114 protein-coding genes and 3 pseudogenes (2 of these 117 running past the window's edge) are annotated in these 111,667 nt (G+C 62.7%); 39 read left to right on the forward strand and 78 right to left on the reverse strand.

What is annotated here, in order from left to right:
- Positions 1–1,480: the 5' portion of a cytochrome c oxidase subunit I gene (ctaD, locus tag AC0L2C_RS01435; protein ID WP_128172054.1), read on the reverse strand. It extends 170 nt beyond the left edge of the window; only the first 1,480 of its 1,650 coding nucleotides appear in the window; it begins with the start codon at positions 1,478–1,480; its stop codon lies off the left edge, out of view.
- Positions 1,481–1,517: 37 nt separating this feature from the next.
- Positions 1,518–2,396 carry a cytochrome c oxidase subunit II gene (gene coxB / locus AC0L2C_RS01440; protein ID WP_128172053.1) on the reverse strand — a complete coding sequence of 293 codons (879 nt, stop codon included), beginning with the start codon at positions 2,394–2,396 and terminating at the stop codon, positions 1,518–1,520.
- A gap of 528 nt (positions 2,397–2,924) precedes the next feature.
- On the opposite strand from coxB, the gene AC0L2C_RS01445 reads away from it, so the two are divergent.
- The 3 genes and pseudogenes from AC0L2C_RS01445 to AC0L2C_RS01455 all read left to right on the forward strand — a co-directional run bounded on the left by AC0L2C_RS01445 (position 2,925) and on the right by AC0L2C_RS01455 (position 5,384).
- Positions 2,925–3,419, forward strand: a complete 495-nt coding sequence (locus AC0L2C_RS01445) for an invasion associated locus B family protein (RefSeq protein ID WP_473522534.1) — start codon at positions 2,925–2,927, stop codon at positions 3,417–3,419.
- 240 nt (positions 3,420–3,659) lie between these two features.
- Complete coding sequence (tldD, locus tag AC0L2C_RS01450; protein WP_473522535.1) at positions 3,660–5,072, forward strand: metalloprotease TldD; 1,413 nt, start codon at positions 3,660–3,662, stop codon at positions 5,070–5,072.
- A 43-nt stretch (positions 5,073–5,115) separates the two neighbouring features.
- A pseudogene (locus AC0L2C_RS01455) lies at positions 5,116–5,384 on the forward strand (AbrB/MazE/SpoVT family DNA-binding domain-containing protein).
- On the opposite strand, the gene AC0L2C_RS01460 reads toward AC0L2C_RS01455, so the two are convergent.
- The 4 genes from AC0L2C_RS01460 to AC0L2C_RS01475 form a co-directional block, all read right to left on the reverse strand.
- The gene (locus AC0L2C_RS01460; RefSeq protein WP_473522606.1) at positions 5,381–5,914 is read right to left on the reverse strand and encodes an RES family NAD+ phosphorylase; all 534 of its coding nucleotides are present in this window, start codon (positions 5,912–5,914) and stop codon (positions 5,381–5,383) included. The pseudogene AC0L2C_RS01455 and the gene AC0L2C_RS01460 sit on opposite strands and share 4 nt — an antisense overlap.
- A complete protein-coding gene (locus tag AC0L2C_RS01465; protein WP_027152353.1) occupies positions 5,880–6,251 on the reverse strand; it encodes an antitoxin Xre/MbcA/ParS toxin-binding domain-containing protein in 372 nt (123 codons plus the stop codon). The genes AC0L2C_RS01460 and AC0L2C_RS01465 overlap by 35 nt, the downstream gene beginning before the upstream one ends.
- An 84-nt stretch (positions 6,252–6,335) precedes the next feature.
- A complete protein-coding gene (locus AC0L2C_RS01470) occupies positions 6,336–7,577 on the reverse strand; it encodes a class I SAM-dependent RNA methyltransferase (protein WP_473522536.1) in 1,242 nt (413 codons plus the stop codon).
- Complete coding sequence (locus AC0L2C_RS01475) at positions 7,574–8,368, reverse strand: TlyA family RNA methyltransferase (RefSeq protein ID WP_287341566.1); 795 nt, start codon at positions 8,366–8,368, stop codon at positions 7,574–7,576. The genes AC0L2C_RS01470 and AC0L2C_RS01475 overlap by 4 nt, the downstream gene beginning before the upstream one ends.
- A gap of 173 nt (positions 8,369–8,541) precedes the next feature.
- On the opposite strand from AC0L2C_RS01475, the gene AC0L2C_RS01480 reads away from it, so the two are divergent.
- Positions 8,542–8,943, forward strand: coding sequence for a GFA family protein (locus AC0L2C_RS01480; protein WP_287341565.1), 402 nt, complete (start codon positions 8,542–8,544; stop codon positions 8,941–8,943).
- Between the two features lie 120 nt (positions 8,944–9,063).
- Here the strand turns inward: AC0L2C_RS01480 and AC0L2C_RS01485 are convergent, their stop codons facing one another.
- Positions 9,064–9,726, reverse strand: a complete 663-nt coding sequence (locus AC0L2C_RS01485) for an FMN-dependent NADH-azoreductase (RefSeq protein ID WP_027152350.1) — start codon at positions 9,724–9,726, stop codon at positions 9,064–9,066.
- Positions 9,727–9,824: 98 nt separating this feature from the next.
- Here AC0L2C_RS01485 and AC0L2C_RS01490 point away from each other — a divergent pair, with 98 nt between their 5' ends.
- Complete coding sequence (locus AC0L2C_RS01490; protein ID WP_473522537.1) at positions 9,825–10,688, forward strand: LysR family transcriptional regulator; 864 nt, start codon at positions 9,825–9,827, stop codon at positions 10,686–10,688.
- Positions 10,689–10,785: 97 nt separating this feature from the next.
- Here the strand turns inward: AC0L2C_RS01490 and dxs are convergent, their stop codons facing one another.
- The 6 genes from dxs to AC0L2C_RS01520 all read right to left on the reverse strand — a co-directional run bounded on the left by dxs (position 10,786) and on the right by AC0L2C_RS01520 (position 16,272).
- Positions 10,786–12,726, reverse strand: a complete 1,941-nt coding sequence (gene dxs, locus AC0L2C_RS01495) for a 1-deoxy-D-xylulose-5-phosphate synthase (protein ID WP_287341552.1) — start codon at positions 12,724–12,726, stop codon at positions 10,786–10,788.
- A 209-nt stretch (positions 12,727–12,935) separates the two neighbouring features.
- Positions 12,936–13,856: a pirin family protein gene (locus tag AC0L2C_RS01500; protein WP_128167677.1), complete on the reverse strand. Its 921-nt coding sequence runs from the start codon at positions 13,854–13,856 to the stop codon at positions 12,936–12,938.
- A gap of 10 nt (positions 13,857–13,866) precedes the next feature.
- Positions 13,867–14,133, reverse strand: a complete 267-nt coding sequence (locus AC0L2C_RS01505) for a DUF2277 domain-containing protein (RefSeq protein WP_023799339.1) — start codon at positions 14,131–14,133, stop codon at positions 13,867–13,869.
- Between the two features lie 131 nt (positions 14,134–14,264).
- Positions 14,265–14,516: an exodeoxyribonuclease VII small subunit gene (locus AC0L2C_RS01510; protein WP_023799340.1), complete on the reverse strand. Its 252-nt coding sequence runs from the start codon at positions 14,514–14,516 to the stop codon at positions 14,265–14,267.
- A 3-nt stretch (positions 14,517–14,519) separates the two neighbouring features.
- Positions 14,520–15,446: a histone deacetylase family protein gene (locus AC0L2C_RS01515; protein ID WP_128245671.1), complete on the reverse strand. Its 927-nt coding sequence runs from the start codon at positions 15,444–15,446 to the stop codon at positions 14,520–14,522.
- 181 nt (positions 15,447–15,627) lie between these two features.
- Entirely contained in the window at positions 15,628–16,272 is a 645-nt protein-coding gene (locus AC0L2C_RS01520; protein ID WP_287374741.1) for a TetR/AcrR family transcriptional regulator, read from the reverse strand.
- 119 nt (positions 16,273–16,391) lie between these two features.
- On the opposite strand from AC0L2C_RS01520, the gene AC0L2C_RS01525 reads away from it, so the two are divergent.
- Positions 16,392–17,615, forward strand: coding sequence for an MFS transporter (locus AC0L2C_RS01525; protein WP_473522538.1), 1,224 nt, complete (start codon positions 16,392–16,394; stop codon positions 17,613–17,615).
- Between the two features lie 60 nt (positions 17,616–17,675).
- On the opposite strand, the gene ribB is transcribed toward AC0L2C_RS01525, so the two are convergent.
- Positions 17,676–18,776 (reverse strand): 3,4-dihydroxy-2-butanone-4-phosphate synthase, encoded by a 1,101-nt coding sequence (gene ribB, locus AC0L2C_RS01530; protein ID WP_473522539.1) that lies wholly within the window; start codon positions 18,774–18,776, stop codon positions 17,676–17,678.
- Between the two features lie 140 nt (positions 18,777–18,916).
- Positions 18,917–20,017, reverse strand: coding sequence for a chorismate synthase (aroC, locus tag AC0L2C_RS01535; RefSeq protein WP_473522540.1), 1,101 nt, complete (start codon positions 20,015–20,017; stop codon positions 18,917–18,919).
- 291 nt (positions 20,018–20,308) lie between these two features.
- Here aroC and AC0L2C_RS01540 point away from each other — a divergent pair, with 291 nt between their 5' ends.
- The 5 genes and pseudogenes from AC0L2C_RS01540 to AC0L2C_RS01560 all read left to right on the forward strand — a co-directional run bounded on the left by AC0L2C_RS01540 (position 20,309) and on the right by AC0L2C_RS01560 (position 25,027).
- On the forward strand, positions 20,309–20,572 hold the full coding sequence (locus AC0L2C_RS01540; protein ID WP_031254973.1) for a DUF1344 domain-containing protein: 264 nt from the start codon (positions 20,309–20,311) through the stop codon (positions 20,570–20,572).
- A 505-nt stretch (positions 20,573–21,077) separates the two neighbouring features.
- The gene (locus AC0L2C_RS01545; protein ID WP_473522541.1) at positions 21,078–22,682 is read left to right on the forward strand and encodes a sensor histidine kinase; all 1,605 of its coding nucleotides are present in this window, start codon (positions 21,078–21,080) and stop codon (positions 22,680–22,682) included.
- A gap of 127 nt (positions 22,683–22,809) precedes the next feature.
- Complete coding sequence (locus AC0L2C_RS01550) at positions 22,810–23,484, forward strand: response regulator transcription factor (RefSeq protein WP_473522542.1); 675 nt, start codon at positions 22,810–22,812, stop codon at positions 23,482–23,484.
- A gap of 223 nt (positions 23,485–23,707) precedes the next feature.
- A pseudogene (locus tag AC0L2C_RS01555) lies at positions 23,708–24,267 on the forward strand (RNA polymerase sigma factor).
- Complete coding sequence (locus AC0L2C_RS01560; protein WP_128245611.1) at positions 24,245–25,027, forward strand: anti-sigma factor family protein; 783 nt, start codon at positions 24,245–24,247, stop codon at positions 25,025–25,027. Before AC0L2C_RS01555 ends, AC0L2C_RS01560 begins: the two are co-directional and overlap by 23 nt.
- Positions 25,028–25,065: 38 nt before the next feature.
- On the opposite strand, the gene AC0L2C_RS01565 is transcribed toward AC0L2C_RS01560, so the two are convergent.
- The 6 genes from AC0L2C_RS01565 to AC0L2C_RS01590 all read right to left on the reverse strand — a co-directional run bounded on the left by AC0L2C_RS01565 (position 25,066) and on the right by AC0L2C_RS01590 (position 30,106).
- Positions 25,066–25,653 carry a histidine phosphatase family protein gene (locus AC0L2C_RS01565; RefSeq protein WP_128172028.1) on the reverse strand — a complete coding sequence of 196 codons (588 nt, stop codon included), beginning with the start codon at positions 25,651–25,653 and terminating at the stop codon, positions 25,066–25,068.
- 52 nt (positions 25,654–25,705) lie between these two features.
- On the reverse strand, positions 25,706–26,524 hold the full coding sequence (gene fabI / locus AC0L2C_RS01570; protein ID WP_091596015.1) for an enoyl-ACP reductase FabI: 819 nt from the start codon (positions 26,522–26,524) through the stop codon (positions 25,706–25,708).
- Positions 26,525–26,813: 289 nt separating this feature from the next.
- Positions 26,814–27,464, reverse strand: coding sequence for a DUF1194 domain-containing protein (locus AC0L2C_RS01575; RefSeq protein WP_473522543.1), 651 nt, complete (start codon positions 27,462–27,464; stop codon positions 26,814–26,816).
- Between the two features lie 141 nt (positions 27,465–27,605).
- The gene (locus AC0L2C_RS01580) at positions 27,606–28,355 is read right to left on the reverse strand and encodes a hypothetical protein (protein WP_473522544.1); all 750 of its coding nucleotides are present in this window, start codon (positions 28,353–28,355) and stop codon (positions 27,606–27,608) included.
- Positions 28,356–28,621: 266 nt separating this feature from the next.
- The gene (locus tag AC0L2C_RS01585; protein WP_473522545.1) at positions 28,622–29,530 is read right to left on the reverse strand and encodes a DnaJ C-terminal domain-containing protein; all 909 of its coding nucleotides are present in this window, start codon (positions 29,528–29,530) and stop codon (positions 28,622–28,624) included.
- Positions 29,531–29,629: 99 nt separating this feature from the next.
- A complete protein-coding gene (locus AC0L2C_RS01590; RefSeq protein WP_128167688.1) occupies positions 29,630–30,106 on the reverse strand; it encodes an RT0821/Lpp0805 family surface protein in 477 nt (158 codons plus the stop codon).
- 41 nt (positions 30,107–30,147) lie between these two features.
- Between AC0L2C_RS01590 and pdxH the strand changes: the two genes are divergently transcribed.
- Both pdxH and AC0L2C_RS01600 read left to right on the forward strand, forming a co-directional pair.
- Complete coding sequence (gene pdxH, locus AC0L2C_RS01595) at positions 30,148–30,765, forward strand: pyridoxamine 5'-phosphate oxidase (RefSeq protein ID WP_128167689.1); 618 nt, start codon at positions 30,148–30,150, stop codon at positions 30,763–30,765.
- A gap of 103 nt (positions 30,766–30,868) precedes the next feature.
- Positions 30,869–31,108: a CopG family ribbon-helix-helix protein gene (locus tag AC0L2C_RS01600; RefSeq protein WP_128172024.1), complete on the forward strand. Its 240-nt coding sequence runs from the start codon at positions 30,869–30,871 to the stop codon at positions 31,106–31,108.
- Positions 31,109–31,143: 35 nt separating this feature from the next.
- On the opposite strand, the gene AC0L2C_RS01605 is transcribed toward AC0L2C_RS01600, so the two are convergent.
- From AC0L2C_RS01605 to AC0L2C_RS01620, 4 genes are all read right to left on the reverse strand, one after another.
- Positions 31,144–31,416 (reverse strand): type II toxin-antitoxin system RelE/ParE family toxin, encoded by a 273-nt coding sequence (locus tag AC0L2C_RS01605; protein ID WP_473522546.1) that lies wholly within the window; start codon positions 31,414–31,416, stop codon positions 31,144–31,146.
- Positions 31,413–31,721 carry a type II toxin-antitoxin system RelB/DinJ family antitoxin gene (locus AC0L2C_RS01610; RefSeq protein ID WP_128167692.1) on the reverse strand — a complete coding sequence of 103 codons (309 nt, stop codon included), beginning with the start codon at positions 31,719–31,721 and terminating at the stop codon, positions 31,413–31,415. The genes AC0L2C_RS01605 and AC0L2C_RS01610 overlap by 4 nt, the downstream gene beginning before the upstream one ends.
- Positions 31,722–31,790: 69 nt before the next feature.
- The gene (locus AC0L2C_RS01615) at positions 31,791–32,543 is read right to left on the reverse strand and encodes a crotonase/enoyl-CoA hydratase family protein (RefSeq protein WP_473522547.1); all 753 of its coding nucleotides are present in this window, start codon (positions 32,541–32,543) and stop codon (positions 31,791–31,793) included.
- A 52-nt stretch (positions 32,544–32,595) separates the two neighbouring features.
- Positions 32,596–34,365: an acyl-CoA dehydrogenase gene (locus tag AC0L2C_RS01620; protein WP_473522548.1), complete on the reverse strand. Its 1,770-nt coding sequence runs from the start codon at positions 34,363–34,365 to the stop codon at positions 32,596–32,598.
- A 209-nt stretch (positions 34,366–34,574) separates the two neighbouring features.
- Between AC0L2C_RS01620 and AC0L2C_RS01625 the strand changes: the two genes are divergently transcribed.
- On the forward strand, positions 34,575–34,805 hold the full coding sequence (locus AC0L2C_RS01625) for a hypothetical protein (RefSeq protein ID WP_473522549.1): 231 nt from the start codon (positions 34,575–34,577) through the stop codon (positions 34,803–34,805).
- A gap of 175 nt (positions 34,806–34,980) precedes the next feature.
- On the forward strand, positions 34,981–36,078 hold the full coding sequence (locus tag AC0L2C_RS01630; protein ID WP_287288272.1) for a glycoside hydrolase family 25 protein: 1,098 nt from the start codon (positions 34,981–34,983) through the stop codon (positions 36,076–36,078).
- Positions 36,079–36,102: 24 nt separating this feature from the next.
- Here the strand turns inward: AC0L2C_RS01630 and purD are convergent, their stop codons facing one another.
- Positions 36,103–37,380, reverse strand: a complete 1,278-nt coding sequence (purD, locus tag AC0L2C_RS01635) for a phosphoribosylamine--glycine ligase (RefSeq protein WP_473522550.1) — start codon at positions 37,378–37,380, stop codon at positions 36,103–36,105.
- A gap of 162 nt (positions 37,381–37,542) precedes the next feature.
- Here purD and ubiA point away from each other — a divergent pair, with 162 nt between their 5' ends.
- Entirely contained in the window at positions 37,543–38,526 is a 984-nt protein-coding gene (gene ubiA, locus AC0L2C_RS01640; protein ID WP_473522607.1) for a 4-hydroxybenzoate octaprenyltransferase, read from the forward strand.
- A 169-nt stretch (positions 38,527–38,695) separates the two neighbouring features.
- On the opposite strand, the gene AC0L2C_RS01645 is transcribed toward ubiA, so the two are convergent.
- The 3 genes from AC0L2C_RS01645 to AC0L2C_RS01655 form a co-directional block, all read right to left on the reverse strand.
- Positions 38,696–39,265: a DUF6101 family protein gene (locus AC0L2C_RS01645; RefSeq protein ID WP_473522551.1), complete on the reverse strand. Its 570-nt coding sequence runs from the start codon at positions 39,263–39,265 to the stop codon at positions 38,696–38,698.
- 184 nt (positions 39,266–39,449) lie between these two features.
- Positions 39,450–40,880 (reverse strand): FAD-binding oxidoreductase, encoded by a 1,431-nt coding sequence (locus AC0L2C_RS01650; RefSeq protein ID WP_473522552.1) that lies wholly within the window; start codon positions 40,878–40,880, stop codon positions 39,450–39,452.
- Positions 40,881–40,899: 19 nt separating this feature from the next.
- A complete protein-coding gene (locus AC0L2C_RS01655) occupies positions 40,900–41,862 on the reverse strand; it encodes an L-threonylcarbamoyladenylate synthase (protein ID WP_473522553.1) in 963 nt (320 codons plus the stop codon).
- A gap of 100 nt (positions 41,863–41,962) precedes the next feature.
- On the opposite strand from AC0L2C_RS01655, the gene AC0L2C_RS01660 reads away from it, so the two are divergent.
- Positions 41,963–42,496 carry a hypothetical protein gene (locus tag AC0L2C_RS01660; protein WP_473522554.1) on the forward strand — a complete coding sequence of 178 codons (534 nt, stop codon included), beginning with the start codon at positions 41,963–41,965 and terminating at the stop codon, positions 42,494–42,496.
- Between the two features lie 41 nt (positions 42,497–42,537).
- Here the strand turns inward: AC0L2C_RS01660 and glyS are convergent, their stop codons facing one another.
- Positions 42,538–44,841: a glycine--tRNA ligase subunit beta gene (gene glyS, locus AC0L2C_RS01665; RefSeq protein WP_473522555.1), complete on the reverse strand. Its 2,304-nt coding sequence runs from the start codon at positions 44,839–44,841 to the stop codon at positions 42,538–42,540.
- A 388-nt stretch (positions 44,842–45,229) separates the two neighbouring features.
- The gene (locus AC0L2C_RS01670; protein WP_473522556.1) at positions 45,230–46,273 is read right to left on the reverse strand and encodes a glycine--tRNA ligase subunit alpha; all 1,044 of its coding nucleotides are present in this window, start codon (positions 46,271–46,273) and stop codon (positions 45,230–45,232) included.
- Between the two features lie 297 nt (positions 46,274–46,570).
- Here AC0L2C_RS01670 and AC0L2C_RS01675 point away from each other — a divergent pair, with 297 nt between their 5' ends.
- On the forward strand, positions 46,571–48,397 hold the full coding sequence (locus tag AC0L2C_RS01675) for a patatin-like phospholipase family protein (protein ID WP_473522557.1): 1,827 nt from the start codon (positions 46,571–46,573) through the stop codon (positions 48,395–48,397).
- Between the two features lie 67 nt (positions 48,398–48,464).
- Here the strand turns inward: AC0L2C_RS01675 and AC0L2C_RS01680 are convergent, their stop codons facing one another.
- Positions 48,465–50,240 (reverse strand): tetratricopeptide repeat protein, encoded by a 1,776-nt coding sequence (locus tag AC0L2C_RS01680; RefSeq protein ID WP_287280164.1) that lies wholly within the window; start codon positions 50,238–50,240, stop codon positions 48,465–48,467.
- A 331-nt stretch (positions 50,241–50,571) separates the two neighbouring features.
- Between AC0L2C_RS01680 and AC0L2C_RS01685 the strand changes: the two genes are divergently transcribed.
- Positions 50,572–51,672, forward strand: a complete 1,101-nt coding sequence (locus AC0L2C_RS01685) for a helix-turn-helix transcriptional regulator (RefSeq protein WP_473522558.1) — start codon at positions 50,572–50,574, stop codon at positions 51,670–51,672.
- Positions 51,673–51,823: 151 nt separating this feature from the next.
- Here AC0L2C_RS01685 and AC0L2C_RS01690 read toward each other — a convergent pair whose 3' ends face one another.
- Positions 51,824–52,840 carry a polyprenyl synthetase family protein gene (locus tag AC0L2C_RS01690; RefSeq protein WP_077381375.1) on the reverse strand — a complete coding sequence of 339 codons (1,017 nt, stop codon included), beginning with the start codon at positions 52,838–52,840 and terminating at the stop codon, positions 51,824–51,826.
- A gap of 162 nt (positions 52,841–53,002) precedes the next feature.
- On the opposite strand from AC0L2C_RS01690, the gene AC0L2C_RS01695 reads away from it, so the two are divergent.
- The 6 genes from AC0L2C_RS01695 to moaB all read left to right on the forward strand — a co-directional run bounded on the left by AC0L2C_RS01695 (position 53,003) and on the right by moaB (position 56,714).
- A complete protein-coding gene (locus AC0L2C_RS01695) occupies positions 53,003–53,227 on the forward strand; it encodes a putative signal transducing protein (protein WP_023799382.1) in 225 nt (74 codons plus the stop codon).
- The gene (locus AC0L2C_RS01700) at positions 53,227–54,027 is read left to right on the forward strand and encodes a tRNA1(Val) (adenine(37)-N6)-methyltransferase (protein WP_473522559.1); all 801 of its coding nucleotides are present in this window, start codon (positions 53,227–53,229) and stop codon (positions 54,025–54,027) included. The genes AC0L2C_RS01695 and AC0L2C_RS01700 overlap by 1 nt, the downstream gene beginning before the upstream one ends.
- Before the next feature lie 86 nt (positions 54,028–54,113).
- Positions 54,114–54,980, forward strand: coding sequence for a S49 family peptidase (locus AC0L2C_RS01705; RefSeq protein ID WP_023799384.1), 867 nt, complete (start codon positions 54,114–54,116; stop codon positions 54,978–54,980).
- Between the two features lie 76 nt (positions 54,981–55,056).
- The gene (locus tag AC0L2C_RS01710; RefSeq protein ID WP_027152312.1) at positions 55,057–55,242 is read left to right on the forward strand and encodes a membrane protein; all 186 of its coding nucleotides are present in this window, start codon (positions 55,057–55,059) and stop codon (positions 55,240–55,242) included.
- A 25-nt stretch (positions 55,243–55,267) separates the two neighbouring features.
- Positions 55,268–56,170: a 4-(cytidine 5'-diphospho)-2-C-methyl-D-erythritol kinase gene (locus AC0L2C_RS01715; RefSeq protein ID WP_473522560.1), complete on the forward strand. Its 903-nt coding sequence runs from the start codon at positions 55,268–55,270 to the stop codon at positions 56,168–56,170.
- The gene (gene moaB / locus AC0L2C_RS01720) at positions 56,157–56,714 is read left to right on the forward strand and encodes a molybdenum cofactor biosynthesis protein B (protein ID WP_473522561.1); all 558 of its coding nucleotides are present in this window, start codon (positions 56,157–56,159) and stop codon (positions 56,712–56,714) included. Before AC0L2C_RS01715 ends, moaB begins: the two co-directional genes overlap by 14 nt.
- A 46-nt stretch (positions 56,715–56,760) precedes the next feature.
- Here the strand turns inward: moaB and AC0L2C_RS01725 are convergent.
- The 5 genes and pseudogenes from AC0L2C_RS01725 to AC0L2C_RS01745 form a co-directional block, all read right to left on the reverse strand.
- Positions 56,761–57,715, reverse strand: a pseudogene (locus AC0L2C_RS01725) (phytanoyl-CoA dioxygenase family protein).
- Positions 57,716–57,973: 258 nt separating this feature from the next.
- Positions 57,974–58,798, reverse strand: a complete 825-nt coding sequence (locus AC0L2C_RS01730) for an MBL fold metallo-hydrolase (RefSeq protein WP_287318602.1) — start codon at positions 58,796–58,798, stop codon at positions 57,974–57,976.
- A 192-nt stretch (positions 58,799–58,990) separates the two neighbouring features.
- The gene (locus tag AC0L2C_RS01735) at positions 58,991–59,926 is read right to left on the reverse strand and encodes a cyclase family protein (RefSeq protein WP_473522562.1); all 936 of its coding nucleotides are present in this window, start codon (positions 59,924–59,926) and stop codon (positions 58,991–58,993) included.
- A 153-nt stretch (positions 59,927–60,079) separates the two neighbouring features.
- A complete protein-coding gene (locus AC0L2C_RS01740; RefSeq protein WP_027152305.1) occupies positions 60,080–60,373 on the reverse strand; it encodes a type II toxin-antitoxin system Phd/YefM family antitoxin in 294 nt (97 codons plus the stop codon).
- A gap of 199 nt (positions 60,374–60,572) precedes the next feature.
- Complete coding sequence (locus tag AC0L2C_RS01745) at positions 60,573–61,079, reverse strand: glycosyltransferase (RefSeq protein ID WP_473522563.1); 507 nt, start codon at positions 61,077–61,079, stop codon at positions 60,573–60,575.
- A gap of 151 nt (positions 61,080–61,230) precedes the next feature.
- Between AC0L2C_RS01745 and AC0L2C_RS01750 the strand changes: the two genes are divergently transcribed.
- Both AC0L2C_RS01750 and AC0L2C_RS01755 read left to right on the forward strand, forming a co-directional pair.
- Positions 61,231–62,385, forward strand: coding sequence for a PA0069 family radical SAM protein (locus AC0L2C_RS01750; protein ID WP_236369800.1), 1,155 nt, complete (start codon positions 61,231–61,233; stop codon positions 62,383–62,385).
- Between the two features lie 155 nt (positions 62,386–62,540).
- Positions 62,541–63,236, forward strand: a complete 696-nt coding sequence (locus tag AC0L2C_RS01755; protein WP_473522564.1) for a ribonuclease HII — start codon at positions 62,541–62,543, stop codon at positions 63,234–63,236.
- A 176-nt stretch (positions 63,237–63,412) separates the two neighbouring features.
- On the opposite strand, the gene AC0L2C_RS01760 is transcribed toward AC0L2C_RS01755, so the two are convergent.
- The 12 genes from AC0L2C_RS01760 to AC0L2C_RS01815 all read right to left on the reverse strand — a co-directional run bounded on the left by AC0L2C_RS01760 (position 63,413) and on the right by AC0L2C_RS01815 (position 71,918).
- Positions 63,413–63,904 carry a F0F1 ATP synthase subunit B gene (locus AC0L2C_RS01760; RefSeq protein WP_473522565.1) on the reverse strand — a complete coding sequence of 164 codons (492 nt, stop codon included), beginning with the start codon at positions 63,902–63,904 and terminating at the stop codon, positions 63,413–63,415.
- Between the two features lie 10 nt (positions 63,905–63,914).
- Positions 63,915–64,514, reverse strand: a complete 600-nt coding sequence (locus AC0L2C_RS01765) for a F0F1 ATP synthase subunit B (protein WP_473522566.1) — start codon at positions 64,512–64,514, stop codon at positions 63,915–63,917.
- A gap of 77 nt (positions 64,515–64,591) precedes the next feature.
- On the reverse strand, positions 64,592–64,816 hold the full coding sequence (locus tag AC0L2C_RS01770; RefSeq protein ID WP_023799397.1) for a F0F1 ATP synthase subunit C: 225 nt from the start codon (positions 64,814–64,816) through the stop codon (positions 64,592–64,594).
- A gap of 82 nt (positions 64,817–64,898) precedes the next feature.
- Positions 64,899–65,657 carry a F0F1 ATP synthase subunit A gene (locus AC0L2C_RS01775; protein WP_077381387.1) on the reverse strand — a complete coding sequence of 253 codons (759 nt, stop codon included), beginning with the start codon at positions 65,655–65,657 and terminating at the stop codon, positions 64,899–64,901.
- 70 nt (positions 65,658–65,727) lie between these two features.
- Positions 65,728–66,126 carry an AtpZ/AtpI family protein gene (locus tag AC0L2C_RS01780; protein ID WP_287318595.1) on the reverse strand — a complete coding sequence of 133 codons (399 nt, stop codon included), beginning with the start codon at positions 66,124–66,126 and terminating at the stop codon, positions 65,728–65,730.
- A gap of 242 nt (positions 66,127–66,368) precedes the next feature.
- Positions 66,369–67,553, reverse strand: a complete 1,185-nt coding sequence (locus AC0L2C_RS01785) for a cell wall hydrolase (protein WP_473522567.1) — start codon at positions 67,551–67,553, stop codon at positions 66,369–66,371.
- Positions 67,554–67,836: 283 nt separating this feature from the next.
- A complete protein-coding gene (locus AC0L2C_RS01790) occupies positions 67,837–68,724 on the reverse strand; it encodes an SDR family NAD(P)-dependent oxidoreductase (protein WP_473522608.1) in 888 nt (295 codons plus the stop codon).
- On the reverse strand, positions 68,724–69,503 hold the full coding sequence (locus tag AC0L2C_RS01795) for a hypothetical protein (protein WP_287316360.1): 780 nt from the start codon (positions 69,501–69,503) through the stop codon (positions 68,724–68,726). The genes AC0L2C_RS01790 and AC0L2C_RS01795 overlap by 1 nt, the downstream gene beginning before the upstream one ends.
- 10 nt (positions 69,504–69,513) lie before the next feature.
- Positions 69,514–70,101, reverse strand: coding sequence for a protein-S-isoprenylcysteine O-methyltransferase (locus tag AC0L2C_RS01800; RefSeq protein ID WP_031254999.1), 588 nt, complete (start codon positions 70,099–70,101; stop codon positions 69,514–69,516).
- A 157-nt stretch (positions 70,102–70,258) separates the two neighbouring features.
- Positions 70,259–70,843: a hypothetical protein gene (locus tag AC0L2C_RS01805; protein ID WP_031255001.1), complete on the reverse strand. Its 585-nt coding sequence runs from the start codon at positions 70,841–70,843 to the stop codon at positions 70,259–70,261.
- A 139-nt stretch (positions 70,844–70,982) separates the two neighbouring features.
- Complete coding sequence (locus AC0L2C_RS01810; protein WP_091596207.1) at positions 70,983–71,120, reverse strand: ABC transporter; 138 nt, start codon at positions 71,118–71,120, stop codon at positions 70,983–70,985.
- A gap of 201 nt (positions 71,121–71,321) precedes the next feature.
- Positions 71,322–71,918: a L,D-transpeptidase gene (locus tag AC0L2C_RS01815; protein ID WP_473522568.1), complete on the reverse strand. Its 597-nt coding sequence runs from the start codon at positions 71,916–71,918 to the stop codon at positions 71,322–71,324.
- A 190-nt stretch (positions 71,919–72,108) separates the two neighbouring features.
- On the opposite strand from AC0L2C_RS01815, the gene AC0L2C_RS01820 reads away from it, so the two are divergent.
- A complete protein-coding gene (locus AC0L2C_RS01820) occupies positions 72,109–72,867 on the forward strand; it encodes an SDR family NAD(P)-dependent oxidoreductase (RefSeq protein WP_023799406.1) in 759 nt (252 codons plus the stop codon).
- Positions 72,868–72,931: 64 nt separating this feature from the next.
- On the opposite strand, the gene der is transcribed toward AC0L2C_RS01820, so the two are convergent.
- Together der and AC0L2C_RS01830 are read right to left on the reverse strand one after the other, a co-directional pair.
- Complete coding sequence (der, locus tag AC0L2C_RS01825) at positions 72,932–74,362, reverse strand: ribosome biogenesis GTPase Der (RefSeq protein WP_287236955.1); 1,431 nt, start codon at positions 74,360–74,362, stop codon at positions 72,932–72,934.
- A gap of 32 nt (positions 74,363–74,394) precedes the next feature.
- Positions 74,395–75,060 (reverse strand): tetratricopeptide repeat protein, encoded by a 666-nt coding sequence (locus AC0L2C_RS01830; RefSeq protein WP_473522569.1) that lies wholly within the window; start codon positions 75,058–75,060, stop codon positions 74,395–74,397.
- A gap of 299 nt (positions 75,061–75,359) precedes the next feature.
- Between AC0L2C_RS01830 and AC0L2C_RS01835 the strand changes: the two genes are divergently transcribed.
- Positions 75,360–76,355, forward strand: coding sequence for a polysaccharide deacetylase family protein (locus tag AC0L2C_RS01835; RefSeq protein ID WP_473522570.1), 996 nt, complete (start codon positions 75,360–75,362; stop codon positions 76,353–76,355).
- Between the two features lie 28 nt (positions 76,356–76,383).
- Here AC0L2C_RS01835 and sbmA read toward each other — a convergent pair whose 3' ends face one another.
- From sbmA to AC0L2C_RS01850, 3 genes are all read right to left on the reverse strand, one after another.
- On the reverse strand, positions 76,384–77,661 hold the full coding sequence (gene sbmA, locus AC0L2C_RS01840; protein WP_023799410.1) for a peptide antibiotic transporter SbmA: 1,278 nt from the start codon (positions 77,659–77,661) through the stop codon (positions 76,384–76,386).
- Between the two features lie 122 nt (positions 77,662–77,783).
- Complete coding sequence (locus tag AC0L2C_RS01845) at positions 77,784–78,944, reverse strand: YbfB/YjiJ family MFS transporter (protein ID WP_287236953.1); 1,161 nt, start codon at positions 78,942–78,944, stop codon at positions 77,784–77,786.
- Between the two features lie 232 nt (positions 78,945–79,176).
- Complete coding sequence (locus AC0L2C_RS01850) at positions 79,177–79,389, reverse strand: hypothetical protein (protein WP_287236952.1); 213 nt, start codon at positions 79,387–79,389, stop codon at positions 79,177–79,179.
- A gap of 96 nt (positions 79,390–79,485) precedes the next feature.
- Between AC0L2C_RS01850 and AC0L2C_RS01855 the strand changes: the two genes are divergently transcribed.
- From AC0L2C_RS01855 to AC0L2C_RS01865, 3 genes are all read left to right on the forward strand, one after another.
- Positions 79,486–80,400, forward strand: a complete 915-nt coding sequence (locus tag AC0L2C_RS01855; RefSeq protein ID WP_287236951.1) for a LysR substrate-binding domain-containing protein — start codon at positions 79,486–79,488, stop codon at positions 80,398–80,400.
- Between the two features lie 82 nt (positions 80,401–80,482).
- Positions 80,483–81,739 (forward strand): aminopeptidase, encoded by a 1,257-nt coding sequence (locus tag AC0L2C_RS01860; RefSeq protein WP_473522571.1) that lies wholly within the window; start codon positions 80,483–80,485, stop codon positions 81,737–81,739.
- 129 nt (positions 81,740–81,868) lie between these two features.
- The gene (locus tag AC0L2C_RS01865) at positions 81,869–82,225 is read left to right on the forward strand and encodes a DUF488 domain-containing protein (RefSeq protein WP_023799416.1); all 357 of its coding nucleotides are present in this window, start codon (positions 81,869–81,871) and stop codon (positions 82,223–82,225) included.
- A gap of 32 nt (positions 82,226–82,257) precedes the next feature.
- On the opposite strand, the gene AC0L2C_RS01870 is transcribed toward AC0L2C_RS01865, so the two are convergent.
- The 5 genes from AC0L2C_RS01870 to AC0L2C_RS01890 form a co-directional block, all read right to left on the reverse strand.
- On the reverse strand, positions 82,258–83,325 hold the full coding sequence (locus AC0L2C_RS01870) for an ABC transporter ATP-binding protein (RefSeq protein ID WP_287236949.1): 1,068 nt from the start codon (positions 83,323–83,325) through the stop codon (positions 82,258–82,260).
- 31 nt (positions 83,326–83,356) lie between these two features.
- Complete coding sequence (locus AC0L2C_RS01875; protein WP_287236948.1) at positions 83,357–84,082, reverse strand: SDR family oxidoreductase; 726 nt, start codon at positions 84,080–84,082, stop codon at positions 83,357–83,359.
- Between the two features lie 69 nt (positions 84,083–84,151).
- Positions 84,152–85,657 (reverse strand): ABC transporter substrate-binding protein, encoded by a 1,506-nt coding sequence (locus AC0L2C_RS01880; RefSeq protein ID WP_128171996.1) that lies wholly within the window; start codon positions 85,655–85,657, stop codon positions 84,152–84,154.
- A gap of 59 nt (positions 85,658–85,716) precedes the next feature.
- On the reverse strand, positions 85,717–86,589 hold the full coding sequence (locus AC0L2C_RS01885; RefSeq protein WP_023799420.1) for a carbohydrate ABC transporter permease: 873 nt from the start codon (positions 86,587–86,589) through the stop codon (positions 85,717–85,719).
- Between the two features lies 1 nt (position 86,590).
- The gene (locus AC0L2C_RS01890; RefSeq protein ID WP_031255008.1) at positions 86,591–87,478 is read right to left on the reverse strand and encodes a carbohydrate ABC transporter permease; all 888 of its coding nucleotides are present in this window, start codon (positions 87,476–87,478) and stop codon (positions 86,591–86,593) included.
- Between the two features lie 155 nt (positions 87,479–87,633).
- On the opposite strand from AC0L2C_RS01890, the gene AC0L2C_RS01895 reads away from it, so the two are divergent.
- Positions 87,634–88,554 carry a sugar-binding transcriptional regulator gene (locus tag AC0L2C_RS01895; RefSeq protein WP_023799422.1) on the forward strand — a complete coding sequence of 307 codons (921 nt, stop codon included), beginning with the start codon at positions 87,634–87,636 and terminating at the stop codon, positions 88,552–88,554.
- Between the two features lie 151 nt (positions 88,555–88,705).
- Here the strand turns inward: AC0L2C_RS01895 and AC0L2C_RS01900 are convergent, their stop codons facing one another.
- Together AC0L2C_RS01900 and AC0L2C_RS01905 are read right to left on the reverse strand one after the other, a co-directional pair.
- Positions 88,706–89,515, reverse strand: a complete 810-nt coding sequence (locus AC0L2C_RS01900; protein ID WP_287236946.1) for an HAD-IIB family hydrolase — start codon at positions 89,513–89,515, stop codon at positions 88,706–88,708.
- Positions 89,516–89,519: 4 nt separating this feature from the next.
- Positions 89,520–90,848, reverse strand: coding sequence for a sn-glycerol-1-phosphate dehydrogenase (locus AC0L2C_RS01905; protein ID WP_473522572.1), 1,329 nt, complete (start codon positions 90,846–90,848; stop codon positions 89,520–89,522).
- Positions 90,849–90,986: 138 nt separating this feature from the next.
- Between AC0L2C_RS01905 and AC0L2C_RS01910 the strand changes: the two genes are divergently transcribed.
- Complete coding sequence (locus AC0L2C_RS01910) at positions 90,987–91,970, forward strand: sugar-binding transcriptional regulator (RefSeq protein WP_128179814.1); 984 nt, start codon at positions 90,987–90,989, stop codon at positions 91,968–91,970.
- 45 nt (positions 91,971–92,015) lie between these two features.
- Positions 92,016–93,518, forward strand: a complete 1,503-nt coding sequence (locus AC0L2C_RS01915; RefSeq protein WP_287189990.1) for a xylulokinase — start codon at positions 92,016–92,018, stop codon at positions 93,516–93,518.
- 15 nt (positions 93,519–93,533) lie between these two features.
- Here AC0L2C_RS01915 and AC0L2C_RS01920 read toward each other — a convergent pair whose 3' ends face one another.
- Positions 93,534–93,890 (reverse strand): ArsC family reductase, encoded by a 357-nt coding sequence (locus AC0L2C_RS01920; RefSeq protein ID WP_287236944.1) that lies wholly within the window; start codon positions 93,888–93,890, stop codon positions 93,534–93,536.
- 174 nt (positions 93,891–94,064) lie between these two features.
- Between AC0L2C_RS01920 and AC0L2C_RS01925 the strand changes: the two genes are divergently transcribed.
- Together AC0L2C_RS01925 and AC0L2C_RS01930 are read left to right on the forward strand one after the other, a co-directional pair.
- A complete protein-coding gene (locus tag AC0L2C_RS01925; RefSeq protein WP_473522573.1) occupies positions 94,065–94,430 on the forward strand; it encodes an ArsR/SmtB family transcription factor in 366 nt (121 codons plus the stop codon).
- The gene (locus AC0L2C_RS01930) at positions 94,427–94,912 is read left to right on the forward strand and encodes an SRPBCC family protein (protein ID WP_287226031.1); all 486 of its coding nucleotides are present in this window, start codon (positions 94,427–94,429) and stop codon (positions 94,910–94,912) included. The genes AC0L2C_RS01925 and AC0L2C_RS01930 overlap by 4 nt, the downstream gene beginning before the upstream one ends.
- A gap of 97 nt (positions 94,913–95,009) precedes the next feature.
- On the opposite strand, the gene AC0L2C_RS01935 is transcribed toward AC0L2C_RS01930, so the two are convergent.
- From AC0L2C_RS01935 to AC0L2C_RS01970, 8 genes are all read right to left on the reverse strand, one after another.
- Positions 95,010–95,363, reverse strand: a complete 354-nt coding sequence (locus AC0L2C_RS01935; RefSeq protein WP_128179809.1) for a nuclear transport factor 2 family protein — start codon at positions 95,361–95,363, stop codon at positions 95,010–95,012.
- Between the two features lie 136 nt (positions 95,364–95,499).
- On the reverse strand, positions 95,500–96,477 hold the full coding sequence (locus AC0L2C_RS01940; protein ID WP_287236941.1) for a 2-dehydropantoate 2-reductase: 978 nt from the start codon (positions 96,475–96,477) through the stop codon (positions 95,500–95,502).
- The gene (locus AC0L2C_RS01945; protein ID WP_473522574.1) at positions 96,477–98,012 is read right to left on the reverse strand and encodes an acyl--CoA ligase; all 1,536 of its coding nucleotides are present in this window, start codon (positions 98,010–98,012) and stop codon (positions 96,477–96,479) included. The genes AC0L2C_RS01940 and AC0L2C_RS01945 overlap by 1 nt, the downstream gene beginning before the upstream one ends.
- The gene (locus tag AC0L2C_RS01950; RefSeq protein ID WP_287237184.1) at positions 98,005–98,703 is read right to left on the reverse strand and encodes a fumarylacetoacetate hydrolase family protein; all 699 of its coding nucleotides are present in this window, start codon (positions 98,701–98,703) and stop codon (positions 98,005–98,007) included. The genes AC0L2C_RS01945 and AC0L2C_RS01950 overlap by 8 nt, the downstream gene beginning before the upstream one ends.
- Positions 98,704–98,705: 2 nt before the next feature.
- The gene (locus tag AC0L2C_RS01955) at positions 98,706–99,461 is read right to left on the reverse strand and encodes an ABC transporter permease (protein ID WP_287236937.1); all 756 of its coding nucleotides are present in this window, start codon (positions 99,459–99,461) and stop codon (positions 98,706–98,708) included.
- Positions 99,462–99,467: 6 nt separating this feature from the next.
- Entirely contained in the window at positions 99,468–100,271 is an 804-nt protein-coding gene (locus AC0L2C_RS01960; protein ID WP_287189999.1) for an ABC transporter ATP-binding protein, read from the reverse strand.
- Between the two features lies 1 nt (position 100,272).
- A complete protein-coding gene (locus tag AC0L2C_RS01965; RefSeq protein ID WP_023799435.1) occupies positions 100,273–101,100 on the reverse strand; it encodes an ABC transporter permease in 828 nt (275 codons plus the stop codon).
- Between the two features lie 12 nt (positions 101,101–101,112).
- Complete coding sequence (locus AC0L2C_RS01970) at positions 101,113–102,108, reverse strand: ABC transporter substrate-binding protein (protein WP_128171988.1); 996 nt, start codon at positions 102,106–102,108, stop codon at positions 101,113–101,115.
- Positions 102,109–102,285: 177 nt separating this feature from the next.
- Here AC0L2C_RS01970 and AC0L2C_RS01975 point away from each other — a divergent pair, with 177 nt between their 5' ends.
- On the forward strand, positions 102,286–102,978 hold the full coding sequence (locus AC0L2C_RS01975) for a FadR/GntR family transcriptional regulator (RefSeq protein ID WP_128167736.1): 693 nt from the start codon (positions 102,286–102,288) through the stop codon (positions 102,976–102,978).
- A 57-nt stretch (positions 102,979–103,035) separates the two neighbouring features.
- Here the strand turns inward: AC0L2C_RS01975 and AC0L2C_RS01980 are convergent, their stop codons facing one another.
- From AC0L2C_RS01980 to AC0L2C_RS02010, 7 genes are all read right to left on the reverse strand, one after another.
- A complete protein-coding gene (locus tag AC0L2C_RS01980; protein ID WP_473522575.1) occupies positions 103,036–104,463 on the reverse strand; it encodes an aldehyde dehydrogenase family protein in 1,428 nt (475 codons plus the stop codon).
- Between the two features lie 33 nt (positions 104,464–104,496).
- Positions 104,497–105,582: an ABC transporter ATP-binding protein gene (locus AC0L2C_RS01985; protein ID WP_287236933.1), complete on the reverse strand. Its 1,086-nt coding sequence runs from the start codon at positions 105,580–105,582 to the stop codon at positions 104,497–104,499.
- Positions 105,572–106,180 (reverse strand): cupin domain-containing protein, encoded by a 609-nt coding sequence (locus AC0L2C_RS01990; RefSeq protein ID WP_023799440.1) that lies wholly within the window; start codon positions 106,178–106,180, stop codon positions 105,572–105,574. The genes AC0L2C_RS01985 and AC0L2C_RS01990 overlap by 11 nt, the downstream gene beginning before the upstream one ends.
- Positions 106,181–106,400: 220 nt before the next feature.
- On the reverse strand, positions 106,401–107,471 hold the full coding sequence (locus tag AC0L2C_RS01995; protein WP_023799441.1) for an ABC transporter substrate-binding protein: 1,071 nt from the start codon (positions 107,469–107,471) through the stop codon (positions 106,401–106,403).
- On the reverse strand, positions 107,456–108,334 hold the full coding sequence (locus AC0L2C_RS02000) for an ABC transporter permease (protein WP_287236930.1): 879 nt from the start codon (positions 108,332–108,334) through the stop codon (positions 107,456–107,458). The genes AC0L2C_RS01995 and AC0L2C_RS02000 overlap by 16 nt, the downstream gene beginning before the upstream one ends.
- The gene (locus AC0L2C_RS02005; RefSeq protein WP_473522576.1) at positions 108,331–109,218 is read right to left on the reverse strand and encodes an ABC transporter permease; all 888 of its coding nucleotides are present in this window, start codon (positions 109,216–109,218) and stop codon (positions 108,331–108,333) included. The genes AC0L2C_RS02000 and AC0L2C_RS02005 overlap by 4 nt, the downstream gene beginning before the upstream one ends.
- Positions 109,219–109,303: 85 nt before the next feature.
- Positions 109,304–110,587: an NAD(P)/FAD-dependent oxidoreductase gene (locus tag AC0L2C_RS02010; RefSeq protein WP_287236928.1), complete on the reverse strand. Its 1,284-nt coding sequence runs from the start codon at positions 110,585–110,587 to the stop codon at positions 109,304–109,306.
- Positions 110,588–110,845: 258 nt separating this feature from the next.
- Here AC0L2C_RS02010 and AC0L2C_RS02015 point away from each other — a divergent pair, with 258 nt between their 5' ends.
- Positions 110,846–111,667: the 5' portion of a fumarylacetoacetate hydrolase family protein gene (locus AC0L2C_RS02015; RefSeq protein WP_287236926.1), read on the forward strand. The gene runs 333 nt beyond the window's last position; only the first 822 of its 1,155 coding nucleotides appear in the window; its start codon is at positions 110,846–110,848; the stop codon falls past the right edge of the window.

The following is a 111,667-nucleotide window of genomic DNA, read 5'->3' on the forward strand; positions in this document are numbered from 1 at the left end:
ACGAGCCGTAGGACGACACCATGTTCCAGCCGGCAAACGCATCCGGATAGTCGATGTAGCGGCGCGGCATGCCTGAAAGTCCGAGGAAATGCTGCGGGAAGAAGACGAGGTTGACGCCGACGAAGGTAACCCAGAAGTGGGTATTGGCGATGACAGGCGAATACATGTAGCCGGTCATCTTCGGGAACCAGTAGTACCAGCCGGCGAAGATGGCAAAGACCGCGCCCAGCGACAGCACATAATGGAAATGCGCGACCACGTAATAGGTGTCGTGCAGCGGGCGGTCGAGACCGGCATTGGCAAGCTGGACGCCGGTAACGCCGCCGACGGTGAACAGGAAGATGAAGCCAATCGCCCACAGCATCGGGGTCTTGAGCGAAATCGACCCGCCCCACATGGTGGCGATCCACGAGAATATCTTCACGCCCGTCGGCACCGCGATAACCATCGTGGCGAAGACGAAATAGCGCTGCGTGTCGAGCGACAGGCCGGTCGTGTACATGTGGTGCGCCCAGACGATGAAGCCGACCGCACCGATCGCGACCATGGCATAGGCCATGCCGAGATAGCCGAAGATAGGCTTTTTGGAGAAGGTCGAGACGATGTGGCTGACGATGCCGAAGCCCGGCAGGATCAGGATGTAGACTTCCGGATGGCCGAAAAACCAGAACAGGTGCTGGAACAGGATCGGGTCGCCGCCGCCATCGGGCGCGAAGAAGGTGGTGCCAAAATTGCGATCGGTCAAAAGCATGGTGATGCCGCCGGCCAGAACCGGAAGCGACAGCAGCAGCAGGAAAGCGGTGATCAGCACCGACCAGGCGAACAGCGGCATCTTGTGCAGCGTCATGCCAGGCGCGCGCATGTTGAAGATGGTGGTGATGAAATTGATGGCGCCGAGGATCGATGAGGCGCCGGCGATGTGCAGCGACAGGATCGCAAGATCCATCGCCGGTCCGGGCTGGCCCGAGGTCGATAGCGGCGGATAGATCGTCCAGCCGCCGCCGACGCCGTAGGCGCCAGGCGCGCTCGGCACGAAGGCCGAGATGATCAGCAGGATGAAAGCCGGTGGCAGCAACCAGAACGAGACGTTATTCATGCGCGGGAATGCCATGTCCGGCGCGCCGATCATGATCGGCACCATCCAGTTGGCGAAGCCGCCGATCAACGCCGGCATGACCATGAAGAAGATCATGATCAGCGCATGGGCGGTGGTGAAGGCATTGTACATGTTCTTGCCGCCGTCGAGCGCAGCGTCGGCGTTCAAGCCGTAGACCATCTGCGCCAGGCCGGTGAAAATCTGGATCCCAGGCTCCTGCAGTTCCATACGCATGACGACCGAAAGGGCACCGCCGACGCAGCCCGCCATGATCGCGAAGATCAGGTAGAGTGTGCCGATATCCTTGTGGTTGGTCGAATACACCCACCGCACCCAGCCATGATACGGCTTGTGGTCGTGGTCGTGAGCTGCAGCGTCTGCCATGTTCGGCTCCGTTCCCTGATCTTTTCTGGTCGCGGCATCAGTTGCCGGCGGCCGCTACCTTGTCTTTGCCGTCGACCTCGGCCATCAGCGCCTTGTTGGCGCCGGGAAGGTCGGTGCCGGCTGCTGCCAGCCAGGTCTTGTACTGGGCGTCGGAGACGACGCGGATCGCGATCGGCATGAACGCGTGGTCCTTACCGCAGAGCTCCGAGCACTGGCCGTAATAGAGGCCTTCCTTTTCCGCCTTGAACCAGACCTCGTTGATGCGACCCGGAACCGCGTCGGTCTTGATGCCGAAGGACGGCATGGCAAAGGCGTGGATCACGTCTGCCGCCGTCACCAGCACCCGGGTCATGGTGTTGACCGGCACCACCATCTCGTTGTCGACGGCGAGCAGGCGCGGATAAGCGCCGCGGTCCTCCTTGCCGGCCGCGGCGCGGTCAGCATCCGCCAGGATCGCGGAGTTGAAGGAAAGCGTGTTTTCGGTCTGGTATTCGTAATCCCAGTTCCACTGGTTTCCCGTCGCCTTGACGGTCAGCTTGGCTTCCTCCGGCGGCGTGTATTGCGCAGTCAAGAGCTGGAACGAGGGGATGGCGAGCAAGAGCAGGACGACGACCGGCCCGACCGTCCAGATTACCTCAATCAGCGTGTTGTGGCTGGTGCGCGACGGGGTCGGGTTGACGCTCGCGCGAAACTTCAGGATGCAATAGGCGATGAGAAAGAGCACGAAGAGGGTGATCGGCACGATGAACCACAGCGTATAGCCCTCGAACCAGGCGATCTGCCGCATCATGTCGGTGGCGGCGGGCTGGAAGCTCATCTCCCACGGCGCAGGCTGGGCCGCATGGGCGGATGCGCCGGTCAACAGTGTGGCGGCAGCGCTTGCCAGGAGTTTGGCGCCTGCTAGGAATTTTCTCATTGCCGTCATTATCTCCCAGTTCCTCGCGATCGGACCGCAAGAATATCGAACAACGCCGGGACGGGAATCCCGGAAAGTCCCGAGGCTGGTTCAAACCATACTCTATTTGCCTCTGCAAGAAAGGAGCGGGGGAAACCGTGCGGCATTTTTGCGCGCAAGCGCGGCTGCGCCTTGTGGCGGCGGCCGCCGCGGTGTCGGACCCGCGAACGCCCGAGCGGCGGAGTGTCCCGGCAAAATGCGCCGGTCGGTCGCAATTCGGGCGAATTTGGCACGGAAAAGCGCACAATTGCCTTGGTCGAGGCAGGCCGGCAGTGGTCTCATCCTTTACTTGCCCTTGGCGCGGCTTAAAGTGCCGTGATTCGCAATGGAGCCGTCATGAACTCTTGGCTTTGGGGACTTGGGCATTCGAGACTTGGGCTTTCGAGACTTGGGCTTTCGAGACTTGGGCTTTCGAGACTTGGGCTTTCGAGAAGCTTGGCGAAGGCCATCCTTCTCGCCGTGTCTAGCGTTGGCCTGTCTGGCGTTGGCTTGTCTGGGATCGGCCTGTCCTATGTTGGCTCGTTTGGCGTCAGCCAGGCCAATGCCGCGCAGCCAAGCGGCAAGGTGCGGACGACGCATGGCGCATGGTCGATCATCTGCGACACGCCGGCTGGCGCCACATCGGAACAATGCGTGATGATGCAGAACGTCGTCGCCGAAGACCGTCCCGAGATGGGGCTTTCCGTCGTCGTGCTGCGCACTGCCGACAACAAGGCCGAAATCCTGCGCGTGCTGGCGCCGCTCGGCGTGCTGTTGCCCAACGGGCTCGGCCTCAATGTCGACGGCAAGGACATCGGCCGGGCCTATTTCGTGCGTTGCTTCCAGGACGGCTGCTATGCCGAGGTCATTCTCGAAAAGCCGTTGCTCGATACGCTGAAGACCGGAACGTCGGCCACCTTCATCGTCTTCCAGACGCCGGAGGAAGGTATCGGCATTCCGGTCGAGCTCAAGGGTTTCGCCGACGGTTTCGCCGCCCTGCCTTGAGGCGGGGCGAGAGGCCCAAAACCCTGCTGACGAAAATGAGATTGTGACCGCCTTTGGCTACAGCGCCGCGCGTCCAAGGACGCGCAAAGGACGCTGTAGCGCTTCGATTTTGCGCATAATCCTTTCCGAAAATCGATCCCGATTTTTGGGTCATGCACAGACAATGGTCATTGCCGATTGTCTGGACGCACCTTCGCGCCTACATCGTGAGGACAATCTCTTTCCACGGACGGACCTGCCATGAACAGCCTGATCGGCCAATTCGACATTTCCGACGATCGCATCAAGCAGATCGTCGCCGAGACCATCAACGGCGCCGACGACGGCGAGTTGTTCCTCGAATACAGCGAGAGCGAAGCGCTGATGTTCGACAATGGCCGGCTGAAGACCGCCAATTTCAACACAGACCAAGGCTTTGGCCTGCGCGCGGTCGCCGGCGAAGCGAGCGGCTACGCGCATTCCAGCGATCTTTCGGAAGCGTCGCTGCTGCGCGCGGCCGACGCTGTCTCGACCGTCAAGAGCGGCTATTCCGGCACGCTTGCTGCGGCTCCCACCCGTACCAACCGCCATCTCTATGGCGATGAGAACCCGATCCCCTCGCCCTCCTTCGAGGCCAAGGCCAAGCTCCTTCAGGAAATCGATGCGTGGCTGCGAGGCGAGGATCCGCGCGTGCGGCAAGTGACGGCGTCGCTCGCCGCCTCCTGGCAGCATGTCGAGATCGTGCGTGCCGACGGCCAGATGGTGCGCGACATCCGCCCGCTGGTCAGGATCAATGTGTCGGTGGTGGTCGGCGACGGCGATCGCCAGGAGAGCGGCTCCTACGGCATGGGCGGACGCAAAGGGTTTGGCGAATTCCTGGTCGAGGAGAGCTGGAAGCACGCCGCCAAGCAAGCGCTGCGGCAAGCGCTGGTCAACCTCGAGGCCATCCCGGCGCCGGCCGGGACGTTCGACATCGTGCTGTCCAGCGGCTGGCCGGGCGTCATGCTGCACGAGGCCGTCGGCCACGGGCTGGAAGGCGACTTCAACCGCAAGAAGACATCGGCCTTCGCCGGGCTGATGGGCCAGCAGGTGGCCGCCAAGGGCGTCACAGTCGTCGACGACGGCACCATGGCCGAGCGGCGTGGCTCGCTGACCGTCGATGACGAAGGCACGCCGTCGGCCCGCAACGTGCTGATCGATGACGGCAAGCTTGTCGGCTATATGCAGGATCGCCAGAACGCCCGGCTGATGGGCATGAACGCCACCGGCAACGGACGGCGCGAAGGCTACGCGCACCAGCCGATGCCGCGCATGACCAACACCTATATGACGTCAGGCGACATGGAGCCGGACGAAATCATCGCCTCGGTCAAGAACGGCATCTATGCCGTCTCCTTCGGCGGCGGCCAGGTCGACATCACCTCGGGAAAATTCGTGTTTGGCTGCACCGAGGCCTACATGATCGAGGACGGCAAGGTGACGCAGCCGATCAAGGGCGCCATGCTGATCGGCAATGGGCCGGATGCCATGCATCGGGTTTCGATGATCGGCAACGACATGAAGCTCGACACCGGCATCGGCATGTGCGGCAAGGCCGGCCAGGGCGTGCCGGTCGGCGTTGGCCAGCCGCACCTCAGGATGAACCAGATGACGGTTGGCGGAACGCGGGTTTGATAGAAGCTGCGGTTTTTGTCTTACATTCAGAGGATGCGCCGCGATGGCCAACCCGGAAAGACTCGTAACCACTGTCTCGACCAAGGGGCAGGTCACCCTGCCCAGCGCGATCCGCAAGCGGAGGGAATGGGACGCCGGCACACGTCTTCTGGTCGAAGATACTCCGGAGGGCGTGCTACTGAAGCCTGCGCCAGTCTTCGCCGAGACACGGCCAGAAGACGTGTTTGGATCCCTGCCCCATAGACGTTGGAAGAAATGGACGCGGGTGTGCTGGCCGAAGCGCGGCGGCGCGGCCGGCTTGAACTGCCCTAAAGCCATGAAGCCGGCGTTTTCGGCAAGCGATGGTCGGGATCGATGACATTCAGACGGGGTGTGTTGCTCTCGTTCCATCGCCACAGCGCGACGCATGTGCCGCCGGGCGACATGAAGGAGGGGTAGATCACGCCATGTTGCCCGTCGGCAATCAGGCGATCTCTCAGCGTGTGCGTCTCAGGCACCAGGCCTTGATCCATGACATCGCGCCATTCACATCGGTTGATGTCTGCCGTCACGCCGAGCCTGGTCAGCACATCAGCGTCCGTAAGGTCTGCCAGGCGCGCGCCTGAAAGTGCGAGCTGCGCAATCAGCGCCGGATGCTGGACAAAGCCCTGATTGTACTCCGCCCAGGCAGTGGACAATTCGCCCGCGGCATAGATCGTCGGGGCGCCCACTGGATTCCAGCGACCGCCAAAGCGGGCTGCTCCTTCGCCGGAAAGCGGCAGATGCGCCCAACGCGGCACGAAGGCGCGCCATAGGCTCAGTCTGTTTTCAGGCATAGATGCCGGAGCGGACTGCCTCCAGATAGGCTAGCACCTTGTCCGTCTTGCCCTCTCGAACGAGATCGTAGGCGGTCTTTCCCGCCCAGCCGGGGATCGGCTGATGCTTGAACCAGATCGCCGCACGCTGTTCATCGCCGGCCATCTCGCCTGCCATCGCAAGGATACGGACAATCGGACTCAATGCGGCGTCGACCTTGCGCGCGCCGGTCTTGGCGGCAAGCGTGTTGCGCGCGACGCCGATCAGGCCCGCCAGTTCGGTCAGATTGACGCCCAGCAGTTCAGCCACCCGTCTTGCCGAAAGAAATGGCGTCCGCTCGTCGCCAAAGCGCGATGCCCTGATATCGAGAGCTGCGGTATTCATAACAGGTTCCTAGCACATTTTGAACAGGTCACGCTCAAAGTATGTTCATTTTGCGCGAAATTCAAGCTCAACAAATGCGGACGGTTACCGCCTTCGCTTCGGCTTCTCCAGAAGCGCGACGGCCTCGACATGCGGCGACCACAGGAACTGGTCGATCGGCGTCACGCTTTTCAGAGCGTAGCCGCCGTCGACGAGGATGCGCAAGTCGCGCGCCAGCGTGACAGGATTGCAGGAAACTGCGGCGACAAGCGGCACGTCGGAGCGGGCAATCTGCTTCGACTGGTCTTCGGCGCCGGCGCGGGGCGGATCGAAAACGACGCCGTCGAAGGCATTCAGTTCCCTCGAAGTGAGCGGCCGCCGGAACAGGTCGCGGCGTTCGCTGGTCACGCGCTTCAGACCGCTGGCGAAACGGAACGCCCGGTCGAGCGCCGAAAGCGCTGCCGCATCCCCCTCCACCGCATGGACCTCCGACCTGGCGGCCAGGCGCAGCGCAAAACTGCCGCAGCCGGCGAAGAGATCGGCTATCTTCCTGGCACGCGCGAGGTGCCGGCCGACGATGTCGGCCATCGCCTGCTCGGCGGCCTCGGTCGCCTGCAGGAAGGCGCCCGGCGGCACCGCGACGGCGACGCTGCCGAACAGCACCACCGGCTTTTTGGGCTCGATGATGATCTCGCCATCGATCGAAAGCCTGGCCAATCCCTGAGCGATGACGAAATTGGAGGCGACGCGGCGCTGGTTCTCGCCGAGCTTGCCGGACTCGTGAACCGCGACATCGAGGCCGGAACCGCTCGCCGTGACCGTCATGCGGAACGATTTCGTCGTGGCGCAAACCAGTTCGGCAAGTGCTCTCAGGCGGTCGAGCTTTGCGACGATCTCGGGCAGCGAGATCGGGCATTCCTCGATGGAAATGATCTCGGACGACAACGCCCGAACGAAGCCGAGCAGCATGCCGGCCTCGCTGCGCCGGGCGGTGAACACGACGCGCCGGCGCGTCTGCGGCGCGCACGGCACCAGCGCGTCAATGTCGCAACTGATGCCCTTGCTGTTGAGCGCATGCGCAACCTTGTCACGCTTCCACCGAAGATAGGCTTCGGCCTCAAGATGCTGGATGGCGCAGCCGCCGCATTCGGTGAAATGCCGACAGGCAGGCTCGATGCGAAGCGGCGAAGCCTCCAGCACCGACATCAGCGTGGCACGGTCCCTTTCGCGCGCGGCGGTGACGGTTTCACCGGGCAGCGTGAACGGAATGAAAAGCTCGCCGGTTTCGGTCTCGGCGACGCCGTCGCCCTGGGAGCCCAGCCGTGTGATCGTGAAGCGCGCGGTCATCGGCCTCCGATCCCCCTGTTCTCGATACCGGCGTCCTTGATCCCGGCGAGCAGGAACTCGCGGTTGCCGTCGCCGCCTTCGATCGGCGACAGATGCAGTCCGAGCGAGCGCCAGCCGGGGACGCCGTCCAGCCAATCCTGCAGCAGGCCGGCAACCCGCGCGGCATCGTATGGGTCTTTCAGCAAGCCGCCCTTGCCGATCGCCTCGCGGCCCGCCTCGAATTGCGGCTTGACCAGAAATATTGCTTTGGCGCCGCTCCTGGCAATGGCGAGCGCCGGCGGCAGCGCCAGTTTCAACGAGATGAAGCTGACGTCGGAGACGATAAAATCTGGAATTCGATCGGCAAGATCGGCGGTCGAAAGATCACGGGCGTTCAATCCCTCGATAACCGTCACACGCGGATCGCCGGCGATATACGGATGTATCTGGCCATGCCCGACATCGATCGCCGTGACATGCGCCGCGCCACGTCCGAGCAGCACTTGAGTGAAGCCTCCGGTCGAGGCGCCGACGTCGAGCGCTTCGCTGCCGGCTGGATCGAGGTCGAAATAGTCGAGCCCGGCGATCAGCTTCAGCGCAGCACGGGACACATAGCCCTGCGCCGGATCATCGACTTCTATGAGGCAATCAGCCCGGACGGTCTGGCCGGGCTTGCGGGCGATGACGCCGTCAACCATCACGGTGCCGCGCTCGATCGCGTCGCGGGCGCGAGAGCGGCTGGGAAACAGGCCGCGCGCGACGAGGAGTTCGTCGAGCCGCTGGCGTGTGCTGGCTGGCAAACGGGAGTTCATCGGCCTTCATGGCGAAAGCCTGTGACGAAGGCAAGGATATTGGGGAAGACAACGAACATATTGCCAAAGCGGCGAGCGCATCAGGCCGCGCCACAAACTGTTGAATATCGCACTGGGTCCGGCACAATGTTGGGAACAATGCTCGTGTTGCTGCCAGAACGTGAGGACGACGAATGCTGACCGGAACCTGCCATTGTGGCGCGGCCCACTGGATTTTGGAAGGCGATCCCGGCTCGATCACAGCCTGCAACTGCACGCTTTGCCGCCGCTATGGCGCGCTGTGGGCTTACGATTATGTTGACGAACGCATCCGTCTTGCCGGACCGACAAGTGCTTACACGCGCTCCGGAAAGGATGCCCCGTCGCTCGAGATTCTGTTCTGTCCAACATGCGCCTCTGTGCTGGCCTGGCGTGGTTTGCGCGCCAGTGCCGCCGGTCGCACTCGGATCGCCGTCAATGTGAGGCTTGCGCCGCCTGACACCGTCGCCGACTTGCCAATCGACCATTTCGATGGTCTCCACACATTCGAGGACCTGCCTGGCGATGGTCGCTGCGTGCGCGATATGTGGTTCTAGTGCATGTCGCGCGAAAACATGCCCTCGGGCTTGAACCGAGGGTGCTCCGTCGCACCATAAAGCGACCTTCCCGGCGTGTCTCCAGAGCCGCCCTTCTTGTCCGCAGCAAGCGCTTCGTGATCATGCAATCGCCTCTGTTGTCTGCGACAGCAGGTCTTCCGCCAACTGTAACGCGGCCTCCCGTGCATCCTGGCGAGCCGCATGGTCAATATCGGGTCCAAAGAGGGTTTTCTGGATGATTAGACTGCGGACATCTTCGATACCGATGAAGCGCAACCACGCTTCTACATAGGGTTTTTGAAAGTCGAAGCGCTGCGCCGGCGTGATGGATTGCGCCGCATAGTCGAGACCTCGCGCATGGACGACCACGGCGGTCTTATCCCGGAGCAGTCCTGCGAACCCGTGTTCAGGGTCGAACGAGAAAAGGATGTCCTTCTGCGATACCAGGTCGATGAAGTGCTTGAGTTTGTAGGGAATGCTGAAATTCCACAGGGGCGTCGACAGCAGGACAATATCCGCCCAGTGCAGTTGTTGCGCCAATTCTTGCAATGTGGCCCATGCCTGCTGTTGAGAAGGGGTAAGCGGCGTGCCGCTGAGCCCGGCATATTTGGCCAACATCGCGTCCTCACCGAATTCGGGGAGGTCGACATCCCATAGGTCGAGCGTTGAAATCGCCAAGTCGGGTCGCCGAGCACGACAGCTTTGAACAAAGGCCTCGGCGACCTCACGCGAGGCGGAACGCTCTTTGCGGGGCGAGGAAACGATATGCAGCAGCTTGGTCATGGATCATCCTTGCTCATTGTGACGAACCGTATTGCGTCATATTTTAATTCGATATAAAAATTGAGATTATCGACAATATTCATCATGGATCAGAATATATGCTGGAATTGGTCCTGCTCAGGACGTTCGTCGCCGTGTTCGACGAAGGTGGCTTCAGTCGGGCAGCGGCGCGACTGAACCTTACGCAGTCGGCCGTCAGTGGGCACCTGCGTCGTCTCGAAGAGCAGGTCGGAAAGCCGTTACTCAAAAGGACGACGCGCTCGCTGGAGATGACACAAGATGGCGAGCGCCTGCTCGCCTATGCCCGGGCGATGCTCGCCCTTAACCGGGATGCTTTGGCCGATCTGGCGCAGGCACCCTTTCACGGCAGAGTTCGCGTCGGCCTCTCGGAAGACTTCGCACAGGTCCCCATCCTTCGCGCCTTGCAGGCATTCGGCGCCGATCGCCGCGGATTGCAGATCGAGGTGCAAGTCGGGATTCCGGGTGCGCTGCTCTCGAAGATGAAGGAGGGCAATATCGAACTGGTGCTCGGATCCCAGTGTGAGGGTGAGGAGATGGGGCGCCTCCTGTGGCGCGAGCCTCTTGTCTGGGCATGGGCGGATCATCCCGGCGTGGAACTTCTGGACCCGCTGCCATTGGCCGTGTTGCCGGAACCTTGCCCCTACAGGGAAGTTGCTCTTGAACGGCTTGCCAAGGCCGGGATCAGCCAGCGCATGGTGATGATCTGCACCAGCAACGCCAGCCTGAGGGCGGCTGCCATCTCAGGCTTCGCTGTAGCGCCGATGACAGTCAGTCAGCTGAGAAACGGCCTGGTCAGGGTACCCGAAAGCTACGGCCTGCCAGAGTTGCCCGAAGCGCAGTTCAGGCTATTTGCCGCGTCGAAAGGCGATACTCCCGTCCTCGAAGAACTGGCGGAGGCCATCATGAACGCCGTTCCTCGAAGGCACGCCGGCGGATCCTGAACTCGCACCAACGCTTGCGTAGGCGAATGCCAAATGACAACGCAAACAGTCTACGACCGTCGGTCGGCAAATTGATGCAAGCCGTTGAGACTTTGATTCAGGCGCTTTGCGCGCTGGCGGTGTGTCCCAGCGCCGCGAAGACGGTGCGCACGATACCGGCGGCATCAAGCCCGGCGTCGGCATACATCTTTTCGGGCTTGGCGTGATCGACAAAAGTGTCGGGCAACACAAGCGGGCGTACCTTCAGGCCGTTTTCCAGCAGCCCTTCATGGGCGAGGAATTGCAGCACATGGCTGGCGAAGCCACCGACCGCGCCCTCTTCGACTGTTACCAGCACTTCGTGCGAGCGCGCCAGCCGCCGGATCAAATCCTCGTCGAGCGGCTTGGCGAAACGAGCATCGGCGACCGTGGTGGAAAGCCCTGCCGCGCCGAGCTCCTCGGCCGCAGCCAGGCAATCCTGCAGCCGCGTGCCGAACGAAAGCAGTGCAACCTTGGTGCCTTCCCTGACGATACGGCCCTTGCCGATTTCGAGAACCGAGCCACGCTCCGGCAGGTCGACGCCGACGCCGTTGCCGCGCGGGTAACGAAAGGCGATGGGGCCTTCATCGTAGCTTGCCGCCGTGCGCACCATGTGTCGCAGTTCCGCCTCATCCGCCGCGGCCATGACGACGAAACCGGGCAGCGTCGCCAAAAAAGTCGTGTCGAAGGCGCCGCAATGGGTCGCCCCGTCGGCCCCGACGAAGCCGGCGCGATCGATCGGGAAGCGCACCGGCAGTTTCTGGATCGCCACGTCGTGGACGACCTGGTCGTAGGCACGCTGCAGGAAGGTCGAATAGATCGCCGCGAAAGGTTTGAAGCCTTCGGTGGCAAGGCCGGCGGCAAAAGTCACCGCGTGCTGCTCGGCGATACCGACATCGAAGGTCCTCGACGGGAACGCCTCGCCGAAGAGGTCGAGGCCGGTGCCGTTCGGCATGGCGGCAGTGATGGCGACGATGCGATCATCTTCGCGGCCTTCCTGGATCAGGCTTTCGGCAAAGACTTTCGTGTAGCTCGGCGCGTTGGCCGGCGCCTTGGCCTGCGCGCCGGTGATGACGTCGAATTTGTTGACGCCATGATATTTGTCGGCGGCCGCCTCGGCCGGTCCATAGCCCTTGCCCTTCTGGGTCACGACGTGGATCAGCACCGGACCGTCGGCATTGTCGCGGACGTTCTTCAGCACCGGGATCAGGTGCTCGAGATTGTGACCGTCGATCGGGCCGATGTGATAAAAACCCATTTCCTCGAACAGCGTGCCGCCGGTGACGTAACCGCGCGCATGCTCGACCGCCCGCTTGATGGCGCGATCGGCGCGCTCGCCGAGATAGGAGGTCAGCTTCTTTCCGAAATCGCGCAAGCCCAGATAGGCCTTGCCCGACGCCAGGCGGGCCAGATAGGCGCTCATCGCCCCGGTCGGCGGAGCGATCGACATGTCGTTGTCGTTGAGGATGACGATCAGCCGGGCATCGAGCGCGCCGGCATTGTTCATCGCCTCATAGGCCATGCCGGCCGACATGGCGCCGTCGCCGATAACGGCAATGACATTGTTGCGGCCCCCGGAGAGATCGCGTGCCATTGCCATGCCGAGGCCGGCGGAGATCGAGGTCGAGGAGTGGGCGGCGCCGAACGGATCGTATTCGCTCTCGGCGCGCTGGGTGAAACCGGACAGGCCGCCCTCTTGCCGCAGCGTGCGGATACGGTCGCGGCGGCCGGTCAGGATCTTGTGCGGATAGGCCTGGTGACCGACATCCCAGATCAGCCGGTCGTCTGGCGTGTTGAAGACATAGTGCAATGCCACCGTCAGTTCGACCACGCCAAGCCCGGCACCGAGATGTCCGCCGGTATGCGACACGGCATCGATCAACTCGGTGCGAAGCTCCGATGCCAATTGCGGCAGATGACGTTCGTCAAGCGTCCTGAGGTCGGCCGGGATGCGGACCTTGTCGAGAAGTGGCGTATGGAGCTTTGCGTTCACTGGTGCTGGGGCCTGCTTTTTATTCATCTGCGAAATAGGCTGCTGGCCGGCGAATGTAAATGCGTGCGAGTGACGCGGCATAGCTTCAAACTGTTAGGGTTTCGTTTACGCGTCAAAAAGGACGCGCGGCGCTCTAAAGCGCGTCGCGTTCGACCGACCTGACGCGACGCGCTTTAGGTTGTTGTTTTATGCATGTCGTTATCGCAAAACCGCTGCACACTTTTGCGCGACATGCATTAATTGTCCGGCAGCGGAATGAACTCTTCTTCATCCCCCGGAACGATATCGAAACGGCCTGTCTTCCACTCTTCTTTCGCCTGTTCGATGCGTTCCTTCGACGATGACACGAAATTCCACCAGATATAGCGCTTGGAGCCGAGCGAGGCGCCGCCGAACAGCATGAAATGCGCTCCACCCTCCGACGACACGACGATCTCGTCGCCGGGCCGGAACACCAGCAGCCGCTCTGCCGGGAAGCGGTCACCGGAGATCGAAACCTCGCCTTTCAACGTATAGATGGCGCGCTCCTCGGCATCGGCAGGGATTTTCACGCTGGCGCCGGGCGCCAGGCTGAGGTCTGCATAGAGCGTGTCCGAAGCGGTCACGACCGGTGACCGCAGCCCGGCAAACGCGCCAATGACAACGCGTCCGCTGACGCCTTCAGCGTCGATTTCGGGCAGACGCATGGCCGCCGTATTCTCGAAGATCGGGTCGACCTCCTCTTTATCGTCCGGCAGCGCCAGCCATGTCTGCAGGCCGGAAACCGACATCGGCGCACCGCGCAGCTCCTGCGGCGTACGCTCGGAATGGACGATGCCGCGACCGGCGGTCATCAAATTTACGTCGCCGGGCTGGATGACCATTTCGGTGCCGAGCGAATCGCGATGCCTGATCTTGCCGTCGAAAAGGTAAGTGACCGTCGACAGGCCGATATGGGGATGCGGGCGGACATCGAGCGCCTGGCCGGCCCGCAAAATCGCCGGTCCCATGCGATCGAAGAAGATGAAGGGACCGACCAGCCGACGCCTGGCGGTCGGCAAGGCACGGCGAACCTGAAAGCCGCCAATGTCCTTGGCGTTCGGAATAACCATCAGTTCGATCTGGTCGCTGGCGAAGGCGTCACCGGGCAGAGGGTCGTTTCCGGGGAAGAAGCTCATGCGGTCTTCCTCAGGCGAAGCGGAGTGCAGACCTGGCTTTCGCCTTGGCCGCCACCTCGTCGCGATTGCGCGGATGCTGTGTCGTCTCAAGGCTGTCCAGCAGTTCGCGCGCAGACGCGGCTATGGCCTCGACGGCGTGGTCGAACGCATGCTGGTTCTGTTTCGACGGCCGTGTCGTTCCGCTCAGCTTGCGGACAAACTGAAGTGCGGCATCGCGGACCTCGTCATCGGTTGCCGGCGGATCGAAATTGAACAGTGTCTTGATGTTTCTGCACATCGTTCGCAATCTCCTCTCGTCGTGGAGCCGTTTCAAGCGGGATGAGTATTATCCTCAATCATGATCATGTCGAAAAGCCGCATGATCATGTCCAAAAGCCGCATGGCGAAATTGTCGTTCGGGACCGTGTCTTACTCCGCGTCCAGAGGCTCTGTCCCCACCGGCTTGCCGTCGCGCGAAAGCCTGATCTTCTCGACCTTGTCCTCGGCCGCCTTGAGCAGCCGGTCGCAATGGAGTTTTAGCGCCTCGCCGCGCTCATAGATGCGGATCGACTGGTCGAGCGGCACGTCGCCGCGCTCCAGATCATCGACGATTTTCTCCAGCGCGTCGAGCGCCTGCTCGAAGCTCATCGCCTTAACGTCTTCGTTGCTCTCACCAGCCATCGTCTATCCTTTCATCAGTCGCCCGACATGGGCGGCGACCGAAAATGCCAATCCCTGCAGATCGTAGCCGCCCTCGAGCAGGCTGACGAGCCGGTTGTCGCTGTGGCGACCGGCGCGCTGCATCAACTGGCCGGTTGCCCAGTCGAAATCGTCCTCGGTCAGGTTGATCTCGGCCAGCGGATCGCGGTGGTGCGCGTCGAAGCCGGCGGAAATGATGATGAGGTCGGGCGCGAAATTGTCGAGCGCCGGCAAGATCCGCGACAGGAAAGCGTCGCGGAAAACCTCGCTGCCGGTCTGCGGCGCCAGCGGCGCGTTGACGATGTTGCCGGCGCCGGTTTCGCTCACCGCCCCGGTCCCCGGGTAAAGCGGCATCTGGTGCGTCGAGCAATAGAGCACCGACGGATCGTCCCAGAAAATATCCTGCGTGCCATTGCCGTGGTGGACGTCCCAGTCGACGATGGCAACACGCTCGGCCTGGTGCTGCCTTTGCGCGTAGCGCGCCGCGATCGCCGCGGTGTTGAACAGGCAGAAGCCCATGGACGTGGTCTTTTCGGCGTGGTGGCCGGGCGGCCGGGCGGCGACAAAGACATTGGCCACGTCGCCCCGAAAGACATCGTCGACGGCGGCGTTGGCAGCGCCAATCGCCGTGACGGCCGCCTGCCAGCTTTTCGGGCTGGCGGTGGTGTCGGCGTCGACACGAGCGATACCGGTGTCCGGCATCAAAGCGCGGATCCGTTCGACGAATTCCTGCGGGTGTGCGTAGAGGATGGTGGCCTCGTCGCCTTCCGGCGCCTCGGCACGATCAAGGGCCGCAAAGGCCTCGTCGTCGAGCACGCGCTCGATGGCGCGCAGGCGGTCCGGCCGCTCCGGATGACCGGGCGGCGTTATATGCTCGAGGAAGATCGGGTGGGTATAGAGCCTTGTGACCATGCCCCCGATATAGGCGCGCCCGGCGGCTTTGACCATGTTTTGCAACCGCCAAAGGCAGACGTTCAACAGGGTTTAATCGTTGGGTGCTGGTTGGGTCCGGCGCGAGCTGCCCGAATCTTGAGGCGCGCTTCGGCCGTCCCATTCGAGGTCGCGCCTTGCCTTTGGTGGTCTTGATACAGGCTCAGGCCGGCGATTTGTCCACCTCAGCCGGTGCTTGTGGACGGCCAATCCTGCGGCCTTGCCTGAGCAGTCCCTCCAAAAGCACGTTGAACGCCTTCACCGCCTTTTTCGACGTCGCTTCTGGATTTTCCGAATTTGCGATCCACTGCGCGGCATGTAGCGAGGCGCCGCTGACCAGCCTTGCTGCGGCTTCGGGATCAACGGCAACGATGGTTCCCTCGTCCCTCAGCTTTCGAAGGTTCTCGCTCATCGAGCGGATGCATTCGTTCTGGCTCGGCCATTGCGAAGGATCGCCGAGCACCGCCGGTCCGTCGCGAAGGACAATACGCTGGATCTCCGGCTCCAGCGCCATCTCGATATAGGCGGTGCATTCGTCGACAAAGCCCTGCCAGAGAGTGTCCGCCCTGACTGACACGATCTTCAACCGGGCCAACATCTCGGCGTCGATCTCGGCGATAACCGCCTGGAGAAGGCCCTTCTTGTCGCCGAAGTGATGATAAAGCGCGCCGCGCGTCAGCCCGGCCGATGCGGTGAAGTCGTCCATCGAGGCCTCGGCATAGCCGACAGTGCCAAAGGCATGGCGCGCCGCCGCGACCAGTTTGGTGCGGGTTTCGGCGATCATCTCCTTGCGAGGTTTGTGCCCCATTCGCCCATTCCTTCACATACGTCTCGTATATTAATTGACATACGCTACGTATGTCATTATCTGATTTGCATACGCCACGTATATAAGTGGCTGGGCCTCAAAAATCCAGGAGTGTTCTCATGCCCAATCCCTATCGCGAAATCTTCAAGGCAAGGGGAGCCAAGGGCTTCGCCGCAGCCGGCTTCGTCGCCCGGATGCCGATGGCCATGGCTCCGATCGGAATCGTCGCGATGCTATCGCAGACGCATGGCGAGTACTGGCTGGCCGGCGCCGTCTCCGCGACATATGCGCTGGCCAATGCTTTTGTCGCGCCGCAGATATCGCGGCTGGTGGACCGCCTCGGCCAGACGCGGATTGTGACGCCCACCACCGTTATTTCCGTGCTCGCCTTCGTAGTGCTGATTACGGCGGCCAATCAGGACTTGCCGATATGGACACTGTTCGTGTCAGCGCTGCTGGCCGCCGCAATGCCCAGCATCCCAGCGATGGTGCGCGCGCGCTGGACAGAGCTCTTCCGGGATGGCCCCGAGATGAACACGGCGTTCGCCTTCGAATCGGCGGCGGACGAGCTGGTCTACATCGCCGGGGCTTCGCTGTCGGTTGGCCTGAGCGTCGCGCTTTTCCCGGAAGCGGGAATGCTGGCGAGCACATTGTTCCTCGCCTTCGGCTCGACAGCCCTCATCCTGCAGCGCTCGACCGAGCCGCGCGTGCGACCGGTCGACCAGGGTTCGCGCGGATCGGCAATCCGCCTGCGGCCGGTCCAACTCATCACCTTGGCCCTGATCTTCATCGGCGCGACCTTCGCAACCACGGAGGTGAGCACCGTGGCGATCACCAAGGAGCTCGGCCAGCCGGGCGCCGCCAGCCTCGTCATCGGCGTCTATGCCCTCGGATCGTTCGTCGTCGGCATCGTCCTCGGCGCTCTGAACCTGAAAACACCGCTGCAAATTCAGCTTGCCATCGCGATCGCCATCATCGCGCTCACCACGCTGCCGTTGCTTGTCGCAGACACGGTGCCGCTTCTGGCGCTGGCTGTCTTCGTTAGCGGTGTGGCGATCTCGCCGACCTTCATCACGGCGTTCGGCCTGATCGAGCGGCGCGTGCCGGAGGCGATGCTGACCGAGGGCGTGACCTGGGTCATGACCGGCATTGGCATCGGCATGGCGCTCGGCTCCTTCGCCGCCGGATGGGTGGTGGACGCCTTCGGTGCACAGAGCGGCTTCCTGGTGTCGGTGGCGGCGGGCACTTTCGCGCTGGTCACCGTGCTCGCCGGCCAGCGCAGCCTTGCCACGGGCGATAGTGACATCTCCGCGCGCGAAACAGCCGCGGTTCCTGCCGAATAGACTCCATGCGTCCGGTGCCAAGCGGGACCGGACGCATGCCGGCGATCCGCTAAACCAGTCCTAGACAATCTCGGTCTTGGCGATGTGGATGCCGAAACCTTCAAGGCCGACATAGTGGCGTTCGCGCGAGGCGATCAGGTTGATCGAGGAAATGCCCAGATCCTTCAAGATTTGCGCGCCCAGGCCGATCTCGCGCCATTCGCTTTCGCGGCGGCGCGCCTCTTCATGGTCCTCGCGGTCGCCGGCAGCCGGCCGGTTGCGCTCCTGATGGGCGACGCCGACGGAACCTTCGCGCAGATAGACGATGACGCCGCGCCGACGCTCGCCCATCGATTTCATGATGCCGTCCAGCCTGTGGCCGGTGCCGAAAACGTCCGTCACAACATCCTCGGAATGCAGTCGCACCGGCACCTCCTCGCCGTCGCGGATGTCGCCGAAGACGATCGCCACATGGTGCATCGAGTCCCAGGGCAGCGTGTAGGTGAAGACCTGCGCCTTGCCGCCGGGCGTGTCGATCTCCGAACAGGCGACACGCTCGACCAGCGTTTCCTTACGCTGGCGATAGGCGATGAGGTCGGCGACCGAAATCTGCTTCAAAACGTTCTTTTCGGCGAAGGCCTGCACCTGCGGGCCGCGCATGACGGTGCCGTCATCATTGACCAGCTCGGAAATGACACCGACCGGCGGCAGGCCGGCAAGCTTGCACAAATCGACCGCGGCTTCGGTATGGCCCGAACGCATCAGCACACCGCCTTCGCGCGCAATCAGCGGAAAGATGTGGCCGGGGCGGACGAAATCGGAGGCGCCGACATTGCCGTTGGCAAGATTGCGCACGGTCAATGTGCGGTCGTCGGCCGAAATGCCGGTCGTGGTGCCGTGCTTGAAATCGACGCTGACGGTGAAGGCGGTGGTGTGGGCCGAGTCGTTGTCGGCGACCATCGGCGACAGGTTGAGGCGCTTGGCCTCCTCGCGCGGCATCGGCGTGCAGACGATACCAGAGGTATTGCGGACGATGAACGCCATCTTTTCCGGCGTGCAATGGACGGCGGCGACGATCAGGTCGCCCTCGTTCTCGCGCCCGTCATCGTCCATGACGACGACAATCTCGCCGCGTTCGAAGGCGCGCAGGGCTTCGACGATCTTCTTCTGGTCGTAAGGCATGGACGCTCGCTTCGCTCTCGCAGGGATAGGGCAGTAAGGCAGTAGGGCAGTAGGGCAGTAGGGCAGTAGGGCAGTAAGGGAGTAGGGAAAAGGAAAAAGTTTGGCGTCTCGGCGGGTCACGTAACCTACTGCCTACTGCCCTACTGCCTTCCCGTTTGTCCCCGATGACGCAAATAGTGATCGGCGATCGCGCAGGCAACCATCGCCTCGCCGATCGGCACGGCGCGGATGCCGACGCACGGATCGTGCCGGCCCTTGGTCATGATCTCGACGTCGTTGCCGTCCTTGTCGATCGACTTTCGCGGGGTCAGGATCGACGAGGTCGGCTTGACGGCGAAGCGCGCGACGATCGCCTGGCCGGTGGAGATGCCGCCGAGGATGCCGCCGGCATTGTTGGACAGGAAGACCGGCTTGCCGTCATTGCCGATACGCATCTCGTCGGCATTTTCTTCGCCGGTGATGCGGGCGGCCTCGAAGCCGTTGCCGATCTCGACACCCTTGACGGCATTGATCGACATCAAGCCCGAGGCAATGTCCTGGTCGAGCTTGGCGTAGATCGGTGCGCCCAGGCCTGCCGGAACGCCGTCGGCGACGATCTCGATTACCGCGCCGACCGAGGAACCCGCCTTGCGGATGCCGTCAAGATACGCGGTGAAGACGGCGACCGATGCCGGATCGGGCGTGAAGAATGGATTTTCGGCGTCGCCAACGAAATTCCAGTTCCAGTTGGCGCGGTCGATCGATTTTTCTCCCATCGAGACCAGTGCGCCGCGCACGATCATGCCGGGCACGACCTTGCGGGCCAAGGCTCCGGCCGCCACCCGCGCCGCTGTCTCGCGCGCCGAAGAACGGCCACCACCGCGATAGTCGCGCAGGCCGTATTTGGTGTCGTAGGTATAATCGGCATGACCCGGCCGGTATTGGCGGGCGATCTCGCCATAGTCCTTGGAGCGCTGGTCGACGTTCTCGATCACCATCGACACCGGCGTGCCGGTGGTGATCATGGTCTCGCCGTCGTCATCCAGGATGAAGCCGGACAGGATCTTGACCTCGTCTGGTTCGCGACGCTGCGTCACAAAACGCGATTGACCCGGGCGGCGCTTGTCGAGTTCGGCCTGGACCTCGGCGCGCGTGAAGCGGATGCCGGGCGGACAGCCGTCGACGACGCAGCCGAGCGCTGGGCCATGGCTTTCGCCCCAGGTGGTGACACGGAAAAGATGGCCAAACGTATTGTGAGACATGAGAACCAGCCCTGCCGGCACCGAGCCGGCTTAGCGCATGACCCCGAAAATCGGAGCGATTTTCGGGAAGGATCATGCGCAAAAACAAAAGTGCCACAGCGTCGTTTCTGCGTTAGGACGCGCGGCGCCGTAGCTGCGTTCTATTGGCGTTTTCCGCAGCGGTCAAACTGTGATCTGGCGGATTTAGTTTTGACACATTCGGTTGGTTTCTGCTTCCCTCGACCCGTCTGTTGAACACCGTCTGTTGAACACCCGCCGCCACCGAGCCGGCGCAATGATAAGAGGACGATGATGCGTATCCCGATCGGCGCCGTTGCCGCCATGTTGCTGATTTCCACCGCCGCCTTCGCCGGCCAGACCGAAGGCCTGATCAAAGAGATCGACAAGGAGACGTTGACGCTGACACTCGACGACGGCAAATCCTACAAGCTGAACGCCGAAACCGATCTCGAAGCGCTGAAACCCGGCATGGACATCGTGATCGCCTACGACGAGACAAACGGCGAGAACATCATCACCGACATGCAATTGCCGGATAGCGATTCAACCGAATAGACTCATTCAGTCTGGGCGGTGATGGCTATTCTCGCGAGCAACGCGACCAGTTCCGGCTGCGATGGGTCTCGGTTTTGACGAAGACGGCTTTCAGGTGATTCCTGGCGGTTTCGTAAGTGACACCCACTCATCCGCGACGGCCTTCAACTCTGCGCCCGATCAAACCCGGCAAGCCAGTCTTGCCTCGGCTTGAGGCGTTCGGCTGGACTTAGCCTCTCACGGGGTGAAGCCGCTAAATTCGGACGGCAGGACTGCATTCTCACCAATTTCTAACCTGAATCTCTCGTATCCTTAATAGCGGGTCCTCTATGGTTGCTCCGTGCTGAAACGGCGTCGCGGAAATGTTGCGCCGATCTGCGCGAGCCATCCTGCACGGTGGCCTTCTCTGCCGCGAAGGGGGCATTCTGGAATCCGATCGGTTTCGGGTTCTCAACGCCGATGGATACCGATGGGCATCAGGTCTCGCATTCTTGTATTTCAGCTCATTGTCGTGGGGGCAGTCGTGATGATGGCGGCTATCGTCTACATCACCATTCGCTCGACAACCTACTACACGCAGCGCGTGCAATGGGCCAACAACCAGCTCGAAGCCGTCACCGCACTTACGGTGAACGCCAACCGATATTCCGAGCAGATCGCCGAGTTCCTGTTAATTGGCGAACCGGAGCGTCCCGACTACGAGAGCGCCCGCGCCGAGCTTGAGGCAGGCTTCGAAAAGCTCGCGGAACTGACCAGGGGAGAAGCCGAGTTTCTCGGGGGCAGCAGCGAACAGGAGGACGGCGGTGACGAGATCTTCCGCGTCACGCGGATGCGCACGCTCTACGGAGAAATCGCCAAAGCCACCTCTGACGCAATCAATCTTCGCAACCAGGGGCGCCAGGAGGACGCGGTCAGCGTTTTTCGCCGGGACATCGAGAATCGTTTCGATGCCGAGTTCGAAAACATCCTGGAAGCCGGGCGGCGCGACGAAGAGGAAGAGGTCGTGCGAACCGAGCTGCAGGCAGAAGCACTGTGGCGACGCCTGACCTGGATGACGGCCGCGCTTGCGTTGGCTGCTGTGGTTCTCTGCTTTGTTGCTGCTTTCCTTCTCGCCCGATCATTGATGCGCCCGATCAGCCTTCTGACCGAAGGCACAGAGGCGATCAGTCGTGGTGATCTCGACCACCGGATCGCCTTTGATGGCCGCGACGAACTTGGTGCGCTCGCCAGGCGGTTCAACGAAATGGCCGCACGCCAGCAAGACCAGCGCGACCGGTTGCTCAACGCCAAGGCAGAACTCGAGCAGCAAGTTGCCGCACGGACCGCAGAGCTTGCCGCGGCGAACCAGCGGTTGACGGAGCTCGACCGGTTGCGCGTCCAGTTCCTCGCCGACATCAGCCATGAACTGCGCACTCCACTGACGGCGCTTCGCGGTGAAGCGGAAATTCCGCTGCGCCATGGCTCAAAGCCAGAGGCAGTGTACCGCGATGCGCTCGAACGGATTGTCACTCAGAGCCTGGAGATGGGACGCCTCGTCGACGACCTCGTTTTTCTGTCTCGTTCGGAAACCGATACAATACGCTTCGAGCCCCGCCGAACGGACCTCGTGAGCATCGTCGCCGATGCGGTCCACGAGGGCGAAATTCTGGGGCGCGCCAAGGGCATCTCGATCAAGGCGGCCTACAGCACCCGTCCGGTCTGGATCACTGCCGACGCGCAGCGGCTCAAACAGGCTCTCGTGATCATTCTGGATAATGCCATAAAATACTCTCCGCGCGATCGCTCGGTGAACCTGAATATGACCGTTGTGGACGGGCATGCAGAGATTGCGATACGCGACAAGGGTTTGGGCATTCCAGCCGAGGAAATACCCAAGGTGTTCGAGCGATTTTACCGTGGCCGAAGCCCAAGGGCGTCGCGCCAACTTGGCAGTGGTCTCGGTCTGGCGATCGCGAAATGGCTCATCGAAAAGCATCGTGGCGAGATTGCGCTCACGAGCGAGGTCGGGTCTTTTACTGAGGTCGTGGTCCGGCTTCCACACGCTGACGCAACCGCGTCTGCGGATGCGAACGCAGGTGCCGCCGTAGTCGTTCTGAAAAAGAGGCTGCGTGCAAATACCGGCTCGGAATAAACAACGACCTCCTTCGTTTCATGGATTACGATTGTTGAGGCGGGAGCTTGGCGGAATGACCACGCCCACCGCGAGGCGGGGAATTCTCTGACTCCCCGCAATACGACCCGGGGAGAAGGTGGTGTAAATGTCAAGGATTCTGCTGGTAGAGGACGACGATCGCATCGTCGGCTTCATCAAGCGAGGGCTCGAAGCCGAGGGTTACGTTGTCGACGTGACCGACAGTGGCGGGGATGCGCTGGCGATGGTACGGGAGACGCCATATGCGCTGATCGTTCTCGACCGAATGCTTCCAGGAATCGACGGCCTCGAAGTATGTCGCATGTTGCGGCGCGAGCAGCACCAGCATCTTGTCCTGATGCTCACGGCCAGAGACAGCCTGCAGGACAAGGTCGAAGGGCTGAAGGGGGGAGCCGACGACTACCTGACCAAACCTTTCGCCGTCGACGAGCTGATCGCGCGCATGGAGGCGCTGCTTCGCCGCGGCTCCAGCACAGGCACGGACCCGGTCCTCAGGGTTGGCGATCTGGCGCTTGATCCGGTCGGCAAGAAGGTCTGGCGCGGCGAACACGAGATCAGCCTGACGGCCAAGGAATTCAGGCTTCTCGCGTATCTGATGTCGCACTCTGGCGCTGTGATCAGCAGAACCCGGCTGCTCAACAATGTTTGGGATCTGAGTTTCGACCCGGAAACGAAGGTGGTCGATGTTTACATCCGCTACCTTCGTAGCAAGATCGAAAGCGTGGACGAAAAGCCGCTCATAAAAACCGTGCGGGGCTTCGGCTACGTGATATCGGCTTGAAGCCAGCGGGTCACCCACGTTTTCAGGAAATGGGCAGTTCTCTCACCAAGCTCTAACCTGATGCTTGCCACAGTCTAATCCTGGCCTTTCCGAAATCTAGCCGGACTCCCACGCTGGTTTAGCCGCCGTGGTCATATGCTGCCACATGAAGATACCGACCCACCCCGAATGCGTGCGGAGGCGGCTGACTTCGCTCGGTCCTCAAGAAACCGGAAACTTCGACGTGATTGAGACTGATCAATTCGGAAAGCAGCTTGTTGCATTTCTTCCGAACCTGCGCCGTTTTGCGATTTCCCTTTGCCGTTCCCGCGATCTTGCCGACGATCTGGTGCAGGCGGCCTGCGAACGCGCGCTTGTCAACACCGGGCGCTTTGAACCTGGAACCCGTTTTGATGCGTGGTTGTTCCAGATCCTGCGAAATCTGTGGATCGACCACATCAGAAGGCAGCGCACGGCCGGCCCGCAGGGGACATCGAGCAACGGCAGGACCTTGTCGGCGCCTGTGGCGAGCGAGATGTCGAAGCACGCTTTACCCTGAATAGCGTTGCCCAGGCGATCACCGATCTGCCGGACGATCAGCGCGAAATCATTCTCCTGGTCTGCGTCGAGGACCTTTCCTACAGGGAGGCGGCCGGCGTACTCGACATACCGATCGGAACGGTGATGAGCCGGCTGGCGCGTGCCAGAAAAAATCTCGCCGAGGCAGTCGGAATAAATCCCGGCTTGCCACGTTTACCGGTCATGAAGGGCGAGAACAGAAATGATCAGACGCGAGTTTGCTGACGAAACGCTCATGGCCTTTGCAGACGGCGAACTTGACGACGCGACTGCCGCAGCCATCGAGAAAGCCATGCAGCCGGATATCGCCAGCCGGGTCGCCCTGTTCCTGGAAACCCGCATTCAGGTCAAAGAGGCACTGATGCCGGTTCTCGATGAACCCGTTCCCGACCGACTCAGCCAGTCGGTGCAGCGAATGATCGACGAGGCCGAGCGGCGCAGCGTTCCATCGCACGCCAGCGAGGGCGCGCGTGTCGTTGCCTTCAGGGCGAGGGACAATCAGGCGATGCGGCGCCCCCAGGCATCCTGGATCATGCCGTTGGCTGCTTCGCTGGTTGCAGTCGTTTTTGGGTTCGGCGGATATTTTTTTGGGTTTGCCAGCCAAAACCAGCCGCATGGACTTGAGGTGGCAGGGCAGGACAGCCCTCTTTCAGAGGCGCTCGGGCAGGTGGCGTCCGGCGAAGAAGCCGTGCTGGCAGGCTCCACCGACAGGATCCGTGCCGTAGCCACGTTTCGCGATGGAACCGGTTCCTTGTGCCGCGAATTCGAAATCGATTCTGCCAACCGCTCGACCGTCATATCCGTGGCGTGCCACTCGGATCATGGTTGGGCGGTGAATTTTGCCGTCGTTGCGCCCGCGCGCGATGGCGGATATGCACCGGCCTCGTCTTCGGAAGCGCTCGATTCCTATCTCGCGGCAACCGGAGCGCATGAGCCTCTGTCACGGGAAGACGAGGCAGCGGCATTGAGATCGTTGGGCCAGTAGAAGGGCGGGCCCGTGGGCATGCTTTTGGGCGATGTGCATTAGAGCCACTCCAGGCGTCGGCCCTCCAGCCTGAGCAACCGATCGTGCGGCACATTCAGCCTTGCGGCTTCTTTCTCGGGCATTCCCAGCACCATGCGGAACAGGACGCGCACGACGCCGCCATGCGTCACGCAGACCGTCCGGCGGTCCAGCGCGTCGAACCACGGCTTTACCCGTTCGAGCAGCATTTGATAGCTTTCGGCGCCCTCGCCGGGCGGCAGGAAATTCCACTTGTCGAGGCGCCTCTCCCTGGCCGAGCCGAGATGCCGGGCCTCAAGTTCGGGAAAGGTGAAACCCTGCCAGTCGCCGAAACTCATTTCGACAAGGCGGGGATCGGTGCGGTAAGCTTGGGGATCGAGCCCCATCGCCATGCGAATGCGTTCCATGGTCTCACGCGTTCGCCGCATCGGGCTGGCGACAAAATCGAAATCTTCGGGGTTTTGAACGAGTTCCGCCAGCCGATGGCCATTGCCGGTCGCCTGCTCGCGGCCGAGCGGGTTGAGATCGGTGTCGGCCTGTCCTTGCAGCCGGGACTCGGCGTTCCACACCGTCTGGCCATGGCGCGCGATGTAGACGAGCGGATACATCAGGTCATCCGGAGAGCGGTCGAGAACAGGCGAGAGGGTATTCGAGGCGGGTCTATTCCTTGACGGTCGAAATATCAGGCGCGTCGACCGCCTTCATGCCGACGACATGGTAGCCGGAATCGACATGGTGGACCTCGCCGGTGACGCCGCGTGAAAGGTTTGAAAGGAAATAGACCGCTGAATCGCCGACCTCCTCTTGCGTCACCGTCTGCTTTAGCGGCGAATTGTATTCGTTCCACTTCAGGATGTAGCGAAAATCGCCGATGCCGGAGGCTGCCAGCGTCTTGATCGGACCGGCGGAGATGGCGTTGACGCGGATTTTCTTGGCGCCGAGGTCGACGGCCAGATAGCGCACGCTGGCTTCGAGCGCTGCCTTGGCAACACCCATGACGTTGTAGTGCGGCATCACTTTTTCCGCACCGTAATAAGTCAACGTCAGCAGCGAGCCGCCATCGGTCATCAGCGCCTCGGCGCGCTTGGCGATGGTGGTGAAGGAAAACACCGAGATGTCCATCGTGCGCAGGAAATTGTCGCGCGTCGTCTCGACATAGCGGCCTGTCAGCTCGTCCTTGTCGGAAAAGGCGATGGCGTGGACGAGGAAATCGAGCTTGCCCCAACGCTTGGCGATGTCGTCGAATACCGCATCGAGCGTTGTCGGATCGGTCACATCGCAATGGCCGGCGACATGGGCGTTGAGTTCCGCCGCCAGCGGCTCGACGCGCTTCTTGAACGCCTCGCCCTGGTAGGTCAGCGCGATCTCGGCGCCATGGTCGACGCAGGCCTTGGCGATGCCATAGGCGATCGACCGATTGTTCGCGACGCCCAGGACAAGCCCGCGCTTGCCGGCCATAATGCCTTGTCCACCCGCCATGTGAGCGCTCTCCGCAAGATTTGCTGCTTCGTGAGTGGCTATCGCACAGGCACAGAGCCCCTTCAAGCGCTCAAAACGGACAGTGCCCGCCGGCTGACCTTCCGACCTGAGTATCGATTGCCTGGGCGAAGCGCTTGTGGCACGCTCAAGCGAGAATTGACGAAAAGACGCCACGCCATGTCGTGCAGCAGTTCTGCAAGAGTAGTTGTGCATCGAAGCGGTCACTCTATCCTGAAACGAGGCGCATCTGCCGGCGCGGACGCCAACAGGTCGCGAACAAGTTTCCTGGTCATGAATTCACCGGCGTCTTTCGCATCCGAGATGTCCCTTGCGCCAGCGCCGCGTCTCGTGAGGATTCTGTTCCGCCCTCGAAATTGTCGGTTCCGTTGGCGCAGATGTTCATGACCGCGCGCTCCGTCGCGTGCGGCGATGACGTCAACAGGAGCGAAGCAAGGGCGATCGCCTCCGACATGTCTGTCAGACGATCGTGCATCGCTGCGGGATCAGCGTTGCCGTCTTGCTTCATATCGCCGCCTCCGTAATGGGTTCGGTCGATGAGCGTCACCGAAGCGAGCGCCTGAGACACGCGCGCGGCGTCCTCGGCCGAGTCGATGACGGTCCAGGGCACCAACAGGTCGAACTTGCCATCGCTTGACCATGTGAAGACGGCGAACCCGATCCGACGCCGCGGGCCGGCGGTGGCGGCGCGCAGGAAGTCGGGGTGGACGAGCGCCCGCACGAGCCCGGCCTGCTGGAGCCATTCCTCATATCGGCCGATCGAGTCCGAGACGTCGATTGCTGTGACGACATTGGCGTCGGTGCCCGGCACGACCGCGTTGGCCGCTGGCGAAGCGCCGCACAGGAAGACCATCAGTGGCCGGGCGAGGTGAAGGGCGCGCCAGCGGCAAGGTTTCGCCGGCATACCAGGCTTCGGCTTCACCTCCTGGTGTCCTGAACGACGCCAGAACCTGCGCGTTGGAACGGGCGGAAACGACTGCATCCTCCAGGGTTGGTCCCCGGGAGGTAACGGCTCGGAGCCAAACTTATTCCTTCTGTTCGCGCGGCCGTTTCAGCAATTCGGTTATGTCCGCTTCGAGAACGGCAGGCTCGGATCCAATGCCTGAAGATCCGCATAACGCCCCAGCCCGCGATAGAGGATGAACGCACTGCAACAGGCGACGGCAATCGACAGCATCTCGCCGCCGTCTTCCGCGTAGCCAACGAGCTTCGAGCCAGTCAGGAAGTGCAGCATGTCCACCGCCACGGCAAAGCCCACAAGACACGCGAACAGCAGCAAAAACACCGATCCGAGGGCTTGTTGCCTCGGTCTGCTTTGCCAGAATGACCACAGCAGCGGCGCCAGCAGGCCGAGCGCGACCACCGACCAGGTGATGATTTCCCCGGTGTCGCGAGCCCGCATGCCCGGCAGCGAGACGAGGTCGAATGTCGCTGACAGCAGCAGGCCGCCCCGCTCATGGAAACGGGCGGCGTCGTCGAGCGTGACAAAACCGAAAATCAGCGACCAGGCAAGAAACATATGCTCCCTGGTTCGAAGCCAGATGCCGAACAGAAACAGGGCGCAAAGCGCGGCCTGCCCGTAGTTGAACATCTCGGGCAGCGATCCATCCCTGCTGATGTTAAGACGCGCAGGCAGGTCGTAACGTGAAATTCCGGCTGATCGAAGCGCCTCGATCGCGAATGGAACGGTGATGACGAAGATATTCAGGCATATTAGTATCAGCGCGAAAACCCTGCTGAGCCTGTCGTTTCGATACATAGCCCGGATTTCTCCGAACGCACTTTCCAAACTCGATAACGCATGACCCAGCAAATCCGACGCGCTCCTTCGTTGCTATTTGTTTGACGGGCAATTTCGCTAGTCGACCAACGGGTTGGAAACGGGGCGGCCGCGGGTTTATTCCGCCCACGCATAAGAAAACGCTCCGGCGACAAGCGACTCACCTGCCTGGCGCGAGCCGGACATGTTCCGGGAGGCCATCGAGCGATGTCGCGGAATGTGGCTGAGCCCTGCAGTCGGTCAAAACGGACAGGTGAGACGGGAGCGTTTGCGGCGTAGCGCGGCTTTGACGCGCCAGGCTAGCGTTTGCGGTTGCGCATCAACGCTTCGAGATCGCTGTCGCCACCCTCAGGCAGCATCAGCCGCACATGCGCGTAGAGATCACCGTGACCGCCGACTTTTTCCGGCAGGCCCCTGCCCTTCAGCCGCAGGACCTTGTCCGAGCTCGACCAGGCGGGAATATTGACTGCAACCTTGCCTGTCGGCGTTTCGACCGCCACCTTGGCACCCAGCACGGCATCCGCCAGCGCAACCGGCAGGTCGGCGTGAAGGTCGCGGCCTTCGACACGGTAGCGCGGATGCCGCCGGAAGCGGATCTTGACCAGCGCATCGCCCGGTTGCCCCGGCCCTTGCTCGCCCTGGCCTTTCAGCCGGATGGTCTGGCCGTCCTCGACATAGGCTGGCAGCTTGACGGCGACCTTGCGCCCGTCGGGGAACATCGCCGTTACCTTCTCGGCAGTCGCCGCTTCTTCGATGGTGATGTCGAGCGTCACGTTCAGGTCGGCGCCGGACGGCGCCTGCGGGCCGGCGCCGCGAGAGAAGGTCTCGCCGAAAATCTGGCTGAAAATGTCGCTGCTGCCGTCGAACGGATCGCCGCTCGGTCGGCCTGAGCGAAACTCGAAACGCGAGCCGCCCGGCCCTTGCTGCCGGCGAAAACCGGCGAACGGATCGGCGCTGCCGGCGGCGCCCTCGAAGCCTTGAAAGCGCGGCTTGCCCTCGGCATCGATCTCGCCGCGATCGAAAGCCGCCCGGTTCTTCTCGTCGCCAACGATCTCGTAAGCCTGGTTGGCGGCGGCAAACCGCTCCTTCGCCTTGGGATCCGGATTCTGGTCCGGATGATACTCCTTGGCGAGTTTGCGGTACGCCGATTTTATATCCTTGGCCGATGCGTTCTTGGCAACGCCCAGCACCTCATAGGGGTCGCGCATGCTTCCTGCCCTGGAGAAGGAGTGAGTCCATGATTGCCATCTATATGCGCTCGCATAGGAAGAAATTCCAGTAGCTTACGGTCATATGATGGCGGAAAATCAGAGCGCCTTGAAGTCCTGCATCTGCCAGGCGCCGGCGCCGGCCAGGCACACCTCGCCCTTGAACAGGGCGACGCCGTCGAAGCTTTCGCGTGAGGCGGTGAAGCGACGGCAAAGCTGGCCGTTGTCCCTGGACTCCGCCAGTTCGGTGATCGAGCCGCGCGAACCGGTATCGGAATTCGCCCAGGGAACGGCCTGACCGGCAAGTTCCTGGATATCGGCTGAAGACACCGCGTTGCGGATCGTCGCCTGGTCCGAGGCGCGATCCTGGTCGATCGGCATGGCAGAGGCAGGCGTGCTGCTGGTGAGGATCGTACGGTCGACCTCCGCCTGCTCCAAACTGAAGCCGCCAGCACCGCAAGCGGCAAGCGGCAAGGCGACCAGCACGATCGCGGCGGCCTTGACCGCAATTTGCGCGCTGGCGGAAGCAATAAGGCGCCATTGCCTGCTGTCAAAAAGTTGCGCGATGCGCGACAATCGGCAATCTCCCCCGGCCGGCAATAAAATTTGGAAAAACTATGAGCGAAACTGAGTTAACAAGCGGTGACTTTGCCGAGGCTGCGGAGCCATTCCGCCTGTTTGCCGCATGGCTTGACGACGCGACGAAGAGTGAGATCAACGATCCCAACGGCGTGGCCCTGGCGACCGTCGATGCCGAGGGCATGCCGAATGTGCGGATGGTGCTGCTCAAGGGGTTCGATGAAAGCGGATTTGTGTTCTACACGAATTTCGAGAGCGCCAAAGGCCGCGAGATTCTTGGCAGCATGAAGGCGGCGATGTGCTTTCACTGGAAATCGCTGCGCCGGCAGGTGCGTGCACGGGGGCCGGTGGAGATCGTTACCGAGGCGGAAGCGGACGCGTATTACGCGACACGTCCGCGCGGCAGCCGCATCGGGGCATGGGCGTCGAAACAGTCGCGGCCGCTGGAGAGCCGCTTCGCACTGGAAAAGGCCGTTGCCGAATACACGGCGCGCCATGCGATCGGCGAGATCCCACGGCCGAAACACTGGTCAGGCTTCCGCATCGTGCCGCAGACGATCGAGTTCTGGCACGACCGGCCTTTCCGGCTGCACGACCGCATTGTCTTCTCGCGCAGCGCTGGGGGCGGCTGGGACAAGACAAGGCTTTATCCCTGAGCGGCTGGCCCTTAAGCAGCTTCACCAAGGAGCCTAGGGCAATCTTGCCGAACCACCTTGGTTCACCAATAGTCATAGTGAACCAACATGAAAGGTTCTTTCTATGACGGCTTTTACCGTGCGTGTCCCGGACGAAACCGCAAAGAGGCTTGACCAGCTTGCCGAAAAGCTCGACCGCTCGCGCTCCTATGTGGCCGCGCAGGCTATCGAGGACTTCGTGGCCCGTGAGGAATGGCAACTCGCCGAGATAGAAGCCGGATTGGCCGACGTCGAGCGCGGCGACTTTGCCAGTGACCGTGATGTAGCCGCTGTTGTCGGAAAATACGTCAAGTCGCGGAAATGATCGTCCGCTGGCGCGTTCCTGATCTTCAACGGAGACTACTCCGTCGCTATTTCGTCCGGCCACATCTGGGCGCCATGCAGGATGCGGAGGATGCGAACCGTGTCGGCCACTACGGCATAAGCGGCGACAAGTTCGCGCGTGCCGGCGATCCGGCCGGGTCGCCCGCTTTCCGGAAAGTCGATGAGACGGTGAGTCGCAAAAACGATCTGCTGGTCGACGTGAACGGCGGCTCTGGGGTTTTCGGCTTCGATATACGTGAAGATGTCGTCGCGATCGGAGAGCGCAAACCGCGCCCAAACCAGCCTCAAGACTCACCTGCCTCCGCCTTGCGAAGCGCTGCCGCCCGCCGTCCAGCAAAATGGGTTTCGGCGTCGGCGTCTTCAACGTCCGGCCGGGTATCCTCGATCGCCTGCAGAACTTTCGCCCGGAACCAGGCATCGTGGGCGTCACTGTTGCTGACGAGTTCGAGCGGCAAGGCGCCCTCATTCGCGGTGCGCGTCAACAAAATGCGGACGGCATCGGAAACCGTGAGCCCCATGTTTTCCAGAACCGCCGTGGCGCGTTCCTTCACCTCAGCGTCAATTCGGGTCTGGACCAGTGCGTTCGACGGCATGGCAGTCTCCTTCGCCAGCAGACAATGTAATGCATGTGCATGACATATGCTAGACTCTAGTAGCGCCAGCTAGCCCTTCTTCCTGGTCATGAAGGCCATCAAGGCGGCGCGGGCCTCGTCGGATGTGAGCCGCGCCCGAAAATGCTCACTTTCCTGGCCGATGCGGGCAATGAGGTCTTCACGCGAACCGCGCATCAGGTCACGCGCGATCTTCAGCGCTTGCGGCGGCTTGGCCGCGATCTGCCCGGCAGCGGCAAGCACGGCGGATTCGAGCTCGTTCTCCTCGACCACCGCGTAGATCAGCCCGGCCGCTTTCGCCCGCTCGGCCGAAAAGCCTTCGCCGAGGCCAAGCAGCGCGAAGGCGCCTTGCCGGCCGAGAATCTGCGGCGCAAGCAGGCTCGACCCCGCCTCGGGGACCAGGCCGAGATCGACGAACGGCGTGCGGAATAGTGTGCGCGGCGTGGCGAAGGTCAGGTCGCAATGCAGGTTGAGCGTTGTGCCGATGCCGACCGCAATGCCGTCTACGCCGGAGATCATCGGTTTTTCCGCCCTGGCCAGCGCCATCAGGAAATCCCAGACTTCGGCGCCGCCGTCGCCGCCGGTGGCGACGACCATGAAATCGGCAAGGTCGTTGCCGGATGAGAAGGCGCCTGGAACACCGAGGAAGACATGGACGCGGATCGCCGGATCGGCGTCGCCCTCGGCAAGGGCTTTGGACATTTTCGCATACATGGCCCGTGTCAAGGCGTTCTTCTTGTCCGGACGGTTGATGCGGATGATCTGGATGGCGCCCTGGCGCTCGACGAGGATATGGTCTGTCACGGGTGATCCTTTGTGAGACGCCGGGCTTTGTGAAACGTCAACCCGGTGGCTGTCAGGCAGAAATCAGTGTCTGGCCGGCAGCGGCAAGGCTGTCGGCGCCGCCAACGACGCGCTCCTTCAGCGCGCCCACCTCGCCAAGCTGGTTTTCGGCGAAGAAGCGGCAAAGGGCGATGCGGCTTTGGTCGGCAAGCGCGCCGCGCGCCAGATAGGCGCCGCCCGCCGCCAGCGAGATCAGCCTCAGATATGGCGTCGCGCCGGCCAGCGCCGCATCCGGGCGGCCGTCGGCGAGCAGCCCTTGCAGGAAGCGCGTCGCCTGGCCGAGCTCGTCGAGCGCCTGGTCTAGGCCGTCGGCGGTGCGGCCAAAACCTCGAAGGTTCGAAATCCGCACTTGATTGGCGACGGCTTTCAGCTCGGCGATGTAACCATGTACATGCTCGCCTTCGCCAAGCGGCAGCTTGCGCGCCACCAGGTCTATGGCCTGGATGCCGTTGGTGCCTTCGTAGATCGGCGCGATGCGCGCGTCGCGATAAAGTGCAGCTGCGCCCGTCTCCTCGATGTATCCCATGCCGCCATGAACCTGCAGCCCGAGCGAGGCGACCTCGACGCCTACATCGGTGGAAAAGGCCTTGGCCAGCGGCGTCAGCAGATTGGCGCGTTCCTGCCAATGGATGGCTTCATCGCCGAAGGATACGCGCGCATGGTCGATGGCATGCGCGCAGGAATAGCTGATGGCGCGCGCAATCTGGGTCAGCGCCTTCATGGTCAGGAGATTGCGCTGCACGTCGGGGTGATGGACGATCGGCGCCATGCCGTTGCCATTATAGCTCGCGGCCTTGCCTTGCCGGCGGTCATTGGCGTAGGCGAGCGCCTTCTGCGTGGCCGTCTCGGCGACTGCAACGCCCTGCATGCCGACGGCGAGCCGCGCATTGTTCATCATGGTGAACATGCAGGCGAGGCCCTTGTTTTCCTCGCCGATCAGCCAGCCGATCGCGCCGGGGGCGGTCCCTTCGAAACCGTCGCCATAGATCATGGTGCATGTCGGCGAGGCGTGGATGCCCAATTTGTGCTCCAGCCCTGAGCAGAAGACGTCGTTGCGTGCGCCGAGCGCGCCATCGTCGCCGACAAGGAATTTCGGCACCAGGAACAGCGAAAGGCCGCGCGTGCCGGCCGGCGCGTCCGGCAGCCGCGCCAGCACCAGATGGATGATGTTGTCGGTAAGATTGTGCTCGCCATAAGTGATGAAAATCTTCTGGCCGAAGATGCGATAGGTGCCGTCGCCGGCCTGCTCGGCGCGGGCGCGCAAGGCGTTCAGATCCGAGCCGGCCTGCGGCTCGGTCAGATTCATCGTGCCCATCCATTCGCCTGAGACGAGCTTTCCCAGGTATTTGGCCTTCAGTGCCGGTGAGGCATGCATGTCGAGCGCTTCGACCGCGCCCATGGTCAGCGTCGGGCCGATGCCGAAGGCCATGGCGGCGGAGTTCCACATTTCGAGCGCGGCGACGCCCAGCATGGTCGGCAGCGCCTGGCCGCCGAATTCCTCCGGCGCTGACAGAGCGTTCCAGCCGCCGTCGATCCAGCGGCGATAAAGTTCCTTCCAGCCGGGCGGCATGGTGACGGCAGCGCCGCTCAGCACCGCGCCTTGCTCATCGCCGATCTTGTAGAGCGGCGCGACCTCTTCGCTGGCAAAGCGGCCGGCTTCCGCCAGAATGGCGTCGACGAGGTCTTCGCCAAGGTCGCCAAAAGTGCCGGCGTCAAGCGCCGGCTTCAAGCCAGCCACATGCTTCAGCGTGAAGGCGATTTCCTCGACTGATGCCCGGTACATGCCGCTCGCTCCTCCTCTGTCCGGCAAGCGAACTTAAGATCCGTGCCGACACAAGACCATCCGCTTTTGGGCCGCCTCTCCATATTCTTTTTACGTAAACGTCAAATTTTGTCACGCAGATTTTGCAATTGGAATTGTTCACGCTAAAATCCGCAAAAAGCCGGACAAGTCGACCGGCGACGGATCAAGAATACCGGAGGGGACCGCCCGTGCTCGCCAGACCTGACGCCTATCGCTGCACCGAATGCGGCCTGCCCTATCGAGCGGCAGGTTTTTGGCACCATCGGGGCAAGATCGAGGACGGCGCCGCCTATTGGTCGGATCGCGGCATCCTGTGTTCGCCGCAATGCTCGCTGGCCCATCACCGCAAGCGCCAGACTGAGGGGACGCTGCCGCAAGCGCCGGCGCCCGACCCGTTCCACCCGCTCGCCCTCCGTTGATGACCAGCAAAGCCATCCCCGGCACGATTGCGGCGGTCGCCGCGGGCCGCCGAAAGTATTTCCTTAACCATGGCGGTTCAGGATCAGGCTTTGGCCAGCAAGGATCTGCTGTTTGAAGCCGCCGGCGCACCCTCTTCGCCGCCCAGGACTCCTTGCCGTCGCGACCGCGACGGCAATGGCGTTGGCGCCGGCACAAGCCTCGGACTTCTCCGCGCCCTGGAAGAATGCCGACCGGGCGCTGGTGATCGACGCCTACGAATACAATCCCATCGATTGGACCGAGCTTGCCACCGACAAGCGCATCGTCGGCTTCATCAACAAGGCGTCCGACGGGATGCCACCAGCGTATTTCTGTTTCGGCGACGAGACCGCGACGCGGCTCTGCAAGGCGCTGTGGAAGCGCCATGCGGTGGCACAGGAACTGTTCCAGACGCGCAAGGTGGTGGCCAAGGCGCTCGGCCTGAAATGGGGCGCTTATCACCTCGCCCGACCCGGCAACCCAGTGGGACAGGCCAATAATTTTATCAATTTCGCGAAACCTGGTCCGGACGACCTGCTCGCCCTCGACATCGAGGATGACGACCCGACGAAATGGATGTCGCTTGAGGATGCAGAGGAGTTCGTGCGCCATGTGCATCGGCGTATTGGCCGTTTTCCGGTGCTCTACACCAACGGCAAGACCGCCAAGCACATCGCCGACAACAGGTACAAATACCGGCTCCTGTCGCGGCTGCCGCTCTGGTATGCGCGCTACAAGCCCGACATCGGCGTGCATTTTCCGATGGGCAACTGGCAAGGCTACGCACTCTGGCAGTTTTCGGCAAAAGCCAATTGCGGCCGGTTCCGCTGCCCTTACCGGGTGGCTGGCACGCCGAACGACATCGACGTCAATGTCGCACCGATGGATGCCGCCGCCTTGCGCGCGCAATGGCCGTTCGGCGGCCTGATCGACGCGCAGCCGGATTACCTCGCCTCGATACCGCTGCCACTCTCGCGGGCGGCCGGCCTTGCCGGCAATGTCACCCTTACCTATGCGACCGTGGCGCCGCCGCCGAGCTTCACCGAAATGGTCGCCATGTTCGGCGCGGGCTGGGCCAAGTTCCGCGGCAGCTTGCAAATGCCTGCCGTAGGGACAGCGCTGCGTCTTCCGCGCCGGATCGCCGACTATCTGGGGTGGCTGCGAAAGGAAAAGCCCTCCGCATCGGCCGTTGAAGCCGCGCCCACCGATCCGGTCAGCACTGCGTCGACCGAATTGGATCGTCGCCCCCGTTAATCTTGCCCCCGCTAATCTTATACGTCAGCGCGCCTGCTCGCGGGCCACGGCCTGCCAGCCGATGTCGCGGCGGCAGAATCCTTGCGGCCAATCGATCCGATCGAGCGCCGCGTAGGCTCGTCGCTGCGCCTCGCCGACCGTGCCGCCGGTCGCCGTGACACCGAGCACACGGCCGCCATTCGCGACCAGCGCGCCGCTGTCGATGGCGGTGCCGGCATGAAAGATCTCGACGCCTTCGCCCGCGGCCTGTTCGACGCCGCGTATGACCGAGCCCTTTTCCGGGGTGCCGGGGTAACCCCTTGCCGCCATCACCACGGTGAGCGCCGCCTCGTTGCGCCAGCGCACTGAGGTATGTGCAAGCTGGCCGTCGGCGGCAGCGTTGAGCAGGACCAGGAGATCGTCCTTCAGCCGCATCATCAGCACCTGGCATTCCGGATCGCCGAAACGGGTGTTGTATTCGATCAGCTTCGGCCCATCGCCTGATATCATCAGCCCGGCAAACAGCACGCCGGAAAACGGCGCGCCAAGCTCGGCCATGCCGCGCATGGTCGGCTCGATGATCTCGCGCATGGTGCGGTCGATCATCTCCGGGGTCATCACCGGGGCCGGCGAATAGGCCCCCATGCCCCCGGTGTTCGGACCGACGTCGCCGTCACCGAGGCGCTTGTGGTCCTGCGCGGTGCCGAACGGCAGCGCGGTGACGCCGTCGCACAGGCAAAAGAAGCTCGCCTCCTCGCCGGTGAGAAACTCCTCGACTACCACCTCCGCGCCGGCCTGTCCGAAGGACCCGTCGAAACAGGCATCGAGCGCTGAAAGCGCCTCGGCCAAATTCATGGCGACGGTAACGCCCTTGCCGGCGGCGAGGCCGTCGGCCTTGATGACGATCGGCGCGCCCGTCTTTTCGACATAGGCCCTGGCCGACGCCAGATCGCCGAAGCGGCCATAGGCGGCGGTCGGGATGTCGTATTTCGCACAGAGATCCTTGGTGAAACCCTTAGAACCTTCCAGCCGCGCCGCCGCCCTGGACGGGCCGAAGACGCGAATTTTTTTAGCGCGAAGGTCGTCGGCAATGCCGGCGACCAGCGGCCCTTCCGGCCCGACCACGACGAGGTCGATCTTTTTCTCCGTGCAGAACCGGGCCACCGCCGCATGATCGGCAATGTCGAGCGTCACCAGTTCGGCTTCGCGGCCGATGCCGGGGTTGCCGGGCGCCGCGTAGAGCTTGGTCAGCAGCGGCGAGGCCGCGATCTTCCAGGCCAAGGCATGTTCGCGGCCGCCGGAGCCGATCAACAATACGCGCATGCCCAGGTCCCTTGCCATTCCACGATCAGGACTGCGCTATTGCGCCCCGTACGATGGGTCAAGACATTTGGCAGACTTTGAGCGCAATTCCACACGGGAACGGGGAATGGTTCGGCCCGCTTGACGCTTGACGGCGTTCGCCGCTGCTGCCACTTCAGCACGATGGAACCCATCCAGTCGAAAGCAGCCCAGGGCCGCGTCGCCGATGCGCCGAGCGGCCACTGGGTCTACCGCATTCTGCCACGCTGGCTGTGGCCCCATGCGCAGCTTGCCCGGTGGGACCGGCCGATCGGCTGGCAGTTGCTGCTGTGGCCGTGCTGGTGGTCGGCAGCCCTTGCCGCGAGTGCCTATCCACGCCCTACTGATCCCCTGCTCTCGCTGCTGCCGGCGCCATGGTATCTCGTGCTGTTCCTGATCGGCGCCGTCGCCATGCGCGGCGCCGGCTGCACCTACAACGATCTGGTCGACCAGGACATCGACAACCAGGTGGAACGCACGCGCTCGCGGCCGCTGCCGGCGGGAAAGGTCACGCGCCGGCAGGCCTGGGCGTTTCTCGTGATCCAGGCACTGATTGGACTCGCCGTGCTTCTGCAGTTCAACAGCTTTGCCGTCCTGCTCGGCATCTGCTCGCTCGCCGTCGTCGCCATCTACCCGTTCATGAAGCGATTCACCAATTGGCCGCAACTGGTTCTCGGCCTTGCCTTTTCCTGGGGTGCGCTGATGGGATGGGCGGTCGAGTTCGGCAATCTCGATGGCCCGGCCGTCATGCTCTATATCGGCTCGATCCTGTGGGTAATCGGCTACGACACGATCTATGCGCATCAGGACAAGGAAGACGACGCCATCGTCGGCGTGCGCTCGACCGCACGCCTGTTCGGCGACAACACCAAGACCTGGCTCGTCGGGTTTTATGGCGGAGCGCTGGTCTGCTTCGCCATCGCCTTCGCGGCGGCGCAGGCGCCGGTGCCGGCGCTGGCCGGGCTGGTCGCCGCCAGCGCCCATATGGCGCGGCAGATCACCGTGCTCGACATCGACGATCCCGACCAGTGCATGCTTCTGTTCAGGTCGAACAACCAGGTCGGCTGGCTGGTCTTCCTCGGCCTGATCGGCGGTGCGTTGTGGGTGGCGCTGAAGCCGCTGGTGTAGCGGCTTTTTTCCTTCTCCCCTTGTGGGCCCCTTGTGGGAGAAGGTGGATCGGCGCGTAGCGCCGAGACGGTTGAGGGGTGTTGGAACAAATGAGGCGTTCGCGTTTCCTGGAATACCCCTCATTCGGCCGCTTCGTGGCCACCTTCGGGGAGAAGGGAAAGCGCTCGCTCTATTCGTCGCGCGAAATAATCTCCTGGCCGCCGATCACCAGCCTGAGGCCGAGGGCGCCGGCCCTGCGGCGGGCGAGGAAGCGCGGACGACGCATGGTCGAAAGCCGACCCCTGCGACGGTCCTGCGCGGGTAATGTCTTGATGGCGACGCCAAGCGATTCCTCCAGGGTGCGGGCGATGCCGTCGGATTCGATCAGAAGCATCGGCAGACGGTAGGCATCGGACCAGGCGCGCCAGTCGGCGGCGACATCCTCGAGATCGTCGGCCACCAGCAGCGGCACCGACAGCATCGGATCATTGTGCAGAAGCTCCAGCGTCACCGTGACATTGCCGTCCGGGTCCTCCATTGCGCGGGCTGCCACGCCACGAAACGCATTGGCGGGCAGAGCGATGAACGCCGGCAGGCCGCTCGTCTCCAGCACGCGGCGAATGACGGCGCCACGATGGTCGATGGTGAAGGTAACGTCGCCATAGTCGTCGCGCGTCGCGTAGCTCACCACCTGCGGCAGGCGGAGTGGGTCGAGGCGCATATTGCGCCCAGCCCAGACTGGCTTCAGTCCAGTGTTCATATCGTGCCTTTCCTGTCTCTCCTGAGAGCCGGTCTTCCGGTTCTCCGGGCCGGTTTTTCCAGCCTCGTTGTGGGGAAACATTAGCGCGGGCTTCTTATCGCAGCGCTTAAGAAAGTCGGTTAAATTTTGCTGATCTCGAGGGGATGGTTATCGGAATGCAACCATTCACAAGACGGCGAAAGGATCAGATAACCTTACCGGGATTCATGATGCCGGCCGGGTCGAAGGCCGTCTTCACCCTGCGCATCAGTTCGATCGCCATCGGCGGCGCTGTCGCGATCAATTCATCCCGCTTCAGCTGGCCAATGCCGTGCTCGGCCGAGATCGAGCCGTGAAGGCTGCGCACCACATCGTGCACGGCCTTGTTCATGGCGTGATAGAGCCCGAGAAATGCTTCGTCATCGCCGCCGATCGGCCGGGAGATGTTGTAGTGGAGATTGCCGTCGCCCATGTGGCCGAAACACACCTCGCGCGCACCGGGGCTGACTGATTGAACGGCGCCGGCCGCCTCTTCGATGAACTGCGGGATGGCCGCCACCGGCACAGAGATGTCGTGCTTGATCGAGGCGCCTTCGGGCTTCTGCGCCTCGGGCAGCAGCTCGCGGAAATTCCAGAAGGCATCGCCCTGCGCGATGCTCGCCGCAATCACCGCATCGCCGACGATCTCCTGCTCGAGGCCGGCTGAGAGCACCTCTTCGATCAGGGCCCTGGCATCCTGCGCCGAGCGGCCCGAAGAGATCTGCATCAGCACATACCATGGCCAATCGCCGGACAGCGGCCGCACGACGCCTGGCGCGTGCAGCAGCGTAAAATCGTAGGGCCTCTGGCCGATCAGCTCGAAAGCAGTGAGCGCCGCACCGGCGCGATCCATCGCCAGGCTGAACAGGGACAGTGCCGCCTCAGGTGACGACAGGCCGGCAAAGGCCACTTCGCGTCCCTTGGGCTTTGGGAAAAGCTTGAGCACGGCGGCGGTGATGACGCCGAGCGTGCCTTCCGCGCCGATGAACAGGTTCTTCAGATCGTAACCGGTGTTGTCCTTCTTCAGCTTGCGCAGATCGTCGAACACCTCGCCGGTCGGCAGCACCACTTCGACGCCGAGGCACAGCTCACGCGCATTGCCATAGGCGAGAACGCCGGTGCCGCCGGCATTGGAAGAGAGATTGCCGCCGATCTGGCAGGAGCCTTGCGCGGCAAGCGACAGCGGAAACAGCCGGTCGGCGGCATCGGCCGCTTCCTGCAGCGTCTGCAGGATGACCCCGGCCTCGACGGTGACCGTGTTGGATCGAACGTCGATCTCGCGGATGCGGTTCAGCCGCGACAGCGACAGCACGATCTGGCGGCCGGACGTGTCCGGCACCTGCGCGCCGACCAGCCCGGTGTTGCCGCTTTGCGGCACGACCGGCGTTCCCGTCTCGGTTGCCAGCTGCATGATGCGGCTGACCTCGTCGACGCTGCCGGGCCTCAGCACCAGCGCCGTCCGGCCATGCCACAGGCCGCGCCTCTCCGTGAGGTAAGGCGCGATATCCTGCTGGTCGCGATGCGCATATTTATCGCCGACGATTGCCGCAAAGCGGTCGATGAGGGCGGGGTCGATATCCCGGGAGATGTCGTTCATGGATAGGAAACTATGGTGCTCAATCGATCTTGTCACGAGGGGCGGCGGCACGCGAAAGCCGGTCGTTGATCGCCTCGCCCAGCCCGTCGGAGGGGATCGGCTCGACGGCGATTGTCTTGGCGCCGCTGCGATCGAGATCCTGCATATGGGCAAAGAGGTTGGCCGCGGCCTCGCGCAGGTCGCCGGTCTCTGACAGGTTGCGCAAGGCGGCTGCGCCTTGCCAGCCTTCGGCGCGGCGCGGGCCGAACGCCAGCAAGGCTTCGCCCTTTGCGACTTTTGCGGCGTTGATCCGCACTGCAGCACCCGGCGCGTAATGCGAGGCGAGCATGCCCGGGGCCTCGATGCCCGCCGCGCCGCGCAGCAGCTTCATGCCGGCGGTCGCTTCGATCTCTTCGGCGGCAATGCCGCCCGGCCGCAGCAGCCGCAGCTTTCCGCCCTCTATCTTCACGATTGTCGATTCGACCCCGACCGACGTCGCGCCGCCATCGACCACCAGCTTGATTTTTGGACCGAGATCGGCGGCCACGGCCTCGGCCGTCGTCGGGCTGATCCTGCCTGAGGAATTGGCGCTGGGCGCTGCAAGCGGGCGTCCGAGCCTGGCGATCAGCTGGCCACCAAAGCCTTTCGGCATGCGCAGCGCGACCGTATCGAGCCCGGCGGTGACCAGCGGATGAATGCCGTTGCCGGGCCGCTGCGGCAGCACCAGCGTCAGCGGTCCCGGCCAGAATGTCTGCGCCAGCCTTTTCGACACGGGATCGAACAGCGCGATGCGATCGGCCATCGCCAGATCGGCGACATGAGCTATCAGCGGATTGAAGCGCGGCCGGCCCTTGACCTCGAAGATGCGCGCCACGCCAACACCATTGGTGGCATCGGCGGCCAGCCCGTAGACGGTTTCGGTCGGAATGGCGACGACATCGCCCCCTTCGAGCAGCGCCAGCGCCCGCTCCATCGCCTCGCCGGCGGCAAGTATCTCAGCCACTCTCATCACCTTACAGAAGCGGGACCTTACGGATGTCGGTGCGTAATACGGTGACGTTCACGGGGCAAGTCCGGGCGGAAGCGAATTGCCAATAGCTAAAATGCCAGCTTTCCTGGCAAGCCCGCATCAATTCCCGGACGCTATGGTGCCGGCTTGTTGGGCAAGGGGAGCTATCATGGTCTGGGTGTGTATCCTGGGGGCGCTTGGCCTCACTCTGGCGGCGGGCACAGCACAGGCTTCATCCTTCGTTGTTCCTGCTGCACCATCCTCGACCCCGTCCGTCGTCAGCCTCGGTGCGCCTGAACCGGCGAAGGTGGCTGGCAACTCCTCGACGCCATCGATCGTGGCGCTCGGCGAACCAGTGCCCGATGTCACCTATGAAAAAGTTTCTGCGATCCCGAGCCAGCCCAAGCCCAAGCATGATTTCACGCAAAGCCCGATGATCATTCGCGGCGGCATCGTCGGCGACGCCTTCGCAACACCGGCGCCCAGCCCCGCACCTGCCGCGACAACCGCTGCCGCAGCACCTGCGGCGGCCACGAAATCCGACAAAAAAATTACCGCAACGAACAGCCCGCCCGAGCCCGCAACACCGCAACCAACGCCCATCCCCGAGATCGACCAGGCCAGATAGCCGTTCGCAGCCAGGACGACGCTCGCCTAAATTGCCAAGCCTCAGCCGGCGATTTTCGAGAAATCCGCGACCTGGTCGGTCGCTGCCCGGACGCGCGCCAGCAACGCCAGGCGGTTGGCGCGCACGGCCTGGTCCTCATCATTCACAAGAACGCGTTCGAAGAATGAATCAACCGGTTCACGCAACGCGCTAAGCGCCAGCATGGTGGCGGAAAAGTCTTCGTTGTGAATCGCTTGGCCGGCTTCCTTCTCGGCCTGATTCACCGCGGCAAACAGCGATTTCTCGGCCTCTTCCCGGAATCGAGCCGGCTCAACATTTTCGGCGATCGTCGTTTTCTTCTTCTCCTCGGCGGCCAAAATGTTGGCCGCGCGCTTGGTGCCGGCTAGCAGGTTCTTGCCGTCCTCGGTGTCGAGGAAAGAGCCTAGGGCTTGGACGCGACGAACGATTTGCAGGAGATCGTCGGACCGCGGCGTGATGACCGCATCGATCAGATCATGCCGCGCGCCCTGGTCGCGCAGATAAACTTTCAGGCGATCGTGGAAGAAAGCGAGGAGGTCGGAAGGGTAGATTTGCTCCGCCTTCCCTTCCAGCGTTGTAATCGCATTCTTGTCGAGATAGTTCGCCCACTTATAGGCGCTTCCGAAGGTGGGCATGAGCGCCAGGCGGATACCGTTCTCGACTAGAATCCTCACCACCCCCAGCGCCGCGCGGCGGAGAGCATAGGGGTCCTTTGACCCGGTCGGTTTTTCGTCAATCGCCCAGAACCCGACCAGCATGTCGAGCTTGTCGGCGAGCGCTACGGCCACAGATACGGGATCGGTCGGCACGCGGTCGGACGGGCCCTGCGGCTTATAGTGCTCCTCGACGGCGGCGGCGACCGAGGGATGCTCGCCCTGCAGCAGCGCGTATTTGCGGCCCATGGCGCCCTGCAATTCCGGGAATTCGCCGACCACCTCGGTGGTGAGGTCGGCCTTGGCCAGGACGGCAGCGCGACGTGCCAGCGCGGTAATCTCCCCCCTCGAGGGGGAGATGTCGCCGAAGGCGACAGAGGGGGTCGCTGATCCACGCGCAACGACCCCCTCTGGCCTGCCGGCCATCTCCCCCTCAAGGGGGGAGATTCCGCTCGCCACTATCGGCGCCAATTCTTCAGCCAGTTGGGCAATCCGCTCCACCCGCTCACCCTGCGTGCCGAGCTTGGCGTGGAAGGTGACGCCGAGATGGTCGAGGCGGGCCATGCGCTGGTCGAGCGGCTTTTTGAGATCGAGCCCGAACTTTTCCGCCGATGCCTGCAACTGGTCGAGGTCGGGCAAATCGCCCTGGTCGGTCTTCCAGAAATAGAGCGCGTCGGAAAGGCGGGCGCGTACCACCTTGCCGTTGCCGTGGGCGATCTCCTTGCCGCCGTCGCTGGCCTCGATGTTGGCGGTCAGGATGAAGCGGTTGGAAAGCTCCTCGCCGGCGCCCTGCGGCCGCGTCACAAAACACTTCTGGTTGGCGCGGATGGTCAGTCGGATCACCTCGGCCGGAATGGCGAGAAAGTCCTGCTCGAATTCGCCCATCAGCACGACCGGCCATTCGACCAGGCCTGACACTTCCTCAAGCAGCCCCTCGTCCTCGACAAGGTTGAGCCCGTTGGCGAAAGCGAGATTCCTGGCGTCGGCAAGGATGATCTGCTTGCGCCGGTCGGCGTCGAGCACAACCTTCGCCGCCTCCAGCTTGGCGGCATAGTCGTCAAAACGGCGCACGCCGATGGCGCCCGGCGCGTGAAAACGATGGCCGTAGGTGATGTTTCCCGAGCGGATGCCGTCGATCTCGAAATCGACGACCACCGGCTCCTCGGTCTCCGGGCCGAAGGTGCAGAGGATGGACTGCAGCGGCCGCACCCAGCGCAACGATCCCGGTTTCGCCGAGGCTGGCCCCCAGCGCATCGATTTCGGCCATGGAAAGTCGCGGATGATGCCCGGCACCAGTTCAGCGATTATCGTCTCGGCCGCCCGGCCCGGCTTCGCAATATGGGCGACATAGAAGTCGCCCTTCTTCGGATCGGCGTGGACATGCGCCTCGGCGATCGAGGAAAGACCGGCCTTGCGCAGAAAACCTTGGACCGCCTGTTCGGGCGCTTTGGTCGAGGGTCCCTTGATCTCCTCGCTTATGTCCTTCGAGCGCGCGGTCACGCCGCGAATGTCGAGCGCCAGCCGGCGCGGCGTCCAATATTCGCGCGCCGCCTCATAGGTCAGCCCGGCCTCGACCAAACCGTCCGTCATCATCTTCTTCAGGTCGCCCGCCGCCTTGCGCTGCATGCGAGCGGGAATCTCTTCCGAACGAAGTTCTAAAAGCAGGTCGGGCATAAATTGTGCTCACGCGGCGAAATGGTCCAGGCGGCATAGCAACTCGGCTGGTCCCATGCAATCGGCGCATCCACGGACGATTGCCAAAAATATGCCGCTGCCTGTCGGGCCAGAGCGGGACCATCCGTCCTTGGGTCAAAGATCTCCATGAACCGAACGCAGCGCTGAAGCGACCAACGCTCAGGCAGAAAACTATTGGCTGAACGACTATGAAGACGGCATCGACATTTCTGCAGATCCTCGCGCTCAGCGCCTGTTTTGCGGCGCAGGCTCATGGCACGTTCACGATGCCCGGCGTTAGACAAGCGCTGCGGACAATGGCTGGCTCGAGCGGCCAAGGCGTATCGCCAATCAGCGTATCAGTCGAAATCGCAAACAGCCTCTGGAGCTAAGCCGCCAGACCACCTGCCTGCGTCAGCAAAAACGCCTCGCCGCAGGCTTTCGCCAGATTGCGCACCCGCAAGATGTAGCTCTGCCGCTCGGTGACGGAAATCACGCCGCGCGCGTCGAGCAGGTTGAAGACGTGGCTGGCCTTGATGCACTGGTCGTAGGCGGGAAATACCAGACGGTGGTTCCCCTCCCCCTTGAGGGGGTGGCCAGACGCGGAAGGAGTCGCTGGGACCTTGCTTGCGGTGCCTTCTGAGGCGACCCCCTCTGCCCGCTCCGCGGGCATCTCCCCCTCGAGCGGGGAGAGGGGCGCGCCGGCATCGAGCAGCGCCTTGCACTCGGCTTCGGCGTCTTCGAAATGCCGAAGCAGCATCGCGGTATTGGCGAATTCGAAATTGTGCCGCGAATATTCCTGCTCGGCCTGCAGGAAGACCTCGCCATAGGTCACCTTGTCGGCGCCGTCGCGGCCGTTGAAGTTGAGGTCGTAGACATTGTCGACGCCCTGCACATACATGGCCAGCCGCTCCAGCCCGTAGGTGAGCTCGCCCGCCACCGGCGCGCATTCGATGCCGCAGACCTGCTGGAAATAGGTGAACTGCGACACTTCCATGCCGTCGCACCAGCACTCCCAGCCCAGCCCCCAGGCGCCGAGCGTCGGGCTTTCCCAGTCGTCCTCGACGAAGCGGATGTCATGCAGAAGCGGATCGACGCCGATCGCCGCCAGCGAGCCGAGATACAGTTCCTGCAGGTTGGGCGGGTTCGGCTTCAGGATCACCTGGTACTGGTAATAGTGCTGCAGCCGGTTCGGGTTCTCGCCGTAGCGCCCGTCCTTGGGCCGGCGCGAAGGCTGCACATAGGCCACGTTCCAGCGCTTTGGCCCCAGCGCGCGCAAGGTCGTCGCCGGGTGGAACGTGCCGGCACCGACTTCCATGTCATAGGGCTGGAGAACGACGCAGCCATAGTCCGCCCAGTAGTTATGCAAAGTCAGGATCAGCCCCTGGAACGAGCGGCTGGGATGCATATGGGCTGGGATATCAACTGTCACGGCGGCCTCGACGGGAAAGACGGGGATGCGGCCCTCCCTAGAGCGCCCACCGGCAAGCGTCAAGGCAAGGGGGCCGGCCGCAGGCAGGGCAATCGGGTGAGTTAACGCGTGACATACGGCGAAACGGCAGGGACGTGGCGGCCTGATCGTGGCCCTTCCTGGGAGCCAGAGATAAGAGCGCCCAGCGATCAGTCCCGCGCCTCAGCCGTTCGGCGGCTCTCATGTGTGGTATCATCCGGCAGGGAGTCCAGCACCCTCGAGGAGACAAAAGTCATGAATTCCCAAGGGATGGCTCAGATGTCCTCCGTCGATTCTCTTGCAGCGAGTTTATTGTCGGCGACATTGATGTTCGATCGGGCGTCGTTGCTGGCGCTCGAGGCTTTAGCTGCCGAATCCGACCGTCGGGTCCTGCGACGCGGTGAGGTTCTGGTACGCGAAGGCGATGCGTCGGACAGGTTTTTCATCGTGCTGTCTGGACGCTTTACGGTACACAAAGGAGATTCGACTGGCTCGGTCGCCGAGATCGCACAGGGTGAACTCATCGGTGAAATCGGTTTCTTCGCGGGACTACCCCGCATGGCCACTGTCCTTGCAGCGCGCGATTCGATCGTCCTTGAAATCGGTCGCAATCATTTCGAGAAGGCGGCCGAGACATTGCCGAGCCTGAGGGAGGCGGTCACGGTATTTCTGGCGCGCCGGTTTGCCATCCAATCTCCGAGTTCGTCGCGTCTCAAGGAACCTGCCAAGATCCGAACGCTTGCGATCATTGCAGCCGGCGGAAGTCGCATCTCACCGGTGTTCATCCAGCACCTGCGGCAAGCGTTCGGCGCGGCCACGCGCGCTCGGTTCGTTTCCCGGCTTGACATCCAAGCGAAGTTCCCAGGTCTTCCGATCGACGACCAGCCGATCCTTAACTGGTTGAACGAACTGGAGGCGGAAGCCCAATTCATCGTCTATGTTGCCGATGAGGAACCTAATGAATGGACCCAAGTCTGCATTCGCCAGGCCGATGCCGTCCTGTTGCTGGCCAACGCGTCCTGCTCGCCTCGCCTGAACCCGTCTGAGGAACTGACGCTATCGGTCCATCCGCCATCGACCAGTCGGCTTGTCCTAATTCACGACACTCGCTCGGCTGAGGTCTCCGGTACCTCTGCATGGCTCGATGAGCGACCCTATGTTGACCAGCATCATCATGTTGCGCTGGACGACGCGTCTGATTTCCAGCGCCTGGTCCGATTTATTTCGGGCAAGGCACTGGGCTTCGTGGCGGCAGGGGGTGGGTCCCTCGGCAGCGCTCATTTGGGCGTCTACAAGGCTTTCGTTGAGGCGGGCGCTTGCTTCGACTATCTCGGTGGGACAAGTTCCGGCGCGGCGATGATGGCCGGCTTCGCCAGAGGCTTGGATGCCGACCAGATCGATCGAGGCACCCACAACATATTTATCAAAAGCCGGGCGTTTCGCCGTCCCACCTTGCCGCATTTCGCGCTTCTGGATCACAAAGCGTTTGATCGGGCCCTTCGGCTGGAATACGGCGACGTTCTGATCGAGGATCTTTGGCTTCCGTTCTTTGCGCTTTCGACCAATCTGAGCAGCCGTCAGCCTCATGTCCACCGTCGTGGAAAGCTCTGGCACGCCGTTCGGGCGTCCGGCTCCATCCCGGGCGTCCTGCCGCCGTTCTTTACGGATGACGGCGATATGCTGGTGGACGGCGCTATTATGAACAATTTGCCGCTGGAGCAGATGAAGGAGCTCAAGACCGGACCCAATGTCATCGTCACCTTCGGGTCGAGTGCACCGCAGAAATACGACATAGACTATGACCGTATCCCCGGAGCTTCCGAACTGGCATTGGCCTTGCTGAACCCTTTCGGTCGTGCCCGCTTGCCTCGGGTTCCCAGTATGCTTCAGGTCATTGCCTCGAGCATGCTGGCACACCGGCCGCAGGACATTGCCGTCAGCGAAGAGGATATCCTGATCTGTCCGGAGGTTTCCAACACGATCAGCTTCATGGATTGGAGTCGGCATTCCGAGTTGTTTTCGGATGCCTACGACCGTACGACCCGATGGATCGAGGAACAGAACGACTCAGGGCTCCGAGCGGTGCTCGGCACCGCGCACGATTAGCATAGCTTATGGTCCAGACCCTTAGCGACAGCGGCGACGAGCCCCGCATAATCGAATTCAGAAGTATTCAGCCCTTTGGCGCAGTCGTCGGTTCGGGCTTGACCTTCGGGGTTTCCTGCGCCGTGTTGGATTCGATCGGCGGCAGGCCCTTCAGCAGTTTCTGCTGCAAGGCGGCGAGCACGCCGGGATCCGGCTTGAGGTCGCGAGCCTGGTTCCACTGGAAGGTGGCTTCCAATTTGCGGCCGACGCGCCAATAGGCATCGCCAAGGTGATCGTTGAGCACCGGATCTTCCGGCTTCAACGAAACGGCACGTTCCAATTCGCGCACCGCATCGTCGAATCGGCCAAGGCGGAAATAGGCCCAGCCCAGCGAATCGACGATGTAGCCGTCGCTCGGCCTGAGCTCGACGGCCTTCTGGATCATCTGAAGGCCTTCCTCGAGGTTGGTGTTCATGTCCACCCAGGAATAGCCAAGATAGTTCAGAACCTGCGGCTGGTCGGGGAACAATTCCAGCGCCTTGCGGAAATTCGGCTCGGCCTTCGGCCACTCCTTCAGTCGCTCATAGGCGATGCCGCGCTGGTAGAAAATGTTCCAATCGGCGCGGGTCGGGGCCTTCAGCATCGCCACCGCCTTGTCATAGAGACCGGCCGCGGAGCGGAAATCCTCCTTCGAGGCATAGACGCCACCGAGCGCCTGATAGGCGCGCATGTCGTCGGGGCGCGCTTCGACGAGGGCCTTCAGATGGGCGATGGCCTCGTCATAGCGGTCGAGATCTGCAAGGTTGAGGCCGAGCTGCAGTTCCGACAGCGTCTTCAGCGGCGAACTGGCCGGGATGCGGCGATAGAAGGCGATGGCGCCCTCGCCGTCCTTCAACTGCTCGGAGACGGCGGCGAGTTGGACGAGGGCCGCGTCGCTGTCGGGCCTCAGTGCCAGGGCGTATTGCAGATAGAGGCGGACGAACGGCTCACCGCCGCCGCGATTGAGCGCGGTGGCGAGATCGAGCAGAATTTCCGAGGCGCCGTCGGACGGGCCGGCAACGAAGGGTTCGATCTTCTCGCCCTTGGTGATCCTGTCGCGAAGCGCCGATATCTCGACCTTGCCGGGTGCAAATGCCTCGGCCTGATCGAGCACGGACAGCGCCTTGTCCTTGTCACCCTTGCGGGCAAGGAAGGAGGCATAGGCCTGCGCGTTGCGCATCCAGGTTTCGGGCGCGGCGGCGCCGGTCGCGGTGTCCTGCAAGGTGGCGGCGTAGATCGCATCCGCCTTTTCGGGCAGGCCCGAGGCATCGGCGATCAGCCCGCGATGGAAGGATTTGAACAGGCCGAACCAGTCCGGGCCCTGCAGCTTGTCGATGGAGGCCATGGCCTCGCCGGGATCGCCGGCGCCCTGCTTGGCCCAGCCGGTCATGACACCGGAGATCAGCCGGTCGAGATCGGATTCGAGCGAAAGCTTGAGCCAGTATTCGGCCTTGGAAAAGTCCTTCTTGTGAAAGGAGCCGACGGCCAGCGCCAGGCGCGAGAACCGCTCGACGTCGGGAACCGTCTTGAGCTTGTCGGCATAGACCAGGGATTCTTCGAAGCGCCCCTGCGCGATCAGCGACAGCATCAGGCTTTGCTGCAACGAGGTGTCACCGGGAGCGAAGGCGAGCGCCTGCTTGTAGTAGGCGATGGCGCTGTCGAGATCATTGTCACCTTCGGCGACCCGCGCGGCAAGATAGGCCCCCGAGAACGACGTGATATTGACTGGCTCGGTGGTCTCTTTGGCATAGGCGGGCAGACCGGAGACCGCCATGCCCGTCACAATTGCCAGCCCTGTCAGCCAGCGCGCACATCCTTGCCGCATCATATTCCTTTCAGTCGAAGCCATACCCGCGTCAGCGGGATCGCCGTTGACTCGATCTTTTCCACGTTAAGCATGGCCTTTTTGGGGTGAGGCTTCAACCCGGCCCGAATTCACAATCGGGTAATGCTATCAAAAACAACGCGGAAAGGCGCCAAATTGCGACCGTCGACCGCGATTTGCCGGCCTGACGCGCTGCCGGCCTGTCCTGCTGCAGCATCGGCGCCGCGATGCCGTAAGCGATCCGTAAGCGGCGGGCGTCGATAGTTTCCGCAGCGGAATGATGCGTGGAACCGTGCAGATGGATGCCGTTGCTTCCCCCAGGAAGATGCCGATGCTGGAAATGCCGCAGGGCCAGCAGGCCTTCGCCATTGCCGATCGAATCTACGAAGCGTCGTTCGCGGCCGAGCTGTGGCCGGAGGTATTGGCGGCGGCAAGCGCGATCTCCCGCTCGGCAAACGGCGCGATCTTTGTAGTCAGCGATCATTCGCCGGTCCGCGCCATCACCGAAACGCATCTCCAGCCCTTGCTCGATGAGTTCATGAAGGGAGACACTTGGCGGTTTTCCGAGAGCGTGAAGCGCTTGTGCGCCGCGCAGCCAGCAAGCTTTGTGCGGGTCGATAATTTCATCACGTGCGAGGAGATCGAGCGCGATCCCGTTCGCAAAAGTGCCACCGCGTTTGGCATCGGGCCTCATCTATGCACAGCCATCCCCATGCCTGGCGGCGAGCTTGTCCTTTTTGTCTTCCAGCGCTGGCTGAAGGACGGGAGTTATGACCAGGCCGCAATCGATCTGTTGAACGGACTGCGTCCGCACCTCGCACGGGCCGGCCTCGTCGCCGGGCGCCTGGGTCTGGATCGGGCCAGGACCGCCGTATCCATTCTCCGGGAAATCGGACTGCCGGCCGCAATCATGAGTGGATCGGGCCGTGTGCTGACGGCCAATCCGCTTTTCGAAGGCATGGCGGACGTCTTCCTTCCCACAGCCCATGGCGGCATGGCGATTGCCGATCAAACTGCAAACGCGCTTTTCCAGCAGGCCATCGCGCAGAACCGGGATAACCGCGTCGTGCGGTCCATCCCGGTTGCGGCCATCAAGGGGCGGCCCGCGCTGGTCATTCAGCTGTTGCCGTTGCGCCGCGCCGCACACGATATTTTTTCGGGTGCAGATGTATTGGTTGTCGCAACCACGGTCGGTACCGGCGCCACTGTTCCGTCGACCAATGTCCTTTCAGGCCTGTTCGACCTGACGCCGGCGGAAGCCCGGCTCGCCGTCGAGCTGGCCTCCGGCCATTCGGTGCAGGAGGCGGCCATGGAAATCGGCATCGCCGTCAAATCGGCCCGCACCTATCTCGAGCGAATCTTCCGGAAAACCGAAACCAGCCGTCAGAGCGAACTCGTGGCGCTGCTGAAGAGCGCGTGGTCATTTCCATGACCTCGACAGTTTGCCGGGCGCGCTGACCGTCACGGAGCCCTGCCCTGCTTGCTAACCATGCTACTGCGGAACGAGCATGATTTCACCGCCGCAATTCCGGGAAGACCAAAACACGGGCCGGCGCCGTGCCGGCCAAATGTCGGCGATATCTTCAGTTCACCCGGCTGATGCAGAAATCGATGACGTCGAGCAGCGCCGATTTCTGCGGCGTCGCTTCGAGCGGCGCCAGCGCGTCGCGGGCGATCTCGCCGAAATGGCCGGCGCGCCCGATGGTGTCGGCGATAGCGCCGTGGCGGGTCATCAATCCGATTGCCTTTTCCAGCCCGGCGTCATCGGTGACATTGTCCTCGATGGCGCGCTTCCAGAAGCTGCGTTCGGCCTTGGTGCCGCGCCGGTAGGCGAGAATCACCGGCAGCGTCACCTTGCCTTCGCGAAAGTCGTCGCCGACATTCTTGCCCAGATCCTTGCTGGTGCCGCCATAATCCAGCGCATCGTCGATCAGCTGGAAGGCAAGGCCGAGATTCATGCCATAGGAGCGCAGCGCCGCGCGATCGTTTCGCGTCGCCTGGGCGATGACCGGACCGACCTCGGCGGCAGCCGAGAACAGAGCCGCGGTCTTGGCCTTGATCACCGCGAAATGCTCATCCTCCGTGGTTTCGAGGTTCTTGGCGGCGGCGAGCTGCATCACCTCGCCCTCGGCAATGATCGAGGCGGCGCTGGACAGGATGTCGAGCGCTTCCAGCGAACCGACATCGACCATCATGCGGAAAGCCTGGCCGAGCAGGAAATCGCCGACCAGCACGCTCGCCTGGTTTCCCCAGATCATGCGGGCGGTCTTCTTGCCGCGCCGCATGCCGCTCTCGTCGACGACATCGTCGTGGAGGAGCGTGGCGGTGTGCATGAACTCGACTGATGTGGCGAGCTTGACATGGCCCTCGCCGGAATAGCCGAACATCTGGGCTGAGGCGAGCGTCAGCATCGGCCTCAGCCGCTTGCCACCCGAAGAGATCAGGTGGTTGGCAATCTCCGGGATCATCTCGACGTCGGAACCGGCCTTCGACAGGATCAATTTGTTGACGCGCCCCATATCGGCCGAAGTCAGGTCGATGAGATCCTTAATGGAGGCGGCTTCCCGCTTCCCGTTTTCGATGTTGAGAACGACACCCACGACAAACTCCCGTCTTATGTCACGCGCACGACGGCACCCCGATACCGCAGCAGACTCTAGGGCGCTACCCACAGGCACGGCAAGAGGCGATTTGGCGCGGTCGAGGTGGCGACGGAAGCCACCCACGTTTACATAGACGCTGCAACCTGCGAGTTTCGTCCTATGATAGAGCTTATCCGCACCAACGACGCCGTGATCATCTCCTTTGTCGAATCGCTGATGCGCGATGCCGGCATCGGCTGTTTCGTCGCCGACCAGAACATGAGCGTGCTCGACGGTTCGATCGGCATCTTGCCCAGGCGCATCATGGTCGAAGCCGACCAGGCCGATGCGGCGCGGCGTATCCTGACGGATGCCGGCATCGCCAACGAGATGCGCCAGAAGTAATGTCCGCGGCGCGCGCCACTCTTGTCCAGGACACGCCGGCCCATACCGTCGATGCTTTCCATCGCGGGCGGTTCTGGCTGGTGCAGCCGAAACAGGCAGGCCATCGCGCCGGCATGGACGCCATGATGCTGGCGGCTGCCGTGCCGTCCTCCTTCGCCGGGCGCCTTGCCGATTTCGGCGCGGGTGCTGGCGCCGCAGGCCTGGCCGTGCTGTCGCGCTGTCCTGATGCCGAGGCCGTGCTCATCGAACGGTCTCCGGAAATGGCGGCCTTCGCCGCAACGACGCTTGCCCATCCCGGCAATGCGCATCTCAACGACCGCGCCTCGGTGCTCGCCGCCGACGTCGCGCTGTCGGGCCAGGCGCGAACCGCCACTGGGCTTGCCGACAACTCCTTCGATTTCGTCATCATGAACCCGCCCTTCAACGCCGCCGAGGATCGCGCCACGCCCGACCCGCTCAGGAAGGCGGCGCATGTGATGGAGGACGGGCTGTTCGACAGCTGGATCCGAAGCGCGGCTGCCGTGGTCAGGCCGCGCGGCGGTCTTGCCGTGATTGCCAGGCCCGATCAGCTCGGCGCTATCCTCGATGCGATATCGGGCCGCTTCGGCGACGCCGAGATGCTGGCCGTCCACCCCCGCCCCGAGGTAGCGGCGATCCGCATCGTCGTCAGGGCAATCCTCGGCGCACGCGGAAAACTGTCGATCCGCCCGCCGCTGATGCTGCACGCGCAATCTGGTGACGGCCCCACGGAGCGGACCGAGATGATCAACAACGGGATGGCTTCGCTGTTCGGCGACTGAGCCTTTTTGGCCGGCCGGGCGTCGCGGCATTGCCGTTGGCCGGCGAATCCCTACATGCCTTCAAGCCAATTTTGACCGGAGACCCCGTGAAACGCTTCCTGAACCGCCTGCTGCCGAAATCCTGGCGCTCCGACATCGTCACCATTCCCGTCATCCGGCTGCACGGCACCATCATGCCCGGCGGCGGCCCGTTCCGGCCGAGCCTGTCGCTGGCATCTACCGCTGGCCCTATTGAGAAGGCGTTTTCCTTCGACGCGCCCGCGGTCGCCATTTCGATCAATTCGCCGGGCGGCTCGCCGGTGCAGTCGCGGCTGATCTTCAGACGCATCCGCGACCTGGCGAGCGAGAAGAACAAAAAAGTCCTGGTCTTCGTCGAGGACGTGGCGGCGTCGGGCGGCTACATGATCGCGGTCGCGGGCGACGAGATCATTGCCGATCCGTCGTCTATCGTCGGTTCGATCGGCGTGGTGTCGGCCTCGTTCGGCTTTCCCGAGCTGTTGAAGAAGATCGGCGTCGAGCGCCGCGTCCATACGGCCGGCCAGAACAAGGCGGTGCTCGATCCGTTCAAGCCAGAGAAGAAGGAAGATATCGAGCGGCTGAAGGCGCTGCAGCTCGAGGTCCACGAGACCTTCATCGACCTCGTCAAGGACCGGCGCGGGGCCAAGCTCAAGGACGACCCGGACCTGTTCACCGGACTGTTCTGGACAGGCAAGAAGGGACTGGAACTCGGCCTTGTCGATGCGCTCGGCGATATGCGCAGCGTGCTGAGGGCCCGTTTCGGGCCAAAAACCCAGCTCAAGCTGATCACGGCGCCGCGCGGCCTGTTCGGCCGCTTCGGCTGGTTCGGCTCAAGCAGAGGCGGCTTTTCGGCGCCCGAGATCGCCGCTGCTGCCGCAAGCGGCGTGATCGATGCGGCGGAAGAGCGCGCACTATGGGCGCGCTTCGGGCTTTGAAAAACCGGCGAAAGCGTTTAACTTGAAAGTGACCGTCCGACCGGCGCCGCAGTCGGCCTTGCGAGAGGAGTTTGACATGCCACAGATCATTTTCTTCATCGCAGTCGGCCTGCTCGCCTATTTCGGCTATCGCTCCTTCGTCAGGGAAGCCGAGCGCGTGACGGCCAAGATACGGCGCACCGAAAAGCAGGCTAGCAACGGCACAATGGGCACGCTGGTCAGGGACCCGAAGACCGGCGAATACCGCCTGGCCAAGGACTGACATCATCCCCCTCGTGACTGAGACAGTGGCTTCCGGCAATAAGGTCCGGGCATTGCATGCGCATGCCAAGATAAATCTCGCGCTGCACGTCACCGGCAGGCGCGCCGACGGCTATCACATGATCGAGAGCCTGGCGGTGTTCACGCGCTTCGGCGACCGGGTTGACATCGAGCTCGCCGACAGCGACGGGTTTTCCGTGTCAGGCCGATATGCCTCCGCAGTCCCGCTCGACGACGGCAACCTGGTCGTGAAAGCGCGCGATGCGCTGCGAAAACAGGCTGGTCCGCGGCATACGTCGCCGGTCGCAATCAGGCTCGAAAAGAACCTGCCGGTTGCATCCGGCGTCGGCGGCGGGTCAAGCGACGCCGCAACGGCGCTGCGCGGGCTGGTTGAGACATGGAGACTTGACCTCGACGATGCCGACCTGGCGCGGGTCGGCCTCTCGCTGGGCGCCGACGTTCCGATGTGCCTTATGGCAAGGCCGCTGATCGCGCGCGGCGTCGGTGACGAATTGTCGGCCGTGCCGGGCTTTCCCGCACTCGGGCTGGTTCTCGTCAATCCCGGCACTGCCATCTCCACGGCCGAGGTGTTCAATGCGCTTTCCCATCGCGACAATGAGGGGCTGCCGCCGCTACCGCGCAGCCTCGACTTCCACAGCATCCGTAATTGGCTGGAGATCACGCGCAACGACCTCGAGCCTGCGGCACGGGCGATCCAACCTGCCATCGGCAAGGCACTTTCGGTGCTCAACAAGGCCGGAGCGGGGTTCGCGCGAATGTCCGGTTCCGGTGCGACCTGTTTTGGGCTGTTCGAGACCGGCAATGTCGCCAAACGCGCCGCCGTCGATATCCGCAGCCGCCATCCCGACTGGTTCGTCGCCGCGACGCGAAGCATGACATCGGAGCTTGACGCATATGGCCAGGATTGACGAAAGCCGTTCCTTCATTCCCGTGCGCATCGCGGTGCTGACCGTTTCCGATACGCGCAGCCCTGCCGACGACAAATCCGGCCAGACGCTGGCCGACCGCATCGTCGAGGCCGGCCATATTCTCGCCGGCCGCGACATCGTCACCGACGATCGCGAGAAAATCCGCGACAAGGTTCAGAACTGGTCGAGGGACGAAGCGATCGATGTCGTCATCACCACCGGCGGCACCGGTTTTACCGGCCGCGACGTAACGCCGGAGGCGCTGGAGCCGATCTTCGAAAAGCGCATGGACGGCTTTTCCGAAGTGTTCCACCGCATTTCCTACGACAAGATCGGCACTTCGACGATCCAGAGCCGGGCGACTGGCGGCGTCGTCAACGCGACCTTCGTCTTCGTGCTGCCCGGCTCGCCCGGCGCCTGCAAGGACGCCTGGGACGGCATCTTGAAGCCGCAGCTCGACTACCGGCACATGCCCTGCAACTTCGTCGAGATCATGCCGCGCCTGGACGAACATCTGCGGCGCAGCGGCACCAAGACGAGTTAGACCAGGTTCTCAAAAGGCTGTTCGGGACCAGAACCAGCGCCGAAAATCACCGAATAACCGGCTCGCCGTGGAATCGCCGGCGCGAGGGCGGCGATACGCCGAAGCCGACTTCCATCATCAGCCGCGGCTTGCGCGTCGGCACGGTGCCCATGTGGAAGCCGAAGGGATCCTCGACGAAGCCCGATCCCGCCTCGCCGGTCAGCGTAATCGGACTCTGCGCGCCGTAGACATTCAGAACCTCTTCCGCGGGATGGCCGACGAGGAGCGTCAACTGGTGCTTGAGGGTGCGGCGGTTGTGGCTGCCGCGGACATAGACATGGGGGCCAGTCTCGGCATCGACCGGATTGAGATAGAAGAAGAATTTCAGCATCCGCCAATCGTCGAGATCGAAGTGGTACTTGCCAAGCGACGCCAGGTTCTTCTCGGCGTCGGAGGCGGAGCTCGTCGGAAAGCTCCACCAGACGCGCGTGGTGATCAGCTTCGCCTGGCTGCCGAGATAATGGGCGGCGATGTCGAGAAGCAGCGGATCGCGCTGTACGGTAAGCGCAGCGTTACAGTCGAGGATCCGCTCGAAAAAGTGGCCGCTGAGCAAGGGACGGCCGAAGCGATGCGTGCTTTGCCGGCAGGAACTCCAGCCGACGCTCGAAATTACCGAAGCAAGGCGTGCGCTGCGCGAAGCTGGCGATCTCCTCGTGAATCGACTGCGGCAGCGCAAGTCCGGAAAAGAGCCCGTCCGAGCGGAGCGCGCCGACCACCGCATCACGGTCGATGCCAGTGAACACCGTTTCCTGGACTTCTTGTGCCGGTCGAACCGGTTTTGCGCCACGCCAATGCAACCGCCGCGCCGGCATGGTACGCGCCAGCATGAACATCGGCAGCCATGCCGGGTTCTCGCGAAGGTCCGACAGATAGGTCGGAATCCGCACGGCAATGCGGCGCAGCAGGCTGCCGTTTCGAGCGATCGACTCGAGGCTTGCAGCACCGGATTTGTCAGGGGTCATAAGGATCCTCAGCTGTGAGGGCGGCGCCGACGAAACGTCGGCCGCTCAACGCTCAGGCGTTACCCAAACCCGTCCGCCCGCATCACAGGAACGGTAATCCTCGGTCAGGCTTTGTGCAATGCACAATAAAAGGATCGCCCGGAATCCTTCTGGCAAGCTTGACGGAGCATTAACGCTCGTTGAGTTCGCGACAGCGCGTGATTTGAGCGAGGTGGAGTAGTGAGGCCGCGCACAGCGGAGAAGGCCGCGACGAAGCGGTCAAACCCCGTCGAGGATGATGATCGTCGGCCGGTCGGGCAGGGTCTTCAGTGAGACCGTCAGCGACCGGCCGGAGAAGAATTCCACCGCGAAATCGTCGCCCATCCTACCTGTGAATTCGCTGATCGGGGTCGAATGGCGATGCATCGGCAGGATCATCGAGGAATAGAGCCGCGCGGTGATTTCAGTCATCCGGTCGAGCGACAGCGTCATGCCGCCGTCGATAGGCACCATAAGGATATCGAGCCGGCCGATGGCGCCGTAATGCGCATCCTCCAGCCGGTGGTGCAGATGGCCGAGATGGCCGATGCAGAGTCCAGCCACTTCGAAAATGAAGATGGAATTGCCGTCCTTGCCGAGATCGCCGCCATTGCGGATATCCGTCGGCACGTTGCGGATATAGACATCGTCGACGACAAGGGCGTGGCGCGCCGGACCGCCGTCCGGATTCCAGCCGCGCAGCACATATTCGATGGCGGGATCGACATGGTCCGAATAATGGGTGCGGTGGGCCTTGTTCATAGTCACGACGCGCGGCAGCGGGTCGGCGCCATAGACGCCAGAAAAGTCGGTGGCGATCCTGACGCCGGCGGGTGTCTCGATAACGTAGGTCGAATGGCCGGCATAGGTGATCGTAACGTCACCGTCGACGAAAGCCTGGGCCAGCCGAGACGGCTGCGCCTTTGGCGCCGTGAAGCTGGCATAGGTGGCTGACGGCAGCGCTTCAGCGATCGCAACGCATCTCGACGGCGGCTCGTCCCGGGCCGAAGCGGCGAACGGCCAGAAAGCCACAGTCAGCAGAACGGCGGCGGATAGGCGGAGCAAGGCTGTCTCCCGTGGCAGGATTGGCGCTCATGCCACGATAGCGCTAGCAATTGTGATGGCTATCATCGGGACAGTCACGTTTTCGCGAGCGCCGGAGGGCTGGTCGTCTGAACCTTTTGTCCCGACTTGCGCCACAAATCGCGTGGAATGGGACGTGCCACGGCCCTGCCGCCCCGATGATATCCTCTACTATCAGGGCGTCGGGCGGAAGACGCCGTTCTCGTCGCGCTTGAGCGGCGCGGTTTGCCGGGAAAGCGGCGCACCAGGCGCTTCGGTGACCGAGACGCCCTCCGTCCAGTCGGCGGGTGCAATCGCGATGTAACGCGCGTACCCGCCTGACCCGCCGAGCGGCTTGGCGAAGCCGATTGTGACCAACGCACCGGCCTCCGGCACCTTGTCGAGATTTGCGACGCCTTCTGCCTGCGTGAAATCGTTGTGAAGCAGCCAGTATTCGCCTTCGAGATTGGGCGTGGTGTCGGTGTCGAGCGGCTCATGACCATGGAACAGGATCTTTCGCTCCAGATGCAGGAATTTCAGTGCGTCCAAACTGACGCCTGGAAACGGTTTTTGGTTGAAGCGGGCGGCATCGGACCATTTCTTGTACCAATCCGAACGCACGAAGACGACTGAACCTTCCGGAATGCGGCCGTGCTGCTTTTCCCACTCCTCGATATCGGCGACCTGGAGGTGATAGCCTTCGTCAGTCCGCACCTTGCCGCTGATGTCGATGACGACGAGCGGCCGCACGGCATAGGTGGCCGGCAGGTCGCTGATCGTTGCGCCGAGCGGGTTCCAGTGGGAGGGCGGATCGAGCTGCGTGCCATATTGGTCCGTCGCCAACTCGTAGGCAGTCGCGACAAACCCGTGCTTGTCGTAAGTGAACTCTTCGCCGGCCTTGACGTAGCCCTCGATGTCCTTCCCGGCGACAGCCGGCTTGAACCTGGCGTTGGCGAAGCCCGGCCATACCGGCTGCACCGGCTCGAAGGCATGAGTCAGATCGATGTACTTGGCCGATTTGAGCGTGTTCTCATAAACCGACCAAAGCGACAACTCCTGCGCCACCGCGATCGTCGGCACTGAGCAAGCGGCTGCCAGCAAGGCGATACGAACGAATTTGGATACATTCATCTGCGATCTCCCCGAAATGTCGCCGAGTATCGCGAGTTTCCCGCAGGACGACAAGCATGTGCATTCCTCCCAGGAGTGTCGCGCCAATGCGGCCCCTCGCGGTGTTGCCAATGCCAGAGATAAGAATAACGAAAGACGTGGCCGACTTTGATTTCAGCCGGCAGCATTTTTTGCTGTCAGGCTTTTTGTCCCGTTGAGTTCCTCATTGAGATGGTCGAGACCCGGATCCATTTCGGAGGCTTCGACCGCGGCGATTTCGTCCGCGCTGAGTTCTGCTGTCAACTCGACCCGCCGATCGCGCTTCGACAGCCGGACAAAATCTTCGTAAGCCAGCAACACGGTGCGCGGGCGGCCGTTCTTGGTGATGATGACCGGATCGCGGACCGCGGCATCTTGATAGGCGCCGAAGTTTTTCGAGACGGCGGCGGCGGTGACGGTGGTGGTCATCGGCGAGGCCCCTTTGTTCCGGAATATACGGGCTTTACGGGCTTTACGCAATACACAGAGGTCGGCAACCCGATCCACGCGTCACATCATCCCGCCTAACCCCGGATAAACTGCGGTCTCGTAGAAGACGACCTCGGCGGAGAACTACCGCAGCAAAGGACGCGACCTTCCCTCGCCCGCTTAAGGGGAGTGACGGCCCTCACTTGATCGGCGCGACCCAGATTTCGGCGTCGAGCCTCCTGGTCGCAAGGCCGCGGGCGATGGCTTCGGCGCTGCGGGCGTTTTTCGATAAGGCCGCGGCCTGACGCTTGCTGATCACCAGCCCTTCGGCCAGTGCGCGGTTTCGCGAAAGCACCCGCGACAGGAACGGCACGCGGCTACCGCGCGCCCGCGAGAACCGCGCCGGCATGGTTTGCCTGGCGGTGTGGGCGACGACCTCGTCGATCCAACCCTCGCCCAACCGCGCGCCCGGCTCCAGCAGCAGCAGCCAGTCGCCCTTGGCCTGCCTGATGCCGGCAGCGATGCCGCCGCTCGCCACATAAAGGCAGCCGGCATGTTCGGCAACGCGGTGCGTCTGGTCGGTCGAGCCGGTGTCGCAGACGATGACGTCGCGCACCACACCCTCGACCGCGCCGCCGATCAGCGAGGCGAGCGTGCGGGCAAGTCTTTCCTCGTCATTCAGGGTCTGGATGAGAACGCTGAGCATGGTTAGCCGAATAGCGGAAAGCCGGGCACAGCGCCAGTTTTTGCGTCGACCCATAAAAATGTTCTTGATTTGTTCCACCGGGACAAATAGGATTATTTTCATGAACAGAGCGATTCGACAGCCAGCCGACAGTCCCTGGGAGAGGGCTAAAATGGAACAGATCGTACGTGCCGACATTGCTGCCTTCGGGGCTGGAAGAGCCGAGATGGCCAATGCAATGATCGAGCAGAGCGGCGTCCGTATCCGTCCGGAGCGCAATCGCGGCCGGTCCGCCGGCATCAACCCATCCGGCCGGTTCGAACCGGTCAGCCGGCATGTGTTCGACGATGGCTGGAATTCGCTTGAGGAGTTGCCGCCGTTCAAGACCGAGGTGCAGGTCGAGAAGCCGCGCACCATCGTCACCCGCAACGAATCGCCCGACATTTCCTTCGACCGCTCGATCAATCCGTATCGCGGCTGCGAACATGGCTGCGTCTATTGCTTCGCGCGGCCGACGCACAGCTTCATGGGCCTGTCGCCGGGACTGGATTTCGAATCGAAGCTGTTCGCCAAGCCGGATGCGGCGCGGCTGCTCGACAAGGAATTGTCGAAGGACGGCTACCAGCCACGCACCATTGCCATCGGCACCAACACCGACCCCTATCAGCCGATCGAGAAGCAGTACCGGATCATGCGCGAGATCCTCGAAGTGCTGGAGGCGCGCGGCCACCCGGTCGGCATCGTCACCAAATCCGCCCTGGTGACGCGCGACATCGACATTCTGTCGCGCATGGCCGAACGCGGGCTGGCCAAGGTGGCGCTGTCGGTGACGACGCTCGACCGCATGCTGGCCAGAACGATGGAGCCGCGCGCGTCGACGCCGACCAAGCGACTGGAGGCGATCAGGCGGCTTTCGGATGCCGGCATTCCGGCCTCGGTCATGGTCGCTCCCATCATCCCCGGCCTCACAGATCAGGAGATGGAACGCATCCTCGATTCGGCACGTGCGGCAGGAGCGCGCGAGGCCGGCTACGTCCTGCTGCGCCTGCCGCTGGAGGTCGCGCCGATCTTCAAGGATTGGCTGCTGCGTCATTATCCGGACCGCTACCGTCACGTCATGTCGCTGATCCGCTCGATGCGCGACGGCAAGGATTACGATTCGGAATGGGGCAAGCGCATGAAAGGCTCCGGCCCCTATGCCTGGCAGATCGGCCGGCGCTTCGAGATCGCCGCCAAACGGCTTGGCCTCAACGCCGAGCGGCGGTCGCTCAGGACCGACCAGTTCGTCGCCGCAGCCAAGGCAACCGAGCAACTGATGCTGCTTTGAAGACATCGTCTGCCGCCGCTGCCGGCGGCAGATGAAAAAATCCCGTCCAGCCTGTCCTGTCCCCGGGCCTGCAGACGGTGCCCTCCGGGTCCGGTGCCTCACCCGACCCGGAGGGGCTTGCGGAGAATCGGAGCCGATGCGAACCTCGCCGCAACATGGCTCGCGCGCGTTCTGATTCTCCGCTTCTCTTCGAAATCGTTGAGAGACCCGATTTCTCCTTCGAGACGAAGGCGATGGCCGAAGGTCTGTGGCCGGTGGCGGGAATGGACGAGGCAGGGCGCGGCCCACTCGCAGGGCCGGTCGTCGCGGCAGCGGTAGTGCTCGATCCCGCCAACATTCCCGACGGTCTCGACGATTCCAAGCGCCTCAGCCATCTGCAGCGCGAGGCGCTGTTCCTGAAAATCCTCGGCTCCGCTCTTGCCGTGTCGATGGCCTCGGTCAGCGCGGAAGGCATCGATGGCAGCAATATTCTCAAGGCCAGCCTCGAGGCGATGCGCCGCGCCTTGATCGGGCTCTCGGTGCAGCCGAAGCTGGCCCTGGCCGACGGCCGCGACGTGCCGCCTGGACTGCCATGCGAAGGGAGAGCGCTGATCAAGGGCGACCGGCGCTCGCAGTCGATCGCCGCCGCCTCGATCGTCGCCAAGGTGATGCGCGACCGCATGATGTGCGGTTGCGGCAGCCATCATGCGGATTACGGTTTCGAGCTCCATATGGGCTACGCCACGGTCCGCCACCGCACGGCGATCGAGGTGCATGGACCGGTGGCGCGGCTGCACCGCGCGTCCTTCGCACCGTTCCGGCTTGGCGGAACCGAAGTGCTCGACGAAGAGAGTTTTTCCGGTCTGGATTGAGCGCTTTCTCCCCCCTTGAGGGGGAGATGGCCGGCAGGCCAGAGGGGGTAGCCGCGCGTGAAGCGCCGCGCCCCTCTTTCATTCGACATATTATCCGATAGGGCGTCGCGACGCCGAGGCGACCCCCTCTGTCGCCTTCGGCGACATGTCCCCCTCAAGGAGGGAGATTACCCGGCTTAGTTCAGCCTGGACTTGACGTCCTGAAGCGAGGCCTGGAACAGCTCGGCGCCCGCCTTGGCGTCAATCTTGGCGGCGAGCAGCGTGCGGGCGGCTTCGACCGCGATATCGACGGCACTGGCGCGCACTTCGCCGATCGCCTCGCGCTCCGCCTGACCGATCTTCTGTTCGGCAAGCGCGGTGCGCCGGGTGACATAGTCCTCGGTCTTCTTGTGCGCCTCGGCAGCCAGCATGTCGGCCTCGCGCTTGGCGGCGGCGACGATGTCGGCGGCCTCCTGCTCGGCTTCCTTGCGCTTGCGCTGGTATTGGCCGAGCAGTTGCTGGGCCTCCTCGCGCAGCCGGCGCGCTTCTTCAAGCTCGTTGCTGATCTTGTCGGCGCGGGCGTCGAGCGCCTTGGCGATCAGCTTAGGCACCTTGACGTAGACGGCAATGCCCAGAAAAATGACGAGGGCAACGGTGGCCCAAAGCGTCGCGAGTGATGTGGCGTCCATGATGCGCTCCTCACCGGGCCACGGATTTGACGGCTGCCGCGATCTCGGCCTTACTGGCCTTGCCGCCGACAAGCGCCTCGACGATAGCCGAAGCCGTGTCCTCGGCGATCGTACCGACTTCCTTCATGGCATTGGCCTTGATGGTCGAAATGCGAGCCTCGGCTTCGCCAAGCTTCTGGTCAAGCGCTGCCTCGACCTTCTTGCGGGCGGCTTCGGCTTCCGCCTTGGCGGCATCGTTGGCCTGCTGGCCGATCGCATTGGCCTTGGCCTTGGCCTCCGCCAGTTCCTGCTCATAGGCGGCAACGGCGGCATCGGCCTCGCCCTTCAGCCTGGCGGCATGGTCGAGGTCCTGGGTGATGCGGTCGTTGCGGACATCGATGATGCCGCCAACACGCGGCATCACCACCTTCTTCAGGAACAGGTAGAACAGCCCGAAGGTGATCGCCAGCCACAGAAGCTGCGACGGGAATGTCGCCGGATCGAATGGCGGGAACACGCCGTGCGCCTCGGCAGGCACACCGGTGCCGGAATGCGTATCGCCTTCCGTGCCGGTATGGCCGCCTTCGACGGCAGGCGCGGACTCTTGCGCAAAGGCAGATGTCACGAACATGGACTATCCCCTGATGTCAGGCCTGCCGCCGATTTGCGGCCGGCCCTTCCAATTCCCAATGTTAGCCGAACAGGGGCTCAGCCGAACAGGGCCAAAAGCGCGATGAGCAGGGAGAAGATGCCCAGCGCTTCAGTCACGGCGAAGCCGAAGATCAGGCGGCCGAACTGGCCATCCGCGGCCGACGGATTACGCAATGCGCCCGCCAGATAGCTGCCGAAGATGTTGCCAAGGCCAATACCGGCGCCACCCATGCCGAGGCATGCGATGCCGGCGCCGATGAACTTTGCTGCTTCTGCTTCCATGTGTTCAACTCCTTTGGATCTAAAAAATTCCGTTGCGATTTCTATCCCGGCAGCAGGGCCGGAAACTCTTGGGTCAACTGGGTCAGTGCCCGGGATGCAGGGCGTCGTTCAGATACATGCAGGTCAGCACGGCAAAGACGTAGGCCTGCAGGAAGGCAACCAGCAGTTCCAGCGCCGTCAGCGCCACGGCCATCGCCAGCGGCAGGACCGATCCGGCAATGCCGAGCGTGCCAAGCGCGCTCAAGCTCACCACGAAGCCCGAGAACACCTTCAGCGTGATGTGGCCGGCCAGCATGTTGGCGAACAGACGAACCGAGAGGCTGACCGGGCGCGAAACGAAGGAAATCACCTCGATCAGCACCACCAGCGGCAGCAGGTAAACCGGCACGCCATGCGGCACGAACAGTTTCAGGAAACCAAGGCCATGCTTCATGAAGCCGTAGACGACGACGGTTCCGATCACCAGCGCGGCAAGGCCGAAGGTGACGATGATATGGCTGGTGACGGTGAAGAAATATGGAAAAAGACCGAGCAGATTGGCAACGAGCACGAACATGAACAGCGAAAATACCAAGGGAAAGAACTTCATGCCTTGGGTTCCGGCTGCGTCCCTCAGCATGTTGCCGACGAATTCGTAGGCCATTTCCGAGACCGACTGAAGACGGCTGGGAACGAGGCTGCGGCTCGAGGTGCTGAGATAGAGGAACGCCGAGGCGACGGCGACGGTCGCGACCATGAAGAGCGCCGAATTGGTGAACGACAGGTCGTAGCCGCCGATCTCGATCGGAATCAGCTTGTTGATATGGAACTGGTGGATCGGATCGACCTTGTCAGCAGCCACTTTATATCCCCATCAAAGCCGCGCGCGGCTTTAGTGTCCTGTTCACTGCGCCGGCAAGCGGCGCCTCAAGTCATTCTTTCGGATCGCGGGCTTTGTCGCCCTGTCCGAATTCCGCCATAAGTCCCGCGGAGCGCAGGACATTGAGCACGCCGGCGCCAAAACCGAGCAGCAAAAAAACAATCAGACCCCATGGCGATGTCCCCGCCACACGGTCGATGATCCAGCCAAGACCGGCACCAACCACTATCCCGGCGATGAACTCGCTGGATAGCTTGAGCGCCTGGCCATATCCGGCCGCACTGCCCGCTTTCGCGTCGTCTTTCCCCTCGAGCCGGTCCGGCCGCCTTGTCGCAAGCGATGCTTCAAGTTCGCGCCGGCGGCGCTCAAGATCGTCGTCGCGGATGTCGGCTTGACGCTGTTTGCCGGGGCCGGTTTCTCCGGTTCCGTCTGGCCCATTCTTGTCGGCCATCGCAACCCCCTTGCCCGGTCAGATCGTCACCGTCCGTCCGCTCTTAAGTCGCCGGCAACATAGTTAGAGGGTCCCCGCCCGTCAAGCCACGGGCAGGACTTCAGCGTCAAGTATTTTTCCCATGAAAATCAAGAGCTTGCCAGGGTGCGACATCGTGCCCGCTACCGCCGCTGGCGTGCCGCGGCCGAATCCCTGCGGCGACGGGTCTTCGATCGGCCGCGCCCGGGGCCTTGCCGGAGCGCTCAGCTCCAGCCGCCGCCATAGGTGCGATAGAAAATGTGCAGGCCGATCCTGGTCATTTTTTTCATCGTCCGCGCCCAACCCGGGTTGACGTAGTTGGCGTAGTAATGCGTCGACGATCCGACTTCCGGGATGAAGATCTTGCCGGCAGTGACCGCCATGGCGATGTCCTGCGCGGTCTTGTAGTGGGCGGGACTCTGGATGCGCTTCTTCCTGCCGTCGCAAGCGAAGGAAAACTGGCAACGGTTGAACCATTTGTCATTTTGATAGACGACGCCGCAGATCGAGTTCGGATAGGCCGGATTGCGAACGCGATTGAGGATGACCTGGGCGACGGCGGCCTGGCCGCGCACCGATTCCCCGCGCGCCTCGAAATAGATGCCATTGGCGAGGCAAGCCTGTTCCGGCTTCGAGAAGACGCTCGCCGGCAGCGCGGTTTGCATCCACGAATGATCGCCCTTGGCCACCGGCGGAATGAAGCGGCCATCGTTCGGCTGCTCGTCCTGAAGCAAGGCCTCGAAGGGCGAAGCCTGGGCATAGTCAGGCGCGGCCGCTGCGTAGGCCGTCGCCAGGACGTCGGGGCGGTCGTTGTTGACCAGCGCGGCCAGCATGGCCGGCACGCCGGGATCCGGCTTCTTGTCGACGCGCCTATGGAACGCGGCGGCAATCTGGATCTCCTTGCCTTTGATCTCGGGCTTGGCGAAAGCCATCTTCAGCCCGCTGTCCATGCTCGGGCGAAGCAGCGAGGAGGTGCGCTCAAACACCGAGCCGGCATTGAAGTTCTTCGGCGGCGCGACCGGCGAGACGATGATGATGCGGCCCTTCTTGTCGGCGCGCATGATGCGGTCCTCGTCGGGCGTCGTGCTGGCCACGCTGCCCTTGCCGCGAAACGACACGGCGCCGATGCCGGGCAACCGGACGCCGGAACCCGAGATCGAGCCGGTGATGTCGGTATCGAGGAAAGGCATTTCGGCGGCATGGACCGAGCCGGCGACGGATTTCTCGACATAGGCGTTCCAGCGGGCGTTCGGCGCCTTGAGACCGGAAACCAGGCTCGTCATGTCCTGGTAGGCGATGACATTGGGAAAGCCGACCCAGATGCCAAGTCCAATGACCAGAGGAGACAGAAAGGAACGTCTCTTCTCACCGGCGAGAGCGACAAGCCGCTTCAAAACACGTCGATGCACGGAACTCTCCAGAAACGCAACGGACCCCACTGGAGAGGCACGATGATGCATTAACCTTGATGGGGCGTTAACGGAGGTCGACAGCGCCAATCATTTCAAAGGCTTTTGTTGGAAACGGCTCCAACGGTCGCAATACCCGCTCCGCAGAGCGCTGTTCAGAGATGGAGGAGCCTCCTCTCTGCCACCAACATGCTTAACGGCTATGCCACGAACATGCTTAACGGCCCGCCATCGGCGAACGTCTCTTGCTTCAATGAGGTTTTTCGGTGGCGTGCTGGTCCGGTCAGGGGACAATTCCCCGAGGGCCCCGGCGCAGCTGGATCTGGCGGGTACCGCAGCATTTCTTGAACTTCATACCTGAACCGCAAGGACATTGATCGTTGCCGCCGCGTTGCAGCCGGCCGACCAGGGGCAGCAGCGCTGCGGAAGGCAGGAGCGATGCCGCAAGGGCAGCCAACTTGGCCGAGATTCCCGGCACGACGAGGCGACGACCGGATCTGAACCCTCGCCACGCACGTTCGGCCACATACTCCGCGTCCACTTTGGGCAAGACATTGAAGAGCACCGTCTGATTGGCGCCTGACCTTGCGAGAAACTCCGTCGACACCGGGCCTGGTGCCACGCATGTGACCGTCACACCGGTTCGGCGCAATTCCTGGTGAAGCGCCTCTGAGAAGGAGCGCACGAAACCTTTGCTGGCGAAGTACAGAGCCATATAAGGTCCGGGAAGGAACCCGGCGACGGAACTGAGATTGAGCACCCCGCCCCGTCGGCGCGCCACCATTCCGGGCAGAAAATGGAGGGTCAGTTCTGTGAGGGAATGTATGTTGAGATCGATGATGCCGAGTTGACCATCAACAGGCAGCGCCGTCGTCGCACCCCGCAGGCCGTAGCCGGCGCTGTTGACCAGGACATCACAGACCAGGCCGTGTGCGGACAGAAAGCCCTCCAGGAGCATTGGCGCATCGCCTGCCACGAGATCCAGTTCGAGCGTGAATACCTCGCCACCCGCCTCCCGAACCTCGGACGCCGCGGCGGCCAAACCCTCGGGCGAGCGGGCAACCAGCACAACCGCGCCGTGCTCCCGTGCAGCGACGCCCGCAATTGCCCGGCCAATTCCACCCGAGCCGCCAATCACGACGACGGCCGGCCGCAATCCACTGTGCGAAATCACGTCGCGTTCCTCCGTCTTGCAGGAGCGGAAACACCCTGACCGAGCAGCATCACTTCATTGGCGACAGTGCCGTTCAGAATCTTTTCGAATCGCTCCAGTGCTCGTGCGACGTTCGCTCCATCCATCACCCGGTGATCGTAGTGGATGCGGACATTCACCGATCCGTCGTTGCCGATCGGACCGTAGTTCAGAAGCGTGGTCAATGGTGTCAGCGGGTTGAGTGATTCCGCACCGAGACCAGAATAGACGGACAGTTGGAAGGTACCGAAGTAATTTGCCCTTTGCCGGGCGATGTTCAACCCTAGCCACATAAGCAGCCACCTGACTGGCGCGGGCGCACCTGCCATCCGCAAGGCACGCCGGAACTCCGGGACCTCGAGGATCGGCCGTGATCGAGCCGCGTGGATGGACCCCTCAAGTTCCGTGATGGAGTAGCGCTCCGGGCACTTGATGCAGCTCAGCAGAACGGCCGGCTCGCCATCATATTCGCGCTCGTGGGCAATCGAGGCCACGCTTGCCGGATACTCGTAAAGCTGCGGCCAGGGCAATTTGACATAGGCGCGCCGCAGCTCCGGCATCTCCAGGGCGAGAAGCGCATAGCCTTTCAGGAAGATCGCGGTCCACGAGGGCCTGGTCTGCTGCGCCATTCTAGCCCTTACGAGTGGGCCGAGATTCATCTGACGCTGCACCGCGACCCGTGGCACGCCGATCGAAAACCTCATCAGATCGCCAACAAGGCGCCGGGGCGCCGAAAGCTTGATGGCTCGACCTCGCATCAAACGACCTCTAATAAAGATAAGGGACTATTCGCTTGGTCCTTTCCATATAGGCACGGTATTGCGGGCCTAAAGTCTCAAGCATCATACGCTCTTCCTTGTCCACTCTCAGCAGGAAAAGGACGGCGAAACCAATCAAACCGGATATGCCCGCAACCCAGTTCGGCAGCAGAAAGAGCTGGCCGAGCCCCATAAGCAGGAACGAGGTGTACATCGGGTGACGGACCAGGGCGTATGGCCCGGCGCTGACCAGTTCGTGCCGTTCGCGAATCTCGAGCGTGATCGACCAGTTACGGCCAAGTTCCTTGTGGGACATGCGAAAAATCCACAGCGCGGAGCAGAAGATGATGGTTCCGAGCGCCACCGACCACACGCTGGCCGGATGGTCAGCCGCTGCGGGGATGCCGGTGGCGACATAGAAGCCAGGCAGGATCGCCAGGCCAAGGAGAGCCGATGCAAGCCCGACGGTGTCGGAACGCGAGCGGCCGCCAGCTACAATTCGCACGCGCCTTGCCCGGCGCTCGAAGGGATACCGGATCACATACCAGGCAACGAGGCCGATCACCCATATGATCTCGCCAAGTGAAGCTACAGAAATGGTCACTTCAGGTCACCGGAGCCTTTTCTCGATCTGGGACCACGATAAACCGTCGCAACGATGTCAGCGTCCGAATTGTCGACCGAAGACATTCAGAGCGCGCTGCTTTCGGAGTTGACCGGGCGAATGAGGCGAAAGCGGGTTTGCAAATCGCATTTCAACCCCCGTTCATCTCCCGAAGCTTGGTTATGAATTGTTGCGGCCGGAGCCAGGTACCGGGGGTCTTATACCCCATCGATCTGGCGATGTCCGCTACGAATGCGTTGCAGTTGTAGAGTGAGGCGTGCCAAAGCGGAGAGCTGGCCTGCAGCTTTCGTATGCTCGCGACGACTTTCCTATATTCGGCTTCCGTAAGTAAAACGCGCCAGCTTGCCGACCGGTAGGCATCTTCCAGGTCGCCGTCCGTCCACCCGGTCGTGGCTGGCACGGGCGCCACATGGCCGAGAACATAGACATTGGGATCATCGGACTTCGGAGCGAGCCCCGCGACTTCGGGGTTGACCATCCGTCCCGCCTGGTTCAATCGTCCAAAAATCACGTAGGAATGGCCGTAGGTAAGCGCGTACCGGGAGCGGAACTCGATGAAATGCCGTTGGGCCGCGCGCGCCGGCATCGCCGCGGTACTCAGTGCCCGTTCATTGGACACAAAAGTCGGCTGGGGTTTGTTGTCCTGCGACTGACATGACGCCGCGACAAGCGCGAGCAGGGCCACAATTGTTGAACGGCCACTTACAAGCGTCATCTCATCCAGAACTCCGAGGACCGAATACTTGCTGCCAGCCTATGCCCGTTAACCGCAGGTAGGCTGCGAATCCGGTGGCCCCTGCATATCGATAGGGAAGGGCCTGGCGGCCCTTCCCAAAATCTTCGAAAGCCGATGCTTACTTAATCACTGGCTCTTCTACGGCAACGGGTTCCGGCGGAGGAGCCTTCCCCTTTCCTTTACCGATCCCGTTCGCGCAGCCGCTCAGGCTGGTAACGGCGAGGGTAGCAACCATTACAATCAACATCCTGTTCATCAAGCAATCCTTTCCCCAGGGGCGGAACAGCCTATAGAATCGCCACAAATAAAAAATTACATGCAGCCCAACCAAGTTAGCTGCGATCTACACCAAAGCCTAGTGCAGAAATGACACAGTCGGCATTCGGTTGCAGCCGAAATCCTTGCGGTGACGTGCCGGCAGGGCTCACCATGCAACGGAGATCAGTCCTGCCCACCATCAAACCACCACCACCGTCGTGCCCAAAGGAGTCCGTTCGTAGAGGTCGATGATGTCGTCATTTGTCAAACGGATGCACCCGTTCGATACCGCTGTGCCTATCGTCCATGGCTCGTTTGTACCATGTATCCGGAAGTAGGTGTCGCGCCCGTTGCGATAGAGATAAAGGGCACGCGCACCAAGCGGGTTGTTTGGTCCACCAGGGACCCCGCCTGCATATTTCACCAGGCGAGGCTTGCGCCTCATCATGTTGGTGGTGGGTGTCCACGACGGCCAGTCCGCCTTGCGGGCGACGGTCGCTGTACCCTTGAACGAAAGCCCCTGCTCGCCGACGCCGACGCCGTAGCGCGTCGCCCACCCGTCGCCCTCGACGGCATAGAGAAAACGTTGCGAAGTATCGACGACGATCGTTCCAGGCGGCTCGTTTCCGTCGTACCGCACTTGCTTCCGTCGGAAACGAGGATTGAGGCCATTCCTTGGTCCGAACGCGGATGAAATCGGCTCCGTCACCCGCTGTAACGTCGACGTACACCCGGAGAGCATCAGAGCCAGACTTCCCAGCACGAGCCCCCGGCGCGCAATGTTGTGTTCTTCCATTTCTACCTGCTAGGAAACTGGTCAATCTACCGCCCTTCCTCGTCTCTACCATTGCAAGGCCTGCGGGCCAAGTCTCGCTTTGGGGTGGCAAAATGAATTCACAGGATTGACGAGCGAATTGGAGCGAAACTTCTTGCGATAACCGTCCGCCTCTGTTCGGTTAGGCCACAATGGGCATAGGACAGAGACGATGAAGCCTGACTTCCATGGTAAAGTCGCGATTGTGACCGGCGCAGGCTCCGGAATAGGAGCGGCTGTGTCACGGCAACTCGCGCAAGAAGGAGCCGAAATTGTTGTCGCCGACCTTGATGCCGAGGCCGCGCGCTGCATGGCTGCCGAAATAAGCGCGCAAGGAGGCAGGGCGCACGATTTTGCGGTCGATGTCACGGATGCGGCAGCCGTCGAAAAGCTGATCGAGTTCACTGTCCAGAAATGCGGCGGACTGGATATGGCGGTAAACAATGCCGGCATCGACGGCGTTCGAAAAGCGACGGCAGACTATCCGCTCGACAACTGGCACAGGCTGATGAACGTCAATCTGAATGGCGTTTTCTACAGCATGAAGTACGAAATCGCCGCCATGCTGGATCGAGGCGGAGGCGCCATCGTGAACATGTCCTCAATTCTCGGTTCCGTCGGCTTGCCGACTGCGTCCGCATACACGGCAGCGAAACACGGGGTCGTTGGGCTGACCAAGGTTGCTGCGATTGAATATGCGAGGATGGGCATCCGGATCAATGTCGTCGGCCCCGGCTGGATCGAAACGCCTCTTCTATCGGAGCAAGCGGAGGCATTAGCCAATACCAGGCGCATGGCAGCCCTTCAACCGATGGGCAGGCGCGGCAAACCGGAAGAGGTAGCGGCTCTTGTGTGCTTCCTGTTGTCCGATCAGGCCAGCTTTATCACCGGGAGCTACCACCTGGTCGACGGAGCCTACACCGCCCATTAAAGCGCCGCTGCACGCGAGCCGGCTGCGGAGCGTAGCTGATGCCGGCGCCCACAAGACGCGGCGCTCAGCGGCGCTTCTTCGCCTTGCCGGCGAACGGATTTTCCGAGGTGCGCAAAGCGATGCGGATCGGCACGCCGGGCATGTCGAAGGCTTCGCGCAGGCTGTTGGAGAGGTAGCGGACATAGGATTGCGGCATCGCGTCCGGCCGTGAGCAGGACACGACGAAGCCCGGCGGGCGCGTCTTGGCCTGGGTGACATATTTGATCTTCAGCCGGCGACCGGCGACGGCAGGCGGCGGATGATGCGCCAGGATGCCTTCCAGCCAGCGGTTGAGCTTGCCGGTCGAGACGCGGCTGTTCCACACTCTGTGCGTCCTAATGACGGCATCCATCAGCTTGTCGAGGCCGCGCCCGGTCTCGGCCGAGACCGGCACCGCCTGCATGCCGCGCGCCTGCGGCAACAGCCGCTCGGTCTTCTCGCGCAGTTCCGCCAGGAGTTCCTGGGGATGGTCGATCATATCCCATTTGTTGAAGGCGATCACCGGCGCGCGGCCCTCGCGGATGATCAGATCGGCGATCTGCAGATCCTGCTTCTCGAAGGGGATTGTGGCGTCGAGCACGATGATGACGATCTCGGCAAAGCGGATGGCGCGCAGGCCGTCCTGCACCGACATGACTTCCAGCTTTTCGTGGATCCGGGCCTTGCGGCGCATGCCGGCGGTGTCGAACAGTTTGAGACGGCGGCCATGCCAGTCCCAGTCGACGGAGATGGAATCGCGGGTGATGCCGGCTTCCGGCCCGGTCAGGAGCCGCTCCTCGCCGATCAGCGCATTGATCAGCGTCGACTTGCCGGCGTTCGGACGGCCGACGACGGCGATGCGCATCGGTTTGGTATCGTCATAGCTCGGCTCGGCATCCGGATCGGTGATGTCCTCGCCGATCAGCACCTCGCTGGCCGCGGCCTCCTCGTCGGCATCCTCTTCTTCGCCGAAGGCGCGCGCCTCGCCCATTGCTGATATCACCGCATCGCGCAAATCGGGCAGGCCCTGGCCGTGTTCGGCCGAGACCGGGATCGGCTCGCCAAGGCCGAGTTCCCAGGCCTCCAGCATGCCGCCCTGGGCGCCGCGCGCCTCGGCCTTGTTGGCGACGACGACAACCGGCTTGCCGGACTTGCGCACGATCTCGGCGAAGGTCTTGTCGTCAGGCATCAGCCCTAACTTGGCATCGATGGTGAAAAAGATCAGGTCGGCTTCGCGGATGGCGATCTCGGTCTGGGCGCGCATGCGGCCCGGCAGCGTCGAAGCAGCAGCATCCTCGAAGCCGGCGGTGTCGATGACATCGAAATGCAGATCGTAGAGCTTGGCGGCATGGACGCGACGGTCGCGGGTGACGCCCGGCGTGTCGTCGACAAGCGCCAGCTTCCTTCCCACCAGCCTGTTAAAAAGGGTCGATTTGCCGACGTTAGGCCGGCCGATGATGGCGACTTTGAAGGTCATGCAGCCCTACATCTGCCATTCATGTCGATGCACTACGACACGCCGCCCGACCCACGGATCAGCTCCGACATCAACGTCGCTCGCTCGCGCGCGTTGCGCGGGGCGCTGTCATCCGAGGCGATCTGGTCGAACAGTTTCAGTGCGTCCGTCGCCTTGCCTTCCTTCCAGGCGGCAAGGCCGAGCGCCTCGCGCGCGGTATGGCGCAGCGGATTGGTATCGGCGGTGAGCGTCTCGACGCGGCTGGAGACATCGGCGAACGAACCGTGGTCGACGAGTAGCAGCGCTGCCCTGAGGCGCGCCACATCGCGAAGGCCTGATGGAATGTCCGGATCGGCGGCGACCTCGTCGAAGTCCTTGACGGCGGCGGCGACGTCGCCCTTATCCGCCTTGACGGTTGCCGCCCGCATGCGGGCGAGCAGCGGATAGGCGCCGTAGCCATCCTTTTCCAGCGCATCGAGGGCCGCCAGCGCTTCGTCGCTCTTGCCTTCATTGGCGAGCTTCAGCGCCTGCGAGAAGGCGTCGCCCGAGCGATTGGCGCGGGTCTCGTCCCAATAGCGATAGCCGACGAAGGCGGCAGTGCCGACCACCACCAGCACCGCGAGCGCAAGCAAGGCGGGACCAAAACGGTCCCATAGCGCATGCGCCTGATCGCGACGCATCTCTTCGTTGACTTCGCGGATAAAACTGTCGTCCGACATCTCAAAACCATCCTGCCCGCCTCAGGGCGGTTTAGAGCGACGTGCGTCCATGGAAAGTACGCTCTAACACTTTGAATTTGCGCATCGTGTTTCCTGAAAAAAATCAATTCTGCACTTCAGGCCGATGCGGTAGCCCGCGTTTTAGCGAAATTTTGCCGGCATGGAAGGGGTTCGACCGGAAAATCGGCTAATCGCCGACGGCGATGTAAAAGGATGGCTGAAAAGGGCGACCGCACGCACGCCACATTTCGCCGATAGCCGCTGCGCGAACCCTCCTCAAAATCCAGATCCAGACACTGATGCCTCGTTTGTCCCGCGCTGTTGCGTTTTCGATCGCGTCGCTTGCTGCGGGGGGCGCTGCTGTCGCCGACCCGCCAGCGCCGGTAAAGCCGAAGCAGGCCGTCCTCATCTCGTTCGACAGCGCCCGCGATATTTCGCAATGGAAGCGCAGCCGGGCGCTGGCCCAGCGCACCGGCGCCCATTTCACCTACTTCGTGTCCTGCGTCTTCCTGCTCTCGCCGGAGACGCGCAAGCAATACACGGCGCCCGGCAAGACACCAGGCAAATCCAATATCGGCTTCGCCGCCTCGAAACAGGAAATCGCTGACCGGCTCGAGCAGATAAACCTTGCCGCCACGGAAGGCCATGACATCGGCAGTCACGCTTGCGGCCATTTCGACGGCAAGGACTGGAACAAGGCCGATTGGCTGAGCGAGTTCGGTTCGTTCAAGCGCATTCTCGAAAATGCCTATTCGATCAATGCTATCACCTCCGAACCCGCAGGCTGGCGCGAAATTGCACGTAAAGCGGTTGGCTTTCGCGCACCCTATCTGTCGGCAAACAAGGCGCTTTACGAGGCGCTGCCAAAGGCGGGCTATTGGTTCGACGCGAGCGGTGTGTCGCGCAGCCCTGCCCGGCCACCGACCAGCGACGGCATCACGCGCTTCTCACTGCCGAAGATTCCGGAAGGTCCTAACACAAGGCCGGTGATCGCGATGGACTACAATCTCTATGTCAGGCATTCCGGCGGCTTCGAGCGGCCGAGCCAGGCTGACGAATTCGCCAACCGGACCTATGACGCCTTTCGCGCCGCCTTCGACGCGCAATACCAGGGCAAACGCATTCCGCTGGAACTCGGCTTCCATTTCACACTGATGAATGACGGCGCCTACTGGAAGGCGCTGGAGCGCTTTGCCGGCGAGGTCTGCACCAGGCCCGATGTCGAGTGCATCAGCTATCGCGACTATGTTTCGCGCCAACGCGCCGGGGAAAAGCAGGCGTCGGTGGGCGGCTGAGCCGAAAGCGCTCGCCGCCCCGTCACTCTCAACTTACCGGCTGATCCTCAGGGCGCAAGCCGGCTCGCTCTCGCTCCAGATAGGCCTGGTCGATTTCCGGCAGCGGCGCCCCTTCAAGTGTCGCCTCGAAGGCGCGCAGGCGCTTGTAGATGGATATCAGCTCAACGATGGTCGGCCAGGAATTCACGAGATATTGGAACGAAGTGGCGACTTGTGAAAAGGCGGTGACAATTTGCTGGAAAACGCCAAATGTTATCTTGCCGATTGCCAAGGTCGGAACAAGAATAAGCGTGGCGAATACGTTGTCGACTTGAAGGTATAGATAGCGGACCATGTCGAAATAGACATAGTGTGCATAGAGAGTGAAATAGTTCTTACGAACATTTCTGAAAAGCTCGGCCAGAGTTGGTGGCTGCGCTCGTGCCGTGTCGTCCTCGCCGAGGACAAGTTCCTTGCGCAGCGCGGCTTCAACCCGCTGATTGCGAAATTCCAACCCGGGCAGCCTGACGCCGACGACTGCCAACAAGCCGGTGCCAAACAGCGACCAGGCGATCGCCGCAATGACCAGCGGATAAGGAATTGCTCCGACGATTGGGAGCGTTGAGACATGGAGAGAAAGGGAGGCCAGCAAGGGCAGGAATGCAATCAGGGTCATGATGGAGTCGATGAAGTTCACACCGAGCCCCTGCATTGTGCCGGAGAAGCGCATCGTGTCGTCCTGAACGCGCTGCGACGCCCCTTCGATATGGCGCAGCCTCGGCCAGTAAGCGGTAAAATAATCGTTCATCGCGGTGCGCCAGCGAAACACATAGTGCCTGACGAAAAAGACGTTCAGAACGGCAATGCTCATATAGACCAGGGCCAAGGACAGAAACTGCCATACTCCGTAGTAAAGCTCGGCAGGGGAAACGGAGCCCGGCGTGGTCAGCGCCTTCTGCACCATGTCGTAAAACATGCCGCGCCAGTCATTGAGCGCCACGCTGATCTGCACGATGAAATTGGTGACGAAAATAATCAAACCAGAGCCAAGGATCGACCAGTTTTGCCAGCGATGCGGGGAATACAGCGCCCAGAAAAGGTAGAATACGCCCATACCGGCGAAGAAATATCCATAAAACCAGAGGAATGCCGGCGTCAGGAATCTTATCGGGCTGATGACTGGTGCTGCCTGCGGGTCGACCGGCGGCATGCCGAGCATCGTGCCAAGATGCTCGCCGCCGAAAAACCAAAGGAGGACGAGCAGAAGGCTCCAGGCGACGGCCGAAGTGAAAAACAACTTCGGCTGCGGGAAGAAGGATACGAACACTGTTTGGAAATCCTCGGTCGATGCGCAAATCAGCGGCGTTGCTGTTCAGCGGGCATAAGGTCACACATCGATCGGAATGAAAATGCCCGGTGCGTGATGCCCGGCACCGAGCAAGACCACAATCATGGCGATTTTGGCGCAGCCGACCAGATGACCGCGCCGGAGACAAGCAGCACGGCGGCGGCCACGATCGATGCGAGGAAGAAGTCGCCCGAGGCTTGCGCAAGCAAGCCGGCGACGATCGGACCGATGATCTGACCGAGGCCGAAGGACGCCGTCATCAACGCCAGGATCCGGCGTGGCGCTTGCGGGGCAAGCTGCCTTCCGCTCTGCAAGCCGAGCGCGGTGATGGCGATGAAGGTGCCGCCAAGCAGAAACCCGCCAAGCAGCGGCCCAACGTGTCCGCCCATAGTGACGCTCGCGCTGACCCCAACCACCTCGACGAGGCACCCCCAGGCATAAGCCCGGTAGAGCCCGATCTTTGCCGCGATCTTCTGCCAAAGCCAGACCGATGGAATCCCGGCAAGGCCGGTGACCATCCACACCACGGCCTCGAAGACGCGGCCGCCACCGCCCTGCCGGACGATGGCGACCAGGAACGTCGCCGTCACGATATAGCCGAAGCCGAACAGCCCGTAGGCGACGATGATCTTCACCAGCGCGCGGTCCTTTGGCAGCGCCGATTCGCGACCATCGGCGCCGTTGGCGGTCGCAGTGCTGCCGAGCAGCAGCATCACGACGGCAATGGCGCAGGCCGAGATCGCGGCGGACCAGAACCAGCCCGCCGGCCAGCCGGCCTGTTCGGTGACGAGTATTGCCATCAGCGCCGAGGACGCCGCTATGCCAAGGCCGACGCCGCCGAAATGCAGCGCCTGCAGGTCGTTTCGGCCGACCGCGGCGAGATGGCCGAAAACGATGCTGGACATGAACACCAGGACGAAGGCGCTGGCCACACCGGCAAGAAAGCGGATGACGAGAAAGGCCGCCATCGTGTCGGCCAGGCCCATCAGTCCGGTGAGGACCGCGGTGGCGGCAAGACCGGCCAGCATCAGCAGGCGCTCGCGACCGTGCGCCCAGCCGCCGACGGCTGCGAGCGCGCCAACGAGATAGCCGAGATAGTTGGCGGACGCGATCCAGCCGGCATCGGCCGGCGTCAGGCCAAGTTCCTCCATCATGCCGGGCAGGATCGGCGTGTAGACGAAGCGGCCGATGCCCATGGCGACGGCCAGGGCAATCATGCCGGCGAAGGCGAGGCGCAAAGGGGACGGCGAAGCGGCTTTCATTGCGGTGCACAATAGGTGCACGAGCGGGTGAAACAATCCGCTTCTTGTTGGGCCAGAACGGGTTGCAGCGGCGGACTAGCAGCTTCCAGCCGACCAATATCCGACGTTTGCGATTGGCCCGCAGAACAACATGGCTTCGTCATGACGAAGAGAGGGATGGTTCAGCCAATCTCCAAGGTTTGCGATTTGTCCCTGAAAGGAACTGAGCCCGCTCCCATCTTTGCTCGCATCTTCAGCCGCAGCCGACCTGCCCGGTGCCGGTCTCATAGGCAGTGCGCCGGGCCGTCAGCCGGAACGGCACGTCGCCGAGTTCGCGCTCCGACATGGTGTCCAGCACAGGATGCGACAGCGGATCGGTGGCCCATTGGGTGGCTTCGCTTTCTTGCGGCCGGCTTTGCCGCGCGCCGGCAGCGGAAAAGACCCCGAGCAGTGACAAAATCTTCATCGTATTCTTCCTCCACAGGTCTGCTTGTCCTTAGAATTTGCCGTTCCTCCCCGCATTTCAATTGAGATTTCAACCGTGCTGGTTTAGAAAAACTGTATGGCCATGCTCAACCGCGTCCACCTCAACGGCCTGCGCGCCGTGGAAACCGTCGCCCGCCTGGGATCGCTTTCGGCTGCGGCGAGCGAACTCAACGTGTCCGCCAGCGCCGTCAGCCAGCAGGTCAAGCGGACGGAAGCGCAACTTGGCCAGGCGCTGTTCGAACGAACGGCAAGCGGTCTGGTGCCAACCAAATTCGGCACCGTCTTCACCGCCCGGCTCGGGGCAGGTTTCCGCGAGCTCGCCCAAGCCGTGGCGCTCGCCGACGAGGCCTCCGAATGCACGCTGGTGGTTTCGGTTGCGCCGGCCTTTGCCTCGAAGTGGCTGCTGCCTCGACTATCACGTCACTTCGCCCGGCATCCGAATGTGCTTTTGCGCATCGACGCCTCGGTGCGGATTGCCGATCTCGATCGCTCGGACATCGACATCGCCATCCGGCTTGGCGACGGCAAATGGCCGGGCGTGCGCGCGCAACTGCTGCTGGCGCAGGAAGCCTTCCCGGTCTGCGCCCCGGTGATCGCCGACAAACTGAAATCGATCGATGATCTCGCCCTGACCTGCGCGATCACCGACGAAAACGCGATGATCAGCTGGGAAAGCTGGTTCGAGGCGGCCGGGGTCAAGCCGGTCAGCTTCCTCAAGGGCGCGCGCTTCACCGACCCGATGCTGTGCCTGGAATCGGCGATCGCCGGCCACGGCGTCATGCTCGGCTGGCAATTGCTGACGGCTGATGCTCTCGCCGACGGCCGGCTGGTCGCGCCGTTCGGCGTCCGCGCCGAGAGCGGGCTGGGCTACTGGCTGGTGACCTCGGCCAGCAAGAGCGAGAGCCGCAAGGTGCGCGATTTCAAGATCTGGATCCGCGAGGAGATCGAGGCGACGATGGCGCAGTTCGGCGCGCTCGGCGGCGCGGCCTGAGCAGGCCCGGTCGATCACGGTGGAAAGACCGATGGCACCGGTCTATGTAAGAACCAGGCCCCCCATCGCGACAGGCAGGATCATGACCACACATTCGCGCGGCGTTTCCGCAACGATCGACCCGGTGAAGCTCGACAGGCTGGCAGAAGTCGCCATCAAGGTCGGGCTGCAATTGCAGCCGGGGCAGGACCTGGTGCTGACATCGTCGATCGCAGCGCTGCCTTTGACGCGGCGGATCGTCGAGCACGCCTACAAGGCCGGCGCCGGCCTGGTGACGCCGATCTTCAACGACGACGAGATGACGCTGGCACGCTTCCGCTACGGCGTCGATGCTGGCTTCGACCACGCCGCCGGCTGGCTTTACGAGGGCATGGCCAAGGCCTTCGCCAACAATGCGGCGCGGCTGGCCGTGCGCGGCGAGGATCCGTCGCTGCTGTCGGCGCAGGATCCGGCGAAAGTGGCGCGCGCCAACAAGGCGAACTCGATCGCCTACCAGCCGGCACTGGAAAAGATCACCGGCTTCGACATCAACTGGAACATCGTCGCCTACCCCGACCTGGCCTGGGCCAGGCAGGTGTTTCCGGGCGACAGCGACGACGTCGCGGTGGCGAGGCTCGCCGACGCGATCTTTGCCGCCTCACGGGTCGATGTCGACGACCCGATCGGCAACTGGAAGGCGCACAATGCGGCTCTTCGCAGCCGCACCGAATGGCTGAACGGCCATAATTTCCATGCGCTGCATTTCACCGGACCCGGCACCGACCTGACCGTCGGCCTGGCCGACGGCCATGAATGGATGGGCGGCGCCTCGACTGCCAGGAACGGCATCACCTGCAACCCGAACATCCCGACCGAGGAGGTTTTCACCACGCCGCATGCAAGGCGCGTCGAAGGCCATGTTACGAGCACCAAGCCGCTGTCGTACCAAGGCACGCTGATCGACGGCATTGCGGTGCGTTTCGAGCAGGGTCGCATCGTCGAGGCCAAGGCCAGCCGCGGCGAGGATGTGCTGAAAAAAGTGCTCGACACCGATGAAGGCGCACGCCGGCTCGGCGAGGTCGCCCTGGTGCCGCATTCCTCGCCGATCGCGGCGAGCGGCCTGCTGTTCTTCAACACGCTGTTCGACGAGAATGCCGCCTGCCATATCGCGCTCGGGCAGTGCTATTCGAAGTGCTTTGTCGACGGCGCCTCGCTCACTCCCGACGAGATCGCGGCGCGCGGCGGCAACAAGAGCTTCATCCATATCGACTGGATGATCGGTTCGGACAAGGTCGACATCGACGGCGTCGGCAAGGACGGCGGCCGCGTGCCGGTGATGCGCAAGGGCGAATGGGCTTAGGGGGCGAGTGGGCGTAAGGGCGAGTGGGCGTAAGCAGCCGCCAGCAAGCCGTCATGGCCAGCAAGCCGTCATGGCCAGCAAGACGACATGGCCAGCAAGACGACATGGCGGCCAACCCCGGAGTTGGCAATGAAACTCGATATCAGGGTCAAACGCATCTACGAGCCGCCCTCGCCTGGCGATGGGCAGCGGGTGCTCATAGACCGCCTATGGCCGCGCGGCGTCCGCAAGGAAGACGCCGCGCTGACGCTATGGCTGAAGACCATCGCGCCAAGCGATGAATTGCGCAAATGGTTCGGCCACGAGCCGACGCGCTGGATGGAATTCCAGCAGCGCTATCGCGGCGAGCTCGACCGGAACAGCGAGGCGGTCGGCCAGTTGCGTGCCCTGCTCGACAACGGCCGGGTGACGTTGCTCTACGGCGCCCAGGACGAGTTGCACAACAACGCGGTGGCTTTGGCTGATTATCTCAGCCTGAAGGGCTGAGGCAGCGCTCTGCCGACGCGGTCATCGCTAGCTCAGGCGACACGCAGTTCCGTGGCCGCATCGAAGAGGTGCACCTTGCCCGGCAGCACCGAAAGATTGATCGCGGCGCCGGCGCTGCGGCGCTCGTCACGCGGCACCACGGCGACGGCATCGTATCCGGCCACGCGCAAATGAATCTGGACATCGGCGCCGGTCGTTTCGGACAGCACGACCTCGCCCACGATCTCACCCGTATCCGAAATGCCGAGATCGTGTGGCCGGACGCCCATGATGACCTTTTGGCCTGGTGTTGCCTTGATCTGCGGCGACAGGCCGATCGACACGCCTTCGGCGACGAAGCGAGGACTGCCGCCTGCAGTCTCGACAGCGCCGGCGATGAAGTTCATCGACGGCGAGCCGATGAAATCAGCGACATATTTCGAGTTCGGGCGCTCGTAGACCTCGTCGGGCGTGCCGATCTGCATGATCCTGCCGGCGTGCATCAGCACGATCTTGTCGGCCATCGTCATCGCCTCGATCTGGTCGTGGGTGACGTAGATCGTGGTTGTGCCGAGACGATTGTGGAGTTGACGGATTTCCACGCGCATATGCGTGCGCAGCTTGGCGTCGAGATTGGAGAGCGGCTCGTCGAAAAGGAAGACGGCGGCATTGCGCACCATGGCGCGGCCCATGGCGACGCGCTGGCGCTGGCCACCCGACAGTTCCTTGGGATAGCGCCCGAGATAGGGCGTGAGATTCAGGATTTCCGCCGCCCATTCGACCTTCTTCCTGATCTCCGCCTTTGGCACTTTCGCCACTTCCAGGCTGAAGCCGATATTGTCGAACACCTTCATTGTCGGATAGAGCGCGTAATTCTGGAACACCATCGCGATGTCGCGATCGCGCGGGTGAACGTCGTTGACCCGCCTGTCGCCGATCAAAAGATCGCCGCTGGTCACCCGCTCGAGCCCGGCCGTCATGCGCAGGAGCGTGGTCTTGCCGCAGCCCGACGGCCCAAGAAGCACGACGAATTCGCGGTCGGCAATGCCGAAGGAGATGTCTTTCATCACCTCGACATTGCCGAAATTCTTGGCGATGTTCTTATATTCTACGGTGGCCATTCTTTGTCTCCAGACGCCCGGGTCAGGGTCGTCAGTATTTCTGCCTGGTCGGTGTGATGACGATTTCCTGCACGAGAGCGTTTTGTGGCAGCTGGTAGGCGTGCAGCATGAGGTCAGCGACGTGCTCCGGGCCGATGCCGCCGCCGATCTTGAGCTTGTTGGCCTTGTAGTTGGCGAGTGTCTGCGGATCGAGGACGCCGCTCAGAACCTCGGTTTCGATCACGCCGGGCGAAAGCACGATGACGCGGACGTCGTAGTCGGAAAGATAGTCGCGCAGCGATTCCGACACGGCGTGAACGAAGAATTTCGTCCCGCAGTAAACCGTATGATCCGGATAGATTTTTCGGCCGGCGATCGAACTCATCATGAACAGCGTTCCATGACGGCGCTCCATCATGCCCGACATCACGGCGTGGACCGAATTCAGCACGCCTTTGGTGTTGATGTCGATCATCTCGTCCCATTCCTCGGGCGGCTGGCGGCCTATGTCGGCAAGCCGCGCTATGCCGGCATTGGCAAACAGCATGTCGACCGGTCCGTATTCGGCTTCCGCCTCCTTCACGGCGGCTGCGATTGCGGCGCGGTCGCGGACATCGACCTGCCGGGCCATGCTGTCGGGCAGGTTCAGCGCCTCCATGCGCTCCAGACGGCGGGCCATCATCAGAACAGGGTGGCCGGCGCGCGAAAACGCCTTGGCGACCGCCTCGCCGATACCAGAACTGGCTCCTGTCACTGCTACGAGCTGTTTTCCAGCCATGACTTTTCCTCAGTCGAAATTGTCGATACCCGGGCTGGCGGCCTTAGTGCCGCCAGCCCGGGGGAAGACTCAGCCCTTGGCGACGAGATCGTCGACCTGGGTTTTCAGGGCGTCGAGCGACTCCTTGGCCGAGCCCGACTGGCCGGCGAAGTATTTGCCCAGCGCAACCGGGATCATGTCGCTCGAGAGCTCTGCCCATGCCGGCAGGTCGGGCTCGGATCCCATGTAGTTGGCGATGGTGTCGCGCACGACCGGCAAGTGGCGGGTCGTGCCGGCGCCGACACGCGCATTGGCCAGCACGCGCGGATCGTCATAGACGCTGGTGCGCGTTGGCCCGGTACCGCCGCCCAGAACGGTTATCAGCGCCTGGGTATCGGCTGAGGTCGCCCACTGCATGAAAATCCAGGCGGCGTCCGGGCTCTTCGAGTATTTCGACACTGCGAGCGAAGAACCGCCCTGGTGACCAACGCCCGGAATTTCGCCGAATCCGGTCTGCTCGACGGTGCGCAGCGTCGCGGCAGGTTTCGGCGGAACCATCGCTTCCATCAGGCCGGAGACCTTGGAGGCCTTGGGATCGTCGAAGAACGGGAAGAATTCGCCCCAGGACAGCATCGAGGCGGCGACACCCTGGCCGACCGACTGGCCCTCGCCATCCCATGTCCAGCCGTCGACGCCGGGCGGCATCGTCGCCTTGAGCTTGTCCCAGTAGGCCATGGCGGCCAAGCCGGCGTCGTCATTGCCGGTGAACTTGCCGTCGGGGCCGAAAATCGAACCGCCATGGCCCCAAAGCCACGCCGTCCAATCGCATTCGAGGCTGTAATGGCCCGATTTCATCTGGCCGCTGGTGCCGTACATGTTCGGGCCCTTGGCGTCGGTGATCGCCGCAGATGCCTTCAGCAAATCGTCCAGCGTGGCCGGAGGCGGCAGCTTGAGCTCGTCCCAGACGTCCTTGCGGTACTGCATGATGAAGATCGGGATGTCGTAGGGCACGCCGACCATGCGGTCCTCGTACATGGCGATACCGTCGACGAGCGGCTTCAGGAAATCGTCGATGTTGTAGTTCGGCATTGCCAGGTCGGCGTTCTTGAGCTGCTCGCGCGGATCGAAGACGTCCTGGCTGAAGCTCGCCGCCCAGCTCTGGTCGATATAGTAGAGGTCGTAAGTGCCGAGGCTCGAGGCCACGTCGAGCGTCAGCTTCTGCAGCACCTGCTCGAGCGGCAGCACTTCGATCTCGACCTTGATGCCGGTAGCCTCCTCGAAATACTGCTTGAGCTGCGTGGCGATGGCATTCGACGGCGGCGTCGATTCGGTGGCGAGACGAAGCGTCGTTCCGGCAAAGGGCTTGCCGACATCCGAGAGCCATTTGGTGATTTCGGCGCTGGGCTTCAGTTCCTGTTCCTGAGCCGATGCCTGGCTGATGCCGTAGAACGGACGCCGTCCCAGGCCCATGCCGAGCGCGCCGGCGCCGAGGCCGAGAATGCTTGCTGCGCGAAGAAACGAGCGGCGGTCCATCTGTCCGCGAACGAAGCGGTCGGTGACAGAGGCAAGATGCGTCTTTCTGATGCTGTCTTTCATTGTCTACTCCTCCGGTTTAATTCGCGATTTTCTCAAGGCTGCGAATTCGAGCCTCCCATCTATTGTTTCAACGATCCCATCGTGAGACCGCGCACGAGGTGCTTCTGAACCAACAGAATGAAGATGAAAGCGGGAATGATGGATGCGGCGCCAAGCGCGGCCATGTTGCCCCATGCGGTGCCGATCGAGGTGACGAAAGTCGACGAGACGACAGGCACGGTCTTGAGCGACGTGGTGGTCAGGGTCAGCGCGAAAAGGAATTCGGTCCAGCTGAAGATGAAGCAGAGCACCGCCGTGGCGGCGATGCCGCCCTTGGCCATCGGCAGCACGATCCTGCGAAAAATCATGAAGCGGCTGGCGCCGTCGACGATGGCGCTCTCGTCGATCTCGGAGGGAATGTCGTCGAAGAAGCTCTTCATCAGGAGGACGGCGAGCGGCAGGTTCATCAGCGCGTGGATCAGCACCATGCCGGTATAGGTGTCGATGAGACCGAAATTCTTGTAGATGAAGAACATCGGCACCGCGACCGCGACGGGCGGCATCATGCGCGTCGACAACACCCAGCCGACGAAACTGTGCCGGCCGCGGAAGTTCATGCGTGACAGGGCATAGGCGGCAAGCGTGGCGATGGCGACAGCGAGCACAGTCGACAGCGTCGCGATGACAATCGAATCCCAGACGCGGGGCGCCATGTAGAAATTGCCGCCGCCCGGCGTCACGGTGATGCCGCCGCTGCCCAGCGAAATCCCGAACACCTTCTGGAAATTGTCGAAGGTCGGCGTGAAGGCGAACAGTTTCGGCGGCCGGTTGAAGATGTCGTTGCCGTGTTTGAACGCCACCGACGTCCAGTAGTAGATCGGAAAGAAGAAGATCGCGACCACAACCCAGGCGGCGATGGTGCGAAGCATGCGGGTCGAGAAAGAGCCGTTCATTCTACCACCTCACCTTGGCGATACGGATGAAGAGGTTGGCAATGACGAGGATGATCACCAGGGTGACGAGGCTGAGCGTGGCTCCATAGCCCCATTTTACGAAGCTGAACGTCTGCTGCCATGCATAGAGGGACAGCGAATAAGTCGACGCTCCCGGCCCGCCGGAGGTCATGACGAAGACGTAGTCGAAGACGCGGAACAGATCGATGCCGCGGACCAGCACGGCGATGGCGATCACCTTCGACATCATCGGCAGGGTGATGCGCCGGAAAATCTGGAACGACGACGCGCCGTCGATCATCGCGGCCTCGTAAGGCTCCGGCGGCAGCGCCCTGAGACCCGCAAGGAAGATGAGCACCATGAACGGCGTCCACTGCCAGATTTCCGCGACGAGAACGCCGGCAAGCGCGGTCGACGCGGTGGCGAGGATGGGGTTGTTCGAATTGAGCAGTCCGATCGACTGCAGGAGATAGCTGATCACGCCGAACTGCGGATCCTCCATCAGCAGATACATCATGCCGACAATGGCCGGCGGGATGACGAGCGTCATCGTCAGCACGCCGCGCAGGAATCCGAAACCGAAGCCGTCGCTGTCGAGGAGCAGCGCGATCGCCATGCCGAGCACCAGCTCGAAGATCAGCGCGATGGCGAAATAGGTGAAGGTGATGACGAGCGACTGCCAGAACCGCGTGTCGTTCCACAGTTGCACCCAGTTTTCCGTTCCGACGAATTCGAGCGCCCGCCGGCGCGGGACGAATTCATGGAAGCTCAGCCAGATGTTGTAGATGAGAGGATACACGGTGAAGACAAGCAGGATCGCCACCAGAGGCAGCAGCCAGGGCAGCGGGTGATCCGAAATGACGAATCGTCTGGCTTGGGCAACCCGCACGCGTTCCTCCCGAACCGCTTCGTTTTGCGATGCACAAATGTTCATATCTTGTGCATTTGTTCAAATGCTATATCGTCGCCCTGTCTGTGGCAAGCACTTGTTGGCCGGCTACAGCGGCATTCGGATGGGTGCGCCACAAGCATCGGAGGACCCTCATGACGTCGATCGGTCTGCTGGCACGGGTTGCCCATCAGTATTTCGTGCTGGGCGAAACGCAGCAGGCCATCGCCGAGCGGCTGCAGATCAACCGCACCAAGATCCACAGGCTGCTGGCCGAGGCGAAGGAGCGCGGCATCGTCTCGATCCGCATCAACGCCGGGACGTCCCAAGCGCTCGAAATGGAAGAACAGCTCAGGCGGAAGTACCGGCTCGACATATGCAGCGTCACACCTGACGACACCGGGTCGGAACTCGGGCTCTCCGAAGTGATCGGCATCTATGCCGCGCAGACTGTCGAGACGCTGCTCAGGGACGACATGACGGTCGCCATGGCGTGGGGCCGAACCATGAGATGGCTCGCTTCCAACATCGAGCCGGTGGCGCTCAGAAACGTTACCGTCGTACCGCTTCTCGGCTCGCTGTCGCGCCGGTCGTCGATCGACAAATACGACGCGGCCGCCGTCTTTGCCCAGCGCACCCAGGCCGAATCCTACTATCTCCCCGGACCCATCATCTGCGACAGCCGTGAAAGCCGTGAGACGATCCTGCAGCAACCGAGCGCGCGCGAGGTTATCCAGAAGGCGCTGAACGCCGACCTTGCGCTGATGAGCGTCGGCGGCACAACCAGTTCGACGCTGCGGAGCGTCGGTTACATGACCGACGAGGAATTCGACGATATCCTGAGACTGAAGCCGATCGGGAACTTTCTCGGCTATTTCTTCGACCGGGACGCCGAACTCATCGACCATCCCGTCAACGAGCGCATTGTCGGGGTCTATCCTCGCGACACGCTGAACATTCCCAAGCGCATCCTCGTTTCCGGCGGAAAGAACAAGGTCGGCATCATGACCAAGCTCCTGGAAAAGGGATTCTTCACCGGCCTCATCACCGACCAGGGGACGGGCAGTTCGCTGTGACCGGCCGGGATTGCGGCGGCAGCCGAAGCTGCCGTGCGATGTTGCCTGGCGCATCGCGCCCGCTTGCCTAAGCCGTCCCTGGTTCGGTTCCATCGCCTGCAGAACATCCTTTTTTGCATCTTTTGCAGTCCGCATTTTTCGCGCCCGCCGATCAGCCCAATCCCGACCTCCGGTTCGCCAGGATCATATCGGCAATCTCGACGAAGCCGCGGCCACCCCGCGACCTGGCGACGAAAGCGGGTTCGGCGTCGATCTGTCCCTGGAAATCCACCACATTCGCGACCCCGAACGAGTTCGGAAAGAACCCGAACATCGGGGCGTCGTTCGGGCTGTCTCCAACGAAAGCATAGGCCTGCCTTTCAGCATCGAGATCGGTTCCCAGCCTCTCACTCGCAAAACGGCGCGTCATCGCCAGCTTGTCGTATCGGCCAAACCAGCCGTTCACATGGATCGACGAAATCTTGGCGACAGCGCCGGCCTCCTCGAAAATCTGCTTGATGCGCCTGGCATCGGACAGCGGCAGCGCCGGAACATCTTCACAAAAGTCGATGGCCAGGTCGGCTGCGCGATATTGCTGGTCGGCGGATACTGCCGAACCCGGCACTTCCTGGACAATGCGCTTTTCCAGTTCGGTGAGCCTGCGCCTGTTTTCCCGGCGTTCGTCAGCGCTTGCCGCGAAAACCCGGATCATCTTTCGCGTTGCCTGATCATAGGCGAAGTAAAAAGCGCCATTTTCACCGACCACGCCGGTGACCGGCCAGAACCGGGCAATCATGTCGCACCAGCCTGCCGGTCTCCCGGTAATGGGAGCAACGACAAGGCCCGCCTCGTGCAGGCGTTCGAGCGCACGGTAGGCGTCCGCCGGAAGACGACCCTCGGTGGTCAACGTGTCGTCGATATCGCAGAAGACGCCGCGAATGCGCGATGCAGTTTCGGGTCCGAATTCGGCGAGGTCGCGCATCCGGTCAGGCTTCCCCGCGCGCAAAATCCTCCAGCATTCCTGCATCGGCAGCAATGTCGAGGAACGAGAAGCGATTGCGCATCTCCCGGCAATGAACGACGGCTTCGCGATAGAAATCGGCCGGCGTGCCCAATTCGGCCGCTGAAATCGGCCCGCCGGTCGATTTCAGCAGGCGCTGCATCTCGTCGACAGGCACCATGAATTGCTTGAGCTCCTGCCTGAGTGTCGGCCAGAGCTCCTGCAGCCGCTCGTTGAGTGCCGCGGCGGCAGTCTCGTCGAAGGCCTTCTTCTTCAGCTCGTCGAGACATTGTGCGGCGACAGCCGAACCCATGCGGCGGACCATGTCGTCAGGATTGATCTTCGTCGCCTTCACCACCGGCGGCTTGTCGCTTGCAAGCATTGCCTGCTGCAATCGCGCCATGGTGAGCGAAGCGACGCCGACCTGGGTGCCGTGCAGCGTGCCGGGGTGACGCTCGCCGGCGAAACAGTCGATGTAGTGCGATATCTGATGCTCGCCCATGGAACCGTGATTGGAGACGCCGGTGAAGGAAATTCCGAGACCGCAGAGCGTCAGCACGCGATAGAGGTAGCCATTGGCCTCGATGTCGTGTTCGGCAAGCTTTGCCGCACGCTGGTTGAGCGCCGCCTCATCCTTTTCCTGGATGAGAAAAGGGACCTGATGGTAGGCCGTGCCAAGCAGGCGGTGCGACATCCACCAGTCGATCTGGGCGACCGAGCGGCAAAGGCAGTCACCGAACCCCGCTGCCGACAGATAGGTCGGGGCGGCAGCGGAGACGCCAAGATCGACGAAGAAGCCTGACGGGGCGTGGGAAGGCAGCGATACCTTCAGGCCGCTTTCCAGTGTGATGGACGCAGTCGTCGATGTGTAGCCGTTCATCGAACCGGCCGTCCCGAACACGCAATAGCGCCGCTCATTCCTTCCGGTGACGAACTTGCAGAGATCGTTGATGGTGCCGGAACCGACCGCGACCACGGCATCCGCATCGGCGAGTTTGACGGCGAGGCTTTCGACATTGGCCATGTCGGCATGCGGATGATCCAGGATCACCACGTCGACGGGGCCGAGCGTCTTCAGTTCGCGCGCAACGCGTTCGCCAAGCGCCTCATAGGTGGCGGGATCCGCAACGACCGTGAACCGCTCACCCAGATCGAGTTCCGAAACCAGATCGGCCGCCCGCCCGTCGAGGCTTTCTTCGATGACAATCCGGTCATACGGCACCACGGCCTTTTTACCGGTCTCCGGGTTGGTCCAGCGCCCGTCCAGAATGTCGTCGATCAATGCCGTCCAGGATCCGGCTGCCGGATTGGTCATGACGTCCTCATGCTGGCGACCCTGTAATCGAGGCGCAGGAGCGTTGGCGTTATAAACAATAGTCACCTATCACTGTCTTTTGTCAAGCATTTGCCCGCGACGCTTGACTTCGTTCTGCAAACCTGCGGAAAAAGGGACATGAATGCCAATGCCGACATCGACGTGGTCCGACCATCTGGGCTCTCGGCACTGCCGCCCGAATTCGACAGCGCGGTGGCGTGGGCTGCCTGGCTGTATTATGTCGACCAGCTCAACCAGAGCGACGTCGCCAAGGTCATGAACGTCTCCAGGGCGAGCGTGGTGCACTATCTGCAGGAGGCGCGCGAAAGCGGACTTGTCGCCGTGCAGGTCGACCACGACGCTTTTGCCCGCACCTTGACCTCGCGGCGTCTCATGGAAAAATACGGGCTTCACGGCGCGGCGGTCATCCCCGACCTCGATCCCAACGATGCCGACCGCCGCATCGGCGAAGCGGCAGGACGGTTGCTGGCGTCGATGGTCGATCCGGGTGACACGATCGGCGTTGCCTGGGGAAAAACGGTGCTCGCTGCCGCCCGCTCGATCCCACGACTACGGCATGATCGGAACCTCACCGTCGTCCAGCTCTCGGGAAGCTCGATCGGCACCAGCGATTTCTCGCCGGAATTCTGCACCTCGCTGATGGCCAATCGGCTCGGCGCCCGCTGCATCAACCTGCTTGCCCCGGCGATCGTCTCCACCGACGAACTGCACGATGAACTCATGCAGGAGCCGATGCTCGTCAACCAGTTCCGCATGATCCGTGCCGCCGGCAAGGTCATCTTCGGGATCGGCGATATCGGGCCGGAGAGCACCTATGCCCGAGCCGGGATATCGGATGCCGACGCACTTGCCGGCATGATCGAGCAGGGCGCGCTCGGGGTCATCATCGGGCGGTTCATCGACGCTCAGGGAACTGCTTTCGCAACGCCGCTCGACGGACGCACCGTCGGCATCACACTCGACGAACTGAAAGCGGTGCCAGTCCGCATCTGCGCCGCCGGTGGCGCCCGCAAGATGGCGGCGATCAGGGCCGGGCTCGGCGGCGGATATGCGACACATTTTGTCACCGACATGGCCACCGCGAACAGTCTCTTGGAATAACCGGTAACCAGCACCGGTGGAAGTCATCGTCTCGGGAGGACAATCATGGGCAGCAGCGACGGACCGCTTGTCGTCGGCCTCGACAGTTCCACGCAATCCTGCAAGGCGATTGCCTGGAGCAGCGACGGACGAGCCGTGGCGGAAGGCCGGGCGCCGCTCGAGCTGATGAAGCCGAGGCCGGACTATGTCGAGCAGGAGGTCACCGACTGGTGGCGGGCCGCAACAGTGGCGCTGCGACAGCTTGTCGGCACGGTCGACGCGACACGCATCGCCGGGATCGCGATCTCAAACCAGCGCGAGACCGTAGCCCTCATCGACGGCGCCGGCGCGCCGATCGGACCCGCGAGCCTGTGGCTCGACGAACGTGCCGCCGGGCTGGTCGACCGTTTCGCGGCGGAGATCGGCCGTGAGCGGCTGCACCAGATCACCGGCAAGCCGATCGACGTGACGCCGGTCGTCTACCGCCTGAAATGGCTGCGCGAGAACGAGCCGGAACGGTTGGACCATGCGAAGAAAATCCTCGACGTGCATGGCTATCTGACGCTGAAACTGACTGGAACGCCAAGTGCGAGCTGGACCAGCGCCGATCCGTTCGGTCTCTTCGACATCTCGCGCAAGGCATGGTCGCAGCCGATCCTCGATCATCTCGGCATCAAGCCGTCGCAACTTCCCAATGCGGTGCGGTCCGGCACGCGAGTTGGGACCGTTCATGCCGCAGCCGCCGCCGCAACCGGCCTTTCGGAAGGAACGCCGGTGATTGCCGCCGGCGGCGATGGGCAATGTGCCGGGCTCGGCGTCAATGCCATGCGCGACGGCGTCGTCTATCTCAATCTCGGAACCGCGATCATCGCGGGAATCTGGTCGCCAGAACCGGTGGTCGGCGCCTTCTGGCGCACCATGACCTCGCCAACCGGCGATGGCTATTTCCTCGAGGCCGTGCAGCGGGCGGGTGTCTATTTCGTCAACTGGTTCGTCGACATGTTTGCCGGCGGCCGCTCCGATCCGGCGATCTTCGACCGCCTGGAAAGGGAAGCGGCGGCCGTGCCGATCGGCTCGGACGGACTTCTCGCCGGCACCACTCTGGTCGGTTGCATGGACCCGCATTGGGATCCGAGCGCACGCGCCAGCTTCATCGGCATGCACCCCTCACACACGCTCGGCCACTTCTATCGTGCAGGGCTCGAGGCAATGACGCTGCAAACCGCCCGGGCTCTCGAAGAGATGCGCAGCCATGGTCTTTCGCCGGCGCAAATGGTGGCGATCGGCGGCGGCGCCAACAGCAGGCTTTGGACAAAGATGATCGCGGACGCAACCGGGATCGCGATCCATAAGGGTCACAATGCCGAAGCCTCCTCGCTCGGCGCCGCGATCAGCGCTGCGGTCGGCATCGGATGGTTCGAAGGTTTTGCCGAGGCTGCGGATGCGATGACGAGCATCGCCGAGACAATCGAGCCCGACCCCAGCTGCCGCGCAGCGTGGGACGCGCTCTCGGCCAGGCAGGCCAAGGTCTTTTCCGCAACCCAATTCGCCTGGCGAACTGGAGCGTGAAAAGCGTCCGTCCGACTACTTCAACCCTCCCAACGCCTGCTGATAGACATCAGGCTTGAAGCCGACGAGGATACGATCGCCAAGATCGAGGACCGGCCGCTTGATCATCGTCGGTTTGGCCAGCATCAGCGCCTTGGCCTTCCTCTCGTCGAGGCTCAGCCTGTCCGTGTCCGACAGTTCGCGAAACGTCGTGCTCGCCTTGTTGAGCAGGATTTCCCAGCCGACTTTGCGGGACCAGCCATTCAGCCGGTCCGCGTCCAGTCCTCCGACCCTGTAGTCGTGAAAGCGATAGGCGACATCGTGGCTTTCCAGCCAGACACGCGCCTTCTTGATCGTATCGCAATTGGTGATGCCATACATCGTGATGGTCAAAATTCTGGCCCCTCGAACTGATCGCTCGTCGAATCTGGCGGCACCCTAAACCACCCTTCGGACTTTGCCAGAGACCCCGCAGGCATCCTCAGAATTTTTGGGCTTGCCAATACTAAGGAATCTTCCTAAGTATTTTGCGAACCATTTTTGGCCATGCGCAGGGGGGCGAGGATGATGAGCGTCGCAACAAGCCCACAGACCGCGAGTCCGAGCGTCCCGCCGATCGACGGCATCTTTCGGGCACTTGCCGATCCGACGCGCCGCCGTGTTGTCGAGCGGCTGAACAGAAGCCCCGTCTCGGTCAGCGAACTTGCCCAGCCGTTCGAGATGGCCCTGCCCTCCTTCGTTGAACACCTGAAGGTGCTGGAAGGCTGCGGGCTGGTGCGTTCCGAAAAATCCGGCCGCGTCAGGACCTACCGGCTTGCGCCTGAGCCGCTGAAACTTGCGGAAAACTGGCTGGCCGAGCAGCGCGCGCTCTGGGAACGCCGCCTAGACCAGTTCGACGACTATGTCATGACACTCAAGGAGAAAGACAAATGAGTTCGACGCCGCTGTTCAAACCCGACCCAAAACTCGACCTCGTCCTCGAACGCGTCATCGACGCGCCACGAGAACTGCTCTGGACCGCCTTGACGAACCCCGAACATGTCCGGCAATGGTTCACACCGAAGCCGTGGATCATCACCGATTGCGACATCGACCTCAGGCCGGGCGGGCTGTTCAGGACCCGCATGCAGTCGCCTGATGGCAAGGAAGTGAACGACCGCCGCTGCTGCTACCTCGACATCGTCCGGAACGAGCGGCTGGTGTGGACCGACGCATTGCTGCCCGGTTATCGGCCGTCAGGGGACCCATTCATCACAGCGGTCATATCGTTGCAGCCGGAATGCGAGGCGACACGCTACACCGCGACCGCCATCCACCGGGATGAAGCGACACGAAAGAACCATGAGGAGATGGGCTTTTTCGACGGCTGGGGCACAGTGGCGGATCAGCTTGCCACGTATGTGAAGGGGATTTGAGCTGCTCACACGGCAGCCAGGGCAATCGTCCTGGCCGCCATGCCTGATTTCCAACGATGCGGCGAGGTGACCAAGCTTCCGGAAGCCGGTTTCAGCCTCAATAATAGAAGCGCTCTTCGGCAATTTTGCCGTTCTTGACCGTGTACAGACCGACCTCATCCATGCTGACACGCTCGCCTGTAGCCTTGGGCGTTATGTCAAACTTGAAGCGCACTGCGAACTGGTCGCCGTTGACATATGGGCCCTCGACCGAGCCGCCATGAACTTCGTTGTTCTCTTGCCACCACTGGCCCTTCTGCCTCACGGCTTCCTTGCCACGGCAGATAGCCATCGGCCCTTCCATTGCTTCGTAGCTGACGATGTCATCGGCATTGTACTTCTCAGCAGCACCTTCGTTCTCACCTTGCTTCAGCAGTTCTGTGAAATCCTTGGCAATTTCCGCGGTGGTCATGTGTTTCCTCTGTTCAGACTAATTCCAAGTAGGGAACCGCTTGCTGGCCTGCCACTGTCGCCCGCTCGCGTGGAACAAATCAGGAACAAACTGGAGAGTCAAGTGGAGATCGAGCCGGCAATTTCACGATAGTACGTCAATAGCAGCCGCGCTCGATGGCGAGGCGGCGCACCAGCGCCAGCACGCTGTCGATGGTCGGCGTCGGCTGGCCGGTCAGCCGGCCGAGTTCCTGGACCGCCGTCACCAGCGCATCGATCTCCATCGGGCGGTCACGCTCGAGATCCTGCAGCATCGAGGTCTTGTGCTCGCCGACGTCGCCGGCACCCTTGATGCGGCGGTCGACCGAGATCGGGAAACGAACGCCGAGACGTTCGCCGATCGCCTGCGCCTCCAGCATCATGGTGCGGGCAAGCGCCCGGGTGGCCTCGTCGGCAGTGATTGCCGCAAGCGTGCTGCCGGTCAGCGCGGAAATCGGGTTGAAGGAGAGATTGCCCCACAGCTTCACCCAGATCTCGCTGCGGATGTCGTCGCGAACCGGCGCCTGCAGCCCCGCTGCGACCATCTCCTCGGCAAGCCGGGTGACACGCTCGCTCTTCTCGCCCGAGGGCTCGCCGAGCGAGAACCGCTTTCCCTCGATATGGCGAACCAGGCCGGGCGCATCCACCTCGGCCGCGGGATAGACGACCGAGCCGATGACGCGATCCGGCCCAAGCCGGTCCCAGATCACCCCGCCGGGATCCACCGCTTGCAACCGCGTGCCTTCGAGCGGCCCGCCGATCCTGTGGAAATACCACCACGGCACGCCATTCTGCATGGTGACGACGGCCGTCCCCTCGCCCAGCAGCGGCGCGATCTGGTCGAGCGCTGGCGCAACCGAATGGGCCTTGAGCGCCAGCACGACATAGTCCTGGACGCCTAGCTCCTGCGCCTGCGCGGCGGCCCTGACCGAGGCGACGGCTTCATGACCGTCTTCGATCAGGCGAAGACCGGCCGTCCTGATCGCGTCGAGATGCCCGCCGCGCGCCACGATCGACAGATCGACGCGGCCGGCCATGGCAAGCTTGGCCGCGAGATAGCCGCCGATCGCGCCAGCGCCAAAAATGCTGATCCGCATTATCCCAGCCCAGGTTTGGCAAGACCGAGTTTGGTCGCGAGGCCGATGCGCTGCAGCTTGCCGGTCGCGCCCTTCGGGATTTCGTCCAGGATCAGGACAATGCGCGGCACCTTGAAATCGGCGAGCCGTGTCGCGGCAAAGCTGCGGATTTCGCCTTCTGTCGCGGCCATGCCCTCGCGCAGCACGATCGCAGCCGCGACCTCCTCACCGAGCTTGTCGTGCGGCGTGGCGAAGGTGACGACCTGCGCCACCGCCGGATGGTCCATCAGCACGTCGTCGACCTCGAGCGGCGAGATCTTCTCGCCGCCGCGGTTGATGATCTCCTTGAGCCGGCCGGTGACGCGCAGATAGAAGTCGCCGTCGAGCACGCCCTGGTCGCCGGTATGAAACCAGCCATGCGCAAAAGCCGTGGCATTGGCGTCCGGATTGTTCTCGTAGCCCGCGGTGACATTAGGCCCGCGAATGACGATCTCGCCGGTGTCACCGGGCTGCAGCAATCGCCCGTCCGGCGCCATCACCGCCACCTCCGGTCCGGCCGCGGCGCCGACGCTGCCCGGCTTGCGCAGGCCCGGCGGCAGCCGGTTCGAAGCCATCTGGTGCGCGGCCTCGGTCATGCCGTAGGATTCGATTACCGGGCAGCCGAAGGTCGATTCAAGCTCGGCCATCACCTGCGGTGGCAGCGATGCCGAGGACGAGCGGATGAAGCGTAAGGGCGCCGCCGCCAATGCATCGGCATTGCGCGTTGCGCGCGGCAGTATCGCCTGATGCATGGTCGGCACCGCGGTGTACCAGCTCGGCCGCGCCTCACCCAGCCAATGGAAGAAGCGCAGCGCGTTGAAGCCCGGCGTGCAGAAGACGCTGCCGCCGGCGGCGAGCGAGGACAGCACCGCCGCGATCAGCCCATGAATGTGGAACAGCGGCATGATGTTGAGGCAGCGATCACCGGCCGTCAGGCCGAGCGTCGCGCCGATATGGGCGGCCGAGGCGGCGAGATTGGCGTGGCTGAGCGGCACCAGCTTGGGCCGTGACGTGGTGCCGGACGTGTGCAGCAACAGCGCGATGTCGCCGTCTTCAGCCAGGTCGGGCGAAACATACGGACCAACCGGTTTGCCCTTGATCTCAAAACTGCCGGCTGGTGCGTCACGCAGTGCCGTGAGCCTGAGCACCGCTATGCCGAGGCGCTCGGCCACGGTCACCGCCGGGCCGCTTTCGTCTTCGGCGACGAGGATCGCCTTGGCGCCGATGTCGGTCAGATAGAAATCGAACTCGTCGGCCCGGTAGGCCGGATTGAGCGGCGCCGTCGACGCCGCCGCCGCCACTGCGACAAAGGCCGTCGCCATCTCCGGCCCGTTCGGCAGCACGATGGCCACCCGGTCGCCACGGCCGAGGCCCAGTGCATGCAATTGCGCTGCCGTCTCGGAGATCAGGCGGCGCAGTCCGCCATGCGCGAGCGTGATCCTGTCGGGTGCCGAAATCGCCGGCGCATCGTCGGCTCCGGCGGCAAGCCGCTCAATGATCGAGGCCGCTTCAGACAACGCGAACCTCTAGGTCGCCGACGCCATCGATATGACCGCGAAGAACATCACCGCGCACGACCGCGCCGACGCCCGCCGGCGTGCCGGAAAGAATGATGTCCCCCGGCATCAGCGTGAAGAGCCCTGAGAGATAGCTGATCATTTCCGGAACCTTCCAAATCATCTGGTTGAGGTCGCCGGTCTGCTTTCGCTGACCATTGACGTCCAGCCAGATCGCGCCCTGGCTGGGATGGCCGGTCGAGCTTGCCGGAACCAATGGCGTGCATGGCGCCGATGCCTCGAAGGCCTTGCCGACCTCCCATGGACGGCCCATGTCCTTCGCCTTCCCTTGCAGGTCGCGCCGCGTCATATCGAGACCTACGCCATAACCGAACACGCAGTCCAGAGCCTTTTCGACCGGGATGTCGGTACCGCCGCTCTTCAGCGCCACGACCATTTCGATCTCGTGATGAACATCGTTAGAGGCCGGAGGGTACGGAAATTCTCCTGTCGTATCGAGGTTGTCGGGGTTCTTCTGGAAGAAGAATGGCGGCTCCTTGTCGGGGTCGTGTCCCATCTCGACGGCATGCGCGGCATAGTTCCGCCCGACGCAATAGACCCGGTGCACCGGAAACAACTTGTCGGTTTCCGCCACCGGGATGCTCGGGATTGCGGTCGGTTCGATGACGTAGCTTGAAGTCGTGCCGTGCATGTTCACTGTCTTGCTCCTGCGTAGTATTCGACTTTGGCTTCGGCCCGTTCGATCAGTTCGGCGATCAGCAGGGCGAAGGCAAAAAGGATGATGGTCAAGGCCCAGAATTCGGCCATGCGGAAATTTCGCGAGAAGGTTTCGAACAGCGCACCGTAGCCGACGATGGCGACGAGCAACTGGCCGATGACGACGCCCTTGACGCCGCGGATGAGGCCGAGGCGAATGCCGGCAAGGATTTCCGGAAGGGCCGCCCACAGGATGATCTTGCTATAGAGCGCCGGGCGCGAGGCGCCGTAGGAACGCGCCATCTCGATCAGCGACGGCGAGATATGACGGACCCCGGCGCGGGTGTCGAGAACGATGATCCAGATCGCAAACAGGAACACCGCCGCAACGATCGTCTTCTCGCCGAAGCCGAACAGGATCATCAGCACCGGGACGATCGCCGAGAGCGGTGCGCTTGAAAAGATGTTGACCCACATGCCGAGCAGGTCGTCGGCGATCTTGACGCGTCCCATCAGGATACCCAATGGCACGCCGACAACGATCGACAGGGCCATGCCCGTCGCGAAGGCGCGAAGGGTCGTGACTGTCGCGCTCTGCCAGGACGGCGTCTGCACCAGGCTGACCGCTGCAACCAGCGCGTCGCTAAACGGCGGCAGCAGAAAGACAAGGTCGAGCCGGCCGACGATTTCCCATACGACGCACCAGACCAGCAGGGACGCCATCATTGGCACACGGTAGCCAAACAAGGTCACGGCCGCTCACTCCACATACTGCTTCAGCCCCTGCCAGATCTCCTCGACAGTATCGAGATAGTGCCTGTCGCGATGGATGCGCTCGGGGTCGCCGGAGCGATCGATTTCCGGTTCGATGATCTGCGAAACCCGGCCGGGTCTCGGCGACAGCAAGACGATGCGGTCGGAGATGTAGACCGCTTCCTCGATCGAGTGCGTCACGAAGATGAAGGTCTTGTTCTGGTTGGTGCGCAGCCGGATCAGGTCTTCCTGGAATTTCCGCCGGTTCTGCTCGTCGACCGCCGAAAACGGTTCATCGAGCAGCAGGACGTCGGCATCGACCGACAATGCGCGCGCCAGGCCGACGCGCTGGCGCATGCCGCCCGACAGCTGATGCGGATATTTGTCCTCGAATCCGGCGAGACCCACCTCGGCGATGTAGCGTCGGGCGATCGCTTCGCGCTCGGCCTTGTTGGCGCCGCGCAATTCAAGTCCGAAGGCCACATTGCGCATCACGGTCGCCCACGGCATCAGCGCAAAATCCTGGAACACGAAAGCGCGTTCGGGGCCGGGTGCGGTGACGTGCTTGCCGTTGATCGCGACGGTGCCACCATCGGCCCGTATCAGCCCCGCTATGATCTTCAGCAGCGTCGTCTTTCCGCAGCCGCTGGGTCCGAGAAGGCTGGTCAGCTTGCCCCTGGGAAAGTCGAGGTCGATGCCGCGCAGCGCCTCGACATTGCCGTAGGTCTTGGAGATTCCCCTCACTTCCACGATTGAATCGATCGGTGCGGGAACCGGCGACGGTCCATTTCGCAATGCGGTCGCGCCCATCTTAAGCACCTCTGCTTTCGGGCCTGAAAACGCGGACTTCCACCCACTGCAGAAAGACGAGCGTCAGGGTGGAAAGCGCAATGATCGAGGCGATTGTTGCGTACATCTCGGCGTAGTCGGCGCGCGAGCGGTGGAAGGTGATGAGGTCGCCGATGCCGGTCGGGGTGATCAGCAGTTCGGCGAGCACCACGCCGACGAAGCCGGCAGCGACTCCAAGGCGCAAGCCGGCAAAAATCACCGGGCTGGCGTCCGGAAGGATGATCTTGGCGACGGTCTGCCAGCGGGTGCCGAGGAAGGATCGGCACATGACCAGCAGCGACTCGTTGACGTTGCGCACGGCCTTGTAGGTGTTGAGCACGATGACCGGCAGCGCCAGGATCATGACGGCGAGCGTCTTGGCGGTCATGCCTATTCCATAGACAAAGGTGACCATCGGAATGAAGGCGGCGACCGGTGCTGCCTGAAGCACGATGAACACAGGGATCACCAGCCATTCGCCGGTGCGCCACAGGCCACAGATCGTGCCGAGGCCGACACCCAGGAACGCCGACAGGACAACGCCAAGCACCAGCGGCTGCAGCGTCGAAAGGTAGGCGGTCGCCAGGCTGCCGTCGGCGAGCAGTCCGAAGAACGCGACGACCGTGTCGGAAAAGGTCGGGAAAGCGAAGCTGACGGGAATACGCCCGGCCACCTCCCAGATTCCCGCGAACAGGGCGATCGACACCAGCCTGAGCAGGACCGGCTGGTCCCACGATGCGCCCGTTGCGCTGCGATTGGAAAGAGGAGCGAGGCCGGCAGCCTCGCCGTCGGTTCTGATGCTTACGGCCATCCGCTTGGGCGCCTATTTCTTGCCGAGCTTGGCGACGGCGCGGTCGATTGCGGAGACGTCCCAGAAGTCCTCGACCTTGAGGCTGGCGGGATCGCCTTCGATCTGGCCGGCAAGGCTGAAGAAGGCAAAGTCGTCCTTGGCCGCATCGGCTCCGCCGCCATTCAGCGCAAGGCTGCCGGCTTCCGCGGTTTCCTTGTAGTATTCGGTGATTTCGCTGTCGGCTTCAGCGCCGAGATCCGGCAGCAGTTTGTATTTGTTGCGAAGCTCGACGGCGACCGCCGGGCTCGCGGTGATCTCGCGCGCGGTCTTCATCAGTTCCTCGACCAGGATGTCGACGTCGGCGGCGCTGTTCTTCAGATAGTCCGCGGTCGCGAAAAGCGCTTCGTCAGAGGCGCCGAGATCCTCGACCGGCAGAACGATGAACTTGCCGGGGGCTTCGGCTTCGAGCGCGCGCCTGTTGGCGGCATCGACGATCGACGCCTTGATGGTCCCTTGGAGCAGCGCATTGCGGCGAACCTCGGAACCCGGGACATAGCTGATGTTGCCGAGCTTGATGCCGTGGTTTTTCGCCATCAGCAGCATGACCGCTTCGGTGCCTGAGCCGCGCGCCTGGACTGCGACCTCCTGCCCGTCGAGATCCTTCCATTCCTTGTAGAATTCGCTGTTGACGACGGGAAAGAAGCGCAGCGTCGATATCTGCGCGAAAATGCGGATCGGCACGCCGACCTTCTGGATCAAGGTATAGGGCGCGCCAATGCCGACATCGGCCTGGCCGCCGACAATGGCCTGGGCAGCCAGATCCTCGTCATTGAGAACAATGAGTTCGACATTCACGCCGCGCTCCCTGGCCCGCTCTATCGCGGCGAGCGTCTGAATGGATTCGATCCCGGGAAGGTCGCCGAATGCAATGCGCATATCGCCCGCATTTGCGGCCGACAAGGGCGCTGCACATGCTAGGACCGCGGCGAAAGCGGTGGCAAGGATGGTACGTCTGGACACGCCGGCCATTGTCATTCCTCCCGTTTTTTGTAACCATTTCCTTGATTGGTTAAGACTACGGGACGGATTGGTCAAGGAGAAACTGCACCGTATCGAACGGGCGTGCCCAGAAAACTCGGCAGTTGACGGTTTCCACTAATCGTTTTAACACCGGCAGAGGAAAGCATATGCGGATTGGTTAAATTGATGGACGATCCCGGTAATGGCGGCCACGCCGCCTTGGTTCAGCTGCAGGCCTATCTTGCCCAGATGGATCATGCCGGTGAGACGCGGCTGCCTGCCGAGCGGGAACTGTCGGAGAGCCTCGGCGTATCGCGCGGCGATCTGCGCAAGGCGCTGGCGGTTCTCGAGAAGGATGGCCGCATCTGGCGTCACGTCGGCAGGGGCACCTTCGTCGGCAGCGGGCCGGTCGAGGAGACGATCGGCATTTCGGAAATCGCCGGGCGCACCAATCCGGCCGACGTGATGCGCGCGCGCCTCATCCTTGAGCCCGAAATTGCGCGCGAAGCGGCGCTGCACGCCACGCTTTCGGATATCGCCGCGATGCGGCAATCGCTGGTGCAGACGCGGGAGGCAGTCACGTGGCGGCAATATGAGAATGTCGACAATCTGCTCCACCGGCAGATTGCGCAGGCGAGCCGCAACAATGTTCTGCTCGGCCTGTTCGACGTGCTGAACGCCGTGCGCCGCACCGTGGTCTGGGGACGTCTCCGTTCAGAAGGCGTCCGCCCTCCGGCAGACCATCACAGCTTCGCCGACCATGAACGGATCGTCGAGGCGATCGCCGAGCGTGACCTCGGCGGTGCGGCGGCAGCGATGCGCCTGCATCTCCAGCAGGTCGAGCGGCGCCTGATCCCTGTCCGCGAAGCCGCCGAATAGCTCGGATGACCCGCTACAGCGACCTTCTTGGATGCGCGGCGCTGTTCGGGTTAAGCCCTAAGCGCCGTAGCCGATGATGCCCTTGATCTCGAGGAAATCGTGGATCGCCCAATCGGCATATTCGCGGCCGTTGCCGGATTGCTTGTAGCCGCCGAACGGCGCGAAGGTGTCCCACTCCGGATAGTTGATCGAGACCTGTCCGGCGCGCAGGCGGCCGGCGACTTTGCGCGCGTGGTCGATATCCCCTGACTGCACGTAGGCGACGAGGCCATAGACAGTGTCGTTGGCGATCTTCACCGCGTCATCGTCGTCATCATAGGAGATGACCGAAAGCACCGGCCCAAAAATTTCTTCCCGCTCGATGGTCATGCCCGGCGTGACGTGGCCGAAGACGGTCGGCCGCACGTAATAACCGCGATTAAGATGCTCCGGCCGGCCGGGACCGCCGGCGACCAGCGTTGCACCCTCGGCGATGCCGGCCTCGATCAGCCGCTGGATCTTGTCGAACTGGATGTTGCTGACCACCGGCCCGAGCTTGGTCTCTTCCGAGCGCGGATCGCCGACCTTGTGCGCCTCGGCCGCCTTCTTGGCGATCGCCAGCGCCTCATCGTGGCGGGCGGCCGGCACCAGCATGCGCGTCGGCGCATCGCAGGACTGGCCGCTATTGCCGAAACACGCGTTGACGCCCTTGCGCACGGCCTTCTCGAAGTCGGCATCGGCAAGCACGATGTTGGGCGATTTGCCGCCGAGTTCCTGCGCTACGCGCTTGACCGTCTCGGCCGCCGTCTTGGCGACGATGATGCCGGCCCGGGTCGAGCCGGTGAAGGAAACCATGTCGACATCGGGATGTCCGGCCATGACCTGTCCGACATCCGGACCGGTGCCGTTGACCATGTTGTAGACCCCCTTCGGCGTGCCGGCCGCTTCCATCACTTCCGAAAAGACGATGCCGCTGATCGGCGCGATCTCGGAAGGCTTCAGCACGACCGTGCAGCCGGCGGCGATCGCCGGCGCCACCTTGCAGACGATCTGGTTAAGCGGCCAGTTCCACGGTGTGATCAGCGCGCAGACGCCGATCGGCTCCTTGACCACCATGGTGGCGCCGCGCTTCTCGCTGAATTCGTAATCCTCCAGCGCCTTGATGGTGGACTCCATATGAGCCCTGCCCGCCCATGCCTGCGCCTGGCGCGCCCAGGTGATCGGCGCGCCCATCTCCTGGCTGACAGCCTGGGCGATGTCCTCGTAGCGCTCGTTGTAGATTTCTAGGATGCGCTTCAGCAGCGTCAGGCGCTCGGCCTTGCTGGTCTGCGAAAAGGCCGGAAAGGCCGCCTTCGCCGCTGCCACGGCGCGGTCCACATCGGCCTTCGAGCCGACGGAGATTTTGGTGTAGGCCTCTTCGGTGGACGGATCGATCACATCCAGCGTCGCCGGCACCACGGGCGCGACCCATCTTCCGTCGATAAAGAAGTTCAGGTGATTGCTCATGGGTAGTGCCTCCGGTTTTCTGGAAGGATAGGGTTAGATGGGCAGCATAGGGCAGTTAGCGCCGCGGCGCAGGCTGATATGCGCCACGTCGCCGACGCTGAATTGAAAACCTTCCGCCCGGCGTGGCGCATCGATCACCACTGGTATCCCCTGCCCCAATTCGGCGTGCAGGCGCAAGGTGCGGCCGTGAAAGACGATGCTGCTCACCCGCACCGGCGCGGTGCCGGTCGCTGCTTCGGTCGCCGCCAAAAGATCCTCCGGACGCACTCCGATGGTTCGCACCGCGCCTTCTCCCGGCACTTCGCCGGTTTCCGACGTGGCTTCGAGCGGCAGGGCGCCGGCGGCGAAACGCAACCGATCGCCGTCACGGCCGACAAAGCGCGACTGCAGCAGGTTCATCGTGCCGATGAAACTGGCGACGAATTTGGTGGCGGGCCGGTCGTAGAGCGTGGCCGGCGGCGCAATCTGCTCGATGCGGCCCTTGTTCATGACGACGATACGGTCGGAGATCGACAGCGCCTCGGTCTGGTCGTGGGTGACCATGACGAAAGTGGTGCCGAGCCGCGACTGCAGCCGCTTCAATTCGACCTGCATCTGTTCGCGCAGATGCGCATCGAGCGCCGACAGCGGCTCGTCGAGCAGCAGCACACGTGGTTCGCAGACAATCGCACGGGCAAGCGCGACGCGCTGACGCTGGCCGCCAGACAATTCGGACACGCGGGCGCCGAGCTTCTCGGCAAGGCCAACCATGTCGAGCGCTTCGCCGACGCGCTTTGCCTGTTCTGCCCCGGAAAGCTTGCGCAGCGACAGGCCGAAGCCGACGTTTTCGGCGACGTCCATGTGCGGAAACAGCGCATAGTCCTGGAACACGGTGTTGACGGGACGGTCGAACGGCCGCAGCGAAGTAATGTCACGGCTGTCGAGCAGCACCCGTCCGCTCGACGGGCTTTCGAATCCTGCGATCACCCGCAGGCTAGTGGTCTTGCCGCAGCCAGATGGGCCGAGCAAGGTCAGGAACTCGCCGCGGGCAATGTTGAGATCGACGGCGTCGAGTCCGACAATGCCGCCGGGGAAAATCTTCGACACCGCCTCCAGCCGGACGAGAGGATCAGGCGCCATCGCGAACCTCGGACGGCTTGGTCGTGTTGACCCAGAGGATCTGGCAGCGCTCGGCGCCCGGATTGCGGAAGGCATGCAGCAAGGTGCTCTTGAAGGCGAAGCTGTCGCCGGTCTTCAGCCCGTAGGTGGTTGAATCGATCACGAGTTCGACCTCGCCCGACAGGACGAAACCGAATTCGTGGCCGGGATGGGCGTAGGCTTCGACGGTGCCGCCACCGGCTTCTACCGTCACCAGCATGCCGGTGAGCGTAGCGGCCGGCGGCGACAGCAGCGCCTTGGCGATGCCTTCCGACTTCACCGGGATCTGGCGCCGACTGTTGGCGCGCACGCAATAGAGATCGCTGACGGCATCGTTGCCGTCAGCAATCAGCGCCGACGGCTCGATGTCGAGAGCGGCGGCGAGCGGCCAGATCACCTTGACGCGAAGCGAGGACAAGCCGCGCTCGATCTGGCTGAGCGCACCGATCGAAACGCCGGCCTTGGCGGCAAGCTCGGCCAGCGAAAGACTGCGTTCCAGTCTGAGCGCCCGCACGCGCCGGCCGACCCGCACATCGGCGTCGTCTTTCGGCTTTTCAGCCGCTTGGTCCAGTATATCCATGCATACTTCCTCGTTCGCCAGCACTTTCCCTTCTCCCCCTGTGGGAGAAGGTGGCCGAGCCCACGGGTCTTGCCTCCGGCAAGCCCGAGGACAGGCTCCGCTCGGACGGATGAGGGGTGTTCCAGCTTGGCAAACCCCGCATTCTGTCCAGCACCCCTCTACCGTCTCGACGCTACGCGCCGATCCACCTTCTCCCACAAGGGGAGAAGGAAGAGCGAACTCAGCCGCCTGCCTTGACCTTCTCGAACATCTTGGCGAGTTCGTCATTCTGTTTCATCGGCCCGGTGAAGACGGTAGTCTTCAGCATCACTTCCGGATCGGACGGCAGTTGCAGCTTTTCCAGTTCCTCCTTCGGCACCGCGGCGAAGGCCGAGCTGTTTGAGCTGCCGTAACCATAGGTCTGAATCAGGTATTTTCCCGAATCCGTCTCCAGCCGGCTGTTGATGAAATCATAGGCGAGGTCGACATTCTTGGCGTCTTTGAGCATGACGAAGCCGCACGACCAGGTCAGCATGCCTTCCCTAGGCTTCATGAACTCGACCGGCACGCCCTGCTTCTTCAGCGAGGTGGCCGACGCGTTCCAGGTCATGGCGGCGACCAACTGGCCACTCGCCAGCGCCTGTTCGACCGAGGTCATGTCGGTGGTGTAGTTGGAGAGCAGCGGGCGCTGCTCGCGCAGTTTTTCAGCCACCTTTTCCATCTGTTCCGGCGTCATGTCGAACGGATTGACACCGGCGAGAAGCGCCGCCACCACCGGCGTGTCGTGGACGGCATCGATCGTCGCCATGCGCCCGGCATATTGCTTGTCCCACAAAAGGTTCCAGCTCGGCTCCGGGTTCTTCACCAGATCGGTGCGGTAAAGGATCGAGGTGTTGCCCCAGTCCCACGGCACCATCCAGACTTTGCCGTCGCCGGCCTGCAGGTCGGGCAGGTTCTTGAAAACCGGAAAGATCGAATCCCAGTTCTTGATGCGCTTGGTGTCGATTGGCTGCAGCAGGCCTTCCCTGTTCCAGCGCGCCACCTTGTCGTAGCAGGGATGCGCGACGTCAGGACGGAAACCGGCCTTGACCTTGGTGAAGGCGTCATCGTCGTCGCCGAACATCGAGGCCTCGACGCCATCGGGGTGTGCGGCGAGGAAGCTCTTGTTGAAGTCGGGAAGTTCGTAGCCCGACCAGGTGAAATATTGCAGCTTGTCGGCCGCAAGCGCGACGGTCGACGAAAGCGCCAGCGCGAAGGCTGCCAATCCGGCTTGGACTGTCTTGCGATTTATCGATTTCAGGTCGAATGCCATTGCAGTTCTCCTCTTTCGGTTTCTTCTGGTTTGGGCAGGTTGGCGGGCACTGGCCGCTGAGCGGCGGCGAGCCCGCGATGGCGCAGGATTTCGGCAATTGCCGCGATGACGAAGGACACGGCCAGGATGGCCGTGCCCAGTGCCATGACGGTCGGCAGCGATTTCGGGAAACGCAGCTGGCTCCAGATATAAAGCGGCAAGGTCGGTTCGGTGCCGGCGAGGAAGAAGGCGACGATGAACTCGTCGAAGGAGATCAGGAAGGCCAGCATGAACGCTGATACAATGGCGGGCAGGCTGAGCGGCAGCATGACCCGCCTGAATGTCGTCCAGTCGGAGGCGCCGAGATCGAGTGCCGCCTCGTGGATGGTCTTGGGTATAGCGGCGAAGCGGCTTTTCATGATCACCACCGTCGTCGGCAGCGCCACCAATATGTGGCCGAGCACGATGGCGGTGCGTGACGGACCGAAGCCAATGAGGTTGACCAGGATCAGCAGCGAGATGCCGACGATGACGCCGGGGATCAGTATCGGCAGCCGCGCGATAGCGCTGATCGTGAAGGCAGGCGGCGAACGGCCAAAAAGATCCATGTAGGACACGGTAATGCCGCAGAGCGTGGCACCGGTGGCGGCAATTGCACCGATGACGAGGCTGTTGGCAAGCGCGCCGGACAGCGCCGAATTGCCGGACAGCGTCGTGTACCATTCAAACGTGAAGCCTTGCAGCGGAAACGCCGCCTGGATCGAATCGTTGAAGGAAAACAGCGGGATCAGCGAGATCGGCAAATAGAGGAATACCAGATAGACAAGCACGTAGGCGCCGAGCCAGCGGCCACCTTGCGTTGCGTCTATGCGCGCGGCGCTCATGTGCGGCTGCCAAACCTGCGGTCGGCGGAACGCACGACCAGCACCACGGCAAGGATGACCAGCATGACGGCAACGGCGAGTGCTGCGCCGAACGGCCAGTCATTTGCCTTGCCGAACTGGGCCTGGATCAGCGAGCCGATCATGGTGCTGGCAGGGCCGCCGACCAGCGCCGGGGTGACATAATCGCCGACCGACGGCACGAAGACGACGAGAGCCGCCGCCAGCACCCCCGGCATCGAATTCGGCAGCACGACGCGGCGAAAGCTGGTGAACGGTCTGGCGCCGAGATCGGAAGCAGCTTCGAGCAGCGATTTCGGGATCGTGTCCAGCGCCACATAGATAGGCAGGATGGCGAACGGCGCATAGGCGTGAGCCAGCGTGACGACGACGGCGGCCGGCGTGTTGAGAAACGCCAGTGTCGGTTCGGACCAGATGCCGCTTTCGATGAGCGCCGAGTTCAGCACGCCATTGTAGGCAAGCACGATCTTCCAGGCGAAAACGCGCAAGAGATAGCTGGTCCAGAACGGCAGCGTCACCAGAAACAGCAGCAGCCCGCGCCGCCGTCCGGCATGGAAGGCCAGGTAGTAGGCGACGGGATAGGCGGTGACGACCGTCGCCAGCGTCACCAGGCCGGCAATGGCCAGCGAGCGCAGCGTTACCGTCCAGTAGAGCGGGTCGGATGCCACGGTGATGAAATTCGCAAAAGTGAAACCGGCGCCCAGCAGCGAACCGTCATTGCCGCGAAGGGCGAGGAAAACCACGAGGCCGAGGGCAAACAGGATCAGGAAGAAGGTGACCAGCCCGCCCGGCAGCAGCATGGCCAACCGGAAACCCGTCGAGGATCGGGACTCCGGCAGCGGCTGCCTTGCAACGACGGTCGACATCGGGGTTGCCCATCGAAATTTGAAATCACTCAAGAATTTTTCATAATCATGAAACTGTCAAGCTGATTCCTGCGTCGGCATAAAATCAGCGCTCGAATGCATCCAGCATACGATACCAGGCGATCGTCGCGGCGACGCCGACCTGCCGAAAGACGTGGAATGGGATCGGCCGGATCTGCGAAACCGGGAACGGCAATTGCCTGGCGTCGCCGCTCGCCAGATAGCCAGCAATGCGCTCGCCAAGCGCGGTCATCAGGCCGACGCCACGGCCCTGGCAGCCGACCACTGCCATCAGGCCCTGCTCGGGCTCGTGGATATGCGGGAGGTGATCCGACGTCATCGCCACCCGGCCAAACCAGCGCTTTTCGATGGCGACTCCGGATAGCGCCGGATAGAGCCGGAGCAGCGCGCGCTCGAGATGCGCCCAATCACTTTCGCTGGTCGGCAGCGCCATTCGGCCGCGCCCGCCGAGCACCAGCCGCCCGTCGGCACTCTTGCGGTAATAAACGAGGATGCGACGTGAGTCCGATACTGCTTGCCCTTCCGGTAAAATCCCGGCCGCCAGATGGGACGGCAGCGGTGCTGTCGCGATCTGGAAGGAGTGCAGCGGAACGATCGTTTCGGCGAGACCAGGGAGCAGGTCGCCGGTATAGGCGTTCGTCGCCAGAATGACCGCTTTGGCCTGCAATTCGGCGCCGCCCTCCGTCGAGATGCGCCAATTGCCGGCGTTGTTGTCGAGGCGTATCACCTTCTGGTGTTCGGCGATCTTCACGCCCGCGGCCGAGGCGATCCGTGCCAGTTCCGACGTGTAGGCAAGCGGATCAATCACGCCGGCGCGGCGGTCGAGCCAGCCACCGAGATAGCCCTGCGCGCCAGTCAACGCGGCGATCTCGGTCTGGCTCAGAAGCCGGACATCGGCGCCACGGTTCCGCCACTGCCGGTCCCTGTTCGCCGCCGCCTTCAGCGCCGTCTCGGTGTGCGCTGCTTGGATCCAGCCATTGCGGACGAACGGCACCGCCAGTTTCTCGTCGCGGATCAATTCGAAGACGGCGTCCGCCGTCGAGGCGGCAAAATTGACGAGGATCTCGCCGCGTTCGGAGCCAAAATGCTCCAGCAGCCATTCCGGATCATATTTCAGGCCGGGGATGACCTGACCGCCATTCAGGCCCGATGCGCCTTGGCCGATTTCGCCGGCTTCCAGCACCTGCACGGCAAGGCCGAACCGGGCTGCATGCAAGGCTGTCGACAGACCGAGAATCCCGCCACCCACAATGACGACATCGGCACGCTGGCCGCCGGGAAAAAGCGACCGGAACGCAGAGGCCGCCGGCGGCTTCTGCCAGATCGGATCGGAAAACGGTAGGGGCAAGAGTCACCTGAATGTACTTCGTCAAATGAAAATCCTAGTGACGATTTCATGATTTTGAAAGAGCCTTTGATCTCGGCATCAGGGGGATTGAAGAGGATGGCGTCCGCCGATGCGAAATGCAGCGCAGGGCTCGATCGCGAGGAACGGGATAGACCTTTGGCGGGAATTTGTCGAAAGTGCCGCCGCCGCGGCCAGGCTTTTGTTGAACCATCGGTCCGCAGCGACGACGCAGAACAAGACAGCAGAGGACCGCAAGCCATGACGAACGCCACCCTCCTGCCCGACGAGGGCCTCTTCATCGGCCGCGCCCGGACGAGCGAAGCATCGCATCCGCTGGTGGTCACGGTACGCGGCGGCACGGTCTTCGACATCACCTCCAGCATGGCACCAACCGTGCGCGACGTCTGCGAGATGCCGGACCCGGCAGGCTACGTCCACGCCGCGGGCGAACCGATCGGGTCGCTCGATGCAATCGCCGCCAACAGTTTCCAGGCCGCGCGCGATCCGCAAAAACCGTTCCTGCTTTCCCCGGTCGACCTGCAGGCCGTCAAGGCGTCCGGCGTCACCTTCGTCGTCAGCCTGCTCGAACGGGTCATCGAGGAGCAGGCGCGCGGCTCGGCCGAGAAGGCGGACGCCATTCGCGCCGACATTGCCGGGCTGATCGGCCACGATCTGTCGAAGCTCAAGCCAGGCTCGCCGGAGGCGATGGAGATCAAGGCCAAGCTGATCCAGCGCGGCGCCTGGTCGCAATATCTGGAAGTGGGAATCGGCCCCGACGCCGAAATCTTCACCAAATGCCAGCCGATGGCGTCGGTCGGCTTCGGCGCCGATGTCGGCCTGCATCCGGTCTCCACCTGGAACAATCCCGAGCCGGAGATCGCCATGATCGCCGCCGGCAGCGGCAAGATCGTCGGCGCCACGCTCGGCAACGACGTCAATCTGCGCGACGTCGAAGGGCGCTCGGCGCTGTTGCTCGGCAAGGCCAAGGACAACAACGCTTCGGCCGCGCTCGGCCCGTTCATCCGGCTGTTCGACGACAACTTTTCCATTGGTGACGTGAAGCAGGCCACCGTGCGGCTG

The organism is Mesorhizobium sp. WSM4845, assembly GCF_055811455.1.

Coding starts and splice junctions, on each gene's coding strand:
- coxB (WP_128172053.1), bottom strand. CDS start 2,396: ATGAGAAAATTCCTAGCAGGCGCCAAACTCCTGGCAAGCGCTGCCGCC.
- tldD (WP_473522535.1), top strand. CDS start 3,660: ATGAACAGCCTGATCGGCCAATTCGACATTTCCGACGATCGCATCAAG.
- AC0L2C_RS01465 (WP_027152353.1), bottom strand. CDS start 6,251: ATGAATACCGCAGCTCTCGATATCAGGGCATCGCGCTTTGGCGACGAG.
- AC0L2C_RS01470 (WP_473522536.1), bottom strand. CDS start 7,577: ATGACCGCGCGCTTCACGATCACACGGCTGGGCTCCCAGGGCGACGGC.
- AC0L2C_RS01475 (WP_287341566.1), bottom strand. CDS start 8,368: ATGAACTCCCGTTTGCCAGCCAGCACACGCCAGCGGCTCGACGAACTC.
- AC0L2C_RS01480 (WP_287341565.1), top strand. CDS start 8,542: ATGCTGACCGGAACCTGCCATTGTGGCGCGGCCCACTGGATTTTGGAA.
- AC0L2C_RS01485 (WP_027152350.1), bottom strand. CDS start 9,726: ATGACCAAGCTGCTGCATATCGTTTCCTCGCCCCGCAAAGAGCGTTCC.
- AC0L2C_RS01490 (WP_473522537.1), top strand. CDS start 9,825: ATGCTGGAATTGGTCCTGCTCAGGACGTTCGTCGCCGTGTTCGACGAA.
- dxs (WP_287341552.1), bottom strand. CDS start 12,726: ATGAATAAAAAGCAGGCCCCAGCACCAGTGAACGCAAAGCTCCATACG.
- AC0L2C_RS01500 (WP_128167677.1), bottom strand. CDS start 13,856: ATGAGCTTCTTCCCCGGAAACGACCCTCTGCCCGGTGACGCCTTCGCC.
- AC0L2C_RS01505 (WP_023799339.1), bottom strand. CDS start 14,133: ATGTGCAGAAACATCAAGACACTGTTCAATTTCGATCCGCCGGCAACC.
- AC0L2C_RS01510 (WP_023799340.1), bottom strand. CDS start 14,516: ATGGCTGGTGAGAGCAACGAAGACGTTAAGGCGATGAGCTTCGAGCAG.
- AC0L2C_RS01515 (WP_128245671.1), bottom strand. CDS start 15,446: ATGGTCACAAGGCTCTATACCCACCCGATCTTCCTCGAGCATATAACG.
- AC0L2C_RS01520 (WP_287374741.1), bottom strand. CDS start 16,272: ATGGGGCACAAACCTCGCAAGGAGATGATCGCCGAAACCCGCACCAAA.
- AC0L2C_RS01525 (WP_473522538.1), top strand. CDS start 16,392: ATGCCCAATCCCTATCGCGAAATCTTCAAGGCAAGGGGAGCCAAGGGC.
- ribB (WP_473522539.1), bottom strand. CDS start 18,776: ATGCCTTACGACCAGAAGAAGATCGTCGAAGCCCTGCGCGCCTTCGAA.
- aroC (WP_473522540.1), bottom strand. CDS start 20,017: ATGTCTCACAATACGTTTGGCCATCTTTTCCGTGTCACCACCTGGGGC.
- AC0L2C_RS01540 (WP_031254973.1), top strand. CDS start 20,309: ATGCGTATCCCGATCGGCGCCGTTGCCGCCATGTTGCTGATTTCCACC.
- AC0L2C_RS01545 (WP_473522541.1), top strand. CDS start 21,078: ATGATGGCGGCTATCGTCTACATCACCATTCGCTCGACAACCTACTAC.
- AC0L2C_RS01550 (WP_473522542.1), top strand. CDS start 22,810: ATGTCAAGGATTCTGCTGGTAGAGGACGACGATCGCATCGTCGGCTTC.
- AC0L2C_RS01560 (WP_128245611.1), top strand. CDS start 24,245: ATGATCAGACGCGAGTTTGCTGACGAAACGCTCATGGCCTTTGCAGAC.
- AC0L2C_RS01565 (WP_128172028.1), bottom strand. CDS start 25,653: ATGTATCCGCTCGTCTACATCGCGCGCCATGGCCAGACGGTGTGGAAC.
- fabI (WP_091596015.1), bottom strand. CDS start 26,524: ATGGCGGGTGGACAAGGCATTATGGCCGGCAAGCGCGGGCTTGTCCTG.
- AC0L2C_RS01585 (WP_473522545.1), bottom strand. CDS start 29,530: ATGCGCGACCCCTATGAGGTGCTGGGCGTTGCCAAGAACGCATCGGCC.
- pdxH (WP_128167689.1), top strand. CDS start 30,148: ATGAGCGAAACTGAGTTAACAAGCGGTGACTTTGCCGAGGCTGCGGAG.
- AC0L2C_RS01600 (WP_128172024.1), top strand. CDS start 30,869: ATGACGGCTTTTACCGTGCGTGTCCCGGACGAAACCGCAAAGAGGCTT.
- AC0L2C_RS01610 (WP_128167692.1), bottom strand. CDS start 31,721: ATGCCGTCGAACGCACTGGTCCAGACCCGAATTGACGCTGAGGTGAAG.
- AC0L2C_RS01620 (WP_473522548.1), bottom strand. CDS start 34,365: ATGTACCGGGCATCAGTCGAGGAAATCGCCTTCACGCTGAAGCATGTG.
- AC0L2C_RS01630 (WP_287288272.1), top strand. CDS start 34,981: ATGGCGTTGGCGCCGGCACAAGCCTCGGACTTCTCCGCGCCCTGGAAG.
- purD (WP_473522550.1), bottom strand. CDS start 37,380: ATGCGCGTATTGTTGATCGGCTCCGGCGGCCGCGAACATGCCTTGGCC.
- ubiA (WP_473522607.1), top strand. CDS start 37,543: ATGGAACCCATCCAGTCGAAAGCAGCCCAGGGCCGCGTCGCCGATGCG.
- AC0L2C_RS01645 (WP_473522551.1), bottom strand. CDS start 39,265: ATGAACACTGGACTGAAGCCAGTCTGGGCTGGGCGCAATATGCGCCTC.
- AC0L2C_RS01650 (WP_473522552.1), bottom strand. CDS start 40,880: ATGAACGACATCTCCCGGGATATCGACCCCGCCCTCATCGACCGCTTT.
- AC0L2C_RS01660 (WP_473522554.1), top strand. CDS start 41,963: ATGCCAGCTTTCCTGGCAAGCCCGCATCAATTCCCGGACGCTATGGTG.
- glyS (WP_473522555.1), bottom strand. CDS start 44,841: ATGCCCGACCTGCTTTTAGAACTTCGTTCGGAAGAGATTCCCGCTCGC.
- AC0L2C_RS01675 (WP_473522557.1), top strand. CDS start 46,571: ATGTCCTCCGTCGATTCTCTTGCAGCGAGTTTATTGTCGGCGACATTG.
- AC0L2C_RS01680 (WP_287280164.1), bottom strand. CDS start 50,240: ATGCGGCAAGGATGTGCGCGCTGGCTGACAGGGCTGGCAATTGTGACG.
- AC0L2C_RS01685 (WP_473522558.1), top strand. CDS start 50,572: ATGCTGGAAATGCCGCAGGGCCAGCAGGCCTTCGCCATTGCCGATCGA.
- AC0L2C_RS01695 (WP_023799382.1), top strand. CDS start 53,003: ATGATAGAGCTTATCCGCACCAACGACGCCGTGATCATCTCCTTTGTC.
- AC0L2C_RS01700 (WP_473522559.1), top strand. CDS start 53,227: ATGTCCGCGGCGCGCGCCACTCTTGTCCAGGACACGCCGGCCCATACC.
- AC0L2C_RS01710 (WP_027152312.1), top strand. CDS start 55,057: ATGCCACAGATCATTTTCTTCATCGCAGTCGGCCTGCTCGCCTATTTC.
- moaB (WP_473522561.1), top strand. CDS start 56,157: ATGGCCAGGATTGACGAAAGCCGTTCCTTCATTCCCGTGCGCATCGCG.
- AC0L2C_RS01735 (WP_473522562.1), bottom strand. CDS start 59,926: ATGAATGTATCCAAATTCGTTCGTATCGCCTTGCTGGCAGCCGCTTGC.
- AC0L2C_RS01740 (WP_027152305.1), bottom strand. CDS start 60,373: ATGACCACCACCGTCACCGCCGCCGCCGTCTCGAAAAACTTCGGCGCC.
- AC0L2C_RS01745 (WP_473522563.1), bottom strand. CDS start 61,079: ATGCTCAGCGTTCTCATCCAGACCCTGAATGACGAGGAAAGACTTGCC.
- AC0L2C_RS01750 (WP_236369800.1), top strand. CDS start 61,231: ATGGAACAGATCGTACGTGCCGACATTGCTGCCTTCGGGGCTGGAAGA.
- AC0L2C_RS01755 (WP_473522564.1), top strand. CDS start 62,541: ATGGCTCGCGCGCGTTCTGATTCTCCGCTTCTCTTCGAAATCGTTGAG.
- AC0L2C_RS01760 (WP_473522565.1), bottom strand. CDS start 63,904: ATGGACGCCACATCACTCGCGACGCTTTGGGCCACCGTTGCCCTCGTC.
- AC0L2C_RS01765 (WP_473522566.1), bottom strand. CDS start 64,514: ATGTTCGTGACATCTGCCTTTGCGCAAGAGTCCGCGCCTGCCGTCGAA.
- AC0L2C_RS01770 (WP_023799397.1), bottom strand. CDS start 64,816: ATGGAAGCAGAAGCAGCAAAGTTCATCGGCGCCGGCATCGCATGCCTC.
- AC0L2C_RS01780 (WP_287318595.1), bottom strand. CDS start 66,126: ATGGCCGACAAGAATGGGCCAGACGGAACCGGAGAAACCGGCCCCGGC.
- AC0L2C_RS01795 (WP_287316360.1), bottom strand. CDS start 69,503: ATGCGAGGTCGAGCCATCAAGCTTTCGGCGCCCCGGCGCCTTGTTGGC.
- AC0L2C_RS01805 (WP_031255001.1), bottom strand. CDS start 70,843: ATGACGCTTGTAAGTGGCCGTTCAACAATTGTGGCCCTGCTCGCGCTT.
- AC0L2C_RS01810 (WP_091596207.1), bottom strand. CDS start 71,120: ATGAACAGGATGTTGATTGTAATGGTTGCTACCCTCGCCGTTACCAGC.
- AC0L2C_RS01815 (WP_473522568.1), bottom strand. CDS start 71,918: ATGGAAGAACACAACATTGCGCGCCGGGGGCTCGTGCTGGGAAGTCTG.
- AC0L2C_RS01820 (WP_023799406.1), top strand. CDS start 72,109: ATGAAGCCTGACTTCCATGGTAAAGTCGCGATTGTGACCGGCGCAGGC.
- der (WP_287236955.1), bottom strand. CDS start 74,362: ATGACCTTCAAAGTCGCCATCATCGGCCGGCCTAACGTCGGCAAATCG.
- AC0L2C_RS01830 (WP_473522569.1), bottom strand. CDS start 75,060: ATGTCGGACGACAGTTTTATCCGCGAAGTCAACGAAGAGATGCGTCGC.
- AC0L2C_RS01835 (WP_473522570.1), top strand. CDS start 75,360: ATGCCTCGTTTGTCCCGCGCTGTTGCGTTTTCGATCGCGTCGCTTGCT.
- AC0L2C_RS01845 (WP_287236953.1), bottom strand. CDS start 78,944: ATGAAAGCCGCTTCGCCGTCCCCTTTGCGCCTCGCCTTCGCCGGCATG.
- AC0L2C_RS01850 (WP_287236952.1), bottom strand. CDS start 79,389: ATGAAGATTTTGTCACTGCTCGGGGTCTTTTCCGCTGCCGGCGCGCGG.
- AC0L2C_RS01855 (WP_287236951.1), top strand. CDS start 79,486: ATGGCCATGCTCAACCGCGTCCACCTCAACGGCCTGCGCGCCGTGGAA.
- AC0L2C_RS01860 (WP_473522571.1), top strand. CDS start 80,483: ATGACCACACATTCGCGCGGCGTTTCCGCAACGATCGACCCGGTGAAG.
- AC0L2C_RS01865 (WP_023799416.1), top strand. CDS start 81,869: ATGAAACTCGATATCAGGGTCAAACGCATCTACGAGCCGCCCTCGCCT.
- AC0L2C_RS01870 (WP_287236949.1), bottom strand. CDS start 83,325: ATGGCCACCGTAGAATATAAGAACATCGCCAAGAATTTCGGCAATGTC.
- AC0L2C_RS01875 (WP_287236948.1), bottom strand. CDS start 84,082: ATGGCTGGAAAACAGCTCGTAGCAGTGACAGGAGCCAGTTCTGGTATC.
- AC0L2C_RS01880 (WP_128171996.1), bottom strand. CDS start 85,657: ATGAAAGACAGCATCAGAAAGACGCATCTTGCCTCTGTCACCGACCGC.
- AC0L2C_RS01885 (WP_023799420.1), bottom strand. CDS start 86,589: ATGAACGGCTCTTTCTCGACCCGCATGCTTCGCACCATCGCCGCCTGG.
- AC0L2C_RS01895 (WP_023799422.1), top strand. CDS start 87,634: ATGACGTCGATCGGTCTGCTGGCACGGGTTGCCCATCAGTATTTCGTG.
- AC0L2C_RS01900 (WP_287236946.1), bottom strand. CDS start 89,515: ATGCGCGACCTCGCCGAATTCGGACCCGAAACTGCATCGCGCATTCGC.
- AC0L2C_RS01905 (WP_473522572.1), bottom strand. CDS start 90,848: ATGACCAATCCGGCAGCCGGATCCTGGACGGCATTGATCGACGACATT.
- AC0L2C_RS01910 (WP_128179814.1), top strand. CDS start 90,987: ATGAATGCCAATGCCGACATCGACGTGGTCCGACCATCTGGGCTCTCG.
- AC0L2C_RS01915 (WP_287189990.1), top strand. CDS start 92,016: ATGGGCAGCAGCGACGGACCGCTTGTCGTCGGCCTCGACAGTTCCACG.
- AC0L2C_RS01925 (WP_473522573.1), top strand. CDS start 94,065: ATGAGCGTCGCAACAAGCCCACAGACCGCGAGTCCGAGCGTCCCGCCG.
- AC0L2C_RS01930 (WP_287226031.1), top strand. CDS start 94,427: ATGAGTTCGACGCCGCTGTTCAAACCCGACCCAAAACTCGACCTCGTC.
- AC0L2C_RS01935 (WP_128179809.1), bottom strand. CDS start 95,363: ATGACCACCGCGGAAATTGCCAAGGATTTCACAGAACTGCTGAAGCAA.
- AC0L2C_RS01940 (WP_287236941.1), bottom strand. CDS start 96,477: ATGCGGATCAGCATTTTTGGCGCTGGCGCGATCGGCGGCTATCTCGCG.
- AC0L2C_RS01950 (WP_287237184.1), bottom strand. CDS start 98,703: ATGCACGGCACGACTTCAAGCTACGTCATCGAACCGACCGCAATCCCG.
- AC0L2C_RS01960 (WP_287189999.1), bottom strand. CDS start 100,271: ATGGGCGCGACCGCATTGCGAAATGGACCGTCGCCGGTTCCCGCACCG.
- AC0L2C_RS01965 (WP_023799435.1), bottom strand. CDS start 101,100: ATGGCCGTAAGCATCAGAACCGACGGCGAGGCTGCCGGCCTCGCTCCT.
- AC0L2C_RS01970 (WP_128171988.1), bottom strand. CDS start 102,108: ATGGCCGGCGTGTCCAGACGTACCATCCTTGCCACCGCTTTCGCCGCG.
- AC0L2C_RS01975 (WP_128167736.1), top strand. CDS start 102,286: ATGGACGATCCCGGTAATGGCGGCCACGCCGCCTTGGTTCAGCTGCAG.
- AC0L2C_RS01980 (WP_473522575.1), bottom strand. CDS start 104,463: ATGAGCAATCACCTGAACTTCTTTATCGACGGAAGATGGGTCGCGCCC.
- AC0L2C_RS01985 (WP_287236933.1), bottom strand. CDS start 105,582: ATGGCGCCTGATCCTCTCGTCCGGCTGGAGGCGGTGTCGAAGATTTTC.
- AC0L2C_RS01990 (WP_023799440.1), bottom strand. CDS start 106,180: ATGGATATACTGGACCAAGCGGCTGAAAAGCCGAAAGACGACGCCGAT.
- AC0L2C_RS01995 (WP_023799441.1), bottom strand. CDS start 107,471: ATGGCATTCGACCTGAAATCGATAAATCGCAAGACAGTCCAAGCCGGA.
- AC0L2C_RS02000 (WP_287236930.1), bottom strand. CDS start 108,334: ATGAGCGCCGCGCGCATAGACGCAACGCAAGGTGGCCGCTGGCTCGGC.
- AC0L2C_RS02005 (WP_473522576.1), bottom strand. CDS start 109,218: ATGTCGACCGTCGTTGCAAGGCAGCCGCTGCCGGAGTCCCGATCCTCG.